Origin of the sequence: Rhizobium sp. PL01 (genome assembly GCF_033447125.1) — a bacterium.
GTDB lineage: Bacteria > Pseudomonadota > Alphaproteobacteria > Rhizobiales > Rhizobiaceae > Pararhizobium.
In genome coordinates, this window is sequence record NZ_JAWQUM010000001.1 from 342380 (window position 1) to 455992 (window position 113613).

Annotated in this window: 110 protein-coding genes (2 of these 110 only partly in view); 50 read left to right on the top strand and 60 right to left on the bottom strand. The window is 59.1% G+C overall.

The window, feature by feature from the left end; all coding sequences use genetic code 11:
* The 8 genes from R6X40_RS01585 to R6X40_RS01620 form a co-directional block, all read left to right on the top strand.
* On the top strand, nt 1-104 hold the final stretch of the coding sequence (locus R6X40_RS01585; RefSeq protein ID WP_318410405.1) for a thymidine kinase. 478 nt of this gene lie to the left of the window's left edge; the window shows 104 of its 582 coding nt (coding positions 479-582); its start codon lies off the left edge, out of view; it ends in the stop codon at nt 102-104.
* Nucleotides 105-174: 70 nt separating this feature from the next.
* Nucleotides 175-564, top strand: a complete 390-nt coding sequence (locus R6X40_RS01590; protein WP_318410407.1) for a cytochrome c family protein — start codon at nt 175-177, stop codon at nt 562-564.
* A gap of 166 nt (nt 565-730) precedes the next feature.
* Nucleotides 731-1819, top strand: a complete 1089-nt coding sequence (locus R6X40_RS01595) for a hypothetical protein (RefSeq protein ID WP_318410409.1) — start codon at nt 731-733, stop codon at nt 1817-1819.
* Between the two features lie 230 nt (nt 1820-2049).
* Nucleotides 2050-3198 (top strand): hypothetical protein, encoded by a 1149-nt coding sequence (locus R6X40_RS01600; protein ID WP_318410410.1) that lies wholly within the window; start codon nt 2050-2052, stop codon nt 3196-3198.
* A 3-nt stretch (nt 3199-3201) separates the two neighbouring features.
* On the top strand, nt 3202-5118 hold the full coding sequence (locus tag R6X40_RS01605; RefSeq protein WP_318410411.1) for an AAA family ATPase: 1917 nt from the start codon (nt 3202-3204) through the stop codon (nt 5116-5118).
* A 31-nt stretch (nt 5119-5149) separates the two neighbouring features.
* Nucleotides 5150-6451: a DUF6638 family protein gene (locus tag R6X40_RS01610; protein ID WP_318410413.1), complete on the top strand. Its 1302-nt coding sequence runs from the start codon at nt 5150-5152 to the stop codon at nt 6449-6451.
* Nucleotides 6444-7571 (top strand): DUF2333 family protein, encoded by a 1128-nt coding sequence (locus tag R6X40_RS01615; RefSeq protein WP_318410414.1) that lies wholly within the window; start codon nt 6444-6446, stop codon nt 7569-7571. Before R6X40_RS01610 ends, R6X40_RS01615 begins: the two co-directional genes overlap by 8 nt.
* 182 nt (nt 7572-7753) lie before the next feature.
* The gene (locus tag R6X40_RS01620) at nt 7754-9433 is read left to right on the top strand and encodes a formate--tetrahydrofolate ligase (protein WP_318410415.1); all 1680 of its coding nucleotides are present in this window, start codon (nt 7754-7756) and stop codon (nt 9431-9433) included.
* Between the two features lie 57 nt (nt 9434-9490).
* Here R6X40_RS01620 and R6X40_RS01625 read toward each other — a convergent pair whose 3' ends face one another.
* The gene (locus R6X40_RS01625; RefSeq protein ID WP_318410418.1) at nt 9491-10000 is read right to left on the bottom strand and encodes a DUF1993 domain-containing protein; all 510 of its coding nucleotides are present in this window, start codon (nt 9998-10000) and stop codon (nt 9491-9493) included.
* A 146-nt stretch (nt 10001-10146) separates the two neighbouring features.
* Nucleotides 10147-11052, bottom strand: coding sequence for an extensin family protein (locus tag R6X40_RS01630; protein ID WP_318410420.1), 906 nt, complete (start codon nt 11050-11052; stop codon nt 10147-10149).
* A gap of 465 nt (nt 11053-11517) precedes the next feature.
* Between R6X40_RS01630 and R6X40_RS01635 the strand changes: the two genes are divergently transcribed.
* The 6 genes from R6X40_RS01635 (at nt 11518) to queF (ending at nt 18717) form a co-directional block, all read left to right on the top strand.
* A complete protein-coding gene (locus R6X40_RS01635) occupies nt 11518-13488 on the top strand; it encodes a TonB-dependent receptor domain-containing protein (RefSeq protein ID WP_318410421.1) in 1971 nt (656 codons plus the stop codon).
* A 59-nt stretch (nt 13489-13547) separates the two neighbouring features.
* Complete coding sequence (locus tag R6X40_RS01640; protein ID WP_318410422.1) at nt 13548-14003, top strand: MarR family winged helix-turn-helix transcriptional regulator; 456 nt, start codon at nt 13548-13550, stop codon at nt 14001-14003.
* Nucleotides 14004-14079: 76 nt separating this feature from the next.
* Nucleotides 14080-14823 carry an SDR family oxidoreductase gene (locus R6X40_RS01645; protein WP_318410424.1) on the top strand — a complete coding sequence of 248 codons (744 nt, stop codon included), beginning with the start codon at nt 14080-14082 and terminating at the stop codon, nt 14821-14823.
* A 242-nt stretch (nt 14824-15065) separates the two neighbouring features.
* Nucleotides 15066-17255 (top strand): anthranilate synthase, encoded by a 2190-nt coding sequence (locus tag R6X40_RS01650; protein ID WP_318410426.1) that lies wholly within the window; start codon nt 15066-15068, stop codon nt 17253-17255.
* 77 nt (nt 17256-17332) lie between these two features.
* Entirely contained in the window at nt 17333-18256 is a 924-nt protein-coding gene (locus R6X40_RS01655; protein WP_318410428.1) for a cation diffusion facilitator family transporter, read from the top strand.
* Nucleotides 18253-18717 carry a preQ(1) synthase gene (gene queF, locus R6X40_RS01660; protein ID WP_318410430.1) on the top strand — a complete coding sequence of 155 codons (465 nt, stop codon included), beginning with the start codon at nt 18253-18255 and terminating at the stop codon, nt 18715-18717. The genes R6X40_RS01655 and queF overlap by 4 nt, the downstream gene beginning before the upstream one ends.
* 50 nt (nt 18718-18767) lie before the next feature.
* Here the strand turns inward: queF and R6X40_RS01665 are convergent, their stop codons facing one another.
* Nucleotides 18768-19346, bottom strand: coding sequence for a HupE/UreJ family protein (locus R6X40_RS01665; protein ID WP_318410431.1), 579 nt, complete (start codon nt 19344-19346; stop codon nt 18768-18770).
* Nucleotides 19347-19597: 251 nt separating this feature from the next.
* On the opposite strand from R6X40_RS01665, the gene R6X40_RS01670 reads away from it, so the two are divergent.
* Nucleotides 19598-20179 (top strand): ATP-dependent Clp protease proteolytic subunit, encoded by a 582-nt coding sequence (locus R6X40_RS01670; protein ID WP_318410433.1) that lies wholly within the window; start codon nt 19598-19600, stop codon nt 20177-20179.
* Between the two features lie 61 nt (nt 20180-20240).
* Here the strand turns inward: R6X40_RS01670 and R6X40_RS01675 are convergent, their stop codons facing one another.
* Together R6X40_RS01675 and R6X40_RS31560 are read right to left on the bottom strand one after the other, a co-directional pair.
* Complete coding sequence (locus R6X40_RS01675) at nt 20241-20630, bottom strand: type II toxin-antitoxin system VapC family toxin (protein ID WP_318410435.1); 390 nt, start codon at nt 20628-20630, stop codon at nt 20241-20243.
* 3 nt (nt 20631-20633) lie between these two features.
* Complete coding sequence (locus R6X40_RS31560) at nt 20634-20909, bottom strand: type II toxin-antitoxin system Phd/YefM family antitoxin (RefSeq protein ID WP_412178321.1); 276 nt, start codon at nt 20907-20909, stop codon at nt 20634-20636.
* A gap of 384 nt (nt 20910-21293) precedes the next feature.
* Here R6X40_RS31560 and leuA point away from each other — a divergent pair, with 384 nt between their 5' ends.
* Nucleotides 21294-23003: a 2-isopropylmalate synthase gene (gene leuA / locus R6X40_RS01685; protein WP_318410439.1), complete on the top strand. Its 1710-nt coding sequence runs from the start codon at nt 21294-21296 to the stop codon at nt 23001-23003.
* Between the two features lie 150 nt (nt 23004-23153).
* On the opposite strand, the gene R6X40_RS01690 is transcribed toward leuA, so the two are convergent.
* From R6X40_RS01690 to R6X40_RS01710, 5 genes are all read right to left on the bottom strand, one after another.
* Nucleotides 23154-23552 (bottom strand): SH3 domain-containing protein, encoded by a 399-nt coding sequence (locus R6X40_RS01690; protein ID WP_318410440.1) that lies wholly within the window; start codon nt 23550-23552, stop codon nt 23154-23156.
* Nucleotides 23553-23712: 160 nt separating this feature from the next.
* On the bottom strand, nt 23713-24546 hold the full coding sequence (locus R6X40_RS01695) for an anti-sigma factor (RefSeq protein WP_318410441.1): 834 nt from the start codon (nt 24544-24546) through the stop codon (nt 23713-23715).
* 3 nt (nt 24547-24549) lie between these two features.
* A complete protein-coding gene (locus R6X40_RS01700; protein ID WP_318410442.1) occupies nt 24550-25068 on the bottom strand; it encodes an RNA polymerase sigma factor in 519 nt (172 codons plus the stop codon).
* A 199-nt stretch (nt 25069-25267) separates the two neighbouring features.
* Complete coding sequence (locus R6X40_RS01705) at nt 25268-25825, bottom strand: tetratricopeptide repeat protein (protein ID WP_412178301.1); 558 nt, start codon at nt 25823-25825, stop codon at nt 25268-25270.
* Nucleotides 25826-25985: 160 nt separating this feature from the next.
* Nucleotides 25986-26888, bottom strand: coding sequence for a metallophosphoesterase (locus R6X40_RS01710; RefSeq protein WP_318410444.1), 903 nt, complete (start codon nt 26886-26888; stop codon nt 25986-25988).
* Nucleotides 26889-26977: 89 nt separating this feature from the next.
* Here R6X40_RS01710 and R6X40_RS01715 point away from each other — a divergent pair, with 89 nt between their 5' ends.
* Complete coding sequence (locus R6X40_RS01715; RefSeq protein ID WP_318410446.1) at nt 26978-27466, top strand: NUDIX domain-containing protein; 489 nt, start codon at nt 26978-26980, stop codon at nt 27464-27466.
* Here R6X40_RS01715 and R6X40_RS01720 read toward each other — a convergent pair whose 3' ends face one another.
* Nucleotides 27467-28450: a glutathione S-transferase family protein gene (locus R6X40_RS01720; protein ID WP_318410448.1), complete on the bottom strand. Its 984-nt coding sequence runs from the start codon at nt 28448-28450 to the stop codon at nt 27467-27469.
* 164 nt (nt 28451-28614) lie between these two features.
* Here R6X40_RS01720 and R6X40_RS01725 point away from each other — a divergent pair, with 164 nt between their 5' ends.
* Together R6X40_RS01725 and R6X40_RS01730 are read left to right on the top strand one after the other, a co-directional pair.
* Nucleotides 28615-29226: a GNAT family N-acetyltransferase gene (locus R6X40_RS01725; RefSeq protein WP_412178322.1), complete on the top strand. Its 612-nt coding sequence runs from the start codon at nt 28615-28617 to the stop codon at nt 29224-29226.
* 96 nt (nt 29227-29322) lie between these two features.
* Complete coding sequence (locus tag R6X40_RS01730; protein ID WP_318410449.1) at nt 29323-30495, top strand: glycoside hydrolase family 5 protein; 1173 nt, start codon at nt 29323-29325, stop codon at nt 30493-30495.
* A 263-nt stretch (nt 30496-30758) separates the two neighbouring features.
* Here R6X40_RS01730 and R6X40_RS01735 read toward each other — a convergent pair whose 3' ends face one another.
* Genes R6X40_RS01735 through R6X40_RS01750 form a run of 4 tightly spaced genes read right to left on the bottom strand, consistent with a single transcriptional unit; the run spans nt 30759 to nt 37580 of the window.
* Entirely contained in the window at nt 30759-32828 is a 2070-nt protein-coding gene (locus tag R6X40_RS01735; RefSeq protein ID WP_318410450.1) for a hypothetical protein, read from the bottom strand.
* Nucleotides 32829-32838: 10 nt separating this feature from the next.
* A complete protein-coding gene (locus R6X40_RS01740) occupies nt 32839-35610 on the bottom strand; it encodes a DUF4159 domain-containing protein (protein WP_412178323.1) in 2772 nt (923 codons plus the stop codon).
* Nucleotides 35611-35642: 32 nt separating this feature from the next.
* Entirely contained in the window at nt 35643-36563 is a 921-nt protein-coding gene (locus R6X40_RS01745; protein ID WP_318410454.1) for a DUF58 domain-containing protein, read from the bottom strand.
* A 3-nt stretch (nt 36564-36566) separates the two neighbouring features.
* Nucleotides 36567-37580 (bottom strand): MoxR family ATPase, encoded by a 1014-nt coding sequence (locus tag R6X40_RS01750; protein WP_318410456.1) that lies wholly within the window; start codon nt 37578-37580, stop codon nt 36567-36569.
* Nucleotides 37581-37747: 167 nt separating this feature from the next.
* On the opposite strand from R6X40_RS01750, the gene R6X40_RS01755 reads away from it, so the two are divergent.
* From R6X40_RS01755 to R6X40_RS01765, 3 genes are read left to right on the top strand one after another with little or no spacing between them, the layout of a single operon-like run.
* Nucleotides 37748-38371, top strand: coding sequence for a DUF1285 domain-containing protein (locus tag R6X40_RS01755; protein ID WP_318410458.1), 624 nt, complete (start codon nt 37748-37750; stop codon nt 38369-38371).
* Nucleotides 38368-39000: a CoA pyrophosphatase gene (locus R6X40_RS01760; RefSeq protein WP_318410459.1), complete on the top strand. Its 633-nt coding sequence runs from the start codon at nt 38368-38370 to the stop codon at nt 38998-39000. Before R6X40_RS01755 ends, R6X40_RS01760 begins: the two co-directional genes overlap by 4 nt.
* Entirely contained in the window at nt 38997-40247 is a 1251-nt protein-coding gene (locus R6X40_RS01765) for a CCA tRNA nucleotidyltransferase (protein WP_318410462.1), read from the top strand. The genes R6X40_RS01760 and R6X40_RS01765 overlap by 4 nt, the downstream gene beginning before the upstream one ends.
* A gap of 11 nt (nt 40248-40258) precedes the next feature.
* Here the strand turns inward: R6X40_RS01765 and R6X40_RS01770 are convergent, their stop codons facing one another.
* A complete protein-coding gene (locus tag R6X40_RS01770) occupies nt 40259-40444 on the bottom strand; it encodes a DUF1059 domain-containing protein (RefSeq protein WP_318410463.1) in 186 nt (61 codons plus the stop codon).
* 295 nt (nt 40445-40739) lie between these two features.
* Here R6X40_RS01770 and R6X40_RS01775 point away from each other — a divergent pair, with 295 nt between their 5' ends.
* From R6X40_RS01775 to R6X40_RS01785, 3 genes are all read left to right on the top strand, one after another.
* Nucleotides 40740-41150, top strand: a complete 411-nt coding sequence (locus R6X40_RS01775; RefSeq protein WP_318410465.1) for a DUF4168 domain-containing protein — start codon at nt 40740-40742, stop codon at nt 41148-41150.
* 132 nt (nt 41151-41282) lie between these two features.
* Entirely contained in the window at nt 41283-41828 is a 546-nt protein-coding gene (locus R6X40_RS01780) for an adenine phosphoribosyltransferase (RefSeq protein ID WP_318410467.1), read from the top strand.
* Nucleotides 41829-41846: 18 nt separating this feature from the next.
* On the top strand, nt 41847-42965 hold the full coding sequence (locus R6X40_RS01785) for a hypothetical protein (protein WP_318410469.1): 1119 nt from the start codon (nt 41847-41849) through the stop codon (nt 42963-42965).
* Between the two features lie 12 nt (nt 42966-42977).
* On the opposite strand, the gene R6X40_RS01790 is transcribed toward R6X40_RS01785, so the two are convergent.
* From R6X40_RS01790 to ychF, 4 genes are all read right to left on the bottom strand, one after another.
* Nucleotides 42978-43445: a MaoC family dehydratase gene (locus R6X40_RS01790; RefSeq protein WP_318410470.1), complete on the bottom strand. Its 468-nt coding sequence runs from the start codon at nt 43443-43445 to the stop codon at nt 42978-42980.
* A complete protein-coding gene (locus tag R6X40_RS01795) occupies nt 43442-43900 on the bottom strand; it encodes a MaoC family dehydratase (RefSeq protein ID WP_318410472.1) in 459 nt (152 codons plus the stop codon). The genes R6X40_RS01790 and R6X40_RS01795 overlap by 4 nt, the downstream gene beginning before the upstream one ends.
* A gap of 95 nt (nt 43901-43995) precedes the next feature.
* Nucleotides 43996-45444, bottom strand: a complete 1449-nt coding sequence (locus R6X40_RS01800; protein ID WP_318410473.1) for a hypothetical protein — start codon at nt 45442-45444, stop codon at nt 43996-43998.
* A 176-nt stretch (nt 45445-45620) separates the two neighbouring features.
* On the bottom strand, nt 45621-46724 hold the full coding sequence (gene ychF / locus R6X40_RS01805; protein ID WP_318410475.1) for a redox-regulated ATPase YchF: 1104 nt from the start codon (nt 46722-46724) through the stop codon (nt 45621-45623).
* Nucleotides 46725-46913: 189 nt separating this feature from the next.
* Between ychF and clpS the strand changes: the two genes are divergently transcribed.
* Entirely contained in the window at nt 46914-47225 is a 312-nt protein-coding gene (clpS, locus tag R6X40_RS01810; protein WP_318410477.1) for an ATP-dependent Clp protease adapter ClpS, read from the top strand.
* Nucleotides 47226-47245: 20 nt separating this feature from the next.
* Here clpS and R6X40_RS01815 read toward each other — a convergent pair whose 3' ends face one another.
* From R6X40_RS01815 to R6X40_RS01835, 5 genes are all read right to left on the bottom strand, one after another.
* Complete coding sequence (locus R6X40_RS01815; RefSeq protein WP_318410479.1) at nt 47246-47719, bottom strand: GNAT family N-acetyltransferase; 474 nt, start codon at nt 47717-47719, stop codon at nt 47246-47248.
* Nucleotides 47712-48425 carry an aminoacyl-tRNA hydrolase gene (gene pth, locus R6X40_RS01820; protein WP_318410480.1) on the bottom strand — a complete coding sequence of 238 codons (714 nt, stop codon included), beginning with the start codon at nt 48423-48425 and terminating at the stop codon, nt 47712-47714. The genes R6X40_RS01815 and pth overlap by 8 nt, the downstream gene beginning before the upstream one ends.
* 144 nt (nt 48426-48569) lie before the next feature.
* Nucleotides 48570-49286: a substrate-binding periplasmic protein gene (locus R6X40_RS01825; protein ID WP_318410481.1), complete on the bottom strand. Its 717-nt coding sequence runs from the start codon at nt 49284-49286 to the stop codon at nt 48570-48572.
* A gap of 22 nt (nt 49287-49308) precedes the next feature.
* Complete coding sequence (locus R6X40_RS01830; RefSeq protein ID WP_318410483.1) at nt 49309-51690, bottom strand: EAL domain-containing protein; 2382 nt, start codon at nt 51688-51690, stop codon at nt 49309-49311.
* A 234-nt stretch (nt 51691-51924) separates the two neighbouring features.
* Complete coding sequence (locus tag R6X40_RS01835) at nt 51925-52527, bottom strand: 50S ribosomal protein L25/general stress protein Ctc (RefSeq protein ID WP_318410484.1); 603 nt, start codon at nt 52525-52527, stop codon at nt 51925-51927.
* 323 nt (nt 52528-52850) lie between these two features.
* Between R6X40_RS01835 and R6X40_RS01840 the strand changes: the two genes are divergently transcribed.
* The gene (locus tag R6X40_RS01840) at nt 52851-54947 is read left to right on the top strand and encodes a putative bifunctional diguanylate cyclase/phosphodiesterase (RefSeq protein WP_318410486.1); all 2097 of its coding nucleotides are present in this window, start codon (nt 52851-52853) and stop codon (nt 54945-54947) included.
* A gap of 7 nt (nt 54948-54954) precedes the next feature.
* Here R6X40_RS01840 and R6X40_RS01845 read toward each other — a convergent pair whose 3' ends face one another.
* Complete coding sequence (locus tag R6X40_RS01845; protein WP_318410488.1) at nt 54955-56139, bottom strand: benzoate/H(+) symporter BenE family transporter; 1185 nt, start codon at nt 56137-56139, stop codon at nt 54955-54957.
* A 198-nt stretch (nt 56140-56337) separates the two neighbouring features.
* Here R6X40_RS01845 and R6X40_RS01850 point away from each other — a divergent pair, with 198 nt between their 5' ends.
* The 3 genes from R6X40_RS01850 to R6X40_RS01860 all read left to right on the top strand — a co-directional run bounded on the left by R6X40_RS01850 (nt 56338) and on the right by R6X40_RS01860 (nt 59520).
* A complete protein-coding gene (locus tag R6X40_RS01850; protein ID WP_318410490.1) occupies nt 56338-57285 on the top strand; it encodes a helix-turn-helix domain-containing protein in 948 nt (315 codons plus the stop codon).
* Nucleotides 57286-57464: 179 nt separating this feature from the next.
* Nucleotides 57465-58973, top strand: a complete 1509-nt coding sequence (gene adh, locus R6X40_RS01855) for an aldehyde dehydrogenase (protein WP_318410492.1) — start codon at nt 57465-57467, stop codon at nt 58971-58973.
* A gap of 160 nt (nt 58974-59133) precedes the next feature.
* On the top strand, nt 59134-59520 hold the full coding sequence (locus R6X40_RS01860) for a DUF779 domain-containing protein (protein WP_318410494.1): 387 nt from the start codon (nt 59134-59136) through the stop codon (nt 59518-59520).
* Nucleotides 59521-59547: 27 nt separating this feature from the next.
* Here the strand turns inward: R6X40_RS01860 and R6X40_RS01865 are convergent, their stop codons facing one another.
* From R6X40_RS01865 to lgt, 6 genes are all read right to left on the bottom strand, one after another.
* Nucleotides 59548-60480 carry a ribose-phosphate pyrophosphokinase gene (locus R6X40_RS01865; RefSeq protein ID WP_318410496.1) on the bottom strand — a complete coding sequence of 311 codons (933 nt, stop codon included), beginning with the start codon at nt 60478-60480 and terminating at the stop codon, nt 59548-59550.
* A 224-nt stretch (nt 60481-60704) separates the two neighbouring features.
* Nucleotides 60705-61562, bottom strand: a complete 858-nt coding sequence (locus R6X40_RS01870; protein WP_318410497.1) for a hypothetical protein — start codon at nt 61560-61562, stop codon at nt 60705-60707.
* A gap of 86 nt (nt 61563-61648) precedes the next feature.
* Nucleotides 61649-62800: a Xaa-Pro peptidase family protein gene (locus R6X40_RS01875; RefSeq protein ID WP_318410499.1), complete on the bottom strand. Its 1152-nt coding sequence runs from the start codon at nt 62798-62800 to the stop codon at nt 61649-61651.
* A gap of 1 nt (nt 62801) precedes the next feature.
* Nucleotides 62802-63596 carry a peptidoglycan editing factor PgeF gene (gene pgeF / locus R6X40_RS01880; RefSeq protein ID WP_318411275.1) on the bottom strand — a complete coding sequence of 265 codons (795 nt, stop codon included), beginning with the start codon at nt 63594-63596 and terminating at the stop codon, nt 62802-62804.
* Nucleotides 63597-63754: 158 nt separating this feature from the next.
* Nucleotides 63755-64849, bottom strand: a complete 1095-nt coding sequence (locus R6X40_RS01885) for a class I SAM-dependent methyltransferase (RefSeq protein ID WP_318410500.1) — start codon at nt 64847-64849, stop codon at nt 63755-63757.
* A gap of 10 nt (nt 64850-64859) precedes the next feature.
* Nucleotides 64860-65705, bottom strand: coding sequence for a prolipoprotein diacylglyceryl transferase (lgt, locus tag R6X40_RS01890; RefSeq protein ID WP_318410502.1), 846 nt, complete (start codon nt 65703-65705; stop codon nt 64860-64862).
* Nucleotides 65706-65895: 190 nt separating this feature from the next.
* Between lgt and R6X40_RS01895 the strand changes: the two genes are divergently transcribed.
* The 5 genes from R6X40_RS01895 to R6X40_RS01915 all read left to right on the top strand — a co-directional run bounded on the left by R6X40_RS01895 (nt 65896) and on the right by R6X40_RS01915 (nt 68851).
* Nucleotides 65896-66156 (top strand): accessory factor UbiK family protein, encoded by a 261-nt coding sequence (locus R6X40_RS01895; protein ID WP_318410504.1) that lies wholly within the window; start codon nt 65896-65898, stop codon nt 66154-66156.
* Between the two features lie 435 nt (nt 66157-66591).
* On the top strand, nt 66592-67092 hold the full coding sequence (locus tag R6X40_RS01900; RefSeq protein ID WP_318410506.1) for a YbjN domain-containing protein: 501 nt from the start codon (nt 66592-66594) through the stop codon (nt 67090-67092).
* A 2-nt stretch (nt 67093-67094) separates the two neighbouring features.
* Nucleotides 67095-67913 (top strand): pyrroline-5-carboxylate reductase, encoded by an 819-nt coding sequence (proC, locus tag R6X40_RS01905; RefSeq protein WP_318411277.1) that lies wholly within the window; start codon nt 67095-67097, stop codon nt 67911-67913.
* A 15-nt stretch (nt 67914-67928) separates the two neighbouring features.
* A complete protein-coding gene (locus tag R6X40_RS01910; RefSeq protein ID WP_318410508.1) occupies nt 67929-68270 on the top strand; it encodes a tRNA-binding protein in 342 nt (113 codons plus the stop codon).
* Nucleotides 68271-68293: 23 nt separating this feature from the next.
* Nucleotides 68294-68851 carry a protein tyrosine phosphatase gene (locus R6X40_RS01915; RefSeq protein ID WP_318410510.1) on the top strand — a complete coding sequence of 186 codons (558 nt, stop codon included), beginning with the start codon at nt 68294-68296 and terminating at the stop codon, nt 68849-68851.
* Here R6X40_RS01915 and R6X40_RS01920 read toward each other — a convergent pair whose 3' ends face one another.
* The 3 genes from R6X40_RS01920 to R6X40_RS01930 are packed head-to-tail and all read right to left on the bottom strand — an operon-like array spanning nt 68852 to nt 71459.
* Nucleotides 68852-70231, bottom strand: a complete 1380-nt coding sequence (locus R6X40_RS01920; protein WP_318410512.1) for an ATP-binding protein — start codon at nt 70229-70231, stop codon at nt 68852-68854.
* A 27-nt stretch (nt 70232-70258) separates the two neighbouring features.
* A complete protein-coding gene (locus tag R6X40_RS01925; RefSeq protein WP_318410513.1) occupies nt 70259-70960 on the bottom strand; it encodes a response regulator transcription factor in 702 nt (233 codons plus the stop codon).
* 49 nt (nt 70961-71009) lie between these two features.
* Nucleotides 71010-71459: a MarR family transcriptional regulator gene (locus R6X40_RS01930; RefSeq protein ID WP_318411278.1), complete on the bottom strand. Its 450-nt coding sequence runs from the start codon at nt 71457-71459 to the stop codon at nt 71010-71012.
* Between the two features lie 307 nt (nt 71460-71766).
* Here R6X40_RS01930 and R6X40_RS01935 point away from each other — a divergent pair, with 307 nt between their 5' ends.
* A complete protein-coding gene (locus R6X40_RS01935; protein ID WP_318410515.1) occupies nt 71767-72657 on the top strand; it encodes a branched-chain amino acid aminotransferase in 891 nt (296 codons plus the stop codon).
* Nucleotides 72658-72761: 104 nt separating this feature from the next.
* Here R6X40_RS01935 and R6X40_RS01940 read toward each other — a convergent pair whose 3' ends face one another.
* Nucleotides 72762-73031 carry a hypothetical protein gene (locus R6X40_RS01940; protein ID WP_318410517.1) on the bottom strand — a complete coding sequence of 90 codons (270 nt, stop codon included), beginning with the start codon at nt 73029-73031 and terminating at the stop codon, nt 72762-72764.
* 438 nt (nt 73032-73469) lie between these two features.
* Between R6X40_RS01940 and R6X40_RS01945 the strand changes: the two genes are divergently transcribed.
* Nucleotides 73470-73634 carry a hypothetical protein gene (locus R6X40_RS01945; protein WP_318410519.1) on the top strand — a complete coding sequence of 55 codons (165 nt, stop codon included), beginning with the start codon at nt 73470-73472 and terminating at the stop codon, nt 73632-73634.
* Nucleotides 73635-73770: 136 nt separating this feature from the next.
* A complete protein-coding gene (locus tag R6X40_RS01950) occupies nt 73771-74412 on the top strand; it encodes an MBL fold metallo-hydrolase (RefSeq protein WP_318410520.1) in 642 nt (213 codons plus the stop codon).
* A 96-nt stretch (nt 74413-74508) separates the two neighbouring features.
* Here the strand turns inward: R6X40_RS01950 and R6X40_RS01955 are convergent, their stop codons facing one another.
* From R6X40_RS01955 to R6X40_RS01980, 6 genes are all read right to left on the bottom strand, one after another.
* Entirely contained in the window at nt 74509-74952 is a 444-nt protein-coding gene (locus tag R6X40_RS01955) for a BA14K family protein (protein WP_113317005.1), read from the bottom strand.
* A gap of 145 nt (nt 74953-75097) precedes the next feature.
* The gene (locus R6X40_RS01960; protein ID WP_318410523.1) at nt 75098-75313 is read right to left on the bottom strand and encodes a cold-shock protein; all 216 of its coding nucleotides are present in this window, start codon (nt 75311-75313) and stop codon (nt 75098-75100) included.
* Nucleotides 75314-75862: 549 nt separating this feature from the next.
* Nucleotides 75863-76759, bottom strand: a complete 897-nt coding sequence (locus tag R6X40_RS01965) for a DMT family transporter (RefSeq protein ID WP_318410525.1) — start codon at nt 76757-76759, stop codon at nt 75863-75865.
* A 144-nt stretch (nt 76760-76903) separates the two neighbouring features.
* Nucleotides 76904-78055, bottom strand: coding sequence for a PQQ-dependent sugar dehydrogenase (locus R6X40_RS01970; RefSeq protein WP_412178302.1), 1152 nt, complete (start codon nt 78053-78055; stop codon nt 76904-76906).
* A 75-nt stretch (nt 78056-78130) separates the two neighbouring features.
* Nucleotides 78131-78778 (bottom strand): class GN sortase, encoded by a 648-nt coding sequence (locus R6X40_RS01975; RefSeq protein ID WP_412178324.1) that lies wholly within the window; start codon nt 78776-78778, stop codon nt 78131-78133.
* Between the two features lie 76 nt (nt 78779-78854).
* A complete protein-coding gene (locus tag R6X40_RS01980; protein ID WP_412178303.1) occupies nt 78855-81206 on the bottom strand; it encodes a marine proteobacterial sortase target protein in 2352 nt (783 codons plus the stop codon).
* 461 nt (nt 81207-81667) lie between these two features.
* On the opposite strand from R6X40_RS01980, the gene R6X40_RS01985 reads away from it, so the two are divergent.
* From R6X40_RS01985 to R6X40_RS01995, 3 genes are all read left to right on the top strand, one after another.
* Nucleotides 81668-82870 (top strand): pyridoxal phosphate-dependent aminotransferase, encoded by a 1203-nt coding sequence (locus tag R6X40_RS01985; protein ID WP_318410528.1) that lies wholly within the window; start codon nt 81668-81670, stop codon nt 82868-82870.
* 67 nt (nt 82871-82937) lie between these two features.
* Nucleotides 82938-83435, top strand: a complete 498-nt coding sequence (locus tag R6X40_RS01990) for a hypothetical protein (RefSeq protein WP_318410530.1) — start codon at nt 82938-82940, stop codon at nt 83433-83435.
* Between the two features lie 154 nt (nt 83436-83589).
* A complete protein-coding gene (locus tag R6X40_RS01995) occupies nt 83590-84759 on the top strand; it encodes an MFS transporter (protein WP_318410532.1) in 1170 nt (389 codons plus the stop codon).
* A 15-nt stretch (nt 84760-84774) separates the two neighbouring features.
* Here the strand turns inward: R6X40_RS01995 and R6X40_RS02000 are convergent, their stop codons facing one another.
* Entirely contained in the window at nt 84775-85668 is an 894-nt protein-coding gene (locus R6X40_RS02000; RefSeq protein ID WP_318410533.1) for a LysR family transcriptional regulator, read from the bottom strand.
* A gap of 91 nt (nt 85669-85759) precedes the next feature.
* On the opposite strand from R6X40_RS02000, the gene R6X40_RS02005 reads away from it, so the two are divergent.
* Nucleotides 85760-86794: an NAD(P)H-binding protein gene (locus tag R6X40_RS02005; protein ID WP_318410535.1), complete on the top strand. Its 1035-nt coding sequence runs from the start codon at nt 85760-85762 to the stop codon at nt 86792-86794.
* Entirely contained in the window at nt 86791-87180 is a 390-nt protein-coding gene (locus tag R6X40_RS02010) for a DUF6220 domain-containing protein (protein WP_318410537.1), read from the top strand. Before R6X40_RS02005 ends, R6X40_RS02010 begins: the two co-directional genes overlap by 4 nt.
* A gap of 8 nt (nt 87181-87188) precedes the next feature.
* Here R6X40_RS02010 and R6X40_RS02015 read toward each other — a convergent pair whose 3' ends face one another.
* From R6X40_RS02015 to trxB, 7 genes are all read right to left on the bottom strand, one after another.
* Nucleotides 87189-88130 carry a lytic transglycosylase domain-containing protein gene (locus R6X40_RS02015; RefSeq protein WP_412178304.1) on the bottom strand — a complete coding sequence of 314 codons (942 nt, stop codon included), beginning with the start codon at nt 88128-88130 and terminating at the stop codon, nt 87189-87191.
* A gap of 71 nt (nt 88131-88201) precedes the next feature.
* The gene (locus R6X40_RS02020; protein WP_318410539.1) at nt 88202-88705 is read right to left on the bottom strand and encodes a GNAT family N-acetyltransferase; all 504 of its coding nucleotides are present in this window, start codon (nt 88703-88705) and stop codon (nt 88202-88204) included.
* Between the two features lie 80 nt (nt 88706-88785).
* A complete protein-coding gene (locus R6X40_RS02025) occupies nt 88786-89586 on the bottom strand; it encodes an aminoglycoside phosphotransferase family protein (RefSeq protein WP_318410541.1) in 801 nt (266 codons plus the stop codon).
* Nucleotides 89587-89653: 67 nt separating this feature from the next.
* Nucleotides 89654-90778 carry an alkene reductase gene (locus R6X40_RS02030; protein ID WP_318410542.1) on the bottom strand — a complete coding sequence of 375 codons (1125 nt, stop codon included), beginning with the start codon at nt 90776-90778 and terminating at the stop codon, nt 89654-89656.
* A gap of 64 nt (nt 90779-90842) precedes the next feature.
* Entirely contained in the window at nt 90843-91136 is a 294-nt protein-coding gene (locus tag R6X40_RS02035; protein ID WP_318410544.1) for a metalloregulator ArsR/SmtB family transcription factor, read from the bottom strand.
* Between the two features lie 642 nt (nt 91137-91778).
* Nucleotides 91779-92675, bottom strand: a complete 897-nt coding sequence (locus R6X40_RS02040) for a LysR family transcriptional regulator VtlR (protein WP_318410545.1) — start codon at nt 92673-92675, stop codon at nt 91779-91781.
* A 114-nt stretch (nt 92676-92789) separates the two neighbouring features.
* Nucleotides 92790-93764, bottom strand: coding sequence for a thioredoxin-disulfide reductase (gene trxB, locus R6X40_RS02045; protein WP_318410546.1), 975 nt, complete (start codon nt 93762-93764; stop codon nt 92790-92792).
* A 680-nt stretch (nt 93765-94444) separates the two neighbouring features.
* Between trxB and R6X40_RS02050 the strand changes: the two genes are divergently transcribed.
* Nucleotides 94445-95266, top strand: a complete 822-nt coding sequence (locus R6X40_RS02050; protein ID WP_318410547.1) for a polysaccharide pyruvyl transferase family protein — start codon at nt 94445-94447, stop codon at nt 95264-95266.
* Between the two features lie 126 nt (nt 95267-95392).
* Nucleotides 95393-95875 (top strand): Lrp/AsnC family transcriptional regulator, encoded by a 483-nt coding sequence (locus tag R6X40_RS02055; RefSeq protein ID WP_318410549.1) that lies wholly within the window; start codon nt 95393-95395, stop codon nt 95873-95875.
* Nucleotides 95876-95922: 47 nt separating this feature from the next.
* Here the strand turns inward: R6X40_RS02055 and R6X40_RS02060 are convergent, their stop codons facing one another.
* The 3 genes from R6X40_RS02060 to R6X40_RS02070 form a co-directional block, all read right to left on the bottom strand.
* Nucleotides 95923-96666, bottom strand: coding sequence for a hypothetical protein (locus R6X40_RS02060; protein ID WP_318410551.1), 744 nt, complete (start codon nt 96664-96666; stop codon nt 95923-95925).
* 229 nt (nt 96667-96895) lie between these two features.
* Nucleotides 96896-97828 (bottom strand): hypothetical protein, encoded by a 933-nt coding sequence (locus tag R6X40_RS02065; RefSeq protein ID WP_318410552.1) that lies wholly within the window; start codon nt 97826-97828, stop codon nt 96896-96898.
* A gap of 182 nt (nt 97829-98010) precedes the next feature.
* Nucleotides 98011-98790, bottom strand: a complete 780-nt coding sequence (locus R6X40_RS02070) for a glycosyltransferase family 25 protein (protein ID WP_318410553.1) — start codon at nt 98788-98790, stop codon at nt 98011-98013.
* Between the two features lie 344 nt (nt 98791-99134).
* Here R6X40_RS02070 and R6X40_RS02075 point away from each other — a divergent pair, with 344 nt between their 5' ends.
* On the top strand, nt 99135-100157 hold the full coding sequence (locus tag R6X40_RS02075; protein WP_318410555.1) for a glycosyltransferase: 1023 nt from the start codon (nt 99135-99137) through the stop codon (nt 100155-100157).
* Here the strand turns inward: R6X40_RS02075 and R6X40_RS02080 are convergent.
* The 3 genes from R6X40_RS02080 to R6X40_RS02090 all read right to left on the bottom strand — a co-directional run bounded on the left by R6X40_RS02080 (nt 100154) and on the right by R6X40_RS02090 (nt 102616).
* Nucleotides 100154-101218, bottom strand: a complete 1065-nt coding sequence (locus tag R6X40_RS02080; protein ID WP_318410557.1) for a glycosyltransferase family 4 protein — start codon at nt 101216-101218, stop codon at nt 100154-100156. The genes R6X40_RS02075 and R6X40_RS02080 overlap by 4 nt on opposite strands.
* 89 nt (nt 101219-101307) lie before the next feature.
* Nucleotides 101308-101784, bottom strand: a complete 477-nt coding sequence (gene greA / locus R6X40_RS02085) for a transcription elongation factor GreA (RefSeq protein WP_318410558.1) — start codon at nt 101782-101784, stop codon at nt 101308-101310.
* Nucleotides 101785-101998: 214 nt separating this feature from the next.
* Nucleotides 101999-102616, bottom strand: a complete 618-nt coding sequence (locus R6X40_RS02090) for a TetR/AcrR family transcriptional regulator (RefSeq protein ID WP_318410560.1) — start codon at nt 102614-102616, stop codon at nt 101999-102001.
* Nucleotides 102617-102695: 79 nt separating this feature from the next.
* On the opposite strand from R6X40_RS02090, the gene R6X40_RS02095 reads away from it, so the two are divergent.
* Together R6X40_RS02095 and R6X40_RS02100 are read left to right on the top strand one after the other, a co-directional pair.
* The gene (locus tag R6X40_RS02095; RefSeq protein ID WP_318410562.1) at nt 102696-103313 is read left to right on the top strand and encodes an NAD(P)H-dependent oxidoreductase; all 618 of its coding nucleotides are present in this window, start codon (nt 102696-102698) and stop codon (nt 103311-103313) included.
* 94 nt (nt 103314-103407) lie between these two features.
* On the top strand, nt 103408-104862 hold the full coding sequence (locus R6X40_RS02100; RefSeq protein WP_412178305.1) for an MFS transporter: 1455 nt from the start codon (nt 103408-103410) through the stop codon (nt 104860-104862).
* 44 nt (nt 104863-104906) lie between these two features.
* Here R6X40_RS02100 and carB read toward each other — a convergent pair whose 3' ends face one another.
* Nucleotides 104907-108398 carry a carbamoyl-phosphate synthase large subunit gene (gene carB, locus R6X40_RS02105; RefSeq protein WP_318410563.1) on the bottom strand — a complete coding sequence of 1164 codons (3492 nt, stop codon included), beginning with the start codon at nt 108396-108398 and terminating at the stop codon, nt 104907-104909.
* A 232-nt stretch (nt 108399-108630) separates the two neighbouring features.
* Nucleotides 108631-110040, bottom strand: a complete 1410-nt coding sequence (locus R6X40_RS02110; RefSeq protein ID WP_318410564.1) for an adenylate/guanylate cyclase domain-containing protein — start codon at nt 110038-110040, stop codon at nt 108631-108633.
* A 68-nt stretch (nt 110041-110108) separates the two neighbouring features.
* Between R6X40_RS02110 and R6X40_RS02115 the strand changes: the two genes are divergently transcribed.
* Together R6X40_RS02115 and R6X40_RS02120 are read left to right on the top strand one after the other, a co-directional pair.
* Nucleotides 110109-110717 carry a sensor histidine kinase gene (locus R6X40_RS02115; protein WP_318410565.1) on the top strand — a complete coding sequence of 203 codons (609 nt, stop codon included), beginning with the start codon at nt 110109-110111 and terminating at the stop codon, nt 110715-110717.
* Nucleotides 110714-111802: an acyltransferase gene (locus R6X40_RS02120; protein WP_318410567.1), complete on the top strand. Its 1089-nt coding sequence runs from the start codon at nt 110714-110716 to the stop codon at nt 111800-111802. Before R6X40_RS02115 ends, R6X40_RS02120 begins: the two co-directional genes overlap by 4 nt.
* A gap of 292 nt (nt 111803-112094) precedes the next feature.
* Here R6X40_RS02120 and R6X40_RS02125 read toward each other — a convergent pair whose 3' ends face one another.
* Nucleotides 112095-112553, bottom strand: coding sequence for a pyridoxamine 5'-phosphate oxidase family protein (locus R6X40_RS02125; RefSeq protein ID WP_318410569.1), 459 nt, complete (start codon nt 112551-112553; stop codon nt 112095-112097).
* Between the two features lie 130 nt (nt 112554-112683).
* On the bottom strand, nt 112684-113613 hold the 3' portion of the coding sequence (locus R6X40_RS02130) for a zinc-dependent alcohol dehydrogenase family protein (RefSeq protein WP_318410570.1). It continues 99 nt past the right edge of the window; only the last 930 of its 1029 coding nucleotides appear in the window; its start codon lies beyond the right edge, outside the window; it ends in the stop codon at nt 112684-112686.

Sequence of the window (113613 nt, forward strand, 5' to 3'; positions counted from 1 at the left end):
ACGGCAACGTCGTGCGCGAAGGTGCGCAGGTGGAAGTTGGCGGCAACGAGAAATATGTCGTTTATTGCCGCCGTCATTGGGAAGACAAGATGAACGAGGCGTGAGGTAGGCTATCGCCGGGCAGGCGCGCTGTGCCATGATGGCATCCTTGCCTTTGCGTTCCGGGAAATCGCCATGTCTCCGTCGTTGCGTTTCGTTTCATTCGGCCTTTTCCTCTGTCTTGGGACAGGCCTTTCGCATGCTGCCGGCAATGCCGAGGCTGGCGCGCAGGTGTTCAAGAAATGCGGCGCCTGTCACACGGCGACCGAGCCGATGAACCGTGTCGGCCCCAGCCTGATGGGCATCGTCGGCCGCCCGGTCGCGACGTTTGCGGGCTACAACTATTCAAGCGCCATGACGGCTTTCGGTGGCGATGGCAAAGTCTGGGACGAGGAGCGGTTGTCGGAATACCTGATGAGCCCCAAGGCGATGGTTCCCGGCACCAAGATGTCATTCCCCGGCCTGAGAAAGCCGCAGGAGATCGAAGATATCCTTGCCTATCTGAAGACTGCTGTGGCGCAATAGGAGCGCCGTCCCGGCAATCGCAGTCCGCCAAAGCGATAAACGGTTTAAAATCCGTGGATTGGACACTTGTTCTTCAAATTGCCGCTCCCATTATATAACGTGATATCAGGACTGAATAATTTGGCTGCGCGGCGCGTCTGCACCGGAGCAATAGGGGGAAGAAACGATGGCGACACTTCAGAATTTTGAGAGCGAAATCGAGAAAACGCGCGGCATCGTCGAACAGATGCGCGGCAAGATGAACCAGTCGGCCGTCGTGCTCGACCAGTTTGCCAAGTCCGACACCAAACTCGGTGATGCGAATTTCGATATCGAGAACGCCCGTATCCAGGACGTCATCAACCAGCAGAAGGTGATGGAAGGCAATATTGCCGACCTGATCATCGGGCTGGAAGATGCCACCAACGCCTTCGGCTCCGAATTCGAGAGCATGAAAAGCTATACCGGCTACGAAAAATTCATCGGCATCTTTTCCAAGCAGAGTGCCCAGCGCATGCGCACCGACCGTGTCCGCAACATGTCGCTGGCCGGCAATCTGCAGGAACTGCTGTCGAAATCCGACACGATCGTTGGCATCCTGAAAGAACAGAAGGGCGTGCTCGACCAACGCTACAAGACGTCCGAGGCAAGCCTGCTGCAGGTGATCGAGCGGCGCAAGGCGACGATTGCGAACCTGCAGGAGACTCAGAAGCGGATCGAGGAACTGAACCCGATGCTGATGGACATCGAGAACCGGATCGCCGCCTCGACAGACCAGATTGCCCGCACCCAGCTTGAAGGCGAACGCTCGGTTCTGGCGACCGAATATAATGAGAAGCAGGCCAAGGAACAGGAACTCTTGGCCGAGAGCCAGACATACGAGCGGTACACCTCGATGTTCCAGACCTTCGTCGATTCCCTCAACAACCAGATTGCCGCGCAGAACACGCTGATCAACAAGCTGACCATCGATACCGAACAGCGCATCGTGCTCTACAAGGCGCTCGAAGATTCTTTGAAGACGGCAGCCCAGCAGGATGTCGCCCACAAGATCAATACGCTCGGCAGCCAGGTCGATACGGCAGCGGAAGAGACCATGGCCGGCATCGGTTCGGCTTCGCAGCGCCATATCGGCGATCTCCTCGAAATGCACGAGAAGAACATGCTCTCGACGCAGGATATCCAGCGCCGCAAGAAGCTTGCCGACGATGCGTTTGCGCGGCGGTTCCAGGCTGTGTTGGACAAGCACAATTCGGCGAATTACGTGAAGCAGTAACGGAGTTTGGCGGTGTCTTTCATGCAGGATAGAGGGGTTGGAGTGCTTGGAGCGTTACCCCCCTCTGTCCCTCCGGGACATCTCCCCCTCAAGGGGGGAGATCGGCCGCAAACTTCTGTGGCCATTATTTCAAAGTTGCGAGCGAAGAGAATAATCTCCCCCCTTGAGGGGGAGATGTCGGCGTTGCCGACAGAGGGGGGTATATGCCCTCATATACGGGGTGTCCGCGCATGAACGCCGCATCCGAAGGTGCCGTCGGTCAGTATTTTGCATCCATCCGGGCAGCGCTCGGCGGTTTGGAAATTTTCCTGGGTGACCGCAATTCGCCGCTCTACCGCGATACGGTGGTGGGCGAGGTCGTCATTCCCTACCTGTCTCGGCTGAAGGCCTCGTTTTCCTGTTGGGAAAACCGCATCGGCTTTATCGAGCAGTTCCGCATCTCGCGGGCGGAAAGTGGATTTCCTGTGTTCCAGAATGTGCTGGAACTGGAAAACGACCGGCAATCCGCCGAAAAGCGGCTGGCGGGGATTCCCGTTGCCGATGCGCTGCGCCAGGAAATGGCCGACTTCATTCTGCGGCAGAAGGCGTTTCCGGCTGAATTGCAGTCGCGCATGGCCGAACGGCTCTATCTCGAGCAAATCGGCAAGGGCGACATCTTCTCGCCCTTCATCATGCCCGAGACGATCCGTTTTGGCGTCAACCCGAAGACCATGCGGCCTTACTACGCTGTTTGCTGGGGTGCCTTCGACGGTGCAAGCACCTTGCCGATGGTCTACATGTCGATGATCGAGGATTCCTCGGAAAAGATCATCAAGCTGCTGGTGATGCCGGACGGCAAGCTCAATCCGGACACGGATATTCCGCTGCCGATCGGCGGTCTGCTCAATCCGGATCTTGCCAGCCGTTTCGATGATTTTGCCCTGAAGAACAGCGCCTATTCGCTGACGCCGGTGACGATCGCCACCAATCTCGACAAGGATTTCGAGGAGCTGCACCCCAAGCAGTTGCGGCGCATCGTGCTCGGGCCGTTCTATTCGGCCGGGATTACCGAGAATAACGCCAAGATCAACGATATCCTGTCGAAGGTCCGCAAGACCGAAAATGCCTGGCTTCTGACCTGGACCGTGCAGGAGGTGTTCTCCAAAGCCGAGCGTCCGGCCCAGCGCGGCTTCTTCTCATCGACGCCGGCATCGGAAGAATTCCATATCGACACCGACAATCTTGAGGCAACGCGCATGGGCGTGAGCTCCTACGAGAAACATGCGCTGGTGCCGCACGATGCCTACCAGGCGCTTTATGCCGCCGGCGACGCCGCCGCGATCTTCGGCGACTACAAGGTGCACGTCATTTCCGGCAATCAAGTCATTAGCGAGGTCTAGACAATGTCACTGAACGCCGGTTTGACGACGCTGCATGAAGACGACATCGCCAAACATCAGGCTGTGGCGCAGGGCCTTGTCACCCGGCTGATCCTGCTGGAGGCCGACGACCCGGTTGCTGGAACGGCTTTGGCTGGCACTGGCCGCCGCTTTGTCTCCACTGTCTCGACTGGCGGCCAGCGCCGCACGCGTGAGGTAGAACTGACGAAGACGATCCAGTCGGTGCGATCCGGTGACACGTTGATGTCGCCCGCCCAGCATGCGCTGCTTTATCGCGCCCGGCGTGGCCTGCAGGTGGCGCTGGCCGTTGCCGATGTCTTTGCCCGCCAGACCAATCTGGAAGGTCTGCAATCGCGCAATGCCACGGCGCCGCTGTCCGGCGAGGACGCCACGCAATTCAAGGCTCTGCTCTCGGCATCCGCCTATATAGCCGCCTTCACCTTCGCCGCCTATCTCGGCGCGACGCTTGCCGGTGAGGGGGAGCCGGTCGAAGATGGGGCCGAGCCGGATTTTCTGTTCGACACGCCGCAGGATGCCTTGAAAGGCATGCTGTCGGCGCTCGACAAGACGATTGCAGGAGCGCCTGACGATGCGGCGCTAACCAGCCGGGCGCGCGCTTTTGCCCGCCTTGCCATCGAAGGCCTGATTGGCCGCAAGGCCCGCTTCACCGGGCTTGCCAGTTTCGAGAATGTCCATATCCGGCTCGATCAGGACGATTTTACCCTGAATGGTTTTGATGTCGCGCCCGGCGCCAAGCGTGCACCGCTGGTGATGACCTTCAAGAAGCCGGAAGAGATCATCGGCAACCACATCGCCAAGTATCAGGCGCTCAAACTGGCCAAGATGTTGATGGCCTACGATTTCGACCGGCAGATGAACCCGTTCGTCGAACTGGGCGGCTTCCTCTTCACCTTCATCGGCGACGGCATGCCGGGCACCGGCAAAACCATCCTGATCCAGATGCTGGCGGGTATGCTCAACGACTACTGCCAGGTTGCCGGTTACGCCTTCCACTACGAGAATTTCGGCGTCGACCAGATTTCCTCCTATCAGGGCAAATCCGGCCAGAACTGCAAGGCCTTCGTCAACAATGTCATCAACCCGCGCGCCATCGGTTTTGGCACCATCGACGATGTCGATCAGGTCGCGGCCAAGCGCTCCGATGACCGCGCGTCGGCCGGTCAGCACGAGGTGACGGCGGTGCTGATGGAGAGCTTTGCCGGCGCCTCCACCGTCATCCGCGGCAATTGCACCTTCGGCATGTTCTCCAACTATCCGGAGAATGTCGATGATGCGCTGCGACAGCGCGCCGGTGCCCGCTGGCTGGTTGATGGACCGCAGTCGGAAGGCGATTATATCGATATCTTCGCCATGCTGGTCGGCAAGAACCACAAGATTCCGCTCGGCGAACACCAGCTGTTTGCCGGTCAGGAAATCAAGCAGGCGGTTTCGCAATCCTATGCCGAGCATGCCCGCCCGAAAGAGGAGGGCTTGCTGGCGGTCTGGGAACGGCATGAAAAGGAAGAGGGCAAGATCGAGACGCTCGCCGATGTCGGCTCCTATCTGCACATGATCAAGGAGGCGGAGCCGCGCTTTACCGGCCGGGCAATCAAGAACATTACCGATGCAGTCAAGATGCGGGCCATGGACGTGGACCTGCCAGACGACTGGTTCGCGACGCCGGAAGCCTTCATGCACAAAGCCTATGACGAGAAAAAAGCGATGATCGAGACCCTGCGCGGCCCGATCACGCTCGATATGGTGATGCAGGAAATCAACCGCTACGCCGACAGCGAATTCCGCTACACCGACAAATCCGACGATGCCGCCGTGACCGACATCATCCGCCGCGAACGCCAGCGGGAGAAGGCAATCCGCGAGATCGAGGCGATGAAGGCGGACGGGCGGTGGCAGGGGTGATTGGGATGCCAAGCATTGTGGTAACTACTATATGAAACGCCTCCTCGAAGCCGAATTGATCTACGGACGCCTGCTCGACATTTCCGAGCCGCACCTGATTGCGCGCTATAACAAGGCGCTGCAGGGCTTTGGGCTGCGCCCGACCGCGCTGCCGTCCTTTCAGATCGATATGACCGGGTTTTCGCCGGAGATTGCCGATGAGCTTGGCGATCGCGATTATCTTGATCCCAACCGCGTCAACCGCCGCTTCATCATCATGACGCCGGATCAGGAGGAGTTGCCGGTCGTTCACACCAGCTTTTCCAACACTGCTGCGCTGATGCACGAGTTTTTCGGTGCCAACCGGCGAGCGATCAATGCGGTGACGATCAAGGATGCGCTTTACGGCGAAATCGAGGATTCGGTATCTATCGTCAACGACATCGACGACCTGCTCTCGATTAATGAGGTACGGTTTCGTGTCCTGTCGGCCGAGGATATGCTCGGCAAGGCAGCCGAATTGCGCTCGCTCGTCGATCGCCTGAAGACGGTGCCGACAGCCTGGGCCGATGATGCGCTGTTGAACCGGATGGTCGAGCTTGCAAAAGTCACCGGTGATATCCGCGAAAATGCGCTGGTGCCGGATAAGCTGGTGTTTCGCCATGATGCTTTCTGGGCCAATCATTTCGGCGGCGTCTATGTTTTCCTGGATGAAAAGACGACGACGGTCATCTGTGATCCCTCGGTGCCTGGTTTCCGGCGCTCAAGGCCTTGGCAGGTCGGGTATATCAGCCTGTCCGATCATCAGCGCATCTATGAGTTCCTTGCCTCGACGAACCGGCTGCAATTGCCGCAGGCGTCCTGGGTGCAGGATTCCGGCCTCTATCAGCATCGAGCCGACATGATCCTGCGCGGCTTGGTCAATCAGGCGGAGCCGACGACGGATATCAACGCGATTGACGCCATCTGGCTACAGACCTGGATACACCGGAATTCGGCACTGGTTTCCTCGGACGGCACCTATCCATTCCTGCAGTCGATGATCCGCACGATTTCGGCGACGGGCAGCATCAAGATGCAGGATGTTGCGCCTGAAAGCCGTTTTCTGCTGGTTCGTGCTGCGCCCAACCATCCGGATCAATGGCTGACCAATCGTTTGATCTCGCAACTGGTGCCGCGTGATTTCGTTTCCCGCTTCGTCTTTGACAAGCAGGGGTTTTATGCGGCCTATGAACAATACAGCGAAAAGTTCAGGGAATATGTTGTGGCGACACTGACCAGCACATATCTCAGGGACAAGGTGGCGTTCCGCAAACGCCTTTATGGCCTCAAGGAGGATAATACGAATGCTTGATCCGATCGTTGCGTTTTTTCAGCGTGTTTTTGCAGCGATCGGCCGGGGCATTGGCCTGGCGGTGTCCTGGATACTCTCTCCGTTCATGGCAGTGGCGAACTGGTATAGGGGGCGAGCCTGGATCATCAAAGGCCCGATCGGCCTTGGCCTTCTGTTGCTGGTCGCACTCTACGGCTACTTCATCTGGCAGACGCAGGCCTGGACCAATTTCGATCCTGATTATCCCAACCGGTATAATCTTGCCGAGCGCAAGAATGATGCGGGCCTGCCGGTCAAGGTGGCTGCTGGCCAGACGGCGCCGGCCAATGCCTGCGAGCGGTCTGCCATCGTCGATGTTACTGCCGATCTGATCGACTACAATGTCAATCAGAATAGCTGGATCTCGTCCATGGTCCTCTACAAGGCCGGCTTGTTCGGGATGGATTGGGACCGCACTCCATGGCTCGACAACAAGGCGTCGTTCCAGCGCGGCGTCAACGAAGCGGTGCGCCGTACGACGGTCGAGCTTGTCGATTCGCTGGTGCGTATGCGCGGCACGTCCGGCATCAATCCGCAGCTGCAGAGTGTACGCAGCAAGATGCAGTATGAGGAAACCAACTGGTACTTCGGCCTGTCGCCCTTCGGCTTCCTGACGCCGACGCCGACGCAATATCGTGCCGCCCTGGCAGACCTTCGTTCGTTCAACGACCAGCTGGGAACATGTGCAGCGACCTTCGATGCCCGTGCCGACAATTTCCTCGAATTCATGGACCGCGTTTCAAGCTCGATCGGCAGTACGTCTGCCATGCTGCGCGAACGCTCCGAGAATTACAACGGCGGCTGGTTCGACACACGCGCGGACGACCGGTTCTGGTTCGCCTACGGCCAGCTCTATGGCTATTATGGCATCCTGTCTGCTACCGGCGCCGATTTTGACGGCGTTATCAACCAGCGCGGTCTGGCGCCGATCTGGAACGAAAGCATCAAGCAGATGCGCGCTGCTCTGCGCATCCAGCCGTTCATCATTTCCAATGGCCAGGAGGATGGCTGGATCATGCCGACCCATCTGGCAACGCTCGGCTTCTACGTCCTGCGTGTGCGTTCCAATCTCGTCGAAATGCGCGATATTCTGGCGCGATAAACCGGGTTTTGATGATGTGAAGGCGGAGGAATGCGTTTCCTCCGCCTTTTTCTTTGTTTTCTCGTCAAAATCACTCTTGGAAGTGCTTTCAGGCTCTTGAAATCAAACAAAGTGATGGAAAGCCGGTGCGCTTCACGCTTTTATGCTCTCCAGACAAAAAAGTGGAAGGGGAGAGACGCCATATGACTGAGGTAAAGTCCGATATCGAAATTGCCCGCGCGGCGACGAAAAAACCGATCCTCGAGATCGGCGCCAAGCTTGGAATTCCACCCGAACATCTGCTTCCCTACGGCCATGACAAAGCAAAGATCAGCGCCGACTTCATCGCACAGCAAAAAGGGCGTCCAGACGGCCGGCTGATCCTGGTGACGGCGATCAATCCGACGCCGGCCGGGGAGGGCAAGACGACGACCACGGTCGGACTTGGCGACGGGCTCAATCGCATCGGCAAGAAGGCGGTGGTCTGTATCCGCGAGGCGTCGCTTGGCCCCTGCTTCGGCGTCAAGGGTGGTGCTGCCGGTGGCGGTTATGCGCAGGTGGTGCCGATGGAGGACATCAACCTGCATTTCACCGGCGATTTCCACGCCATCACCTCGGCCCACAATCTTCTGTCGGCGCTGATCGACAACCACATCTACTGGGGCAACGAACAGAATATCGATATCCGCCGTGTCGCCTGGCGCCGTGTGATGGACATGAACGATCGTGGTATTCGCCATATCGTCGGCTCGCTCGGCGGCGTTGCCAACGGCTTTCCGCGGGAAACCGGGTTCGATATTACCGTCGCTTCCGAAGTGATGGCGATCCTGTGCCTTGCCACCGATCTCAAGGATCTGGAAAAACGTCTCGGTGACATCATCGTCGCCTACCGGCGCGACAAGACGCCGGTCTTTGCCCGCGACCTCAAGGCGGATGGGGCGATGACCGTGCTGCTCAAGGATGCGATGCAGCCGAATATCGTCCAGACGCTGGAGAATAATCCAGCCTTCGTGCATGGCGGCCCGTTCGCCAACATTGCCCATGGCTGCAACTCAGTGGTGGCGACGACCACGGCGCTAAAGCTTGCGGATTACGTTGTCACCGAAGCCGGGTTTGGCGCTGATCTCGGAGCTGAAAAGTTCTTCGATATCAAATGCCGCAAGGCGGGGTTGAAACCCGACGCTGCAGTGATCGTCGCGACGGCCCGGGCGATGAAGATGAATGGTGGCGTCAAGAAGGAGGATCTTGGCCAGGAGAATGTCGAGGCCGTCAAAAAAGGCTGCTCCAATCTCGGGCGCCATATCCAGAACGTCAAGAAATTCGGCGTGCCTGTAGTGGTGGCGATCAATCATTTCACGCTGGATACAGAGGCCGAGATCAAGGCGATCAAGGATTATGTCGCGACGCTGGGTGCTGAAGCTATCCTGTGCAGGCATTGGGCCGAAGGGTCTGCCGGTATCGAGGATCTTGCCCGCAAGGTCGTGGCGCTGGCCGAAAGCGGCCACTCGCAGTTCTCGCCGCTTTATCCCGACGATATGCCGTTGTTTAAGAAGATCGAGACGATCGCCAAGGATATCTATCACGCCGACGCCGTCATTGCCGACAAGTCGGTGCGTGACCAGTTGCGGACATGGGAGGAGCAAGGCTACGGCCATCTGCCGATCTGCATGGCCAAGACCCAGTACTCGTTTTCGACCGACCCGAACCTGCGCGGCGCGCCGACCGGCCACACCGTTCCTGTTCGCGAGGTCCGGCTGTCGGCCGGTGCCGGTTTCATCGTGGTCATCACCGGCGAGATCATGACCATGCCGGGCCTGCCAAGGGTGCCGTCGTCGGAGAAGATCTTCCTCAACGCCGACGGGTTTATCGAGGGGCTTTTCTAGGAAGCAATCCGGAGGATCGTGGCACATGCCCGCATTCCTCCGGTTTTCTGTCTGCGCTTAGCTGTAAGGGCCGAGAAAATCGATCTTGCCGACAGCCACGCCCTGATTGCGCAGGATGTCGTGAGCGGTCGTGACATGGAAGAAGAAATTCGGCAGCGCGAATTTCAGCACATAGTCGTCGCCGGCGAAGGTGAAGCTGAGCTTCCCGAACGTGACGGTGATTTCCCTCACATCGCTGCCTTCGAGATCGGATGGTTTGACGGTTTCGAGGTAGGCGATCGTCTTGGCGATGCGTTCGCGCAGTTCGGCAAAGTCCTTTTCATCATCGGGAAAGCTGGGAGCTGCGACGCCTGTGAGGCGGCCGATGGTATTCTTGGATGTATCGCTGACACGCTGAACCTGCGCTGATAGCGGCAGCATATCCGGGGCGAGCCGGGCATTGAACAGATCGGCGAGCGGAATATTCTTCTCGGCCGCATGAGCCTCGGCCTTGTCAAGAAGTCCTGCGAGGACATTGAGCCCCCGGATGAACACCGGAACTGTTAGCTTGTGCATGGAAACGGACATTGAGAAATCCTTTGAAATGATCGGCGCGAGAATACCCCAAGGGGCCTTGCGCTGAGAGGAGGTGGGGTGTTGCCTGTCCTCCAGCAAGGCCGCATCACGTCTTTCACAAAACTATATTAGCGCCACCACAATCGGCCCACGCAACCTCACCGGCAGTAGCGGTATCCGCCCTTGCGCTCGATCACGTCGAAATGCAGGTGATGCTCATGGGCTTCATCGCTGCCGGGGTCGAGTACGGTTTCAAAATAGAGGCATCCGGTCGCCGTCACCGCCCGCTGGAAGGCGCCAGCGAGGGTCGAATCCTCATCGCGGGGCTGGATCTCGATCGATTTTCCATTCTTGAACGTGAAAGAGGCGATATCGATGGCATTGCCGCGGGCGTGTTCCGAAATCTTGCCGGTCTTGGCGTTGTTGCGCAGGCGGCAGATATAACTCGATGCCTGATTGATGGTGGTGAGGTCGCCCTCGCTTTCCAAGGCAACCTTAGCCGCGGGCAGGACCGCATCCTTGGTCCAGCGCGCCAGTTCCAGCGCCGTTTCACAGCGCATCTTGCCTTCAGGCTTCAGGGCGATGCCCGGCAACACGGTCGAAAGGGTCAAGGGTTTGTCGATGCCACAACCGTTGCCATCGTCGATGCGCGTCTCTTCCTTGAAGATGGCGCCGATGGCCTTCAGATCCGCAAGGCAGGCAATATATTCCTTGCCGTCTTCCGGCTTGATGGTCAGCACTGGCTCGGGCTTGGCTTCAGTTTCGGGTTTGACATCTGGCTTGCCTTCACCTTCCGGTTTGGGCTCCGGCTTTACCTCGGCTTCCGGCTTTGCCTCAGGTCCCGGTTTCGCTTCGGGGTTTGCGACAGAGGTTTCAGCTTGTGAAGGAGTGGGAACGGGCGCTTCGCCGCCGGATGGCAAGGTTTGCTCCTTCGTCTTTTCTTCCGCCGGTTTCACCGTTTCCGACGCTTCTGGCTTCTTTTCGGGGAGGGGACCTTCGGCGGGAAGGCCGGCGCCCAAGAGCAGGATGATCGGGAGGAGAGAGGCGAGGAAACGAAGAGGCATGAAAAATCTCCGGTTCTGCCGGGGGCGGCAGGGCACGGGTTTACAACGCATTGGTACGGGAAAGGGTTGCATTGCGGCCTCAAGGTGCTGGATCGTTGCCAAATCGAAACAGTTAGCGGTGGGGAAGCCAGAATCTGACAAAAGTAAGACAATTATTTGTTGACAATAAGTGTCATGTTTTCTAACCGATGAACATAAGCAGTTCTTAGCGGCTGCTCCCCAATGCATCGTCGCAAATACCTAGCCAGCCACCTTGAGCCCAGTGTCTCACCAGCAAGCCCGGTAAATTTATCAAAGGATTGATCCATGATTACCCGGCATCACTGCGCGGCCCTTTTGGCATGCGTTGCGTTTTTGACGCTTTCCCCAACAGGTCACGTGTTGGCGCAGACTCCGGAGGAGTTGGCCGCTTTTAAGAAGAAGGCCGAGGAAACAGCAACTGCACAGGCCAGTGGGACGACATATTTGAAGACCATCACGGCTACTGGTGGCAAAACGGGTCGTGATCCCTACTCGACGCCAGCGGCTACAAGCACGATTACCGCCGATGAAGTTGAGCAGTTCGGCAATAAGAATATCGACGATGCACTGCGCGCGACGCCAGGTACTTTTACGCGCGACAACCCGCAGAATCCGGGCCTCGCTGTCAATATTCGCGGTCTTGAAGGATCCGGGCGCGTCAATATGATGATTGATGGCGTACGCCAGAATTTCCGTTTCACGGGCCATGAAGCCCAGGGCTTTGCCTATATCGACCCGGCTTTCATCAGCGGCATCGACATTTCGCGTGGTGCGGTGTCCGGGGTCGGCGGTGCAGGGGCGCTCGCGGGTGCTGCCAATCTGCGTACCTATAACATCGAAGACCTGTTGACGGACGGCAAGAACTACGGCGGCTTTGCCACGGCGTCTTTCGGCAGCAATAAAGCCGGCTGGTCGGAATCGGCGCTTGGCGCCTATCGGGTCAATGACAGCATTGCCTTCCTTGGCGGTATCAGCAAGAAGGACCCCGGCAACTACAAGAACGGCAATGGCGAGGTCGTTCCCTATACCGAATCAGACCTGATCTCCGGCATTTTCAAAACCGAGATCACGCCGAATGATGAGCATTCGTTCAAGCTCAGCGGTATTCTCTACAATAATGATTTCATTGCCAACTCCTACGATCAGTCGATCACTGCGCAGACCTACAGTGCTAATTATGCCTATACCCCAGGCAATAACCTGATCGATTTCCGCGCCAACATTTATTACAACGACATCAAGATGAAATACGACAAAAGCCCGGTCATCCCTGGTGGCGGTTCGGCTGCAGGCCGTGTCATCGACGACAAGGGTTTTGGCTTTGACGTCTCCAACACGTCTAGCTTCGATCTCGGCGCGGTCGCCGTCACCTCAAATTACGGTGTCGAATATTTCTCCGACGACTATGATGTGGTGAACAGCAGGCTGGCACCCAGCTCAGGTGTTAATGGAAGCGGCAAGAGCTCGACGACGAGTGTCTTCAATACTACCAAGCTGACCTATGGTATGGCTGACCTGACCCTTGGCCTACGCTACGATCGTTTTGATCTGGAGGGCGACGGCCAGGTTTCCGCTGGCAACCCGCTTGGCATGCCGGCCGGTCCTTATTCGGTTGATAGCTCCGATGGCCGGATCAATCCGAGCGTGACTTTCGCGCTCAACCCTGTGGATTGGTTGCAGCCCTACGTAAAGTACGCAGAAACCTCGCGCGGCCCGACTGTCAACGAGACTTTCGTCGGGGGAACGCATCCGGGCGGCGGCGCACCGCAATTCTTCTTCCCCAATCCGTTCCTCGAGCCAGAAATCTCCAAGGGCTGGGAAATCGGTGCCAACATCAAGGTCGATGACCTGCTGACCGCTGGCGACAGCTTCCGCTTCAGGGCTGATTACTTCAACAACGATGTCGATAATTACATCACGGCAAACTTCATCGGCGGCACACATTTCGCAAACGTTCCCGGTACCACCAAGGTTCAGGGTATCGAACTGGAAGGCGCCTACGATGCCGGTTTTGTCTTCGCCAACGTCTCCTATACGCACACAGAATCCGATCTGCCTTCGCAGGTGAACGGCTTTGGCGCTCAGAGCTATCTGCCGGATGATATCTTCACGGCGACGCTTGGCGCTCGCTTCCTCGAAGATCACCGCCTGACAATCGGTGGCCGGCTGTACGCCGTCAGTGAAAGCTATATCGGCGAAGTCAATGTCGCACCGGGCCAGTCGCCCTACCAGGATGGCTACGAACTGGTCGACATCTTCACCAACTACAAGTTCAAGAATGGCTTCGAGCTGACCGCCAGCGTGCTCAACGTCTTTGACACGGAATACACGCCTGCTCTCAGCACATCGCCGAGCATTGCGGTCGATACCGGTCGTGGACGCACTTTCCTGGTAACGGCGAAGGCAACGTTCTAATCCTTGAATTCTGGAGGCGGCTCGGAAGGGCCGCTTTCTTCTTAATTGACAAAGTGCATATGCACATATATATTGAACCCATGAAGCCGCAATCGTCCATCACCTCCTGCAACTGTTTTGCCATTCGACAGGCTGCACGCTTCGTGTCGCAGCTATACGAGCGGCATTACGCGCGGGCAGGGATTACGGCGGCGCAGTTTTCATTGCTGGTTTATATCGCCGAAGCGGGACAGGCCGGCATGGCTGAGATCGCCGAGGCGATGGTCATGGATCGCACGACATTGGTGCGTGCCCTGAAGCCACTGGAGCGCGACGGGTACGTGGTCAGCGAGCCGGAGGGCAAAGGGTCGCGCAAACTGTTGCTTGCGCTCTCGGCCAACGGCCAGCAGAAGCTGTCGGAAGGCGTCGAATGCTGGCAGGCTGCGCAGGCGGAATATGTGGCGCTTGTCGGGGCTGGGCGTGCCGACGACCTGCGCCAGATGCTTCTCGCTATCCCATCCGGCAAGGCTGCCTGATACGCTCAAGGCCGGACTGCCTCCTGCTTTTTTGATAATCGAAATAGTGCATATGCACACATTGAGGAAGAAAACAATGTCCCAGAAAATCGAAAATGCCGTTGCTCTCGTCACCGGTGCCAATCGCGGTATCGGCCGGGAGTTCGTCACCGAACTGTTGCGCCGCGGTGCCAGGAAAATCTATCTCGGTGCTCGCGATCCGGCCACGCTCGCCGAGCTCGTTGCTCTTGATCCTACACGCCTGGTGCCGCTGAAGCTTGATGTGACCAATGCGGCCGACGTCGCGAACGCGGCCAAATCCGCTGATGATGTGACGCTGCTGATCAACAATGCAGGTTTTGCCGGTGAGCAGGGTGTCATTTCCGCGCCGGACCTCACGATTGCACGCAACGAAATGGAGGTGAACTATTTCGGCGTCCTGGCGTTGTCGAAGGCCTTTGCGCCGATCCTCGCCAAGGCCGGGCAATCGAGCATCGTCAACGTACTTTCCATTCTGTCGTTGATGACCGTGCCGTTCCTCGGGACCTATTCGGCCTCGAAGGCGGCGGGTCTTTCCGCCACTCGCTCGATCCGCGCCGAATTGAAAGGGCAGGGCACACAGGTGATCGCCTCTATGCCGGTGCAGGTTGACACAGAGATGGGCAAGAACCTGCCCGAGCCGCGCCTGAAGCCGTCGGATGTGGCGTCCGAAACGCTCGATGGTGTCGAGCATGGAACGGAAGAGGTTTTCCCCGGCGAACTCAGCCGCAAAGCAGCAACGGCCTTCGCCGCAGATCCGAAGGGCGTGCAGGCGCATATGTCCACCCGGCTGCCGGCATAAGGTGCACAAGGGCGCGGCGGAAATTGCGCCTTCATTTTTCCGCAGTGCCCGCTTGCGCATTTCTCTCTCTCACGCTAACAATTCCGCCATGACACAGGCACGCAACATTGCAATCTGGTGGTGGGCTCGCTAAAGCGGCCTTGACCAGTCATGCGTGATTGAGACGATAAGCCGCCCGGAAGTTTCGAGGCGGCTTTTTTGTATTCGGGCCGCAGGAATGATGGGCCTGAACGGAGCGACAGATGGCGACGACAATTCTTGCAGACGGTGCGGAAGCCTATACCACCAAGGGCGGCATTTACGTCACCCGGCGGCGGCGCGAGGCCCCTTATGGCGAAGCAATCTCCAGCTATGTCGACAGGCTCGACGAGCGCCGGGGTGCGGTGTTTTCCTCCAATTATGAATATCCCGGCCGTTATACACGTTGGGACACAGCGATCATCGATCCGCCGCTCGCCATCTCATCCTTTGGCCGGTCTCTCTGGATCGAAGCCTATAACGAACGCGGCGAAGCGCTGTTGGAGATGGTTACGGCGCATCTGGCCAATGTCGCCGATATCACGCTCGGTGCCGCCACCGCGCGCCGTCTTGATCTCACCATCAACATGCCGGACCGGGTGTTCACCGAAGAAGAACGCTCGAAGATGCCGACGGTGTTTACCGTTTTGCGCGCGGTCACCAATCTGTTCTATTCGCAGGAAGATGCCAATCTCGGCCTCTACGGTGCCTTCGGATACGACCTGGCCTTCCAGTTCGACGCGATCGAGCTGAAGCTCAAGCGTCCCGACGACCAGCGCGACATGGTGCTGTTTCTCCCAGATGAAATTCTCGTCGTCGATCACTATGCCGCCAAGGCATGGATCGACCGCTATGATTTTACCAAGGACGGGCAGACGACGGACGGCAAAGCGGGTGATATTGCCCCGGAACCCTTCCAGAGTGTCGACAGCATTCCGCCGCATGGCGACCATCGTCCCGGCGAATATGCCGAGCTCGTCACCAAGGCCAAGGAAAGTTTCCGCCGCGGTGACCTGTTTGAAGTGGTTCCCGGCCAAAAATTCTTCGAGCGCTGCGAAAGCAAGCCTTCGGAAATCTCCAACCGGCTGAAAGCGATCAACCCGTCGCCCTATTCGTTCTTCATCAATCTGGGCAATCAGGAATATCTGGTTGGCGCGTCGCCGGAAATGTTCGTGCGCGTCTCCGGCCGCCGTATCGAGACCTGCCCGATTTCCGGCACGATCAAGCGCGGCGACGATCCGATCGCCGATAGCGAACAGATTCTCAAGCTGTTGAATTCCAAGAAAGACGAATCCGAACTGACCATGTGCTCGGACGTCGACCGCAACGACAAGAGCCGCGTCTGTGTGCCAGGTTCGGTGAAGGTCATCGGCCGCCGCCAGATCGAGATGTATTCACGCCTGATCCATACGGTCGATCACATCGAGGGCCGCCTGCGCGATGATATGGACGCTTTTGACGGCTTCCTCTCACACGCCTGGGCCGTCACGGTCACCGGTGCGCCAAAGCTGTGGGCCATGCGCTTCATCGAAAGCCATGAAAAGAGCGCGCGGCTTTGGTATGGTGGCGCCATCGGAATGGTTGGCTTCAATGGTGACATGAACACCGGGTTGACGCTGCGCACGATCCGCATCAAGGACGGCATTGCCGAGGTGCGGGCTGGTGCAACGTTGCTTAACGACAGCAATCCGGAAGAAGAAGAAGCCGAAACTGAACTGAAGGCATCCGCAATGATCGCAGCGATCCGCGACGCAAAATCAGCCAACAGCCGTGGCACCGGCCGCGATGTCGCCCCGGTCGGCACCGGCGTCAAGATCCTGCTGGTCGATCATGAGGACAGTTTCGTCCATACGTTGGCCAACTATTTCCGCCAGACGGGTGCGACAGTTACGACGGTGCGTTCGCCGGTGACGGATGAGATTTTTGATCGGGTCAAGCCAGATCTCGTCGTGCTGTCGCCCGGTCCGGGCAAGCCGAAGGATTTCGATTGCAAGGCGACGATCAAGAAAGCGCGCGCTCATGATCTGCCGATCTTTGGCGTTTGCCTCGGGCTGCAGGCGCTGGCCGAAGCCTATGGCGGCGAGCTGCGTCAGCTGGCGGTGCCGATGCACGGCAAGCCGTCGCGCATTCGCGTGCTTGAGCCCGGTATTGTCTTCTCCGGTCTCGGCAAGGAAGTCACGGTCGGCCGTTATCATTCGATTTTTGCCGATCCTTCGACCTTGCCGCGTGATTTCATGATCACGGCTGAGAGCGATGACGGTACGATCATGGGTATCGAGCACACCAAGGAACCGATCGCGGCCGTGCAGTTCCACCCGGAATCGATCATGACGCTGGGCGGCGATGCCGGTATGCGGATGATCGAGAATGTCGTGGCGCATCTGGCCAAGCGGGCGAAAATCAAGGCCGCCTGAGCGATTATGGACGCAGGTTGAAAACCGCCGCGCCCGAAATGGCGCGGCGGTTCTTTTTATGGAGATGAGGACCAGCAATGGTGACTGAAATTCAGGGAAACAAGGCGCAACGCCTGGCGTTCTGGGGCATTCCGCTGGCAATCGCTGTGCTCGGGCTGAAGATGCTCGCCTGGTGGGTAACGGGGTCGGTTGCTTTGCTGTCTGACGGTTTGGAATCGATCGTCAACGTCGTTGCCGCCGTCGTCGCCTTCGTCGTCATCGGCTATGCCGCCAAACCCGCCGATGCCGACCACCCGTTCGGTCATTACAAGGCCGAGTATTTTTCCGCCGTCATCGAGGGCGTGCTGATTGTTGTTGCGGCACTCTTGATCGTCGCCGAGGCCATTCCCGCCATCATGGCGCCAAGGTTGCCGGAAACCCCGGCGCTGGGCCTGGCAATCAACCTGGTGGCGGGCGTCATCAATGCCGTCTGGGCCTATACCCTGATCCGCGCCGGTGCTGCCTTGCGCTCGCCGGCATTGACGGCCGATGGTCACCATATCTTTTCCGACGTGATCACCTCGATCGGCGTGCTGTTCGGATTGGTGCTTGCCATTCTCACAGGTTATGCGGTGCTTGATCCGCTGCTTGCCGTGATCGTTGCCTGCAACATTCTCTATCAGGGCTGGAAGGTTATCGCCCGCTCGGTCGATGGGTTGATGGACAGGGCGGTTCCGGCCGAGGAGGAAGAGGCGATCAAAAAGGCGATTGCTGCTCATGCGGTGGGGTCGCTTGGGGTGCATGACCTCAAGACCCGCGAGGCAGGGGCGGCGATCTTTGTCGATTTCCATATGGTCGTTCCGGCAGCGATGCCGGTGGGCGAGGCGCATGACATCTGCGACCGCCTTGAAGATGCCATTCGCGAGGTTCACGGCGGTGCCAAGATTGCCATTCATGTCGAGCCGGAGGGCGAAAAGGCCCACGGCATCCGCGTCAAAGTGATTGAAGGATTGAGATCATGACAACAACAGACGTCTCCGGTCTGTCGCAGCTCGGGCAGAATGTCGCTTCGCCTCAAAACCCGGAAGAGGCCGTGCTCGAACGTGTTCCGACCAGCCATGCCGGCACGGATTTCGTCGTGCGCTTCACGGCTCCGGAATTCACCTCGCTCTGCCCGATGACTGGCCAGCCGGATTTCGCCCATATCGTCATCGACTATGTGCCGGATGGCTGGCTGGTCGAATCCAAATCGCTGAAGCTCTATCTGCATTCGTTCCGCAATCATGGCGCCTTCCACGAGGATTGTACGCTGGATATCGCCAAGCGGCTGGTCGATCTGCTTGCCCCGAAATGGCTGCGGATCGGTGCCTACTGGTATCCGCGTGGCGGCATCCCGATCGATGTCTTCTGGCAGACGGGTGCTCCACCGGAGGGATTGTGGCTGCCGGATCAGGGCGTGCAGCCCTATCGCGGACGTGGCTGAGACAAAAAAACGGCGGACTTTTGGTCCGCCGTTTTTCGTTGGAGGTTTGGTCAGTTGAAGATCAGTGCCAGCCCGGCGAATGCCGTGAGGCCGCCGAGAATGCGCGAAATGACCCGGCCGGACGACAGCCGGCTGATGCCGAGGCCAAGGCCGATACCGGCGACATGAAGCAGCCCCGTCGCGATCACGAAGCCGGTGCTGAAGGGCAGGGCACCTGCAGCACCCAGTTCACCGCCATGGGCATAACCGTGGAACAGCGCGAAGACGCCGACGACGGCGGCGCAGGCAACGGTTTCCATGCGAACGGCCATGGCCACCAGCAGACCAAGGGCGACGACGGAAGCGAGAATGGCGGGCTCGACGAACGGTAGATGGACGCCAGCCATCGCCAGCGCAAAACCGAAGGCCATTGTGCCGACAAAGGCTGCCGGGATCACCCACAGGGCGCGTCCGCCGATTTGTGCGGCCCAGAGGCCTACGGTGACCATCACGAGGATATGGTCGAGGCCCGACAGGGGATGGGTGAAACCTGCCAGCAGTGATCCGTGTTCGGCGGGATCGAGATGGGCAAAGGCTGGCATGGTCGAGGCAGCGAAGCTTGCTGCGGCAAGAAGAAGGCGTCTTTTCATTGTTGTCCCCACTGAAGGGCGGGGAATGTGGGAGGCAGCCCCGCCGGATGCGAATTCATGACCTCCGCATCTTATTTGGCGATATATCGCTGTCTATACGGCAATTGCCTTAGGCGGCATCTTTACCATAGCTGCAGGGGCTTGCGGATAGGGCTTTCATCTGCATCCGCTTTTGTTGCATTGTTTTCGCAGTCGAGTCGCCTTATCTGACAGCGGCAGGACATTTGAATTTATTTCGCGGGAGAGTTCGCATGAACGAAGAAGACGACGACAAGGTAAAAGAATTGACCTTGGGCAAAGAGACTGAGGCGAACCTTTTCAAGTCGCGCTCGATTTTCATCTACGGCCCGATCAATCAGGAACTGGCGCAGAAGGTCTGCTCGCAGCTCGTGGCACTTGCTGCTGCCAGCGACGACGATATCCGCATCTTCGTCAGCTCCCCGGGTGGCCACGTCGAATCCGGCGATTCGATCCATGACATGATCAAGTTCATCAAGCCGAAAGTCTGGATGATCGGTACCGGTTGGGTCGCCTCCGCTGGTGCGCTGATCTATGTGTCGGTTCCGAAGGAACGGCGCATTTGCCTGCCGAACACGCGCTTCCTGCTTCATCAACCGTCCGGCGGTACGCGCGGCATGGCGTCCGATATCGAGATCCAGGCCCGCGAAATCATCAAGATGAACGAGCGCCTGAACCGGATCTTCGCCGAAGCCACCGGCCAGTCGGTCGAAAAGATCGCCAAGGACACGGACCGCGACTACTGGCTTTCGGCCGAGGAAGCCAAGACTTACGGCCTCGTTTCGCGGATCGTCTCGTCGCAGGCCGAGATCTGAGATTTTTCGGATCGTTGACGCTTTTCAAGCCCCGCTGGTTTTCCGGCGGGGTTTTTTATTGTCATGAAGCGGTGGCGGAGAGGGGATGATCCTGGAGTGCGGCGTCGATGGTGACGAGCTTCATGTTTTTGGCGGCACATTGGGCGAGCAAAAGGCGGTCGAACGGATCGCGGGTCGATGCCTCTGGATTTACGCTTTGCAGAACATCGACCTCGTTGATTGAAATCAACGCGATACCGTAATGTCTCGCTATTTCAGAGAGCTTCTCCAGCCCGATCTTGAGCGGAAGCTTACCCAAACGATGCTTGATGGCGATTTCCCAGAGGCTTGCGACGCTCAGGTGAAATTCACTATCCGGATCGGAAATTTCCTTGCGGATCGCCAAAGGAAGCGCGGCAACACGATCTTCGATGGTCGCCAAGAATATATGTGTGTCAAGTAGCCTCGCCACGCCCTATTCTCCGCGAAACGGCGGTAAAGGTGTGATCAGGAAATCTTCAGGCAGCGGGTCACCGAAATCGGCCGGAATTTCTCCAAAGAAACTGTCGACGCCAAGTGTCTTCTTGTAGGCTTTGCCAGATTCCCAATTGATACCGCCCTTCTTTGTTGCAGGCACAAGCTGCATTACCGCCTTACCGTTCCGTGTCACGGTGATCGTCTCACCGGCCTCGACGCGGCGGGCGAGTTCGGTCAGCTTGTTCTTGGCTTCGCGGATCGGGATCTGGACCATGGGAATAATGTAGCTGCATGTAGCTACATTATCTATATCGATGATTTGCCTGAACCGCTCTTGCCCTTGCGTGCACCCGCAGCTATAAACCGCTTCATGTTGAAGACAGGCGCCATCATCGTCGAACAGGTTTCCCGCGGGCACGTTGCCATCGCGGAACGTTCGCGCGCCTTCACATCGCTTCTTCTTCTCGGCCTTACACGCGGTTGCCGGGTTCTTTGAAGGAGCGCCCGGTGGCCGAAAGCCCACCGGCCCCAGCTCCTTGCCTTCCCTGAATTTCAGATACGAAAAGAACCAAAGAGCCAGCATTTTGCCGTCGCAATGCGACCGTTGATCGGTTATTGCATGCGGACTATGCGCCTCACAGATTGAAGAGAAGCCGCAATGATCATGAAGTCCCACACCGTCAAGCAAGGCATGCCTGAAGCCGCGGTCAAGTATCAGCCCTATCCGCAGATCAATATTCCTGACCGCACCTGGCCCGGCAATACCATCACCAAGGCACCGATCTGGTGCTCGGTCGACCTGCGCGACGGCAATCAGTCGCTGGTCGACCCGATGGGGCATGATCGCAAGGCCCGCATGTTCCAGCTGCTGGTCGACATGGGGTTCAAGGAAATCGAGATCGGCTTCCCGTCCGCCTCGCAGACCGACTTCGACTTTGCCCGCTGGTGCGTCGAGGAAGCCAATGTTCCCGCCGATGTTTCATTGCAGGTGCTGGTCCAGTGCCGCCCCGAGCTGATCACCCGCACCTTCGAATCCCTGCAGGGCGCCAACAAGCCGATCGTGCATTTTTACAATTCTACCAGTGAGTTGCAGCGCCGCGTCGTGTTCGCCAAGGACGTCAAGGGTATCAAGCAGATCGCCACTGACGCGGCCAAGATGATCGCCGACATGGCGGCCAAGGCCGGCGGCGGCTTCCGCTTCGAATATTCGCCTGAGAGCTTTACCGGCACTGAGCTGGAAGTCGCTCTGGAGATCTGCAACGCGGTTGCCGAGATCATCCAGCCGACAGCTGATAACAAGCTGATCCTGAACCTGCCTTCGACGGTCGAGATGGCGACGCCGAACGTCTATGCTGACCAGATCGAATGGATGTGCCGCAACCTCGATAATCGCGACAACCTGATCATTTCGCTGCATCCGCACAATGACCGCGGTACGGGCATCGCTGCAACCGAGCTCGGCCTGATGGCTGGTGCCGACCGCGTCGAAGGTACGCTGTTCGGCAATGGCGAGCGCACCGGCAATGTCGATGTCGTCACGCTGGCCTTGAATATGTTCACGCAGGGCGTCGATCCCGAGATGGATTGCTCCGATATTGAGCGGATCAAGGAAGTCTACGAATATTCCAACCAGATGGTCATTCCCGAGCGCCATCCTTACGTTGGTGAATTGGTCTACACGGCCTTCTCCGGCTCGCACCAGGACGCGATCAACAAGGGCATGAAGGCGATCAAGGTTGCCAATAAGCCACTCTGGGAAGTGCCGTATCTGCCGATCGATCCGCAGGATGTCGGCCGCTCCTACGAGGCGATCATCCGCATCAACTCGCAGTCGGGCAAGGGCGGTATCGCCTATATCCTGCAGCAGGATTACGGCATCAACCTGCCGCGCAACCTGCAGGTCGAATTCCGTGAGGATATCCAGCGGATCACCGACGAGTTCGGCAAGGAACTGCCGTCAAAGGCGATCCACGCCCGCTTCATCGAGCGGTATGTCGATCAGCCGGATACACGCATCCGCTTTGTCGACCACCAGACCTATCCGGTCGGCGAGCACAAGGGCGTTCGTGTCGTTGCGGCCGAGATCACCGATAATGGTGAGATCAAGCGCATCGAAGGCAAGGGCACCGGCCCGATCGATGGCTTCATCAATGCCCTGTCGATCTATCTCGGCATCGACATATCGGTTGCCGACTATTCGGAGCATTCGCTGCAACACGGTTCGAATGCCGCCGCTATCGCTTATGTCGAGGTGGAGTATCCGGGGGGCAAACTGTTTGGCGTCGGTATCAATACCAACATCGTCGCTGCATCTCTCGAAGCCATTGTTTCGGCAGCCAACCGGGTGCTGGAGCAGAGGGCGAAGTAAGGTCAGAGTTTCGGCTACATTGAAGCAGGCGGGCGTCCTGCTTCAATGTTCTGGCGCTCTGAAGTGTTCAGGGCCGGTCGCGACGTCAAGGCGATGCGACCGGCTTTAGCGGCAGCGGTTTTGGGCTGCTACTTCAGCAAATTCAAAGCGCTACAACGACTTTTGCGTGTCATGAGTCATGCGCGGTGCTGTCGCACGTATATTGTCGAGAGGCACCCATCCTGATGCACCATCAGAACAACGTGTTGCCCATAGCCAGCCGTTCAATTGGCGCTCGCCGGTCAGCACTTCGCCTTCCGCTACACTCAATTCTCTGTTGGTGAAGTCCTCCCGCATCGTGGCAAAGCCATCCGCGTGGCGATCAAGGATTTGATCCGGCACGAAACCGGCTTGCTGATCTGGAGCTGAACAAAGATACCAGTCGGGCCAGCCTTCAGGGCCATCATATCGTTCGCCGACCGAAACCCGGTCGCCTGCCTTGAGGATCATTGGTTCGGGAAATTCGCTCACGTGCGGCTGGATGACGATGTAATCACGGTCAGTAATCAAGTTTGTATTATCCTATTGGAAAATCGCCAGCCGAACATGGAGGCACGGGATGTTGCATTCGCAAAATCCCGATTAAAGCGACTTTGAATTATGCAGCAACTTTAAAGGCCTACAGCGATTTTCGCGCATTATGATTCACGCCAAAGATTACTTTAGGCTTTCAGATGGCGGTCGAAACAGCTTCGGCGAGTTGATGAAGATTGGCGTCGGACGAGGGGCCGACCACGACGTAGGATGCATCCGCCTTCTGCCAGGAGATCATCGCGATATCGTCGCGCATGCTTTCCGTCATCTTGCCATCCGCCGTACCGGGTTTGCTCTTCAGAAAACAGATCGCAAACACGTCGCCGTCCTGGTCCTTGTACATCAACTGCGCCACGGGTTTTCCGGCGGCGACCAGCAGGCGGGCGCCTTTGAAGGTCAGGCCTTTGCTGCTCAAGTCCGGCAGCGAAAAGTTCACGCCAACATTGGAAGCCAGCCAGCCTTCGATCTTGCCCCCGGCGGAGGCTGGAACCTCGACCAGGTGTTCTGCCGTCTGGCGGGCATAGATGCGGTGATAATCGGCGATATCATCGAGCCATGTGCGGGCAGCGGCCATTTTTACCTGCTGGGCATCGTCGTGGCTGGTCTTGCCGATGATGAAACCGGTCGAGCCGCCGACGAGCAGCAGGGCAACAGAGGCCGCAAGTGCACGCGGCCAAAGACGCTGCTTTGCCTTTCGGGGCGTTTCGGCGGTGACGCGCTCGGTCTTCGGAGTGGCGCCCGGTCCCTGCTTGATCCGGCGAACCAGAGACAACGGCACCGGGTCGTGAAGGAACTCCTCGAACGCCTTGTTGCCGAAGGCATTTCCCGCCTGCAGCATGTCAAACATCCGCCGGGCTTCGTCATCGCGCGCCACCAGCTGTTCCAGTTCCTTGCGTTCCGCTTCGTTGACTTCGCCGTCGATATAAGCCGACAGGCGAACGTCAAGCGGGAGCCCTTTCGTGCTTTGCACCGCTCAGGCCCTCCTTTCCGTCGTCTCTGTAATCATTGCGGCCAGGCGCAGCCGTGCGGTGGAAAGCCTGCTCATCACCGTTCCGATCGGTATTTTCAGGATATCGGCGGCTTCCCGGTAGCTATGCCCTTCGATGTTCACCAGCAGGAAAACGCTCGCCAGCCCTTCCGGCATGGAGAGGATCATCTTCTGCAGCTGATTAACGTACACGGCCTTTTCGCCGGACGCCTCGATCGACAATTCATCCTGCTCGGTGGCGTCAACGGTACCGCTGCCGGTGCGCACCCGGCGCTTTCTGATCTCGTCGATCCATAGATTGCGTGTCATTGCGTATATCCAGCTTTCGAGCCGGCCTTCACCGTTCCAGAGGTGACTGCGGGTGATTGCCCGCTCGCAAACCTCCTGAACCAGATCATCGGCATCGGCAGCATTCCGCGTCAGCGTCATCGCGAAACGGCGCAACTTGGGCAGCACACTGACCAAGTCCCGTCTGAATTCGTTCGAGTCTGCCGCTGGACGCATTGCTCTTCCAAAGAAAACGTTCCGGATCGACAGTTTATTCGTCCGGGTCGAAATACACGCCGGTTGATATGAAACATTTGACCCGTGGTCTGCAAGTCGGCAGCGTATTGGAAGGGCACATTTTGCCACTTCGGGGACGTTTCTCAACGTCAAATGTCAGGCCGGGCAATGCGTTAGCGCAAGCCCGGCCCGATTGTTCTCAATAGTGGCGAACGCCGCCGAGCGATTCAAGCAAGGCGCGATAGGCCCAGCTGTTTTCACCGCCCCGGTCGCGGATCTCGATCAGTTGCGCCTTGGCCTCTTCGACCTTACCCTGTTCGAGAAGCGCCTGGCCCATGTAGGAGCGGGCAAGGATATAGTTTTCATCGGCCTGCAGCGCGCGCTTGTAGAAGCTCATGCCGAGTTCCATGCGTCCGGCCTTGCGGTTGGAATAGCCGCGATAATTGAGGATCCGGGCGCTGTTCTGGTCTTTCACCGCGTCGAGCACCTTCAAGGAGTTTTCGTACTGGCCGTCATAGGCCAGTTCCCGGGCCGCCTTGAAGAGAATATCATCGTCAAGCCCGCTCTTCTTGGCATTGACGCATTCTTTCTTGGTCTTGTCCCAAATCTTGCCGGCTTTGCACTCGGTGGAGGTCTTGGTCTTTACCGGCGGCGCTGTCGTGTCCTCGCCTGCTGCCCAGGCCACCTGGCCAAGCGCGAAGAAAGAAGCGGCTGAAAACAAGGCGATCATTGCAGTCTTGCTGTGGATCATGGTCATCTCCCTGGCTGAAACTGATACCGGCAAGCCGGATTGTGCATGACATTTGCCGGTGTCAGCATTCTCCTTTTTACGGTCAGCCCTATAGGACGGATGACCAGCACCGATTATTTCGCGAGCATAACGTTTTTTCGTTGCTTGGCGAGTAACGATAGGGGGATCAGAGCCGGGTGGTTTCGACCAGCGTGACGGAGCGGCTGTCCATGGTCAGTTCGAACCGTTCGCGGATCACGTTCCATTGTCCCGGGCTGCCGGAAATCGAGAACAGGTTGAATCCGGCCGGCGGTTTTTTGCCACCGCGGCCTTGCGATGCCGATGCGATACCGACGACAGGCACCGGTTTGACCTGGCCCTTGAGGGAATAGACGGTGTTCAGGTGTGTATGCCCGTGCAGGACCAGTTCGGCGCCGCCTGCAGTAATTGTTGCGGCAAAGCGGCGGATGCCGAGCATGCGCTTGTGCAGGGATGTGGCGCCACGGATGGGCGGGTGATGGATCATCACCACGCGGAACAGGCCGGCTTCACCAGCCGCACGCAATAGATTGACGGTCTCACGCGCCTGGCGGCTGCCGAAATAACCGCTGGCGGCAAAGGGTGGCGTGGCAACGGCGGTCGAGCAGCCGATCAGCGCCACAGGGCCACGGACCCGCAGGTATGGATAGCAGTGAAAGTCTTCGTTCCACTCCGCCGGCCCGCGCTCGCCGCGCATATAGGGGTACCAGGCCTTGGTGGTCTTTTCGTAGGCACCCGGCACGTAGGCATCGTGATTGCCGGGCACGATCGAGATGTTTTCCGGTTCGCCTGCTTCATGCAGCCATTCGGTTACGACCTCTATCTCGCGCGAGGATGCGAGATTGACGAGATCGCCGGTGATCGCCAGATGATCCGGATCGATCCGCTCGATTTCGTCCATCAACAGGTTAAGCGTATTGCCGACCAGATGATTACGGCGGTTGCGGTGCCAGTTGACGAACCCGGTAATGCGTTTCGATGCAAGTTCGCGGAAGGAAAGGTCAGGCAGGGGGCCGAGATGAATGTCGGAAATATGAGCGAGTTTGAACATCCTTCGTACCTAGCGCATATTCCCGAAAAGGGGAATCATTCCAGACGCTTTATCCTCGGCGAGACAATGATGAAAGGAACCGGATAGGCATGAGTGAAGCGCCGCCGGAAATGCGCAGCTGGAAATCCAGGCTGATCACGCGCGTGGCACATAGCTATTTCGCGCTCGCGCGTGGCATGACGATAGGGGTTCGCGCCGCCTGTTTCGATGCCGAAGGCCGTGTTTTCCTGGTCCGGCATTCCTACGTGCCCGGTTGGCATATGCCAGGCGGCGGGCTGGAGCGTGGCGAGACGGCTTTCCAGGCGCTCGTCAAGGAGTTGCGCGAGGAGGGAAATCTCGAAATGAGCGGTCCGCCCGAGCTGTCCCATGTCTATTTCAACCGGCAGACCAGCAATCGCGACCATGTGGTCTTCTATCGCTGCCGCAATGTCCGGCAGGCTTCACCGAAGAAACCGGACATGGAAATTGTCGAGAGCGGTTTCTTTGCGCTGGATGACCTGCCTGCAGCGACCACGTCTGCAACGCGCCGGCGTCTGACGGAACTCTCGGGAAGCGCTCCGCCAGCCGAATTCTGGTAATTATGCGGCCAGTTTCTCGCGGCCATGCGGCGCGTCGAGTGCGAGAACCGGTCCAACAGGCACGACGCCGGTTGGATTGATCATCGTGTGGCTGCGGTAATAATGCTCCTTGATATGGCGCATGTTCACCGTCTCGGCGACGCCGGCCACCTGATAGAGATCTTGCAGATAGGCCTGCAGGTTCGGATAATCAGCTATGCGGCGGATGTTGCACTTGAAGTGTCCGACATAGACCGGGTCGAACCGGACCAGTGTGGTGAACAGGCGCCAGTCAGCCTCGGTGGTCTGATCGCCACTCAGGTAGCGCCGGGTCGACAGGCGGTCTTCCAGTTCGTCCAGCTCCGCGAACAGGGCCGTGACGTTTTCCGCATAGGCGTCCTGTGACGTGGCAAAGCCGGCCTTGTAGACCCCGTTGTTGACGGTGCCGTAGATGCGTTCGTTGAGAGCGTCGATTTCGCTCCGCAGTTCTTGCGGATAAAAATCCTCGTTTGATCCCGTCAGCCCGTCGAAGGCCGAGTTGAACATGCGGATGATTTCCGAGGATTCGTTGGACACCATCTTGTTCTGCTTCTTGTCCCAGAGCACCGGGACGGTGACGCGGCCGGAATAATGCGGATCCGCCTTCACATAGATCTGCCAGAGTGCCTGCGAACCGAACAGATGATCGAGGGTGCCGCCGATCTCGTTCTTGAACTCCCAGCCCTTCGACAGCATCAGTGGATCGACGATCGAGACGGTTATCAGGTCTTCGAGCTTCTTCAACTTGCGGAAGATCAGCGTGCGGTGTGCCCAGGGACAGGCGAGCGATACGTAGAGGTGGTAACGTCCGGCCTCGGCCTTGAAGCCACCTTCGCCGGATGGGCCTGCCGAGCCGTCGGCGGTGATCCAGTTGCGGAATTGTGATGCCGCCCGCTTGAAATGTCCCTTGGTTTCCTTCGTGTCGTACCAGACGTCCTGCCAGACGCCATCAACCAGCATGCCCATCGTCAATCTCCTGCGGCAGGAGCGCCGCCTGTCTGTGAATTCGTGATCCATAGATAGCGCAACAATTCGGCGCATATAGTCTGCAAAAGCTGAACAGTGCGTTTTAGGCTTTGACGCGGCGCATTTTTCTGCTATCCGGCCAGACAGAATTTTTCTGAACACGGATCAAAGTTGATGTTTTTCCCGGGAAGCCCACGACGACGCTGATGCTGCAAACGCCCTTGGGGGGCGACGCCATCATATTTTTGTCTCGTATGCCCGGTTTCCCGATGTTCATGAAAAAGCACGATCTCGTCTATCTCACCGAAGATACTTCCCACGACGCAGCCATCGACATCATCAATGAAGAAGCGTTTGGCCCCGGCCGGTTCGCCCGCGCGGCAGCCCGCATCCGCGAGCAGGGGCCGCACGATTTGTCGCTCTCCTTCGTTTGCGCTGATGATGGCGAAACCATTGCCTCGGTCCGGATGACCCCGGTCATGGCGGGCTCCATCAAGGGCCATCTGCTTGGACCGCTGGCGGTGCGTCCGTCGCACAAAAACCGCGGCATCGGCCGCGAGCTCGTTCGCATTGCCGTCGAGGCCGCGCGGCGCAAGGGCTCGGAATGCGTCATCCTGGTTGGCGATCCCCCCTATTATCAGCCGCTCGGTTTCGAAAAAGTCGCCTATGCGGCGCTGACCTTTCCGGGACCGGTCGATCCGAACCGGGTTCTGGTCGTGCCGATGATCGGGGACGTTCATGCGGGCCTGAAGGGCGATATCCACTGGCGCGCATAGTGCGTCCAGACAATTGTCTGCGATAAGCTGGTCAGACTTCCCAATTCCGCCACAGTGACTGCGAATATCCCGGCCATCGCAATCGGGATATTGTCAATGCGTCTGCTGCCGGCTTTCCTCGCCTCGCTTCTCCTTGCCACATCGGCCTCCGCCGCCGATCTCATCCATTTCTGGGACAAGCCGCAACACGGCGGCAACAGTTTTAACCGGCTGCCTCCGGACCAGGCTTATTTCGATGCCCTGAAAGGGTACGGTGCTACCTGGGTGCGGCTGTCCTATGACAAGTGGAAGCCTGCGAAACGTGATTTCCTGATCGGTGACGCGGATCAATACGAGGGCATTCCGGCACAGGATCTCGCGACGCTGAAGGCGACGCTCGACCGCGCCGAAAAGGCAGGGCTGAAGGTGGTCATCACGCCACTGTCGCTGCCGGGCATGCGCTGGGCGCAGAACAATGGCAACACGTTCGATGGCCGCGTGTGGCAGGACAAGGCCTGGTGGGCGCAATCCGCTGCCTTCTGGAAGGATCTGGCAACCGCGCTCAAGGACCATCCGGGTGTCGCCGCCTACAACATTATCAACGAGCCGGCGCCGGAAAAGAACAATGGCGTTGCCGAGCATGGCGGCGCAGACGCGATGAAAACCTGGTATGCCAAGCAGGTGGACACGGCACGCGACCTGCCAGCCTTCTACCAGACCGTCATCAAGGCTATCCGCGAGGTTGACCCGGCAACACCGATCATGGCGGATGCCGGCTGGTATGCGGCCGCCGATGCCTTCAGCTATTGGCCAAAGCCGCTCACCGACGACAAGGTGCTCTACAGCTTCCATATGTACGAGCCTTATGCTGCCACCAGCGCGCCGAACATGAAGCGAGACAAGCCCTATGCCTATCCGGGCAAGCTACCGTTTGGCGAAACTGAAGAAAACTGGGACCGCGAGCGGGTCGCTGCCTACCTCACGCTCCCGGTCGATTGGGCCGACAGCCACAATGTCCCGCGCAACCGCATGGTCGCCGGCGAATTTGGCTGCATGCGCCGCTGGGAAGGCTGCAAGACCTATCTCGAGGACGTACTGACATCGCTCGATGACAGCAAATTGCATTGGGCTTTCTACAGTTTTCGCGAGGACAGCTGGGACGGAATGGATTACGAGCTCGGCTCGCAGAAGGTCAATTGGAAATACTGGGAGGCGATCGACGAGGGCAAACCTGATCCGGTGAAGCGAAAACCCGGCCCGGAATTCGACCCGATCCGGAAACGGCTTTAGGAGCGAGTGTACCCGGCAGGCTTTGCGTGTTTGACCGAGTGTAATCATGCTTCCCCGTCATTCCTGTGCCTGTCACAGGAATCCAGCCACGGCGCGGCTGCGCCGTGAGGGAACTCTTATTTCGTTATGGAGAGTCTTGCGCGCCGCGGACGCGGCGCACTGGATTCCCGTGACGGGCACAGGAATGACGGAGCCATTGAAGGCCTCTGATCCTGTGAAACGACGATAACGAAAGCCAAGCGTCTCAACGTTATCGACAGCCCTTATCGTCCCTCGCGATGCCATGTCGCCGAGAGCACGAGCAGCAGGGCGGCCAACCCAAGGAAACCGGCAAACAGCGACAGCGAGTTGATCCCCTTCAGCACCGTTTCGTCGGTCATGCGCAGCGACAGGCGCTGTGCGTCTGCGACGCGGACGGTGCCGCGGACCGGCAAGATCTGCGGCACATCGACAGGCCCATCGGCATTGGCAAGGCGCTGCACCAGTCCCTTGGTCTTTTCCGCCCAGGGGGCAAGTGTCTCGGTGGTCGAGACCGTCGCCTTGAATTCGGGCGCATCGACGCTGCCGACATGCACCAGCGTGTTGAGTTCGCCGTTGACGACTTCGAAAAGGCCGGTCTCGGAGGTACGGACACTGGCTTTGTAGAGCCCGGGTTCGCCTTCCTTGAGCGTGATTTCCTCGGTCTTGCCTGACGGATAGGTCAGCGTCGCCAAGCCGGGATCGCCAGCGATGGTCTGCCTGGCGATTTCCAGCGTCCGGCCGCTGGCATGCGCCGTCAGCGCTTCTTCCTCAAGCGCCGGTTCCTGCATCAGCCAGTGGGCGGTGCGGCGATAGAGGGATACGCTCGGGCCACCACCTTCGAAGCCGCGCGCCCAGAGCCAGCCCTGATCGGAGAGCAGCATTGCGACGCGGCCCTTGCCGACGCGGTTCAGGACCAGAAGCGGTTTGCCATCGACGGCCTGCATCACCGTCTGGCCGAGCGGCTTGTCGACATCGACGGTGCGGAACCAGCGGCCCCAGTGCGGCGGTTCGCTGTCGGCGCCTTCAAGGCCACGGGTGACCGGATGTTTCTTTCCTTCTTCCGACAGGCGCGGATAGAAGGCCTTCTCGTTCATGAAGCCGGTTGGGCTCGCAGGCAGGACTGCCGACAACGGTGTTGTTGCAATCGAATCGTCACCAGCATGTTCAGGGCCAGCTGCAATCAGCAGGGCGCCACCGTTTTCAACATATTGGGCGATGTTGTCATAGTAGAGGATCGGCAGCACGCCGCGATGCTGGTAGCGGTCGAAAATGATCAGGTCGAATTCCTTGATCTTGTCGACGAACAGCTCGCGGGTCGGGAAGGCAATCAGCGACAATTCGTTGATCGGTGTACCGTCCTGCTTTTCCGGTGGCCGCAGGATGGTGAAATGCACGAGATCGACGGCGGCGTCGGATTTCAAGAGATTGCGCCAGGCACGTTCGCCTGCATGCGGCTCGCCGGAGACCAGAAGAACACGCAGGTTTTCGCGGATGCCGTCGATGACGTGGACGGCGCGGTTGTTGGCCTCCGTTACTTCGCCGGGAACGCCAGCGACAGAAAACTCGAGAATGTTGTTGCCGCCGCGCGGTACGGTAAAGGCGAACGGTACATCGGTGCCTGGCTCCGCCATTTCCGTGGCGATCTCGTTGCCGTTGAGGCTGATGGTCACCTCCGCCGTGCCGCCGGGCGCCTTGCCGTCATCGGCGATGCGGAACGTCACCGTCTGTTCCTCGCCGACAATGCCGAAGCGTGGGCCGCTGACAATTTCGACGCGGCGGTCGAACTCATCCGGCTTGCCGGTGATCAGACCGTGGACCGGAGCATCGAAGCCGAGCGGCTGGTTGATGTCAGGAACATCGTGAATCTGGCCATCGGTGATGAAGATCGCACCACCGACGCGGGCAGGCGGTACATCGGCGAGCGCCGTCTGGAGCGCCGTGAACAGTTTTGTGGACGGCGTTTCGGTATTTTCGTCATCGGCGGCTTCAACGATGCGTGCCTCGATCTGCGGGAATTTGGCCAGCCGTTGTTTGAGCGTGGCCAAGGCTGCGTCCGTCATTGCACGGCGGCCGGCATTGTCCTGGCTCTGGCTGCGATCGACGACGACGCCGACGATGGTGGAGAGTGGCTCGCGTTCCTCCTGAAAGAACACCGGATTGGCGATGGCAATGCAGAGGGCCGCGAGTGCTGCCGTCCGGAATGCCGCACCGCGCACGCCACGCCAGAAGCCGAGCGCCGAGAGAAGGATCGCGGCAAGGGCAAGCACGGCGATGAAGGGCCAAGGGAGCAGCGGCTGGAAATCGAGTGTCATAAGCGCGCCCTCACTGGCCAAGCCGTTCGAGCAAAGCAGGGATATGCACCTGATCAGCCTTATAGTTGCCAGTCAGCATATACATCATGATGTTGACGCCGGAGCGGAAGGCAAGCTCGCGCTGTTGCTCATCCGGCGGCACGGTTGGCAGAAGCGGCATGCCGTTGCTGTCTATGGCCCAGGCACCGGCGAAATCATTGCCGGTGATCATGATCGGCGACACGCCGTCACCCGAGCGCGCCGGCCTGCCGGTCGGCTGCGAGCCATTGTCCGTCTGCGCCTCGATCCAGAGCGGGCTGCCATTGTAGCGACCGGGAAAGTTCGAGAGGAGATAGAACGACTTGGTCAGCACATTGTCTGTTGGAACCGGTTCCAGTGGCGGAATGTCGAGATCGGCAAGGATCGCCTGCAGCCGCTCGGAGTTGGGACTGCTGCCGGAGCCTGATGACAAGGAGGAAAACTGGTCGCGGGTGTCGAACAGCACAGTGCCGCCGGAACGCATATAGGCATCGATCCGGCTGATCGCCGCCGGGCTCGGCATCGGCGCATTGGCGGAGATCGGCCAATAAATCAGCGAGTAAAACGCCAGTTCGTCCGATGCGATGTCGAGGCCGATCGGCGGGCCGGGCTCGAGCGTCGTGCGATAGGTGAGGAAGTCGGTCAGGCCGGCCAGGCCCCGTTCGGAAAGGCGGTCAACATCGGCTTCACCGGTGATGACATAGGCAAGATGGGTCTTGTCCAGCTGCCGCAGGATGATGTTGTCGCCCGGTTTGCTGTCGTCGGCCAGGGATTGGCCGGGGATCGCCACCAGCGCGCCTGCCGCCAGCGCTAGGGCGATCATCGCTGCCGCGGGCATTCTCAGCCGGGCAAAGGCGCCGCCCATGAACAGCACGACCGCGGAATCGATCAATAGCAAGATGAGAGCCATCGCAAACAACGATGGTTTCAGCGACCAGGCTTCGGCGCCGATGAGCGGCTCCGATGTGTAGGGAATGATCAAGCCGCTGGCGTCGATCGGCTTCAGTTGGGTGTCGCGGGGCAGGAGGTTCAGTGCGGTAAATCCTTCTTCCGAACCGTAGAGACCGGGCGGATGTTCTGCGCTGGAGACCGGAACCGTTCCGGCGGCAATGTCGAGAGGCCGCGCCTTGCCGGTCTCGCTGACGAGCACGCCATTGGCATTCAAGAGGCGGTACGGCGCCAGCGTCTGGCCCTTTGCCGCCCCTTCGCTCGCCACACCGCCGCTGCGCGACAATTGCACGCTCCGGCGCAGCATCTCGACGAAATCGCCGGATATCGGCAGGTTCGACCATGTCGCTTCGGCGCTGACATGGAAGAGGATGATGCGGCCGGAGCCTTGGGTCTTCGTCGTCACCAGCGGCGTGCCGTCGGCAAGGCTTGCCCAGGTTCGTGAGGACAGGTCAGCGGTTGGTTCGGCCAGCACCTGACGCTTGACGAGAATACCCTCCGGCTTCGGCATGCCGGCAAAGGGGCTAAGCGCCGGATAATCTGCGAGCGGCTGTGGTTCCGACCAAGACAGCGCGCCACCCAGGGCCCGTTCGCCCTGCCGCAGCGTCACCGGTACCAGCGGATCGTCTGCCGGGGCAGCGGCCAGACGCGGACCAGCAAACCGCACCAGCGTACCGCCGTTTTCGATCCACTTGGTGATCGGCGCGTAGGTTTCTTCCGGCAGGCGGCCGATATCGGCCATGATCAGCATCGACGGCTTCTGGGCCAGAAGCTCAGGGATCGACACGGCTAGGTCGGACTCGTTCGGCTGGATCAGGTCCGCGTAGGGGGTGAGCGCCCGGTTGATATAGTAGAGCGGCGAGAGTAGCGGCTGCGACTGGTCGCGCGCCTCACCACTCAAGAGCGCAACGCGGCGGCGGCGGAAGCCGTCATCGAGCAGGAAGGTTCCCCCGGCGGTCGCCGTGCCATCGATGGCGACGCGGGCAAAATCGTTGCGCAGTTCGAAGGGGGCCGCGAGCGTGCCCTTGGCGACGCTTTCACCGGCGGCAAAGGCGACCGAACCGTTGGCGATCGCGCGGCCGCGCGTGTCATAGGCGGTGACCGGTAGCGTCCGAGCAGTTGTTGTGTCGAGGCGGGTGGCGCTGACCACCATCGACTCGGCATCGTTGGCAGAACTGTTGATCGCGACGGCATGGTCTCTGCTGCCCTCGATCAGCCTGAAATTGCCAGGTGAAAGAGCCGCAAGCTCTGCCATGATCTTTCCGTCACCGGCTTCGATGCCATCCGACAGGAAAGCCAGTGTGCCCGGCGCGGTTCCATCGAGAGCAGTCTTCAGCGCGTTGACGGCTGCTGCGCGATCCGGCTGCAGCGGTTGTGGTGCAGCGGCAGCCAGACGGTTGCGGGCCGTCAAGGCCGATCCCGGCACGGCATTGTGATCCTGATCGGCGGTAAAGACGACTGCGACCGGAAGATCCTTTTCCTCGGCGTCACTGATCAGCGCATCGGCGGTTTCCACCCGGCGCTGCCAGTCCGTCGATGTCGCCCAGCTGTTGTCGATCACCAAGGCCAGCGGGCCGTTGCCGGCGATCGTATTGGAGCGTGGATTGAACACCGGGTCGGCAATGGCAAGGATGATGGCCGCAGCCATCAGCATGCGCAGCAGCGTCAGCCACCACGGGCTTTTCGATGGTGTTTCCTCACGCTTCAGGACGCTGGCGAGAATACGCAGCGGCGGGAAAACCTCGGTCACGGGTTTCGGAGGCGTCATGCGCAGAAGCCACCAGATCGCTGGCAGGGCGACAAGGGCAGCGAGCATCAGGGGATTGGCGAAGATGAACGGCAGGAAGCTCACAGCTGGCCTCCATGGGTGGCGCGTCCGGGCATACCGGAGAGGTACATATGCACGGCCACCAGCGCTTCGGATGCAAGATGATCGGTCCGGTGCGGCGTAAAGGTCCAGCCGAGATGGCGCAGGTTTTCCCCGAGACTATCGCGTCGTGCGATATAGGCGCGGCGATAGTCGTCGCGGACAATCTCGGCGCGGCCGGCCGTCAGTTTCTCGCCGGTTTCCGGATCGGTGAATTCGGTGCGCCCGGCATAGGGAAAGCTCTCTTCCGCCGGGTCGGCAATCTCGATGACATGACCGCGCAGACCCCGTCTGGCCAACGGCCCGAGCTGCGCCATGATCGCGTCGGCAGGATCGAGGAAATCGCCGATCAGCACCAGGTCGCTCATGCCGCGGATCATCGTCGTCTGCGGCAGTCCGCCGGACAGCGGCGTGTGCATCAGCGCGGTGGCCAGACGTTCGGCAGCGTTGCGGGCCGAGACCGGCTCCATCACGCCGGGGCAGCCGATCCGCTCGCCGGAACGGGCAAGGATTTCGGCCAGCGCCAGCATCAAGACCAGTGCCCGGCTTTCCTTGGAGACCGAGCCGAACGTGGACTTGTACATCATCGACGGCGACAGGTCGGCCCAGAGCCAGATGGTGTGGGCTGCCTCCCATTCGCGGTCGCGGACATAGGTATGATCGTCGCGGGCGGAGCGGCGCCAGTCGATGCGCGACAGGCTTTCGCCGTCGCTATAGGGCCGGAATTGCCAGAAATTCTCGCCGATGCCGCGCTTGCGGCGGCCGTGCCAGCCGGAAATCACCGTATTGGCGATGCGTTTTGCCTCCACCATGCAATCCGGGATCAGCCGGGCACGGCTCTGCGCGCGGGAAAGCACCTCTCCAGACGGCGTCGGCTCGACGATTTGGCCTATGGCAGCCATTCATTATCCCTTGGCTTGCTTGACCAGGCTGGTGATCACATCACGAACCGACATGCCTTCCGCCCGCGCTGCGAATGTCAGCGCCATGCGGTGCTGCAGGACTGGTTCAGCCAGGGCCATGATGTCATCGATCGATGGCGCGAGCCTGCCGTCGTACAGGGCGCGGGCGCGGGCGCACAGCATCAGCGATTGGCCGGCGCGCGGGCCGGGGCCCCAGGCAACGTTCTTGTCGGTAGCGGTATTGCCGTTACCGGGGCGGGCCGAGCGGACCAGCGATAGAATGGCATCGACCACCTTCTCGCTGACCGGCATCTGGCGGATCAGCTGCTGGATATCCCTGAGCTGGGGTGCATCGATGACGCCGCGTGCCTCGGATTCATGCGTGCCTGTTGTTTCAAGCAGAATCTGCCGTTCGGCCGCAAGCTCCGGATAGCCGACATCGACCTGCATCAGGAAGCGGTCGAGCTGTGCCTCGGGCAGGGGATAGGTGCCTTCCTGCTCCAGCGGGTTTTGCGTCGCCAGCACATGGAACGGCTGCGGCAGGTCGTTGCGCTGGCCGGCAACCGTGACGTGATATTCCTGCATGGCCTGCAGCAGCGCCGATTGCGTGCGCGGGCTGGCGCGGTTGATTTCGTCGGCCATCAAAAGCTGGGTGAAGATCGGTCCGGGCACGAAACGAAACGACCGGCGTCCGTTTTCGTCCTGATCCATGACCTCTGAGCCCAGAATATCTGAGGGCATCAGGTCGGGCGTGAACTGGATGCGGCTGGTGTTGAGGCCGAGAACGGTGCCGAGTGTCGAGACAAGCTTGGTCTTGGCAAGGCCGGGTACGCCGACCAGCAGCGCATGGCCGCCGGACAGGACCGCGAGCAGGGTCTGTTCGACGACGCTTTCCTGGCCGAAGATCACCTTGCCGACTTCCTTGCGGATCATGGCGATTTCGCCTAGCGCCTTTTCGGCGGCCGCGATGATCGCCTTGTCATCGACTGCGCCGTCTGCCGTTTTCATCACACCCATTGTCTGTCTCCAGTGGCCGGCAACGGTGCCGATTCGCGAAAAGCGCGCTTTCCGTCTCTCTTTTTCAATCTATGCTCCGCCCGGTGGCTGACAAGACGGGGGCAACGCACTATCTCGTGAGCCAATGCATTATAAAAAGCAAGAATAGGGCCAAACGGGACGGAACGATGGCGGATGTGGAAATACATGGAACGGGCGATGCGGCAGGACTTGCGGCATTGATCACCCGTGCGGCCGGGCAGACGAACGGGCAGACCAAGGGTTTGCCGCCCGTCGAGCGCTGGAACCCGCCGTTTTGCGGCGATATCGACATGGAAATCCGTGCCGATGGCACATGGTTCTACATGGGCACACCGATCGGCCGGCAGCCTTTGGTCCGGCTATTTTCCACCGTTCTGCGCAAGGACGAGGATGGTCAGACCTATCTCGTAACTCCTGTGGAAAAACTGGGCATTCGCATCGTCGATGCACCTTTTGTTGCCGTCGAGATGAATGTGACGGAACGCGACGGCGAACCGGTCATCACCTTCCGCACCAATGTCGGCGATGTCGTCGAGGCGGGCCCTGATCATGCCTTGCGTTTCGTCGTCCATGGCGAAAACAAGGAACTGAAACCCTATCTGCATGTGCGTGGGCGGCTGGAAGCGCTGGTGTCCCGTGCCGTGATGTACGATCTGGTTGCGCTCGGCGAAACGATTGAGATGGATGGTACCGATATGTTTGCCATTCGCTCCGGTGGCGTGGTGTTTCCGGTCATGCCCGCTAACGAACTGGAAGCGCTATCGGCATGACGCAAGCCTTGTTTTCAGCCGATGATTTCCGCCGCCGTGCACTCAGGCAATCCGGCAGCCCTGCGGAAGATGCCTGGCGCGAGCATGGCGATTTTCTGCTCAATCCCGATACTGTGCCCTATCTCGAAACCCTGAAGCTGAAGGATGCCGCCGTTCTCATTCCGGTGATCGATGATGGCGACGAGGCGCGGGTTATTTTTACCCGGCGCACGGCGACGCTGCGCAAGCATTCCGGCCAGGTTTCCTTTCCGGGCGGCGCTATCGATCCGGAAGACGACACACCGGAGCGTGCTGCTCTGCGCGAAACCGAGGAGGAAATCGGCCTTGACCGGCGCTTCGTCCAGACAGTCGGCCGGCTGCCTTATTATATGGCGATGTCCGGTTTTCGGATCACGCCCGTTCTGGCGGTAGTCCAGCCTGGCTATGACCTCATCCCCAATCCTGCGGAAGTTGCTGCTGTCTTCGACGTGCCGCTGTCCTTCCTGATGAACCCTGATAATCACGGCCGCGGTCAGGCAACCTGGAAAGGCGCCGAGCGGCAATTTTACAGCATGCCCTATGGCGAACAGCATATCTGGGGCATTACCGCGGGCATTGTCCGCATGTTGTATGAAAGGCTTTACGCATGACCTCCGTTGCCAACGAGGCCTGGTTTTCCGCTCCCGCTTTGACGCGCGTGTTTGATCTTCTGAATGCCGATGGCGGCGAGGTCCGCGTCGTCGGTGGTGCCGTGCGCAACAGCCTGATGGGGCTTGCCGTCGCCGATATCGACATGGCGACGACGCTTTTGCCGGAGGTGGTTGTGGCGCGTGCCAAGTCGGCCGGTATCAAGGCGGTGCCGACCGGCATCGAACACGGAACGGTGACGCTGGTCATCGACGGAAAGCCCTATGAAATCACCACCTTGCGCCGTGATGTGGAGACGGATGGCCGCCATGCCGAGGTCGCCTTCGGCACCGACTGGACGGTGGATGCAGAACGGCGCGACCTGACGATCAACGCGCTTTATGCCAATGCCAAGGGTGAGGTGATCGACCTCGTCGGTGGCCTCGCCGACATTGAAAAGCGCAACATCCGTTTCATCGGCAATGCCAGCGAGCGGGTGGCTGAAGACTATTTGCGGGTTCTGCGGTTTTTCCGTTTCTTTGCCTATTACGGCTCAGGCCGCCCGGATGCGGACGGTCTGCGTGCCTGCGCACAGGCGCGTTCGAAACTCTCGACACTGTCGGCCGAGCGGGTCTGGTCCGAATTGAAAAAACTGCTTTCGGCAAAAGATCCAGGCAGGGCTCTACTCTGGATGCGGACATCCGGCGTGCTCACGGAAATCCTGCCGGAAAGCGAAAAATGGGGCATCGATTCGATCCCGGGGCTGATTGCAGCCGAGCAGACATTCGGCTGGCAGCCCGATCCGCTGTTGCGGTTGGCGTCGATGGTTCCGCCGGACGCCGAGCGGCTGGATGCTATGGCCAAGCGGTTGCGGCTGTCGAAGGCGGAAGCTGCCTATTTCACCGCCTGGACCAAGGCACCGCGCCTGCCGGCAGAGATTGCCGATACAGCATTCGACCGGCTGCTGTACCGGAGTGGCGAGAAGGGGCTGACGACGGCGCTGACACTTTCGCTCGCCTCGTCGCGTCAAAAATCCGAAAACGACCCGGCTCAGCTGACCGAGACTGCAAAGCTCCAGCGGCTTTTGACGCGGGCGGAGAAATGGCGGAAACCGGTATTTCCGCTGACCGGAGCAGATGTGCTGGCCACCGGCGTTGCCGCCGGGCCGCGTGTTGGGGAAATTCTTGGGACACTTGAGGACAAGTGGGTGGACGGCAATTTCAATGCCGACCGGGCAACGATGGTTGCCCGGCTTCAATCGATGGTCTGACGGGCTGGAACTTAGGCGGCCTTCGTTTCCTCGACGATCCGCGCCTTGATATTGTCGATCATGTTTTCGCGAATCAGCGTTTCTCCATGCGTCGAGCGCATATGCTCCACGGCACGCCGTACGACTTCGGCGTCGCTGTCGGCGTGGGTGTGCCAGTCGCAGCCGGGCACGAGGGTCCCGCATTCAAACAATCGCATGATGCTCCTCCTTGCGTTTGCATACTCCGCTTAGACGGGACTTCCGGCTAGGCGGAATAGAGGAAGTATAACCGAAAATGGCGTCGATGGTTCCGCCGATTGCTCACTCGCATTCACAATATTGACCGGATGACTTCAGATCTTGCCCGTTTTCTGGACGCGACATGGCCTTGAAGCTTCCTTTTCAGGGTCACATTGTCGCCCGATCCGTCCTCGAACTTTAAGTATGGGGTTCGCCCCTTTCGGAAAGGCGGGTGAAAGCCGTCTTGAGACTGACTTAAGGAAGGACACGCATATGACCATTCGCCACATGCCCGTTGCAGCCCTGACCGCTGCGGCTCTTAGCCTGATCGTCATCAACTCGCCGGCCTTTGCGCAAGGCGCTGCCGAACCACAGGCGACCCAGCCGATGCAGGGCACAGCGCCTGCCGCCATCAGCGACCAGAAGATCGAAGCCTTTGCCGTCGCCTATCTGCAGGTCGACAAGGTGCGTCAGGATTATGCGGCCAAGATCAGCGCTGAAAAGGATGCTGTGAACAAACAGAAGCTGCAGAACGAAGCCAACAAGCAGATGATCAATGCGGTTGAAAAATCACCCGGCATGTCACTGGACGAATACAAGACCGTCATCACTGCTGCGCAGACCAATCCGGATGTCGCCAAGAAGGTGCAGGACAAACTCAAGACGACTGATACTGCCCAATAGGCTGATATCATGGAGCAGGGCTGGTTCGGTCCTGCTCCCAAACCGGTTCCAACAGAAACCACTATAAAAAACGTGGCCTTTGATGTTATGCCTTCGTCTCCCTGAGACGTCCGCAAAGGCATGCCCTCCATCATGAGATCTTCTCTTCAGCAGGAACTGATCGATTCGATCCGCAACATCGCGGATTATCCGAAGCCCGGCATCATGTTCCGCGATATCACCACGCTGCTTGGCAATCCCCGCGCTTTTCGCGGCGCAATCGATGCCTTGATCCAGCCTTTTGCCGGCACCAAGATCGACAAGGTTGCCGGTGTCGAAGCGCGCGGCTTCATCATGGGCGGCGCAATGGCGCACCAGATGTCGGCCGGTTTCGTGCCGATCCGCAAGAAGGGCAAGCTTCCGCACGATATCGTCCGAATCGCCTACAGCCTCGAATACGGCGTCGACGAGATGGAAATGCACCGTGACGCCATCAAGCCGGGTGAAAAGGTCGTCCTGGTCGACGATCTGATTGCCACCGGCGGTACGGCCGAAGGGGCGACCAAGCTTCTTCAGCAGATGGGTGCCGATATCGTTGCCGCCTGTTTCATTATCGACCTGCCGGAACTGGGCGGCCGCAAGAAACTCGAAGCGCTGGGTGTCGAGGTCCGCACGCTGATCGAATTCGACGGCCACTGAGACTGCAGGAAAATATACATGGTTTCGATACGCGATGCGCTCAGCTCTGCTGCTGACGAGGGGATCATCACGGCGGTGCAGGCGGAAAAGCTGGTGCCGTATCTCCTCGCCGCAAACTCCGGTGATAACGAAGAACAACGTCCAGCCGTCAGTGAGGTCCTGCCGGCCGGCGATGCGTTTGAGGCCGAAGAAAGCGAACAGCCGCGTTTTGTCCGTGGCTTTCACGATATCCTGATCACCATCGGCGTCATCGTGGCGCTGGTTGGGCTCTGGGGTATCGGCAGCCTGTTTGCGGTGTTGCCGGCCATCGTCATCCTCGCCGAAATCCTCATCCGCCGTCAGCGTCTGGCACTTCCGGCTGTGGCGCTGACGGTGGCTCTGGCCCACTGGACCGGCCTGTTTGCCTTGCTGGTTGTCGAAGTGGCAGCTCCAGCTGGTCTAGACATGCTGACCAGCTGGCTTTTGGTGCTGCCAATTTTTGCCGCTGTTCTGGCCGTGTTTTACTGGCGATACCGCGTGCCGCTGGCACTGGCTGCGACGCTTCTGTCGCTGTTCCTGCTGGCCATGGATATCGTGCTTGTCCTGCTTTCGAAAATCCTGGGCTCTGTCGAGCTGATCACCGAGCATACCGGACTGGCTGCGAGCATATTCCTGATCAGCGCGCTGGGCATCTTTTCGGCGGCGATGTCCTACGATATCGCCGATCCTGCCCGCAAAAGCCGCCAATCCGACGTGGCGTTCTGGCTGCATCTCGCCGCCGCGCCGGCGCTGCTGTACGCCATGCTCTCGTTCATTTTCCTGCGCAATGTCTCCGGCGAATGGTGGGGCGATGCCACGTCGCCCAGCGATGCCGCATCCGTGCTGGCGATCGTCATTGTGTTCATGATGATCGGCCTGATTATCGACCGGCGCGCTTTCGTCACATCGGGGCTTTTGTCGTTGGGCCTGGCGATCTGGACGATCCTTCAGCGGGGCGGCGTGGATTTCAGCGATTATTTTTCCGTCACCGTCCTTGCGGTTGGGGTCGTCGTGCTGCTGATCGGTATTTTCTGGCAGGCCCTACGGCGGGCCATCGTCTCGATCTTGCCCGCCGGCATCACGTCACACCTGCATCCCGTGTACCGGCCCGGCCGCTAGACGGGTTTCCGGTCAAGGGAACTCGATGACCTTGCTTTCGAACCGGATGACCGGCTGGCCATCCTGGTTCTCGCCCTCGCACAGGATGGTGTTGATCCGCCATCCCGGCCGCGATTCCAGGTCTTTTGCCGCAACGAATGTGACTGCATAGGTGATTGCGTCTCCGGCGAAGACCGGCCGTAGCCAGCGCATGTCGCGAAAGCCGGGTGAGGGGCCGAGTTTTGGCGCAGCGATGCCTTGCGCCGCCAGCCGTTTCGTTTCTCCGATCCAGTAGGGAACGAAGCACTTCATCCAACCGGCGCAGGTATGCCAGCCGGAAGCGCAGAGACCCCCGAACAGCGATTGTTTGGCCAGTTCCGCATCGAGGTGAAACGGTTGCGGATCAAATTTTTCAGCGAAATGAATGATATCTTCGGCGGTGAAGGTCACCGTGCCGATCGTTTCCCGTGTGCCTTCAGGGTGGAGGTCCGACAGCTTCATGGCTTTTCTCCTGCCGTCGCTTGGCAGCGGATCATGTTGGCATAGTCGCAGATTGCCACGGTTTCGCCCCGCTGGTTGGTGACGGTGGCGCGCAGCCGGACGATGCCGATTTCGGGCCGCGAGCGCGAAACCCGCGCCTCGACGACCGTACAACTGCCCGACAGTATATCACCGGCAAGCACGGCCTTCTTCCACTCCATGCTGTCGACGCCGGGGGAGCCTTCCGACGCCGTCTCGTGGATATAGCTGTCGCAGAGCATGCGCATCATCATGGCACTGGTATGCCAGCCGGATGCCGCAAGCCCACCGAGAATGCTGGCTTTGCCGCCGTCTTCCGACAGGTGCATCGGTTGCGGATCAAATTCCGAAGCAAAGGCGATGACATCCTCGGCCTTGACCTCGATCGGCTTGAAATCGAACCGCTTGCCGGCTGGGAAATCTTCAAAGTGAAGCATGGGAAATCGACCTCCAACAGGCTCATTTTAGCATCTGCGCCCGGCATGTGAAATGCAAACGGGATGGTGCGGCACTGGGTTCTAATGCCGCCGGATCACGGCTGGAAAGGCAGGTCCTGGCCGTTGATCTTCACCTTCTTGTTCTCGTCGACAACGATATTCCACATCTGGCGGCCATCGGGCGCCTGCTTGGCAAAGCCCTTGACCATCAAAAGCATGAAGGCCGCCTGGCCGAATTCCGGCACCGTCGCGGCATTGTCCTGCAGATAGGAAACCGTCTTGTCGAAATCCTTGGCATAGAGCGTCAGGTCGGTGTTCTGGCGGCCCTGCTGTTCGGGATAGACGGTTGTCGTGCCAGAAAGGCTGAAGTCGTAGACTGCGGAGCGGGCCGAAACCTCGTCATACTTGATCGTCATCGCGCCACCCGGCAGGAAAATGCGGCCGGCCTCGGTAGATTGTTCGTCGCTCAGCGGCTTGTCGGCGTCGAAATTGGCCTGGTCGATGAGATAGGTTATGCCGCTGGCAAGGTTAAGGTTTTCCAGCGAAATGCGGGTGGTCACGGTTTCAGGAAGTGCGGAGGCAAAGGCATCCGGAACCAGGCCTGGCGGCAGCGAGGGCTGGTCGATGGTAACGCCGAAACCGACCTTGGCATCATCCTTCAGGCCGTTGGTATCGATGGTGTAGCGCACGGTTTCCGCGCCATAGGTGCCGGTCGGGGTTGCGACCTTGAGATTGGCGATCTCGATCGATTCCAGCAGGTTTTCGAACATCGGCAGATTGCTGCGCACCAGAGACTTGAGGCGCACCTGCTCGGTCGCCAGCAGCTTGTCTTTCTTCACATTGTCGAGGACGAAGAAGATCAGATCCTGCAGCGGCCGATAGGCGAGCCCGTTGAACGCGACATCGGCCGTGACGCTGTCGGCGGATATATCCACTTTCATCTTGGAGGGATCGATGATCGTCTCGGTAAAGCCATTCATCGCCATGTTGGACCGGATGTCGATGGTCGTTGGTGTTGCCCGCGTCGAATTCATTGTCGATGTCATCGAGCCAAACCGCGCCTCGACCGATTGCTGCGGCGAGATCGAGGTCATGAAAATGCCGTCGGCGGACAGGTCCGCGGATTTGAAATAGAGCAGATCGGGATCGACAATGCCTTCGGCACGCATCGCATCGATCTTGTAGGTGAAATCGTTCTTTTCCGTTCCTTCGGTGAACTGGCCCTTCACATCGAGGTCAGCGGTCTGGGAAAAGTGCCAAAGCCCGTCTTCCATCGGCCGGATCAGCGAGATCCATGGCTTGAGGCCGGAAATGCTGAAGTTTTTCGGATCGATGTCCTTCAGAAGCACCGTCGGATCCAACGTTACCTCGTAATCCGCTGTGCCCGGGCGGACCTTGATCAGGCCGGCCTTTGCCAGGTTCTCCGGCAGGTAAGCGGTGAATTTCTGCTCGAGTTCCTGTGCGCCCTGATGGCTGATGTCTGCGGCCTGCACCGACTGGGTGATGAGGGTGGTTGAAAGCAGAAGGGCAGGAATCAGGCGCATCGAAAACTCCTCAAGTGATTGCGAAGCAAACATATAGCCGAAAGCCCGAAGGGCAAGCGCCATGGCCGCCGCAAAACACCACAGACGACAACGCCGTTCGTCAAAGTTAACGAACGGCGTTGTTTAGTCTTGAATTTTTATCGCAAGTGCAGCCTTTCGGCCGCGTCTCGCTCCGCTTAGGTGTTGAAGCGGAAGTGGATGACGTCGCCGTCCTGGACGACATATTCCTTGCCTTCGTCGCGCGCCTTACCGGCTTCCTTGGCGCCGCTTTCGCCGCCGAAGGCGATGTAATCCTCATAGGCGATGGTGAAGGCGCGGATGAAGCCGCGTTCGAAATCCGTGTGGATGACACCGGCGGCTGCCGGAGCCTTGGTGCCGCGCGGAATGGTCCAGGCGCGCGTTTCCTTCGGGCCGACGGTGAAATAGGTGATGAGGTCGAGCAGCTTGTAACCGGCGCGGATCAGCTGGTCGAGACCGGCTTCGTGCAGGCCGAGCGCTTCGAGGAATTCCTTGGACTCTTCTTCCGGCAGTTGCGCGACTTCGGATTCGATTGCCGCCGAAATCACGACGGTTTCAGCGCCCTGCGCCTTTGCCATTTCTTCGACGGCTTTGGTGTGGGCATTGCCTGTCGCCGCATCGGCCTCGGCGACGTTGCAGACATAGAGAACCGGATGCGCGGTCAAGAGGTTGAGGCTCTGCAGCACCAGCTTTTCTTCGGCATCCAGCGTCAGCAAAAGCGTGCGGGCCGGCTTGCCGTCCTGAAGAAGCTTCAGGGCCGCATCCATCACCGGTAGCAGGGTGACCGATTCCTTGTCTTTGGAAGCGGCGCGCTTGCGCGTCTGCTCGGTGCGGCGCTCCAGGCTGTCCAGATCGGCGAGCATCAGCTCGGTCTCGATCGTTTCGGCATCGCCGACCGGATTGATGCGGCCTTCGACATGGGTGATGTCGTCGTCTTCAAAGCAGCGCAGCACATGCACTGTCGCATCGACTTCGCGGATGTTGGCGAGGAACTTGTTGCCGAGGCCTTCGCCCTTTGACGCGCCACGCACGAGGCCGGCGATATCGACGAAGGAGATGCGGGTCGGGATCAGTTCCTTGGACTTGGCGATATCGGCCAGCTTGCGCATGCGCGGATCGGGCACGGCCACTTCGCCGGTGTTCGGCTCAATGGTGCAGAACGGATAGTTTGCCGCCTGCGCCTGCGCCGTCTTGGTCAGCGCGTTGAAGAGAGTGGACTTGCCGACATTCGGCAGTCCGACGATACCGCATTTGAAACCCATGGTCTTGAAACCTGTCCGATCGAATTCTGTTGCAGTGCCTTTTGCGGAAACTTGGGCCGAGGTCAAGCCTCAGACCGGTTTTGCAGCCTTTATAGGGGAGATGGCGTCCGGGTGCATCTTGTTTGAAGCCTGCTTGCGATGCACAATAGGTGTTTCCTCCACTTCCTGTGATCGACGGGCGGATTTCCGATGGCGGACGACGACACCAGTCTCAAACCGAAAACGGTGACCAAGCCGAAGCTCGAAAGGCCGAAGCTCTACAAGGTCATTCTGATCAATGACGACTATACCCCGCGCGAATTCGTCATCATGGTTTTGAAGGCGGTATTCCATATGAGCGAGGAGACCGGCTACCGGGTCATGATGACCGCGCACAAGCTGGGCGTCTGCGTCATCGTCGTCTGCGCCAGGGATATTGCCGAGAGCAAGGCCAAGGAGGCGACCGACCTGGGTAAGGAGGCGGGCTTCCCGCTGATGTTCACGACGGAGCCGGAGGAGTAGGTTGAGGTTTTTCGAGAGCGTCAAACGCCGGACGGACGCCTGATCTGAAACCCGGTCTTGTTCTGTGTGAACCCGCAACCCTCATAGAATGTCAGTGTCGCCGGGTCCTTTGACCCGGTCAGCAGCATGACCTTGTAGCATCCCTGGTGCCACGCGGATGCGAATGCGTGCCGTATCAAGGCCCGCGCATGACCGCGCTTGCGGTATTGTGCGTGCGTGACGACATTTTCGATCAAAGCATAGGGTGTGCCACTGCGGGTGAGGTTCGGGATCACAACCAGCGTTACCGAGGACGTCAAAGCTTCGCCCGAGGTGCCGATCAACACTGTCATGCCGGGATGGGCGGTGATTTCGGCGAAACGGTTGGCCGCGATATCAGGCGCGATCTCCGGATCGTCCGCATTGAGATGCCGGTAAAGTGCAAGAAGTGCCGGAAGATCGCTGTGCGCTGCCGGCCGGATGTGGAAATCGCCAGCTTGCACGGGCCTACTCATCCTTTTTGCCGAACAGCTTCTTCAGCATGTCGGCCATTGGTCCGGTGGTCGGCAAAATCTTTGGTTGGGCGCTGTTGCGGGCCTGACGGATATGCGATTTTCCGGCCGATTTTGCTGGCGCGGGTTCAGGTTCCGGCTTGCCGCCGGTTGCCAGCGTCAGTTTGTTGAGGAGTTGGGAATCCTCCCCTTTGACCAGCATCTCGGCATTGTCGGCAAGCGCATCCAGCAGCGGCTCCAGCCAGACCTTGTCGGCCTTGGCGAAATCGCCAAGAACATGGCCGTGGACCCGTTCTTTGGAACCGGGATGGCCGATGCCGAGGCGCAGGCGGCGGTATTCCCGGCCGCAATGGGCGTCGAGCGACTTGATGCCATTATGGCCACCATGGCCACCGCCGGTCTTGATCCGTGCCTTGCCCTGAATGAGATCGAGTTCGTCGTAGATCGCCAGAATGTCCTTCGGTTCCAGCTTGTAGAAGCGCATGGCCTCGCCGACCGCTTCGCCCGACAGATTCATGAAGGTCTGGGGCTTCATCAGAAGCACCCGTTCGCCACCGATCTCGCCCTCGGAAATCAGTGCCTTGAACTTCTTCGACCAGGGCGAAAAGCTGTGCCGCCGCTGGATCGCGTCTACGGCCATGAAGCCGATATTGTGGCGGTTGCCGGCATATTCGGCGCCGGGATTCCCAAGACCTGCGAAAATCTGCATGGATATATCTCTAACAGTCGGACAGACCTGTCTTGCACCGCTTTGGCGCGCCGATGTCAACCGTCTGCTGTAGTCGAGGGGCTGTTTTCCGCTCAGGCTATACCCGCACCCGGCTTTCGGGCAATCCAAATCGGATGGGAGAGCTCAGCGGCCAGGGCGCAGTCCGTATTTCGCGAAGATCCGGTCCTGCGTGCCGTCGGCGATCAGTTTATCAAGTTGCACCTGCATCCCTTTCACCACGTCATCCGGCAAGCCGAGATTGCAGGCAAAACCATAGAATTTACCTTCGAGGACGAGAGCGGATTCAAGTGCTGCACCCTGATCGCGCATCATCTCGAATGTCTTTTCCGAGGTCATCATCAGATCGATGCGTCCGCTCAGGAGCTTTTTTACCGTGGTTTCCATATCAGCCGCGAGATCGACCTTGGGGAAATCCTGTTTTTCAAGATAGTTGGCGGAAAAGTCGCCACGCTGCGTCCCGACCGTGAAGCGTTTGGCTTCCTGGACATTGGCCGGGTTGACGCCGGAGCCCGTCTTGCGCACCATCACCATGCGATCGACGAGCAGCGGCTCGACCCATTTGAACCGTTTGTCCCGTTCGTCATTGTGACCTGTGGTGAAGAGGCATGTCCAGGGCTGGTTTTCGGTCTGCGATAGCGCCCGCGCCCAGGGAAGAACCTCGAGCGAGTAGGGGGTTCCAAGCGCTTTCATCATCAATTCAGCCTGCTCGACGGATGCGCCGCCGATCACCCCGCCTTTGCTGAAATTGTAGGGGGGGTATTCCTCCGTCAGCAATCTCAGTGTTTCGGCATTCGCCGTGCTCGACAAGAAGAGAGCGAGTGCGAACGCGATGTGTCTCATACCCGTGCTCCCTTTATTGTTGTCATGCGAGGCTGGTGGCCTTTGCTTCTGATTCCACTTCCAGCATCAGCAGCATGTTTTCGATCGGCATGGGCCGGCTGAAAAGATAGCCCTGGCCGTAATCGAGGCCGAGCTTGCGCAGCAGCTCCCATTGTTCCTTGGTCTCGATGCCTTCGGCAACGACGGTACAGCCCATCTGGTGGGAGATGGTGCGGATACCCTTGATCAGCATCCGGCTCTTGCGGCGGACGTCGGCGGTTCCCGTCGTCAGTGACCGTGTGAAGGACTGGTCGACTTTGACGATATCGACCGGGAACCGGTTGAGGTAGCTGAGCGAGGAATAGCCTGTACCGAAATCGTCGAGCGCGATGCGGCAGCCGAATTCGCTGAGCTGCTTCAAGACGGCATGAATGTTGGGATTGTCGGCCATCAGCACCGCTTCGGTGATTTCGATGACGATGCGGGCAGGGGAGATATGGTGCTTGAGCAGTAGCGCTGCGAGCTTGTGCGGCAATGTCTCTTCGAACTGGAGCGGCGAGAAATTGACGGCGAGATAGGTGGTCTCCGTCCCTTCCAGCTGCGTCAGGCGGGCGAGATGGCTGATCGCCTTTTCCATGACGCGCTCGCCGATACGGGCGATCGAGCCGGTTTCCTCGGCGATGCCGATGATTTTGGCAGGCGGCAGGATGCCTTTTTCCGGATGGTTCAGGCGCATCAGCGCCTCGAACCCGGCAATGCGGCCATCGCCAAGGCTGACGATCGGCTGCAGATAGGCTTCGAACCAGTCCTCCTTGAGGCCTGCCTCGATGTTCTGTTCCATCTCGTGGCGTTCGCGGGCGGTGTCGAGCATGCTGGTATCGAACAGCAGCATGCCATTCTTGCCATCGCGCTTGCGCGCATACATGGCCATGTCGGACTTCAGCAGCAGTTCTGCGGCGTTTGCCGCGTGGTCGGGATAAAGGGCGATGCCGACGCTAGCGCTCACCGAAAGCTCCGCGCCTTCGACGAGGATCGGCTGACGCAGGCTGGCGCAGATGCGGTCGCCGATTTCGCTCGCCAGAGCTTCAACGCCCTCGGCGCTGACAAGGATGGCAAATTCGTCGCCACCGAGCCGCGACATTGTATCGCCGGGGCGAAGGGTGGTGCGGATACGGGCAACCACCTGGCGCAACACTTCGTCGCCCGCGGCATGGCCGAAATTGTCATTGATCCATTTGAAGCGGTCGAGATCGATGAAGATACAGGCCAGTTGCAGCGTGTTCTCGTCGGCCTGATGGATTCCTTCGTCGAGTGCTGCTTCGAAACCCTGCCGGTTGAGAAGACCGGTCAGATGGTCGGTAATCGCCTGCGCGTGGTTGCGGCTTTCGGCCTGCTTCAATTCCGTGACGTCGGTCATGACGGACAGGGAGAGACCGCCGCGTTCGCCGCTGGCCGTGCTTTTCATTTCAAGAATGAGAACAGTCATCGTCTCACCGTTCGCCTTGATGAACGGGACGGTGACTTCGCAGATATTGGCATGGCTGGTGTTGCCGTTGCGGCGGCGTGCCCGATAAGTTTCGTGCCAGTGTTCATCGACGAAATCGGTAAAGACGCGCCCGATGACATCGCTGCGGGCATAGCCTGTGGCCGTCAGCCAGTAATCGCTGACGGCAGTGAGGCAATTGGCCGGATCGAGTGAAAAGAGCATGGACGGCGTGAGATTGTAGATGTCGGTTGCCCGGCTATGGGCGAGCTTCAGCTCGGTTTCCTCGCGCTCCAGCTTGCTCTGCATCTCGTTGAAATTATGTGCCAGCGTGCCCATCTCGTCGTCCGATGTCCAGTCGACATGGTGGCGCGAGCCGAGCCGCCGGGTGGCTTCGATTGCCGCTGTCAGCCGCATCAGCGGCCGGATGACGGTCAAGCGGTTACCGAGGATAGCCGCTGCAAAGACAATGCCGACTGCCACGATCAGGATAAAGAATATGCTCAGTTCATCCTTGCTGAAGCGCGACAGGAGGCCGGGCGTGGAGACCCATATCTCGAGAGTTCCGACAGATTTCTGTCCATCCTTGGAGTTATAGAGGATTTCTCTGGTGAGGACCTTGTGCGGCAGACTGGCATCCACCGGGCCTGCGGGAAGACTGACAGAGATCGATTGGGAACTGTCCTTGACGTGCACCGACATGATGGCGGCGTCGCCGATCAGCGATTTGGAAATTTGCTGGACACCATCGGTGTCAAAATCCCAGAGCGGTTTGGCAAGCGCCTGAGCGCCTGCCTCCATGAGAACCTGCGTGTTCTGCAGGCTTTCACGCGCAACGCGCTCCGACGACAAGGTCAGAAACAACACGATCAGTGGAGCGATAAAGACAAGCATCGCACCACAAACGATCGCAATAAAACGATTTTCAACAGAGTGCATCATCGGATGCCCCCGGTTGCGCCACCAATTTCACGTCCCATAGGATTCTCGTACACTTAAGCCGGATAATCCCCCGCCGACAACACATCACGAAAATCTTAAATGTTGCTGAAACCTTGCGACGAAAACTTGGGTTGCGGTCTCGATCGACAACACCACGAGCCAAGAAACGGACAGCAAAAAGCCCGCCTCACTGGGTGAGGCGGGCTTTCAATCCAGGCCGTCAGGCCGGAATTTTTATTCGGATACTGCTTCTTCTTCCGTCGTGCCGCCAGCTGGCTGCGCGATGGTAGCGATCGTGAAGTCGCGGTCGGCGATAACCGGGGTCGCGTTCTTTGGCATCTTGATGTTCGAGATGTGGATGCCGTCGCCGATCTTGAGACCGGACAGGTCAGCCGTCAGGAACTCAGGAATGTCGTCGGCCGGAACAACCAGTTCGACTGCGTGGCGAACGATGTTCAGTACGCCGCCGATCTTGAGGCCCGGGGACTTTTCTTCGTTGACGAAGTGAACCGGAACTTCAACGGTGACGACGCTGTCCTTCGAAACGCGAAGGAAGTCGACATGCATGGTGAAGTCACGAACCGGATCCAGCTGGTAGTCCTTCGGGAGGACGCGGATCTTCTCGCCGCCAACGTCGATCGTGGCGATGGTGGTCATGAAGCCACCGGCGTGAATCTTCTGGGTGACTTCCTTCGTGGAGAGGGCGATGGAAATCGGTGTCTGCTTGTCACCATAGATGACTGCAGGAATAAGACCGTTGCGGCGAAGTTCACGGGAGGACCCCTTACCAACCCGTTCGCGCGTTTCGGCCTTGAGCTCGTAGGATGCGTGGCTCATGGTCGTACCTTTCTGGTGTTTTTGGAGAGCTCATCCGCCTATTGATAAAGACAGGATGAACCGAGACGTTTGACCGCCTCATCCGCATTTGCCTCCAAGGGTGTCTGCGCGGACGCGGGCTCCATAACCGAGAACCCGGCAAAATGCAAGCAAAGCCCGGTTTTGCCGGAAAACCCGCTTGAAAGTGGCGATGCAACCGATGTTGCACGCGTCGCGCGATAAATTTCAGAGCTTGCTAACCGTCAATCAAGCGAAACCGCACCGCGTTAACATCTCTTAGTTCTTACATGGCAGGTTGCGGTCACGTTTAAAACAGGTGCCCAATGCTCAAGATTATCTCCTGCATCGCAATCGATCATGACTACGGTCTGCTGGCAATCGCCACGCTGGTTTGTATCTTGGGATCCGTCCTGACGATGCGGCTCTATGCCCGGGTCAGACGCACCGTCGGCGTTCAGAGGCTGAATTGGTTGTTCATGAGCGGGCTGATCGGTGGCTCGACCATCTGGACGACGCATTTCATTGCGATGCTCAGCTACAAGTCGTCGCTGCATCATGCCTACGAGCCCATCCTGACCTTGTCGTCGCTGGGTGTTGCGATCGGTGTGACGATGCTTGGCTTTACCGTCACGGCGATGCGCAAGACCGGTGCGACCATCGAACTTGGCGGTGCGGTCATCGGCGCAGGCATCGCCATCATGCATTACATGGGTATGCTGGCCTACCAGGTGTCCGGGCGTCTGGAATGGGACTTTACCTATTACCTGGCCTCCATCATCCTCGGCATCAGTTTCGGTGCACTGGCAACCAGCCGTATTGCCCGTCCGGTGACGCGGTTCTGCAAATATGGCGGCGCACTTGCGATGATCCTCGCGATCGTCAGCATGCATTTCACCGGCATGGCTGCCGTCACCATCATTCCCGATCCGATGATCGAACCCTCGGCAGCGCTTATTCCCGACAAGCTTCTGATCGTCATGGTGCTTTCCATGATGTGCGTGATGCTTTGCCTCGGCGCATCGACCTATGTCATCGACCTTCACTCCAGCCATCTTGCTGCCGAGCGCTTCCGGCACCTGTCGTTGCACGATCCGCTGACGGGTCTGCCCAACCGCGTGGCCTTCGGCGAGCACCTCGACGATATCATCCGCCGCCAGAAGGACGACACCGCCCGCGTCGCGGTGCTTTCCTTCGATCTCGACCGCTTCAAGGATGTCAACGACGTGCACGGGCATGCGGCTGGTGACGCGGTTCTGCGGACGATTTCCGAACGGATGACCGAGGTTCTGGGCGACGGGGAATATGTGGCGCGGATCGGCGGAGACGAGTTTGTTGCTCTGACTTCGAATTTCTTCATGAAAAGCGAAGCAAAGACGTTTGCGGCGCGGTTGATTGCCGAAATCGGCAAGCCTGTTGAATGGCAGGGCAAGACGCTCCTTGTCGGCAGCAGTGTGGGCATCTCGCTATTTCCCGTCGATGCACGCACGCCAGAAGAGCTTTTGGCGCAGGCAGATCTCGCCATGTACCGCGCCAAGGCAGCCGGCTCGAATTCAATCCGTGTCTATGAGCCTTCGATGGACGATGCCGCTCGTAGTCGCAGCGTCCTCGCCATGGACATGCGCCAGGGTATCGAGCGTAACGAGTTCGAACTCTACTACCAATACCAGAACAACTCGATGACACGCGATATCATCGGTTTTGAAGTTCTGTTGCGCTGGAAACATCCGGTGCGCGGCATGGTGCCGCCGACCGAGTTCATTCCGATTGCCGAGAAGAACGGCTTCATTCACGAACTCGGTGACTGGGTGCTGCTGACTGCCTGCCGTCAGGCGGCCTCCTGGGAAAATCCGATCAAGATCGCCGTCAATGTCGCACCGGCTCAGCTGGCCGATACCAATTTCCCCAATCGTGTCAGCGAAATCCTAAAGGAGACCGGTCTCGACGCGGCCCGCCTTGAACTGGAAATCACCGAATCGGGCATCATCGCCGACCAGCAGCATGCGCTTCACATTATTCGCAAGCTGAAGCAGCTTGGCGTCAAGATTGCCATGGACGATTATGGAACCGGCTATTCGTCGCTCTCGACCCTGCAGAATTTTCCGTTCGACAAGATCAAGATTGACCGCGCTTTCATCGATGGGGTGACCAGCAACCGGCATTCGGCTGCCATCGTCCGCTCGACCATCATTCTTGCCCAGAGCCTTGATATTCCCGTGCTTGCGGAAGGGGTGGAGAGTGAGGAACACATGGACTTCCTGCGCAGCGAAGGCTGCCTGCAGGTGCAGGGATATCTGTTTGGAAGGCCGATGCCGCTGAGCGAGATCGATCACGTGGTGAACAATACACCGCTGCTGCTTCCTCCGCCCCCCGCATCGGCGCAAGATGAGGCGCGGCGGGACGATCGATCCGAGGCAGCCTGATTGGCGTTCAGCGTCTGCGGGACTTGGTGAAGCGGGCAAGGCCAAGCATCAGGCCGCCCGCCAGCAGCCCCCAGAAGGCACCGGAGACCCCTGCAAAACTGACGCCGGACGCGGTGACCAGAAATGTCACGGCTGCTGCCTCCCGGCCGTCGGCTTCCTTGAATGCGGCCATGGCCGATCCGGCAAAGGCACTGATCAGGGCAAGACCTGCGACCGCCTGGATCAGGATCGGCGGGGCGAGGCTGACGAAGGCCGTCACGGTCGCGGCCAAAAGCCCGAAGACGATGTAACCACCCCCTGCGACAATCGCCGACCAGTAACGCCGGGCCGGATCGCGATGCGCGTCCTCACCGGCACACATGGCTGCGGTGATGGCTGCCAGATTGACCGCGTGGCCACCGAACGGGGCGCTCAGGATTGAGAAGACACCAGTTGTGGCAAACAATGGTCCCGGCTGCGGTTCATAGCCGTTGACCTTCAGGACGGCGATGCCCGGGATATTCTGGGATGCCATGGTGACGATGAACAGCGGTAGTGCGATGCTGACAAGACCGGCGATAGTAAAAGCCGGGGTGACCCATTCGATATGCGGCACCAGCGTCGCCGAAAGCCGCGCCATCGCATCGGCCGGCATTTCGACCCCGAAGGCCAGCACCAGTGCGAACGCGAGAAGTGCGGCAGGCACTGCAAACAGCCGGTTGATACTGCCGACGATTGCCCAGGCAAGAAAGATGGGCAGGCCAAACAGCGGGTTGAACGCAATGGCCTTGACCGGCGCGAAGCACAGCCCGATCAGCACCCCGGCCAGCATTGCATTTGCCAGAGCCGCCGGGATGGCGGCAACGGCGCGCCCCAATGGTTTCCACAAACCCGCGACAACGATCAGCGCTCCGCAGATCAGGAAGCCGCCGACTGCCGTGTTGAACCCTCCAGCCACGGCGCCCGAACTTGCAAGCAGTGCCGCACCCGGTGTCGACCACGCGATACTGACTGGCAGGCGTGTAGCAAGGCTGAGCACGATCGCGCAGACGCCCATCGATATCGACAGAGCCATCAGGCCGGAGGCTGCCTGCGCCTCCGTTGCGCCAACGCCGGTCAGTCCGTGCAGAACGACGGCAAAGGAACTTGCGAAACCAACAAAGGCGGTGAGCAGGCCCATGAACAGGCTCTGAAGGGAGAAGTCACGAAGCATTGTATGGGAACCATGGCTGTGGGGCGTGTCTTGACGATAGATTCGCCTATCATATCGTCATGTTCGTGCAATACCATGAGCTTCGCATGACCGATAATTGGTGGTCCGCCGTTTTATCTTTGACCTTTGTACAACTGGACGTTTTACTGCCATTGCATCTATGGTGAGGTTCGCGTCAGCCCTCAGGGAGGAGAGCCGATGAAACATTCGGATCATGTTCAAGCCGTTGCACACCACATGTCGGCCGCCGCCAGTTCGCCGGTTGCCGCCTCCTGGCGCCGGTGCCTGACCGTTCATGGGTTGTCCCCGGAGGATGTTCGCTCGCCGCTCAGGCTGTCGGAACAGGAGTTCCGGGCAGCGCGTGAAAAATCCGGATATCTGATCGAGGAAGCGCAAGGGGAGCTGGATCGGCTGTTTTCAACGGTCGGCAAGGCGGGATGCTGCCTGCTGTTGACCGACGAGAACGGCATTGCGCTCGAGCGCCGCGGCGCACCCGGCGACGACAAGGATTTTCGCGGGCTGGGTCTCTGGTCCGGCACCGTGTGGAGCGAGGCGAGCGTCGGCACTAACGGCATCGGCACGGCAATCGCCGATGAGCGCGCCGTCGTCATCCAGCGCGACCAGCATTTCCTTAGCTGCAACACGGGGCTCTCCTGCGTTACTGCGCCTATCCGCGATCATCTCGGACGGGTCGCCGCCGCGATTGATATCTCCACCTGCCGTGATGATGCCGGCGAAATGGCCATGCTGTTGTTGTCGCAGGCTGTCCGCGATGCCGCCGCCCGGATCGAGGCCAATCTGTTCCACCGCGCCTTTACCGGCGCTCGCATTCTTTTGGTTCCGGCTGACGGCAAGAGCAGCCCGGCGCTCATCGCCATCGATCGCGACGATCTTGTTCTGGGTGCGACCCGCGCTGCCCGGCTCAAGCTCAATCTCGACGACCGGCGCATTGCCAATGGTGTTCCAGCCGCCGACCTCCTGAATGAGACACCAACAGGGCAGGGCGATGATCTTCACGATGCCGAGCGCGCTGCTCTTCGCCGCGTCCTGTCGCGAGCGCAAGGCAATGTGTCGCTGGCGGCCGATACGCTGGGGATCAGCAGGGCGACGCTCTACCGGAAAATGAAAAAACTCTCGGTCAATTGATGCGGCAGTCTGCTGTGCGGCGCTGTTTGCCGCGCTGCAGCACGTTTGCTGCAATTCACCTGTCGCACATCTGAAACACTTGTGCTCCAGTGCAGGCATTGCACCTCTACGCGTTCCGAACGTTCGGGCGCACCTTCCTCCCAGCAGATGTTGGAGTCTGTTTCAGGAGGAGAAATCACATGTTGCATCAAAAGATCGTCGAGAATCCGTTCAAGCAGAAATACGGAAACTATATCGGTGGCGATTGGCGCGAGCCGGTCAGCGGCCGTTATTTCGACAACACCACTCCGGTCACCGGCGGTGTTCTATGCCAGATTGCTCGCTCCGAGGCTGCCGATGTCGAACTGGCACTGGATGCCGCCCATGCCGCCAAGGATAAGTGGGGCCGCACCTCATCGACAGAGCGCGCCAACATCCTGATGAAAATCGCCCAGCGCATGGAAGACAATATCGAGCTTCTGGCCAAGGCCGAGACCTGGGATAATGGCAAGCCGCTGCGCGAAACCATGGCAGCCGACATGCCGCTCGCCATCGACCACTTCCGCTATTTCGCTTCCTGCGTCCGCGCCCAGGAAGGTTCGATCGGCGAGATCGATCACGATACGGTTGCCTATCACTTCCACGAGCCGCTCGGCGTCGTCGCCCAGATCATCCCGTGGAATTTCCCGATCCTGATGGCCGCCTGGAAGCTGGCACCGGCATTGGCCGCCGGCAATTGCGTTATCCTGAAACCCGCCGAACAGACACCGGCCTCGATCCTCGTCTGGATCGAACTGGTCGGTGATCTCCTGCCGCCCGGCGTACTTAATATAGTCAACGGTTTCGGTCTGGAAGCGGGCAAGCCGCTTGCCACCAACCCGCGCATCAACAAGGTTGCCTTCACCGGTGAAACCTCCACCGGCCGGTTGATCATGCAATATGCCAGCCAGAACCTCATCCCGGTGACGCTGGAACTCGGCGGCAAATCGCCAAACATCTTTTTCGAAGACGTCATGCGCGAGGATGACGATTATCTCGACAAGGCGCTCGAAGGCTTTGCGATGTTCGCGCTCAATCAGGGCGAGGTCTGCACATGCCCGAGCCGCGCGCTGGTGCATGAAAAGATCTATGATCGCTTCATGGAAAAGGCGATCAAACGTGTGGCTGCCATCAAGCAGGGCAACCCGCTCGACATGTCGACGATGATCGGCGCGCAGGCGTCCAGCGAACAGCTGGAAAAGATCATGTCCTATATGGATATCGGCAAACAGGAAGGCGCCGAAGTCTTGATCGGCGGCGAGCGCAACAATCTGGAAGGCGAGCTTTCAGGCGGATTCTACGTCAAGCCGACGGTCTTCAAGGGCCACAACAAGATGCGTGTGTTCCAGGAAGAGATCTTTGGACCGGTCGTGTCGGTGACAACCTTCAAGACCGACGAGGAGGCGCTCGAAATCGCCAACGACACGCTCTATGGCCTTGGCTCGGGTGTGTGGAGCCGCGATGCCAACCGTTGCTACAATTTTGGCCGCAACATCCAGGCCGGGCGCGTCTGGACCAATTGCTACCACGCCTATCCAGCAGGGGCGGCCTTCGGCGGCTACAAGCAGTCCGGCATCGGCCGCGAAACCCACAAGATGATGCTCGATCACTACCAGCAAACCAAGAACATGCTGGTGAGCTACAGCCCGAAAGCACTGGGCTTCTTTTGATCTGTGTTTAACCCTCCCCCTTGTGGGGAGGGTCGGAGCGAAGCTGAGGGGAGGGGTTTTTTCTTTTAAAAAAGGAAATCCTCTCCCCAACCCTCCCCACACGGGGGAGGGAGTTTACTGCGACCGGAGCCGATCTCATGCGGTCTGGAAGGGAATGGGAATGACCGACACCATCAACGGCGAACCCCGCGTGCTCGCCACGGACGCGGCACTCGCCTTCATCAAGGAGATCCAGCAGGATCATCCCGATGTGCTGTTTCATCAGTCCGGCGGGTGTTGCGATGGCTCGTCGCCGATGTGCTATCCGGCCGATGACTACATCGTCGGCGACAACGATATCAAGCTGGGGGAGATTGGCGGCGTGCCGGTCTATATCAGCGCCAGCCAGTTCGAGGTCTGGAAGCATACGCAGCTGATCATCGACGTCGTGCCGGGCAGGGGCGGCATGTTCTCGCTCGACAATGGCCGCGAACGGCGGTTTCTCACCCGCTCACGGCTGTTTGCAGGCGGTGAGGCCTGTGCCATTCCGATTGTCAAAAGAGTGTAAAGCGAACCGTGTAGCCGATTGAGCGGATCAATCGAACAGGCTGGAAACCGATTCTTCCTGGCTGGTACGGTTGATCGCTTCGCCGATCAGGCTGGCGGTCGAGATCACACGGATGTTGTGCGCTGACTGGACGGCCGTGGTCGGCTGGATCGAGTCGGTGATCACCAGTTCCTTGAGCTTTGAAGAGGTGACGCGGGCGACAGCACCGCCGGACAGGACACCGTGGGTAATATAAGCGGTGACGCTGGTGGCGCCGTTCTTCAGGAGCGCTTCAGCGGCGTTGCAGAGCGTGCCGCCGGAGTCGACGATATCGTCGATCAGCAGACAGTCCTTGCCGGTGACATCACCGATGACGTTCATGACTTCGGACTCGCCAGCGCGTTCGCGGCGCTTGTCGACGATCGCCAGCTGGCAGTCGAGACGTTTGGCGAGTGCACGGGCACGAACCACGCCGCCGACGTCAGGCGAAACGACCATCACGTTTTTCAGGTCGTAATTTTCCTTCACATCGCGGGCGAGGATCGGAATGGCGTAGAGATTATCGGTCGGGATATCGAAAAAGCCCTGGATCTGGCCGGCATGCAGATCGAGCGTTAGAACGCGATCGGCGCCGGCTTCAGTGATCAGGTTGGCGACCAGCTTGGCCGAGATCGGCGTGCGCGGCCCGGCTTTGCGGTCCTGGCGGGCATAACCGAAATAGGGGATGACGGCGGTGATGCGGCGGGCTGAAGATCGGCGTATCGCATCGATCATGATCAGCAGTTCCATCAGGTGGTCATTGGTCGGGAACGAAGTCGACTGGACGATGAAAACATCCTCGCCGCGCACGTTTTCCTGTATCTCCACAAAAATTTCCTGGTCCGCAAACCGTCTGACGGTTGCTTTGCCCAGGGGCAGGTTGAGATAATTGCAGATCGCTTCGGCCAGAAGCCGGTTCGAGTTGCCTGCGAAAACCTTCATCGATGGTCCGCCTGTGCTGGCGCGGCTGTTTCGTCCGCGCGAATTCCGTAAGCCAGCCGGGGTCTCGATCGTCCCAAGCTTATGCGGGCTTCTTAACGTCCTTGACTTCGAATGCAAGAGGATTGCCGCGTTGCAGCGTAGTTTATCCTAAAAAGATTTGCACAAACGTGGCGAAGTGAGGACATTTCGCCTCACAGCACCGGATTTCCGGTCCTGTCCGGCGTTTAGCCGGCGTTGCCGGCACGCCAGCTCAGATACTCGTTGATCGTCTTCGTAGCGATCGCCTGCATCGTCTGCGGCGGCACGACGGACCAGAGATTGGCGGCGGTCGCATTCACGGTGTCCTGCCCCTGAATGCGGTGGAGCCGGTTGCCGGTGCCGTCAAGCACATCCCAGACATAGACCACCGTCGTCTTTCCGCCGTCGTTCAGCGCGGAGAAATATCCCTTCAGGATATGCTGGCTGCTGGTGTCGGATGCGGCTTTGATCGTCAGGCCGTGCGAGCGGGCCTCTGCGCCGAGCTGTTTGGAGAGCGGGGTGACGACTTCGACCGGTGCGCCGATGATCGGCAGGAAGCGGATCGTACCGGCTGAAGCGGCAGGGGCGATGGCTGCAGCCTTCTGCGGCGGCTGGACTGGCTGTTCCTGCTCGGCCATTTGCTGTTCGGGTTCTGCGGATTGGCTGCTCGTTTCCGTATCGGCCGGTTCGGCCGCAACCGGCCTGCGCGAGACCTGTTGTTCCTGTGCCGGGATCTGTCCCTGCTGCAAACGGTTGGCCTGCGCATCCAGCGAGCCCGCGGGATCGGTATAATCGGTATCGCCCTGCGCCATCACCGTGCCGCTTGGGCCTTCCGAAAATCCTTCCTGTTCCGGCGAGGTGAGTTGCGCGCTTTGCACGGTCCCCGAGGACTGTGGCGCAACGTCGACCGTCTGCATGGAATCGAGATCGGACTGGTTGACCGGCGGGGACTTGAACGTACCTGCACCGACATCGACCTGCGGGGTGAGGTCGTCCATGCTGTTGCAGCCCGTCAGAGCTGCAACCATTCCAATGCTCGCAAGAAGCGTGATCAGCTTGTGCATCGTCCTACCGTCCGGTTCGTCGGTGACGGAATGCCCGAAGGCCCCCACCTTCTTCCGTCGTTCAAGAGGACGATAGATCAATTTTCCTAAGCAGAGATGAAGTCCAGCCCATAGCGCGACAATGCCTTCGGCGCGCCATCCGTGGTCAGGTAGGTCTGGCCCAGCGTCATTGCGGTACCGCTGTCACTGTCCATGATGATCATATGGACGAAAAGAGACATGTCCGGCGTGATCTCTTGCGGATTGCCCATGTGGAACATCTGGTGCTCCATCCAGGAGGGGGAGAAGCGGGCACCGAGCGAATAACCGCAGGCGTTCAGCCGGTGCCGAGTCAGCCCGCGCTCATCCATGATCTTGGAGTGAACGTCGAACACGGTACCGAACTTATTGCCGGGGCGTAGAACCATTTCGATTGCCTGGATGGTATCGCGGCAAGCGCTATAGAGTTCGCGGTGACGGTTGGTCGGCTCGCCGATAACGACGGTGCGCATCATGGCGGCATGATAATGAGCGCTGACACCGGCCCATTCCAGCGTCAGCTGGTCCTGCGTATCCAGAGTCCGGCGTCCGGCCTTGTAGCGGCAGAGCAGGGCATCGGCACCGGAGCCGATGATGAATTCGTTGGCCGGATAGTCGCCACCGCCAGCAAAAACGGCCCCTTGCATCGCGGCCAGGATAGCGGCCTCGCTGCCGCCGGCATGGATCAGCGGAATGGCTGCATCCAGCGCGTCGTCGGCAAGGCTTGCGGCCTGTTCGACATAGACGATCTCAGCTGCGCTCTTGACCAAGCGCAGGCGGCTGACCAGCAGTGAGGCATCGACCAGTTCGCCAAAGCTCGTCAGTTGCTGGTCGAGCAACCGGGCAATGCGGCCGGTCATGCCGTGGGTGTCATATTCGATACCGATGCGGGTACCGAGCAGGTCGAGATCGCTCAACAGGTTCTTCAGGTCCATCGTCGGATCGGCGTTAACCCGGTCGACCCAGACCTCGACACGTTCGATGTTGGATGTGTGCTTTGCCTGGCGTAGGTCGGCCGAACGGGTGAGGAGCACCATCGAACCATCGGCCTTGACCACCAGCGTCTGGAAGAAACAGTAGCCGAAGGTGTCGTAGCCGGTCAGCCAATACATGCTTTCCTGCGCAAACAGCAGCATGGCAGCCAGCTTTTCTTCCTTCATCTTGGCCGTCAGCCGTTCCAGCCGCGCCGAAAATTCGTCCTGCGTAAAATGCTGTGCCATGTCATGCCTCCCGAATGGATATTGCAGAAATTTGCCGGCCATAATCCGGCTCGCTGCGATGGGTCGTCCGGCGGTAGGAGAAAAAGCGCTCCTCGTCCGCATAAGTGCAAAGGTCGAGATTTTCAGCGGTGACGCCTGCATCGCTGAGCCGCTTGGTGGTCAGTCCCGGCAGGTCGAACATCGCGTGGCCCGCGCGGGCCGATGGCGTGAAGAAGATCGCGTAGCCGGGGTCCTTCTCCAGAAACCGCTCGACGAATTCAGTGCCGACCTCGTAGTTCCGGCGGCTGATCGAGGGACCGAGGCTTGCGGCGATATGTTCGCGGCGGGCGCCGAGCGAGATCATCGCATCGATCGTGCTTTCCAGCACGCCGGTCAGCGCACCTTTCCAGCCGGCATGGGCCGCACCGATCACGCCAGCCTCTGCGTCGGCAAACAGGATGGGGCCGCAATCGGCAGACAGGACGCCGATGACAAGGCCGGGTACGGCTGTCACCAGCGCATCGGCCTCAGTGCGTGTGCCGTCATAGCTGGCATCGACGATAACCGCGTCCGGCGAATGAACCTGATGCACAGTGGCCAGCTTTTGCGGTTCTGCGCCAAACCAGGCGCTCACCCGGGCACGATTCTCTTCGACATGGGAACGCTCGTCCCTGGAGCCGAGCCCGACATTGAGGCCGTGATAAATCCCCCCCGAAACCCCGCCTTTGCGGGTGAAATAGCCATGTCTGATGGCGCTTCCTGTTTTTGAGGAGAGAAGCGGGCTTTGCACAGGGGAGAGCAAGGCATCATCCTTCATCGGTTGTTTTGCCTTTTCGATATGCTGCAATGCGGTGGGTTTTCCGGACATAGCGGCGGCGCCAGCCCGGGTGATTTGGCCGGATGTTGGCCTCAAGGAGCGGTCTCTGTCAATCCACCGAAACGACAGCGGGCGTCGCCGCAGTGTCTTTGAAGCCGCTATTTCTGGAAGGGGACGAGAGCCACATTCGGGCTGCTGACGACCAGAACCTTGAACAGTTCGCCCATTTTTCCTTCGCCGGCACCGGCCAGCCTCTCGGCGTCCGCACGGATGTTTTCCTGGGTTTCGGAACTCTTGTCACGGCCAAGGGCTGCGGCGCGTTCTGCAAGACCAAGTGCGATCAGAAAATCACCCTGATACGTCAGCCCGTTGATCTGCAGGCCTTCCGCAACGGCGCGCCGGGCAAGCTGCTCGAAATCCACATGGCTGGTGACATCGGCCTCGCCGGGATGGGCAAGCGGTGGATCGAACTGGTGGCTGCGAACCGCCTGCAGTGTGTCGCCAAGGCCGGTTGCCATATGGCCGTAGTCGATTACCACAGCGGTTCCGCCATGGGTGCGGATGCGTTCACTGAGCGCCGCCATCACCGCATCGCGAGCAGGGGCGATTTCAAACACGGTTGCGAGCGGTGCCGTCTGGGCGGCTGTAGGAAGCAGGACCGGATCGATGCCGGCCACGCCTGCTGCAAACGCCAGGTCTCCAGCGGTATCTAGGCCCACAACCCGCTCCCGGAACCCTTGCGCCGTCTTGACAAACTGGCGGATGGGGATGGCATCGAACAGCTCGTTGGCAGCCAGGAGCAGAAAACCGTCCGGCAGGGTATCGAAGCTGTCGTGCCAGGAAATCTTGAACTTGTGGGCGATGAGCGTCTGCTGTTGGACTTTCTGCAGCCGCTCGCTGGTTTCGACCAGATGCACGCTCGCTGCCTCATAGAGCGCCGGCGACAGCTTGGCGACGACGCGGAGGATGTCGGCCATCATCGTGCCGCGGCCGGGGCCGATTTCGGCGATGTTGACCGGGTTTGGCGCGCCATGGCGCTGCCAGGCCTGGACGAGGAAGATGCCGAGCATCTCACCGAACAGTTGGCTGATCTCCGGCGCTGTGATGAAGTCGCCGGACTGGCCGAACGGTTCACGGGTCTTGTAATAGCCATGTTCCGGATCGGCCAGGCAAAGCGAAAAATAGTCGGTCACGCTGATCGGGCCGTTTGCGAGAATGATGGCCTTGATCTTGTCCGCAAGCGGGGTGGTCATGTCGGCCCCTTCACGCGGTCGCGACGGTGGAGCGGCGGGCCCGGAAGATGGCCCAGAGACCGATCAGCACCATCGGCACTGACAGCAGCATGCCCATGGTCAGCCAGCCGCCGAAGAGATAGCCGAGCTGCGCGTCCGGTTCGCGGAAGAATTCCACGAAGATGCGCGCCAGTCCATATCCGGTGACGAAGATGCCGCAGACGAGGCCGGGTGTTTTGAGCGCGTGGCGATAATAGATCATCACGGCAAGAACGGTCAGCAGGACGAGGCCCTCAAGTACTGCCTCATAAAGCTGGCTCGGGTGACGCGCGAAAGGACCGCCGGTCGGAAAGATCACTGCCCACGGGGCGGAGGACAACCGGCCCCACAGTTCGGCATTGATGAAGTTGGCGATGCGGCCGAAGAAGAGACCGATCGGCACGACGGCTGCGACGATGTCGAACAGGCTCCAGATGGCAATCTTGTGGCGCTTGGCAAACAGGATCATGGCGATCATCGTACCGATCAGGCCGCCATGGAACGACATGCCGCCGTTCCAGATTTCCAGCGCCCGGAGCGGATTGGCAATCACGCTTTGCAGATCGTAGAACAGGATATAGCCGATGCGGCCGCCGCCAACGATGCCGGCCGCTACCCAGAGCAAGAAGTCGTCGAGCTGCGTTTCTGTCGCCGCTGGCGTTCCGTTGGCCCAGAGCGTGGTGTTGCGGACCAGCCTGCGAGCATATTGCCAGCCAATCAGGATGCCCGCCACATAGGCCAGGCCGTACCAGTGTATCTGCAGCGGGCCAATGGATAGGAGTACCGGATCGATTTCCGGAAAAGGCATGATCGAGAAGAGTGTCGCGATTGTTTCCAAGGTCTTGCTTCATTTCCACTGGTTGTTTGCCGGAACATGGCCTTGCGGCAAGGCAGGGTCAAGGCAAGCCGCGTTCACGAAAGGCTGACATCCCCGGTATTTTTCCTTGCATCAGCCCGCATGTGCTCCTACCTCCTATCTTAAGCCCGCAATGGCGGGCAATGGACGCTAAGGACCGGAGACCCAGACGATGAGCACAGGTGCAAACCGCATTCTGGATGATTTTGCCAAGTTGATGACCGACGCTGCGGGGGCAGCCCAGGGCGTGCGCAAGGAAATGGAAACGGTTTTTCGCGCACAGGGCGAACGGCTGATGAACTCCATGGATATCGTCAAGCGCGAGGAATTCGAAGTTGTCCGGGAAATGGCGTTGAAAGCGCGCGACGAAAACGACGCCCTTCTGGCGCGTATCGCGGTGCTTGAAGCGCGGCTTGCTGACGCCGGCAAATAAGCAGAATCAACGCGGTGGCGCTGGCTGTGCCACCGCGTCTGACCGGTTTTCGGGGCAGGTGTCCCGGGACGATACAGAGGGGCTCTTTTTCAGGGCTGCCCGCACGGCGTTTTTCATAAATCTTTCACCCTGTGGACACTGCCGAAAAACGCTTATGGCAGAGTCGTTTAAGAACGGGCGCTGAATCAATTTAAGAGAGCCTATCCACAACCACCGGCGCTATTTTTGACCCGGGGGGCTTTCATGCGGACTCCGGCATTATACACTGATTTTAAATGATGATTCGAAACGGATCACGCAAGCTCCAGGCAGGGTATGTCAGCCAGGATGGTCGTGTTTCCGGTAATCATAAGTGTTTATTTCTGGTGTTTAAGTTTGCAGCCTTGTGTGTGAGCACGATGTCGCATGTCTGCACCAGAACTTTTGGGGTGATGCATGAGCCTGATGGAACTGGAACTTGAGCGTGAATCGAACCCGGTCGATATGATCGAGTTCGTCGCGGCCAACAATGATTGGTCCTTCGAGCGCTCGGGCGAGGATGAAATCGCCATGACCGTCGAAGGGAAGTGGACCGACTACCACGTCTCCTTCTCCTGGATGGAGGAGTTCGAAGCACTTCATCTCGCCTGCGCCTTCGACATCAAGGTTCCCGAAAGCCGTGTCAACGAAGTGATCCGGCTGCTCTCCCATATCAATGGCCAGGTTTTGATGGGGCATTTCGATCTTTGGCGGCAGGAAGACGTTGTGATCTTCCGCCAGTCGCTGCTGCTTGCCGGCGGCGCAGAGCCGACCAACAAGCAGGTCGAAGTTCTGCTATCCAGCGCGCTCGAAGCGTGCGAATCCTATTTCCAGGCCTTCCAGTTCGTCGTTTGGTCGGGTGTCGATGCGCAAACCGCGGTCGAGGCCGTGATGTTTGAAACCGTCGGAGAGGCATGACGATGGCTGTGCATGCGTCAGGTCCGATCGTTCTTATCGGTGCAGGCAATATGGGCGGCGCGATGCTGGCCGGTTGGCTGAAAAGCGGCATCTCCGGTGCCGATCTGCTGGTGATCGATCCCGGTCCGCCGCCTGCCATGGCCAAGCTGATTGCCGAAAACGGTGCGCGCCATGAAACGGCAGCGCCCGCTGGCTTGAAAGCCGGTGTTCTCTTCCTCGCGGTCAAGCCGCAGATGATGGGCACGGTCCTTCCGCCCTTGAAGAGCCTTGTTGGCCCCGAAACCGTGGTCGTCTCCGTTGCTGCCGGCACGACGCTGTCCTTCATGCAATCGCATCTCGGCGACGCTGCCATGGTGCGCGCCATGCCGAACACGCCGGCAATGATCGGCCGTGGCGTTACCGGCGCCTTTGCAAATGGCGCGGTGTCGAGTGCGCAGCGTGATCTCGTCCACAATTTGCTGAAAGTATCCGGCCCGGTCGAATGGGTCGAAACCGAAGCCGATATCGATGCGGTGACTGCCGTGTCTGGCAGCGGCCCTGCCTATGTCTTCTATCTCGTCGAGTGTATGGCGGAGGCTGGCCGCAAGGCTGGTCTTCAGGCGGACCTTGCCATGCGGCTTGCACGGGAAACCGTCGCGGGGGCTGGTGAACTTTTGCACCAGTCCCCCGACGACGCTTCAAAACTTCGCCAGAACGTGACGTCTCCAGGTGGAACGACGGCAGCAGCACTCAATATTCTCATGGCCGACGATGGCATGCAGCCTCTGTTCGACAAGGCGATTGCCGCAGCCCGCAAACGGGCGGAAGAACTGGCCGGATAATTCAGGACTTTTTCCATGACCGAGACCATCGCCTACGCCGATTTCGAGCGCGTCGATATTCGTACCGGCACGATCATCGAGGCATCGCCTTTTCCGGAAGCACGCAAGCCGGCAATCAAGATCGTCATCGATTTCGGACCAGAGATCGGCATCAAGAAGTCTTCGGCGCAGATCACCACGCATTACGCGCCGGAAAGCCTGGTCGGCCGCCAGGTGCTCGGCGTCGTCAATTTTCCACCACGCCAGATTGGCCCGTTCCGCTCCGAAGTCCTGACTTTGGGCTTCGAGGATGAAGCCGGCGCGATCGTGCTCGCCGCCACCGACAAGCCGGTGCCGAACGGCAAGCGTCTGCTTTAAAAAATTGTCTAGGGAATATTGCGATGGATCTGAGTGCCGTTCGTGAATTCGTCCGCGTCACGTGCCTGCGCGATGCCGTGATGGTCGCCACAGACTGGTCCGCCTCGCATGTCGTTTCGCTGCTTGATCCCGAACTCGCCGAAGAGCATGTTCCCCGGATCAGCGGTGCCAAGCACCATGTTGTGCGTTTGCGCGATCAGGAGAATACGTTGGCAACCGGCCATTTTCCGGATGCCGTTACGGCTTTCTTCGATGTCGTTCTACCGGCTATCGAGCAGCAGGACAGCCGTATCCTCGTCCATTGCCATGCGGGCGTCAGCCGTTCCACGGCCTTCGCTTACGGGATACTTGCCCACCGCTTTGGTACTGGCCGTGAAGACGAGGCTTTTGCGGCACTTCTATCGATCGTCAACAAGCCTTGGCCGAACCGCCGCATCATTGAGATTTTCGATGCGCAGTGGCAGCGGGAAGGGCGGCTTCTGGCCCCGCTCGATGTCATGCGCGCCAAGCACCCGAAGCGCATCGATGCCTGGCACCGGTTCAATGAACGGCGCGGGATGATCGGCACCTATTCGCGGTGATCAGGCCGGAACCCTCACCATAGCCCTCAATCCGCCCATTGGACTATCCGACAGTGTGACATTGCCGCCGTGGCTTCTGGCGATATCAAGCGCGATGGCGAGGCCAAGGCCTGTTCCTGAGCTGTCGAGGTTGCGGGCCTCGTCGAGCCGGAAGAACGGCTTGAAGACGTCATCGCGCGAGCGCTCGGGAATGCCGGGGCCATCGTCATCGACGGTGATCGTCAGCCATTTGCTGCTGTGCTTGGCATCGATATGTACGGTGTTGGCATAGCGGTAGGCGTTGGATGCCAGATTGGCAACCAGCCGGGTAAAGGCATTCGGGCGCACGCGGATATTGTCGTCGCCCTCGATCGAGGTCGTTACCGTCTTTTCATGCAGTTCGCCTTCGAGCGTCAGCCGGTTCATCAGGTCGCTGAGCTTCAATTGCCCGACGTCTTCCTCTGCTTCGCCGCGGGCAAAGGCGAGGTAGCCTTCCAGCATGCTCTGCATATCCTCGACATCCTGATTGAGATTGTCGAGATCGGCACTATCGCCGGCTAGCGCCAGCTGCAGCTTGAAACGGGTAAGGATGGTTCGAAGGTCGTGGCTGACGCCGGTCAACATCGCCGTTCGCTGCTCGATCTGGCGTTCGATGCGTTCGCGCATCTGGATGAAGGCAAGGCCGGCCCTGCGGACTTCCTCGGCGCCGCGTGGGGAGAAATCGTCGATCTTCTGGCCTTTGCCGAAACTCTCGGCAGCCTTGGCGAGCGCCAGGATCGGCCGGATCTGGCCGCGCAGGAACAGGATGGCGATGGTCAAGAGCACCAGCGAGGCACCGACCATCCAGACGATGAAGATATGGGTGTTGGAGGCATAGGCCTGACTGCGGCGCGCATAGACGCGCAGGATGCGTTTGTCGTCGAGCTTGATGCGGACTTCAACGAGATCGGAATTGCCCACCGTGTCGATCCAGAAGGGTTTGCGGATCTGGTCGGAAATCTCCTCGCTGAGGATCTGGTCGAGGATTTCGAAAAATGGTTTGGGACGCGGCGCCGGCAGTTCCCCGTCCGGCTCGATCGAGATGCGCAGATTGAGCCGGTCGCGGGCGATCTGGATGATGTCGGGATAATCGCTTGTAGGCATCGCGTCGATCAGGTCGATGACGGCAGCGATATCACCGGTGACGGCTGCCGACAGCCGCTGAGTGACCAGCTGCCAATGCCGCTCCATGAAGACGAAGGCGACCACTGACTGCAAGAGCACCATCGGGATGATGACGATGAGCAGCGAACGGGCATAAAGCCCCATCGGCAAGCGCCGCCGCAGCCAGCGGGCGGTGCGCTTCCAGGCCGTATCGCTGGTTTGGGCGCGGGCGCGCCGCAGGATGTCAAAACTCGCCATGGATACCCAGCCGCATGATCATAGGGACTAGTCTACGCTCAGGCGGTAGCCGATGCCACGGACCGTTTGCAGCCAGACGGGATTGGACGGGTCGTCCTCGATCTTGCGGCGCAGTCGATTGATCTGCACGTCGATTGTCCGTTCGCCGACCTCCGACTCGTCGCTGACCAGTTCATGGCGCGGGATGGTCTCGCCGGCGCGCTGCGAAAACAGCATCATGATCTCCTGCTCGCGATCCGTCAGCCGGATATGGTCGGCGCCGCGCCGCAGTTCCTTGCGCACCACCGAGAAGGTGAAGGGGCCGAAGATGACCTGTTCGATTTTGGGCGCCTTTGCCGGGGCGTTGCGCCGAAGAATATTGTTGATGCGCAGCACCAGTTCGCGCGGATCGAAGGGCTTTGGCAGATAATCGTCGGCGCCTGCTTCCAGTCCCTCGATACGGGCATTGGATTCGGCAAGTGCCGTCAGCATGATCACCGGCACGGTCTTGATCTTGCGCAGGCTCTGGGTGAGCGAAATGCCGGTTTCGCCCGGCATCATCACGTCCACGATCAGAAGGTCGTAGTCGATACCTTCGAGCTTGCGCCGCGCCTGGTCGGCATCGGCAGCGGTGGTGACGCGAAATCCCTTTTCCATCAAATATCGGTTGAGAAGATCACGGATCCGGCGGTCGTCGTCCACGACCAGCAGATGGGCGGCATCGTCGTCGATCCTGATCGTCTTTGTCATCTGTCTTGGGCCCTGTCATCTCGCATAGGCCGGCGGTGTTCGCCGGGTCTCAATTGTCGCCGGCATTTTTCATGCCGGCCAGGAAGCGTTTGACCAGTTCGCGTGCACCGGGACCTGTTTTTTCCATGGCCTCGGCGATGCGCCGTGATTGTGGCTCGGCCAAGGCCCTTGCGAGCGTCTTGCCTTCCTTCGTTGTATAGAGCTTGCGCTGCCGGCGATCCTCCGGCCCGGCAACTTGATGAATATACCCTGAATCGATGAGCTGTTTCAGAACACGCGCCAAGCTCTGCTTGGTGATCCGCAGCGTTTCCAACAGGTCGGCAACCGTCATGCCCGGTTCGCGGTCGACAAAGTGCAGAACGCGATGATGGGCACGCCCGAACCCGCGCTTTTCGAGGATCACATCCGGGTCGGAGGTGAAATCCCGGTAGGCAAAAAAGAACAGTTCGATGATTTCAAAATCAACTGCGTCCGTATTGTCTGCCCCAGCCGATGGCATATCGTTTTCGGCTTTCTGGTTCGGCTGTCCTGCCACGCAGTCGTTTCCTTTCAATTTTAGTCCGTCCCACGAAACATTCGAAAAAATATGTCAGCTATATTGACATATTTTTTCGTCATTGGTAAGCCTTTGATCGCAGACGGGCGAACTCCCGGCACTTGCTCTATCCCTGAAGATAGGCCGCGCCGCGCCGATCGCCAATCCAAATTCACCATAGCTGATTTCCCTCGTTCGCGTTTGCCGATAAATGGAATCAGGCAAGACAATCAACACAAAGAATGGCGCGTGGACGCCCAGGGATGAGACGATGGCAGCAGTTCCTTTTGATCAGTTGGACGGGCAGATCTGGTTCAACGGTGAATTCGTTGATTGGAAGGACGCCCAGATCCACGTGCTGACCCACGGGCTGCACTATGCCAGCGCCGTCTTCGAGGGCGAGCGGGCCTATGGCGGCCGTATCTTCAAGCTGACGGAGCACAATCAGCGCCTGCACAAGTCGGCGGAAATCCTCGGGTTCACGATCCCCTATTCGGTCGAGGAACTGGATGCCGCGACGGTGGAGCTTTTGAAGCGTCAAGGCTTCTCCGAGGCCTATGCCCGGCCGATTGCCTGGCGCGGATCGGAAATGATGGGCGTTTCCGCTCAGAACAACCGTATCAATGTCGCCATCGCCATCTGGCAGTGGGGCAGCTATTTCAATCCGGCCGAAAAGCTGAAGGGCATTCGTCTCGACATCGCCGAATACCGCCGGCCGGACCCGAAGACGGCACCCTGCGCCTCCAAGGCTGCCGGCCTCTACATGATCTGCACTATTTCCAAGCATGCGGCTGAAGCCAAAGGCTACGCCGATGCGATGATGCTCGACTATCGCGGTCAGGTGGCTGAGGCGACCGGTGCAAACATCTTCTTCGTCAAGGACGGCGTCATCCATACGCCGGTGCCGGATTGCTTCCTGAACGGCATCACCCGCCAGACAGTCATCGAGCTTGCCAAGCGGCGTGGTTACCAGGTGGTCGAGCGGGTCATCATGCCGGACGAGCTTGCCGGTTTCTCCGAGTGCTTCCTCACCGGTTCGGCTGCAGAAGTCACACCAGTCTCCGAGATCGGTCCCTATACGTTCAAGCCGGCGACGATTTCCGAAACGCTGATGAACGACTACATGAAGGAAGTCTATCCGGTTGCTGCAGCCGCAGAGTAATCGGCGGTACCGATGCACATAAGAAAAGGCGGCCGATGAGCCGCCTTTTTTGTTGTTGATCTCTGGTGGACTCACGCGGCCGGGTTCGGGCCGCGATGTGGGTTTCAGGCTTTTTTTCCGCCCATGACCATGCCGGCAAGACCGGTCAGGACACCGCCGCCGATAAGGCCGCCGATGGCCTGGGTGATCAGTCCTGCGGCGGCTGCTTCACCACCCAGCATCTGAACGAGAAAACCGCCGCCAAGGCCGCCGATCGCGCCGACAATCGTGCGTACGACGACACTGACTGCCTGTTGCTTGAGAACCGCGCCCGCCGCGTTTCCACCCGCTGCGCCGGCAATCAATTGCGTAATGATAGGCAATAATGCTTCCATTGCTCGCTGCTCCCGTTTCAGCCATTGGCGTCCGGCCCCCCGGACTCACCTGGCACGCCGACGATCCGGCATATGCAGGTTGAGGCGAAAACCAGCACGAGTCAATTTCGCAACTGCGAAAAGAGATCTTTGATAAAAATCGCTTTCAGGTAGAGAGAAAAACAGCCGGTTTCATGCTGTTGTCATGCGCGCGCGATAGCGAGTGGTGACGTGTGTTTCACTGCCTCTTCGACTTGACGTATTTCCCTGTCTCCGGTCTTTCCAGCAAATTCCCACGTGTGAAATGCAGACGGATTCTTTGGTTCGTGTCCTTGTCCATTCCGATGTTCCCATGGGAACTGCGAATATCTCGATATTGTAAAATACTGGTTTCGTTCCGCTTTACCGGAACCTTTGGGCAATTCCGGTGTTTAGACGCCAACTGAGAGGGTTACGAACATGCAACAGAACATTTCCGATGATTCTTACTCCGCCGCACAGCAGTTGCGTCCGGTCGTTATCACCGTCATTGCCGCCAAGCTTGCGGTTTTCGCGCTGCTGATGACCACGATCAATTTTCAAGCACCCATGCCGGCAGCCGTCGAATTTGCGGACATGCGCTAAGGCGATTTCGCCTCCATCTTCCGGGCACGGCGTTTCTCGCATCTGCTCTGTGTTTTCGTGAACACCTTTGCCGTTTTCATTGCAGTGCGTCCGTCCTATATGCTGTTCAACGAGTGAGACAGCGAGGCACGGCGACATGTTACAGGCAGGCATTATCCCGGTTACCCATTTCCAGCAGAATTGCACTGTTCTGTTCGATACCGAAACCAAGGAAGGCGTGGTTGTCGATCCGGGTGGCGATGTCGATCTCATCCTGAAGACGGTCAAGGAAAACGGCATCACGCTGAAGGCGATCTGGCTGACCCATGGACATATCGACCATGCCGGCGGTGCCAAGGAACTGAAAGAAGCCCTGAATCTCGATATTATCGGTCCGCACAAGGACGATCTGCCGTTGCTCGAAAAGCTTGAGACCCAGGCTGAAAAATTCGGGCTGGCGATGAAGGTCGAAAACGTCTTGCCGGACCAATGGCTGGAGGATGGCGACACCGTATCCTTTGGCGCGCATGTCTTCGAGGTTCTGCATTGCCCCGGCCATGCGCCCGGTCATGTTGTCTATTTCAATCGCGAGCAGGGTTTCGCCCATGTCGGCGACGTGCTGTTTCGCGGCTCCATTGGCCGCACCGATCTGCCGGGCGGTAACCACCAGCAGTTGCTCGATTCGATCCGCGACAAGATCCTGCCGCTCGGCGATAGCGTCGGCTTCATCTGCGGTCATGGCCCCGGCGGCCAGATCGGCGAGGAGCGCCGGACCAATCCCTATCTGCGCGGACTGTAGGCTGATAACGGGCACCCTGTGCCGCAGGCAGAGACAGTAAAAAGGGCACGTGCCGATCGGCACGTGCCCTTTTTTAGTGAAGTGTTACTGCCCGCCTCAACCGGCCTGGCAGAAGTAATCCCGGCCGTCATAGCCGCGGAACGTGCCCGACTGTGAATCGAACGAGCGGTAACGCTGCGAGCAATACCGGTACCAGCCGGGGGTCCATGGCTCCAGCCCACCGTAATTCTGAACGACGACGGGGCGGGGACGGCGATAGACCGGGCGCGGCTCGTAATATTCGGGTTCCGGATCGATGTAGACACGCTCCTGATAGCGTGGCTGGCTGGCAATCGCGCCACCGATGATGACGCCGGTGGCAAGACCAAGCGCGCCAAGTGCAACGGCATCGCCATTGTTATGTCGGCGATAGTCCCGGTCGTAACCGCCGTGCCGGTAGCCGCGGCGGCCCCAGTCCTCAGCCTGAGCGGACGATACTGTCGGGATGACCGTCGCTGCGGTGGCGATGGCAAGAACGGCAGCTTTGATAACCTTGTTCATTGTTTCGATCCTGTTTTCGGCCGGACAATTCAGTCCTTGATGATGAAACCAGATTAATGCGGCGAAACTGAACGCAGGCTGAATGAAAAAACCCGGCAACGAGGCCGGGCTTCAACGTTAATCTGTTTGTAAAAGACCCGGCTGACTAGCCAGAAACATGCAGGTTGACCGCTTTCGGGCCTTTGCCGCGGCGATCCGGTTCGGTGTCGAAGCTGACCTTCTGGTTCTCGGATAGTCCGTTCAAGCCCGAAGCCTGTACTGCGGAGATATGTACGAAAATGTCGGCGCCACCATTGTCCGGCTTGATGAAACCAAAGCCCTTGTCGGTGTTGAAGAATTTAACAATGCCAGTCTCTGCCATGCGTCAGGTCCTTTTTCCTCTGCCCGGATGCGGCGGGCAGCATTACAATATTTTGCCCCAAAGGGACGTGCGGCAGGCAGTTCTCAACGATGAGGAAAGGGTCCTGTAATTGCAGCCAGTCATCGAAAAACGCTCTCTTTGCCTGACGGCCCGGAACATTTTGCGTGTCCGGCGCGCGTGAATATAAAGGTCTTCCCGTGTTCGCAACTTGCCCGAACACAGTAAGATTGCTGTGTTTATTTTAAATTGGCAAGCAAAAGTTTTTTGAAACAAGTGTGCCGTTTTGGTTTGTTTAAAAAGCAATCAACTGCCAAAAAATGTGGTTCTTGAGGTTATGTATTATAAGGTATTGATAATATTAAAATTTGCCGGCGGGTGCGACATTTTTGGGCTATTTGCGAAAATGGGCGGCGCAGCGGGCCAAGGCAACGCGAGCTGTTCTCCTCGGGATTTCAAATATTAACCGTTTGATAAAACTTGGTACTTGTCCGTGCCCCAATGCAATACAGCCGGTGTCGGGAAAGCTAAGTCCTTACTGCTGGCGAGGTATCAGGCGCTGGCTGCAACGCGCTTCGGTTTCGTCAGTTCCGGCACGATCTCGGCAATCAGCATGGCAGCAAAGATCGTCGCGCAACCGATATAGCCGACCGTGGTGATGGTTTCTCCAAGCAGCAGGACACCGAGCAATGCTGCAAACAATGCTTCACTCGACAGGAAGATCGCCGCTTGCGGCGCCGTGGTGTAGCGCTGGCCGACCACCTGGCAGATGAAGCCGATGCCGCTGGAAAAGAAGCCGGCATAGAGGATCTCGGGCAGGGCGTTGGTGATAGCAGCCATATCGAGCGGTTCGAAGATTGCACCGGCGATGCAGCCGAGAACGGCACAGACGGCAAACTGCACCACGCATAGCAGCATGGGCCGGCCCGAGCTGCCGACGAAGATTCCAACCAGCATCACCTGGAGCGCCCAGAAGGCAGCGCAGATGATCGTCAGAACATCACCGCTGTTTAACCCTGCAAGCGAACCACCACTGAGAAGGAAAATCCCCAAGAGCGCCAATCCGGCGGCCGGCCATATAATCCAGTGCGGCTTGCGGCGCAGGAAGACCACCGTCAGGATCGGTACGAACACCACATAGAGGCCGGTCAGAAAGCCGGAATTGGTGACGCTGGTGGTCAGAAGGCCAAGCTGCTGGGTCATGGCTCCGGCAAACAGCGCCAGTCCGATCCATAGAAAGTTGCGGATGCTGGATTTCGGCATCGGCTGCGTGGCTCTGCGATGCTCCCACAAAGCCAGCGGTGCGGCGACCGCAGTTGCAATGGCAAAACGAAGGCCGATGAACCACATCGGGCCAATCGATTCCATCGCGGTCGATTGTGCCACAAAGCCAGCGCCCCAGATGGCACCGGATAGAAGCAGGAGGAGATTGGCCTGGATGCGGGTCACGAAGCGGTTCCTGATGGCTCGGCACGAGGGCCACGCATCGGAACGATTTCAGGGCGGCAGTGCGTTGGATCTTATGAGATCGTCAGCTAACATCTGCATCAATTTCAGGCAAGCGCGCTGCCGGACGTGAAAACTGGGCAGCGATCAACTCTTGTTGGGTGATGCGGAAACCCGCAGCAGCGCGCCGTCGTCTCCGTCCGTGAGCATAAGGATCGAACCGTCGGGCGCAACCTTCACATCGCGGATGCGTCCGAATTCGCCTTCAAACAACTGCTCCTCGGCAATAACAGCGCCGCTTTCGTCGCGCTCGAGCCGTGTGAGCAACTCATCTTTGAGCGCTGCCACCAGAAGATTGCCGTTCCATTCCGGGAACATCGCCCCACGATAGACGTCGATGGCGCCGGGTGCGATCGACGGATCCCAGTAGTGGATTGGTTGCTCGTAGCCATCGGCCGCCTGTCCGACACCGATTTTGACGCCGGAGTAGTCCTTGCCGAAGGTGATGACGGGCCAGCCATAGTTCTTTCCCGGCTCCGGCATGTTGATCTCGTCGCCGCCACGCGCGCCGTGTTCGACGGTCAGCAGCTGGCCATTGGCCGGATCGATGGTGATGCCCTGCGGATTGCGGTGACCCTTTGACCAGAGTTCGGCAAGTCCGGCCTTGCCATCCTTGTAGGGATTATCCGCCGGAATGCTGCCATCCGGCTCGATATGCAGGATGGCGCCCGCATGGTCGCGCATGTCCTGCGCCCGGTTCCGCTCGCCACGATCGCCAATGCCGAAGAACAGACTGCCGTCGCCAGCGACCGCGATCCGCGACCCGAAATGCTGCCCCTTGCCGGTGAACTTGTTCATCCGGAAGAGCTCCTGCGCCTGTGTCAGGCTTTTTCCATCTGTGGAAAGGATCCCGCGCACGATGGCTGTTCCTTGCTTGCTGCCGTCGGTAACAGCCATGGATAGAAACAATGTGCGATTGGTCTTGAATGCCGGATCAAGCGCGACATCGAGAAGTCCGCCCTGACCGACACGCGCAACCTCCGGAACGCCGGCGATCGGCGCGGAGGCCTCACCGTTGCGAAGGATGCGAAGAGTGCCGCCAAGCTCTGTGACAATATAGGCGCCATCCGGCAGCACTTCGACAGACCAGGGATTGTCGAGACCGGATGCAATGGTATCGACCTGCACCGCGGTCTTTTCGGTCGCAAATAGCTTTGGATCATTGGCAAGGGCAGGGGGTGCGACAAAAGCGGAGACAAGTCCGGCGGATTTCAACAGGTTTGCGAACATCGTCTTCATCTCATCCTCCAATCACTACCCGCTGTAGCTGGGCCTTGAGGCGAACCGATCAAGGTCAGGAGCGAGGTTTTGCGATCAAAAGGATTTGACCGGAAGTTTACCCGGTCCACCTTGCGCGGCGAGCGTCGATGGGCCTGCATCTGCGACGAGTTCAGCATTGACGATATAGCGCAGGGGGCCTTGTTCGGTGGCGTCGAACGGCCAACAGGTGGCGAGTGCCAGATTGCGGCCGGGCGCATTGGCGTTAATCCCGCTCTCGTCCCAGCGGGCGATGCGGCTGGTGCCGGCGCGAAAGGTGAGGGTGGTTCCGTCCATGCGGGTGATGACCAGAAGATCGCCCGGCTTGACGTCCTTCAGCCAGCGGAAATGCGTGTCGCGATGGGCAGCGATCACGGATGTGCCGAGTTCGCCGGGTGCCGGCGTATTGGCCAAGCGAGCCGGGCCAAAGGCTAAGGCCTCGCCGCTGGCGCCCGACAGAACCACCGCCGTCTTGCCGATCCGAAGGGCGGTGATCTCAGCCTCGGTGGAGAAGTCGGCCCAGGGCCAGGGTTTGACATTCGTCTCGCCCTGGAGCTGTGCCTCGAAGCTGCGCTGCAAGAGGACCTGCGATACTTCCGCCTTGGCCTTCATGTAAAAGCCCTTGCCGACCAGCATCAGGCCAGCGAGAGCCACCAGCAGGATCCCGGCGAGGACGATCGTCTCCAGTGGGTTGAGGCGCGCCAGAAAGCCGGCGCGCCCTTGCTTGTCCTGCCCTTGCTTGTCTTGCCCGCGCTTCTCTGGGCCTGCATCGTTTCCGGGCTTATCGGACACGGGCGTGCTCCTCCGAGCCTAGGTCGCGCGTTTGCCAGCGCCACAGGCTGAATGTCGTCGCCGCCATCAGGGCGAAGGCCAGAAGCATCAGGCCAATCAGTATATGGCGGTCGGCAAGTGTTGCGGTCTGCGGCAGGTCCACCTGTTTGCCAGCGTCGGCGATCACGCCGGCGGCGCGCGCCGTCGGAGCCGCAGCCATCCGGTCGGCAACCTGCATTGCCTGCTTGTCCTGCTGTTCAAGCGACGCCTTGCGCTGATCTTCTGGGATTGCCTGCTGTGGCTTCTCGCCGAACACTTTCTCGAAATCCCAGCCCTCGGGCAGGTTGAGCGGCAAGTCGGTGCTGACGACAGGCTCACCTGCCGGGCGGGATGGTGTCACGTCGACCGCAACGAGGCTGGTGACGCGGGAGACGAGGTGGTTGGCCAGCGCCACCGCCTCGATCTGCTTGTCGAGCGCTGCCGCATCGTTCACCGCATAGGCATTGGCTTCCAGATCGTCGATCTTGCGGCGGGCCCAGAGCTTGGCGATCCCCTTGCCTTGCGAGGCCTTGGCGACATCCATTTCGATCCGCCACGGCTGGTTGCCGGTCTTGCCGGTGATCTGCAGCTTGCCTGCAGGTGTTGCGCCGTCGAGTTGCGCCGTCAGCACCACCGGCTCGCCGCGATAGAGGTCCGGCATCGGGTTCGGCGTGATATCCTGCGCGTTCGCACCGTCGAAGCTGACGGCGATGTCGGTCATCACAGGGTTTTCCAGCTTGGCAAAGAGTTCGCCCATACGAGCCGCGACCTGATCTTCCGAGCCGATCAGCGTGAAGGTGCCACGGCCGATCTCGGCGGCCTTGGTCATGAAGTGGGTATTGGGTGCCGAGCCGATGCCGACGGTAAAAACACGGGCGTCGCCACGGTTTTTGGAAATCTCCGCGAAAAGCTGCGCCTCGTTTCCGATCGCACCGTCGGTGAGGAAGACCACCTGCCGCAAGGCGCCGGGCTCGACCGGACCCTGCGTGCCAAGGGCTGCTTCCAGCGCAGGTAGCATTTCCGTGCCGCCATCTGCGGTCAGGCCACGGACGAAGGCGATGGCATTTTCACGGTTGTCCGGTGTTGCCTGGACGAGCGCTGGGAAATGGACCTCCATCGTGTCGTCGAAGCGCACGACGTTGAACTTATCTTCCGGCCGCAGCTTGGAGATGGCCAATGCCAGACTTTCGCGCGCCTGTTCGATTGAGGGTCCTGCCATCGAGCCGGAATTGTCGATGACGAAGACGACCTCCCGTTTGGGGTAGGTCCCTGCAGCGGCGCCTTCAACTGGTGGCGTGACGAAGCCGAGCAGATAGGTCTTGCCGTTCTGCGTTTCGCGGAACAGGCCCGCATTCGGCGTCTTGCCTGCGACGGCGTTCCAGCTCAGCTCGAAATCCTTGTCGGCCGGCACACTGCCGCTCTTCAGCGAGATTTTGCGCGCCATATCATCCACCGTCTGCATCTCGGTCTGATGGAAAGGAGAGGTGACGGTGCCAAGCGGGAAACCGGCATTGAGATTGACCGTCAGCGTTACCGGATTGATCTTGGCATTCTCGGCCGGGTCAAGCACGGGTGCCGTGATCTTGTTGCGGTCCGGAACGGGGTCATTGACGGCAAAGCCGGACTTGGGGTCGAGATCGACCGTCTGGACGATCGGATCGGGATTGTAACGGGGCGCAACGACCATCGGGAACCGGAGCGAGAATTCGCCGCCGGACTGGTGGACACTGCTCTGGTATTCGATCTGCACGACAATGGTCTCGCCGGGACCGATATTGGCAACCTGATTGGTGAAGATGTTGGGGCGCTGCTGTTCGAGCAGGGCCGTCTTCTTTCCTTCGGCCTTGGCCTCCTCATAGATCTTGCGCGCCTCTTCGCGGGCCTTGATCTCGCCTTCGATGAAGCGGTCGCCGATCTGCATCTTCAGCGTATCGACGGCGGAATTTTCCGGCAGCGGGAACACATAGGTGCCCTCGACCCAACCCTTGCTGGGGTTTTGGAAGCGCTGGGTGACGCGGGTGCGGATGATCGGGCCGTTGACGTCGATTACCACATCGGTCGCCAGCCGCGGCGCCTCGACGAACGAACCCGCTTCCTTGGAGGGGAAGAGCAGGGCGCCGGTGCCCATGTCGTTGGGGCGGACATAACCGGCAAGGCGCTGCGGCTTGGCTTCAACGGTTTCGGCCACGGCATGCGAGAAAAATCCCATGACGAACAGCAGAGTGAGCGTGACGGCAACCAGTGTCCCAACGATCAGATATTCGATCTGGCGCCCGGTCATGCGGTTCTGCGGCTTGCCCGTGTTTTCGGTGTTCAGAAGCATTGCTGGCCCCCTCGGCGCACATGGATTCGTCTGCCTCCAGAAAAGGCTTCGAAATCGGCTGCACAAGGACGGAATTGCGGCAGGCCAAGGCATTTGTTGTGACCAAATCAAGGCGTTGCGAAAATCGGCCAAAGCTTTTGTTTTTGATGAATAAATCTGCATGGAGAAACGTTATTGCTGCTCACCTGCAGACGACAGGCTGGGCGAGGCGTTTCTTGTTAGCCAGGTTTGAAAAAGCAGAGTCGTTTCAATCCTCTGCGCGGCGGAGCCGACAAAGTGATTCATCCAAACCTGTGATGGCACTGATCAAACATTGTCATGGTTACGCTTTTTGCCGGTTTTTCCGGGATTTGCGCTTGAAACCGCGCCGGTCTTTCGACATACACCTAACCGCTAAGGAGCCAGGCGATGCCCGCTCCATTGGCCGCATGCTGTTTCAACCTGATCAGGACAAACATATCATGGCCTTTCTTGCCGACGCCCTTTCCCGTGTAAAGCCATCCGCCACCATCGCCGTTTCCCAGAAAGCCCGGGAACTGAAAGCCAAGGGCCGCGATGTGATCGGGCTTGGCGCCGGAGAGCCGGATTTCGATACGCCGGATAACATCAAGAAGGCTGCCATCGACGCCATCAACCGCGGCGAGACGAAGTACACGCCGGTTTCTGGCATTCCGGAACTGCGCGAGGCGATCGCCAAGAAGTTCAAGCGCGAAAACAACCTCGAATACACCGCCGCGCAGACGATCGTCGGCACCGGTGGAAAGCAGATTCTTTTCAACGCCTTCATGGCGACGATGAATCCGGGCGATGAAGTCGTTATCCCGGCACCTTACTGGGTTTCCTACCCGGAAATGGTGTCGATCTGCGGCGGTACGCCGGTGTTCGTCGAAGCGACGCAGGCCAACAATTTCAAGCTGACCGCTGAGGATCTCGACAAGGCGATCACGGCAAAGACCAAGTGGTTCATGTTCAACTCGCCGTCGAACCCGTCGGGCGCTGCCTATAGCCATGCCGAACTGAAGGCCCTGACCGACGTGCTCCTGAAGCATCCGCATGTTTGGGTTCTGACCGACGACATGTATGAGCACCTGACCTATGGCGACTTCAAGTTTGCCACTCCGGTCGAAGTCGAGCCGAAGCTCTATGACCGTACCCTGACCATGAACGGCGTGTCCAAGGCCTATGCCATGACCGGCTGGCGTATCGGCTATGCAGCCGGCCCGCTGGCGCTGATCAAGGCGATGGACATGATCCAGGGCCAGCAGACGTCCGGCGCATGCTCGATCGCCCAGTGGGCGGCTGTCGAAGCGCTGAACGGCACGCAGGATTTCATTCCTGAGAACAAGAAGATCTTCGAAGGCCGCCGCGATCTGGTCGTGTCGATGCTCAACCAGGCCAGGGGCATCGAGTGCCCGTCGCCGGAAGGTGCGTTCTACGTCTACCCGTCCTGCAAGGGCCTGATCGGCAAGACATCGCCGAACGGCAAGCTGATCGAGACCGACGAAGACTTCGTTTCCGAACTGCTCGAATGCGAAGGCGTCGCCGTTGTCCACGGTTCGGCATTCGGCCTCGGCCCCAACTTCCGCATCTCCTACGCGACCTCCGAAGAACTGCTCGAAGAGGCCTGCAAGCGCATCCAGCGCTTCTGCGGCGCCTGCAAGTAAAAGGCTAAACTATTCGCTAGACACTGAGACCCGCCTGAGACGGCGGGTTTTTTGTGGGGAGTTTGGGGTGTTCAAGATCGCTTTCGTTCTCTTTGGACTTATGGTTCTTGGCTGCGTGTACTCCTACTATCACCCGCAAGACCCGTATTATAATAGGTACCTTCCAGCGGAGATCGAGGTTAGCCAAATCTTGGCATATGGCTCCGAATTCCGTCTCCTGGAAGGGTGCGGGGCCGTGATTTATGAACTTAGTCCCGCGATGGCAAAAAAGCTGAATGATAAAGGTGCGAGCATGCTGAAAACAGGCATGCAGCCCCGTGGAATATCCGATTTCAGATTTGCATATGGTGATTGGAGGCCGACGCCAGTTGCCTCTGTGTTCTTTTCAAGATTCATCCAGGACGATGAGGGATATACCCCCATGATGTGTGCCGATTTGGGCGGATGGGAGGAAAAGGTAAGGAATATAGCCGCGAAAGCGGGTGGGGTTTATACCTTCGATGATCATTCGCTGCTGCTCCTTGAGCCTGAAGAAAAGCTAGCGGTCTTCCTGTACGAAAAATAGCAAGTTTGCTGGGCGTGCTATGCGGACCTTCGTCTACATGCTCCATGTAGTGACATTTAGCCTGACAACCGGAAATCGACACCATCAACACCGCGCACGGGGTTTCCGTTCCGCTTGAATCCCGATACACAATCGGCTATCGAGGAGCTTCATCATGACCATTGCGCCGCATCACAGGATCTATACCTGTTTCTTCCTGTTTGCCGTGTCGCTGGGCGCGCTTTTGGCGCGTATGCCGGATCTGCAGGTGGCGCTTGGGGTCAATAAGTCCGAGCTCGGGTTGACGCTGATCGGCATGGCAATCGGGGCGCTGATTTCGCTGACATTTTCCTCGCCGCTGATCGCGCATCTGGGCGCGCGGACGACGGCCTTTATCACCATTCTTGGCACCGCCGCCTCGTTTGCGCTTGTTCCTTGGGCCGGTGCCGCGCCTCTGGTATTCTGCGTGCTGTTTGTCGCCGGCCTGCTGGCCGGTGCGCTCGAAATCAATCTCAATGTCGAGATCGACCGGCTGGAGGCGCGGCTCGGGCGTGGCATCATGAACCGGGCGCATGGTTTCTGGAGCCTCGGTTTCTTCGTCACCGCACTGATTGCCTCCGGTGTGCGCCAGGGCGAAATTTCCATGCAGCTCCATCTGGCAGTGACGTTTGCCGTCGTGCTTATTGTCGGCATGTTTGCCATTTCGGGTATCCGTAACGCGCCGGCGCGCGCCGTGTCGCATGAGGCCAAGGCCCCTCTGTTTGCCGTTCCGACCCTTGGTCTGCTGCCGCTCTGCATCATCGGCGTCGCCGCCTTCCTGGTCGAAGGGGCGGGGATCGACTGGTCGGCGATCTATATGCGTGACGTCTTTGCGGTCGAGCCGTTCATCGGCGGCCTCGGGTTGACGCTGTTCACGTTCTTCATGGCGATGGCCCGGCTGTTCATCGACCCGGTTGTCGACCGCTTCGGCGCCCGCAACGTTGCCTCGGTGCTGCTTGTCCTGTCGGCTGTGGGCCTCACCGCCGTGTGGTTGGCGCCGCATGCCTATATCGCGCTGTTCGGCTTTGCCCTGATGGGCGGCGGATGCAGTGCCGTCTATCCGCTGGCGGTCTCGGCCGCGGCCCAGCGCACCGACAGGCCGGCACAGGTGAATGTCGCAGCGCTCGGACAGGTGACGTTCATCGTCTTTTTCCTCGCGCCGCCGCTGCTCGGCTTCATTGCCGAACATGCCGGCATCCGCACGTCCTATCTCGTCTGCCTGCCGCTGATCATCTATGCGCTGTTTTCGGTGAAGGCGCTGGCGCCACGCAGGGATACGGGCGATGCGGCAGCCGCGACGATCTAAGGTGTGGTCCTCAGGTCATTTCCCGAGATAGGCCAACAATCCCTCCACCAGCGCATCGAAGGTGACGCGGCAGCGCGGCGTTGTCTTCAGGTTTTCGTGCATGACGACGAAGGTTTCCAGCGGCAGTTCGAATTCGTTTTCGCACAGCCTGATGATATCCGTATCGCGCCTGGCAAGCTGTAGCTGACAGACGCCGATGCCGAAGCCGGCGCGAATGGCCGCCAGCTGGGCGAGGTTGCTGTCGGCGCGGAAGGACGGGCGCATCAGGTCAAGCAGCGGCACGCGCTTGCGGATTGCCCGGACAAATGCGCTTTCGCGGTCAAAGCCGATGGTGCGATGATTGAGCAGGTCTTCCAGCTTTTCCGGGATCCCGTGTTTGTCGAGATAACGCCGATGGGCGTGTAGCCCCAGCGGAATGCCACCAATCCTGCGCGTGATCAGCGCATCCTGTTCAGCTGCGACCATGCGCACGGCGATATCGGCCTCCTGCCGAAGCAAATCCTCGACGAGATCCGAGACGGAAAGCTCGATGACGAGATCCGGATACCGATCGTTGAGCGCTGCCAGCATCGGCGGCAGAACCTCGATGGCGATGACTTCGCTGGCGCTGATGCGCACCGTGCCGCGCACCGCGTTGCCCTGTCCGGTCGCGGCCCGAAGCAGCGCGGCGGCATTGAAAGCAAGCTGTTCTGCGTGGGGTTTGAGGTCGAGAGCCGCGTCTGTCGGCACCAAGCCTTGCGGAGAGCGCATGAACAGCTGGAAGCCGATCGCGGTTTCCAGCGCATCGATGTGGCGGCCGACGGTCGGCTGGGTCAATCCGAGACCACGTGCCGCTGCCGAGAGCGAGCCTTCCTTGAGGACACTCAGGAAGGTGCGATAAAAATCCCAGCTCGGTTCATTCTCACTCATCTATTTTTGTATATCAGCTAGAATTATTTCCGCAATTCCGTTTAGGTTGAATTGCACTCAGGATGATCTCCATCGAACAAGGAGATCGCACATGACTGGCGAAACAAAACAGATAGCTCTTATTCTCGGCGCCACCGGCGGTATCGGCGGTGCGGTTGCCCGCACCCTGCAGGCGCGTGGCTGGGCGATCCGCGCCCTGAATCGCGATCCAGAAAAGGCGCGTGTGAAAAGCCAGGATTTCGACTGGGTGCAGGGCGATGCCATGAAGGCAGGCGACGTTCTGGCGGCAGCCCGAGGCGCAAGCCTGATCGTTCATGCCGTCAATCCGCCGGGATACCGCAACTGGGGAACGCTGGTGCTGCCGATGATCGACAACACCATCGCCGCCGCAAAGGCCATGGGCGCGACGGTGCTGCTGCCGGGCACGATCTACAATTTCGGTCCGGATGCCTTTCCGCTTCTGCATGAAAAATCGCCGCAGAACCCGGTCACCGCCAAGGGCAAGATCCGCGCCGAGATGGAACGCCGCCTTGAAGCCGTGTCTCAACAAGGCGTCCGTGTCATCATCGTCAGGGCAGGGGATTTCTTTGGCCCGGGTGCTGCCAATAGCTGGTTTTCGCAAGGGATCGTGACGCCCGGTAAGCCAGTGACCTCGGTCACCTATCCGGGGCGCAAGGGTATCGGCCATCAATGGGCCTATCTGCCGGATGTGGCCGAGACGATGGCGCGCCTTGTCGATCGCCGTGAAACGCTGTCAGCCTTCGCCGTCTATCACATGCAAGGTTTCTGGGACGAAGACGGCACACGGTTGGTCTCCGCGATCCGCCGCGCCAGCGGCAACCCGGTCATGAAGGTCAAGGCCTTTCCCTGGTGGATGATGCCGTTCGCAGCGCCCTTCGTGCCGTTCCTGAAAGAACTGCGGGAGATGCGCTACATCTGGCAGGAGCCGTTGCGCATGCCCAACGACCGGCTGGTCGCTGCCATCGGCGCTGAACCCTGGACACCGATCGACGAGGCCGTCCGCGCATCGCTCGCTGACCTCGGGTGCCTGCCGCCGGATCTGGCAATGCCGCAACGAACTTTGCCTGTGCCCCGCGAGGGTGAGGTTGGCGGGGTGGCGGCATGAGCGTGTCCGCTGCATCTTCACCGGGCTTGCCTGTGCCGCTCTATTTCCGGGCGCTTGCTCTCAGCATTCCTGTGCTGATCGGCGGCCACCTGTTCCTTGCTGGTCTGGCCATCTTTTCCGATAGCCTTGCCTGGCAGTGGCACGGCGCGCTTGGCGGTAGCATCGGCTTCGTCATTCTCCTCCTGCTCGGTACCGCAGTCTTCATCGCCGGCCTTAGAGACTATCGCTCTGCGGCCACTGTGCTTTTCATTCTCTATTGCTTTCAGTTCGTCTGGCTTGAACTTGGAGCGGCGCTGGTAATTGGCTGGGTGCAGGCGCTGCATCCGGCCAATGCCATGGCGCTGGCAACGCTCAGCGTCCTCATGGCGCGGCGGGCTATGAGCTGAGAAACGTGTCAGTTCTTGAAGACGATGCAGGCGCCGCCGGTTTTACGGATTTGCGTACACACGGTATCGGCCTCCGCTCGCGTCTGGCGGCCAATGCGGGCGGTGTAGCGCAGCCTGTTTCCAAAAGCCCGGTTGCGCTCGCGCTGGATCAGCGGTTTCTCGGCATTGAGCGGCGAGGGCATTCGGCTAACAGTGGCGAGGAACAATCGCTGTGCCACGGATTTCTGGAAGTGCGCTGACAGTTGCGCGCCCCAGGGCGCCCAGGTTCCTTCCTCTTCGAACTCGATTTCCTTCAGCCGCCGCTTGTCGGCAAGGGCGGTGCAGGCGTCGTAGAAGGATTTGTCCTTGTCGAGCCGAAGGTCGAGCGCCGCCGGCGGATTGTCCTTCCATTCCTCGATCGGGTGGGCGGTGATGGCAAGCACATAGGCGCGGGTTTCAGACGGCAGATTGCCGGTCGCCAGAAAGCTGCTCAACCCGCCTTCACCGGCATTGTAGGCGGCCGCGGCAAATCCCAGATTTCCGAAACGGTCGCGCAGCGCATCGAGATACTCGGCCGATTTCCCCAATGCCTCCAGCGCATCGAAGCTGTTGCTAAGGCCACGCAGCTTGGCGGTCGAAGGAATGAACTGCGCGATGCCTTCTGCACCCTTCGGGCTGACGGCATCCGGCCGGAACAGGCTTTCCTTCCAGATTAGCCGGGCGAAAAAATCCGGCGGTAAGGCATTGGTTTCAGCGAAATGACCAAGCGCCGTACAGATGTCGCGGCTATAGCTTTTTGCGCGCACGCAGAGCGTCGCCGTTCCGGTATTCGTTGAGTAGACGCAAGGCGGCGCGCGCCATTCCGGCTGCGCAAGGGCGATCGCATTGTCCGAAAACATCCCGGCAAGCAAGGCGGCGGGAAACAGCGCTGCAATCCAAGCCCGTCCATGCCGCCGTCTTTTGTGTTTCATCCGCTAAGGGACCATCCGCAAGATATCTCGGTGGTCCTTGATAACATCGATGCGGCGGGATCGGGAGAGGCTTATTCTTTCTCGGGCAAAGTCAGTTGCATGAAGGTCAGGTCCAGCCAGCGGCCGAACTTGGTGCCGACTTCCTTCATCTGGCCGGTAATCTCGAAACCGAGCTTTTCGTGCAGGCGGATCGAGCCTGCATTGTTGGCCTCGATTCCGGCGACCATCACATGTTTCCCGCACGCCGCTGCCCGCTCGATCAGCTCAAGCATCAAAAGCTTGCCGATGCCGCCGCCGCGCTGGTTCTTTTCGACGTAGACGGAGTGCTCGACGGTATGGCGATAGCCGTCAAAAGCGCGCCAGTCGCCAAAGGAGGCATAACCGGCAATCACGCCATCATCGGTGACCGCCACCAGCACAGGATAGCCGAGACCTTTGCGGTCGGCGAACCATGTTGCCCGGTTTGCAAGATCGACCTGCGTATCGTTCCAGATCGCCGTCGTATTGAGCACGGCATCATTGTAGATGTCCCGGATGGCGGGCAGGTCAGTCTCTTCGGCGTCGCGCAGGTGCATCAGATGTCTCCACAATTTGCCGAAGCTCTAAGCCGCCAAGACACGCTTGTACAGCCGGGAAGAAGTCTTGCGGTAAATGTTCAGACGCTGCTGGCAAGCTCCGCAGCAGCAATTTCAGCGACGCGAAGAGCCGGTGCCGGATCGCCGCCGTCCTCGATGAACCAGGCCGCGGAAAGCCCGGCATAGGCAATGATCCAGCGAAGTAGCCGATCCGGAGCAAGACCGGATTCGCGGACAACGATGGCAAGCTGGCGGCGCAGTCTTGCGGGATTCTTCGTCGACGGCAGGTCAGGATTACTGAACAAGTTGGCATAGTCATAGCCGGGCTCACCGAGCAAACCTTTCGGGTCTATGGCCAGCCAGCCCCGGTCTTGGAAATCGAGAATATTGCTGTGGTGGATATCGCCATGCAGCACACCAACCTCGCGGGGCTCGGCAAGCAGTGCCTTTGCGACTGTGGCCGAGATGCTGAACAGGCCGCCATGGGTCAAGGCCGCAGGTTCCAGCGCGCCGAACCAGATATCGAGGGGAACAAGCTCGGGATAAGGCTTTTCACGCGACCTGTACAAGGTTTGAACGGTCCTGCAGATGATCCGGCTTGCTTCGTCATCGTCGCCATTCATCGCCATGGTCAGCAGCGAATGCTTGCCTTCCGCCCGCTCAAGTATGATCGCACCATCCTCGTGGGCATAAACCTTGGCAGCGCCTTCGCCGTCCCACCATTGCATCAGCAAGCCGCCACGTTGTTCCTCGATGACTGTTGCAATTTTCAGCATCGCGGGCAGGCCCCGCCAGCGCACGGGGAGGAGGTGACTGGAGTGCGTGACGACTGGTGCGCCATCGGGCACCAAGGTCCATGTCTTGATGAAACGGTCAAACATTACGCGCATCTTCCGGCCACAAAAAATCCCGCCCGGTGAGGGGCGGGATTGTCAATGTATACGATTCTCAAGCGACCTGCTGTTCAAGCACCGGATAGTCGGTATAGCCCTTGGCGCCGCCGCCGTAGAAGGTGGCCTGATCCGGCGTGTTGAGCGGCGCGTTGTCCTGCAGGCGCTCGACCAGATCCGGATTGGCGATGAAGGGCTTGCCGAACGCAACGAGGTCGGTCTTGCCGTCCTTGACAGACTGAATGGCGAGATCGCGGTCGTAACCGTTATTGGTCATCCATGCAGCCTTGCCACCCGCCTTTTCATAGGCCTGGCGCAGCGCCGCGTAGTCAAACGGCTTGTCGCCCTGCTGGAAGTCACGCGGACCACCGGTCGCACCCTCGATGATGTGGATATAGGACAGCTTGTACTTGGCCAAACCCTCGACGACGTAGGTAAACAGGACCTGCGCGTCCGGATCGGACGAGTCGTTGGCTGGTGTTACCGGCGAAATGCGGATGCCGGTGCGGCCTTCGCCGATTTCCTTGGTGATGGCGTCAACGACCTCAAACAGGAAGCGGGCGCGGTTTTCGATCGGGCCACCGTATTCGTCGGTGCGGACATTGGAGCCTGAGCGCAGGAATTGATCGATCAGATAGCCATTGGCGGCATGGATCTCAACGCCATCAAAACCGGCATCGATGGCCGCGCGGGCAGCCTTGCGGTAGTCTTCGATGATGCCCGGGATTTCGGAGAGTTCGAGCGCGCGGGGTTCCGAGGTTTCGGCAAACGTGCCGGTGCCATCCGCATTGATCAGGTAGGTCTTCGATTTCGCCTGGATGGCCGAGGCCGAAACCGGCTTGCCGCCGTTCGGCTGCAGAGTGGTGTGCGAGATGCGGCCGACATGCCACATCTGCACGACGATCTTGCCGCCTGCCTTGTGCACGGCACTGGTGACCTGTTTCCAGCCGTTCAGCGCTTCCTGGCTGTAGAGGCCGGGAACGTCGGCATAACCCTGACCCTGCTGGGTGATCGCAGTTGCCTCGGTGATCAAAAGGCCGGCGGAGGCGCGCTGTTCGTAATAGGTGACGTTGAGCGTGTTCGGGACGGCGCCCGGAGAGCGGTTGCGCGTCAACGGTGCCATCACGATGCGGTTGGCGAGTTCGATGTCGCCGATCTTGATCGGGTCGAAGAGGGAAGTCATGGGAAGTCCTTTTCGTTGTCTGCGGGATATCTTGGGAGGATAAATCATTGGGCAATGCCGCTGGTCAGAGCGTGTTGCCGATGTCTTTCAGGAACGCCTCGATCGTGTCTTCGTTCCGTTTGTAGAAAATCCACTGGCCAACACGTTTGGTGGTGACAAGATCGGCGCGCTGCAGGATCGACAGATGGCCGGAGACGGTAGATTGCGACAGCCCGCAACGCTCGAACTGGCTGGCGCAGATACCCATGTCCAGCGGGTGATGCTGGGTGGAGAAATGCGCCTCCGGCTCTTTCATCCAGCCGAGCATCTCGATGCGCTTGGGATGCGCCAGGGCTTTGAGGATTTCGTCTTTGTCCATCAGTCGACTCTGTATCGTTAAATTCCGATATACCGATAGATAGATCGGGAGTTTCCGATATTCAAGTCACGTCTTCGTGAGAGATTTTTGGGAAGGGGGAATTTGGACAAAAAAAGAGGGCCACTGGAGGACAGGGCCCTTTTAGATGTGAAGGTTATAAAACCTCCAGAGGGGAACAGCTGCTGCGGTGGTACTGGGAGGAAAAAGACCACCATCTGCATCAGCTAAGCTGGATATGGGAAAGCCCCGGGAAAGTTTCAATGCCGCGCGGCAATAAATATTGCAACCATAGGGATGTTCTTGAAATCTGGGCAAAAAAAGAGGGCCACAAGAAAAACTTGGGCCCTTTATAGTTATGAAGGTAATTAAACCTCCAGAGGGGAACAGCTGCTGCGGTGGCACTGGGAGGAAAAAAGCCACCAAAATGCATCAGCTGCAGCCGGTATGATGGTTTTTTGGGCTGTTCGCAATCATTTAATATGCATGACAGCCATGTGCCGGACGCAGCCCTGCGTAATTTTCAGGCGATTTCAATTCCTTACAACCCTTGTAAATCAGAGGGTATGAGAAAAAATAAGTTAAAACAATAGTTTGTCTAGCAGAAGTGTAGAGATTGTTTTTTGTGCAGGTGCGAAGGCGACCTCAGAAGGCCCAGTTACGGGCCTTCGCAACGATGAAATCACGGAAGACTTTCAGCTTGGCGGCGTTCTTCATCTCGTCCGGATAACAGAAATAGGTATCGAAGGATGGAATCTCGGCACCGATCGGAAGTTGAATGAGGCCCGGATCACGGCCGACGATGTAGTCCGGCATCATGGCGATGCCGATGCCGAGCAGGCAGGCGCGCTTGATCGAGGTCTGGCTGTTGATCTGCAGGTGCGAGGCGCGGGGATTGTCTGAATCCCGGCCGGCAATCTCCAGCCAGTTAACGTCGAGCAGATAGTTGGGAGCGGGCTCGCCAAATGTGATGATGCGGTGGTTGTCGAGATCCTCGACGGACTGCGGCTCGCCGAACTTATTGATATAGGAGGGGGCTGCATAGACGTGCATGTGCACGGTAAAGAGCTTGCGCTGAATGAGGTCGGATTGTTGCGGCTGGCGCAGCCGGATGGCGCAGTCGGCATGGCGCATGTTCACATCCAGTTCCTCGTTGTCGAGGATCAGCTGCACCTGCATGTCGGGATAGAGCGCCAGAAATTCCTGCACCTTATCGGTCAGCCAGCCCTGGCCAAGACCAACCGTCGTGGTGATGCGCAGCTTGCCGGATGGCTTGTCGGTATTCTCGGTCAGCTGAACCTTGACGCTTTCCAGCTTCATCAGCACTTCATGTGCGGTCCGATAGAGGATTTCGCCCTGTTCGGTGAGGATCAGGCCGCGGGCATGGCGGTGGAACAGCTTGATGCCGACATCCTGCTCCAGCGAGCTGACCTGGCGGCTGATGGCCGATTGGGAAAGGTGCAGCTTGTCGGCCGCATGGGTGAACGATCCCGCTTCCGCTGCCGCATGAAAAATACGCAGTTTGTCCCAGTCTAGCGGCATGGCGATCCCCAATAGATGCTCGTGGCGGAAAACGGCCTCGTGTTTTCCGCCATAAGGCTGATTGTCTGTTCCCACTCAGGAGCGGCGTTTGATCGCTCCCATTCTTCGCGGCTTCTATTCGGCCGCAATTGCGACAGGCATATGGCCCGCCAGATATTTTTCGGCTTCCAGAGCCGCCATACAGCCCATTCCGGCGGCCGTGATAGCCTGACGATATATATCGTCCGTGACATCTCCTGCGGCATAAACGCCCGCCACATCCGTGGCAGTCGAATCCGGGGCTGTCCACAGATAGCCATTCTGCTTCAGGCGCAACTTATCCTTGAACAGTTCGACCGCCGGTGCATGGCCGATAGCCACGAACACGCCGTCGATCGGCATGTCGCTGACAGCGCCCGTCTTGGTGTTGCGCAGCTTGACGCCGCTGACCGAGGCCGGCATCGGCGGCTTGGCTGCAGCACCGGTATATTCGGTTACTTCATGATCCCAGATGATCTCGACGTTCGCCTTGGCAAACAGCCGCTCCTGCAGGATCTTTTCAGCGCGGAAATGATCGCGGCGATGCACGACCGTTACCGTCTTGGCAAGATTGGAAAGGTACAGCGCTTCCTCGACGGCAGAGTTGCCACCGCCGACAACGATCACGTCCTTGTTGCGATAGAAGAAGCCGTCGCAGGTGGCGCAGGCCGAAACGCCGAACCCCATGAACGCCGGCTCGCTCTCGATGCCCAGCCACTTCGCCTTGGCGCCGGTGGCGATGATCAGCACGTCGGCGGTCCAGTCGGTGCCGCTGTCGGTCTTGAGCCTGAACGGGCGCACCGACATATCGACATCGGTCACCAGGTCGTTGACGATCTCGGCGCCGACATGCTGCGCCTGCTTGAGCATCTGCTCCATCATCCACGGTCCCTGGACCGGATCGGCATAGCCCGGATAGTTTTCCACATCCGTGGTGATCATCAACTGGCCGCCCTGTTCCATGCCGGCGATCAAAACCGGATTGAGCAACGCGCGGGCCGAATAGATGGCAGCGGTATAGCCGGCCGGGCCGGAGCCGATGATGAGAACTTTGGTGTGTCGGGCAGTCATGGAAAATCCTTGTGGGGGTTCGGTACGCGCTTCAAGTCATGCTTGTCGCGATGCCGGATAAACCTAGATATAGTTTAGGAATTTATTGGGGTCTGTTTCAAGGGTGCGGGAAGAGATACACACAACGGAACGTTCAGTCATGCATTTTACGGATCGTCGTTTCGCCCCATGGGGCAAGGCTGCCGGAGAGTTGCGAACCGAAGAATGGCCACAATTTCCCCTGTCATTGTTGTCGGCTTATCGTTGCCGGCGTATAAGATGAGGACGACTGGCGCTTGAACTTTGATACAGGCAAGGACAGACTTGCCGATTTTTCCGACGAAGGTGTCGTGTAGGTTGCCTTTCATTCCGAGGAAAAATTAGAGTGTTCGGAATCGCGGCAAAGCACATTATCGTCGTAAGTATCTGATTTCTTTGTTTTAAGACGCCTTTCAGGTGTAAATACTTATGTTCACGACCGCGCGAAGTTTGCTGCGCGGCGATTTTTCCCGACATGCAGCCAACTTGCTGGACCCGGAGAAGCAACTCGAGCGTTACGTGGCGCCATTTTCGTCAACTCTTCTCTGGGACGATCGTGGGTTTGTCATAACTGATCATGGCGGTGACTGGCGAGAGCAACGCGGTATTCGAAAATCAAACGAGAATGGTACCTATATTTGAGCATAATGTGAGGTGAGCACATGCGACCGGTGAGGATTTTCTCTGCGGCAATTGGAAAAAAATTCGGTCAGACTGTCGAAAACTTTGGTGACAATCTGATGGGAGATCTGTTGCGCGGGCTGTTTTCGATGGAACCTGTTTACGTTAAGCCATCCAAGGCCGAGTTGATTGGTGTTGGAAGCATACTGGACGCTTATTATCGCCGTCACGGGAAGCGCAAATTTACGCTGCCACGCAAACGCCCATGGCGGAAACTGCATGTTTGGGGCTCGGGGTTCCTTGACCCCGCAACCCCGGCACTCTGGCCGCAAAGACTTGAATACCATGCGGTCCGCGGTGAACTGACGAAAGCAAGGATTGCAGACGGCAACGATATTGTTCTCGGTGACCCCGCAATTCTCCTGCCTCTCATCTGGCCCAAGAAAGATGCCGCAACAGTCAAAGTCGCGATCATTCCGCATTTCGTGACGTACCGCAATTTTGTCGAGCAATATGGTTCTGTTCTGCCGCCTCACTGGAAGGTCATTAACCTCCTTGGCGAGCCGCAGGCGATCACGGCTGAAATTTCCAGTGCCGAATTTGTGGTTTCAAGCAGCTTGCACGGCCTGATCGTGGCGGATGCCTATAATATTCCGTCCGTATGGATGGAGCCAACAGGCAAGATCAAGGGAGACGGCTACAAGTTTGCCGACTACTTCAGCTTTCGCGGTACGCCGATTCTCGGTGCCCTGAATTTTGCCGAGATACTGGAGAACTTCGATTCCGTGGCAAGCCGATGCCAGGCATCGCTTCCGTCAGCGCTACAACTCGAGCTCCTGATGAAGGCGTTTCCCTTTCTGTAGCGTTTGACATCGACTCATTCCGGGTGGAAAGGCGAGGATAACGGCTTTCGTGCCGCTTCCAAATCCGCTAACGAGTTCAGCCAAGCGCGACACGGCGTTTTGCAGGCCAATTGAGGCGGCCGAACCATGGGGGTGAACTTGCCAATCCGATTGGAACTTGATGCAATCGACATGAAAATTCTGCGCGAACTGCAGAATGATGGCCGCATGACCAATGTTGAACTTGCCGAGCGTGTTGGCATCTCGGCGCCGCCGTGCCTGCGGCGTGTCCGCAAGCTGGAAGAAGGCGGCGTTATAAAGGGTTATCACGCGCTGTTGAGCGCGCCGTCACTGGGATTTGATCTGGTCGCCTTCTGCATGGTGGGTCTGAAGCACCAGTCCGAAGCCGATCTGAAGGCGTTTGCCGCCGCGACCAACGCCTGGCCGCTGGTGCGTCAGGCCTGGATGGTGTCCGGCGAAAGCGATTTCCTGCTGCATTGCGTTTCGGAGAACCTGACGGTCTTTCAGGATTTTGTTATCGAAGTCCTCACCGCCAACGACCGTGTCGACACAGTGCGCACCATGTTGACCATTCGTCAGGTGAAAAATGAAGGGCTCGTGGCGATATAATCGCCACGGAGCTGCGCCATTCATCATTCATGGCTGGCCCGAGTGTCCTAGCTGGCGGCTGGGGACCAATGTGATGTACCATTGATGATCGTTTTCTCGATGTTTCGCTTGTCGCGCCAATCGCGGCCGATATCGACAGCAATATTGTAAACGTCCCGGCCCGTATGGACGTAGTTCCTGTATTCTGAAACATAGGTCGTCAGCGGCTGGTTCTGGCGTGAACGCACCTGTTTTTCCGGATCCAGCGTCATGTCCATAAGGTTTGCCCATCGCCGTGCGAAATCGCCGCGCAGGAACGACGGGCTGAGGGTGAAAGAGGGGACTTTCCGGTAGAACGGAAGCTCTACCCCGAAAAGGCGATGCTTTACCTTGGCAAAGTGATAGGCGCCCCGTTTCTGGATGTCCCAGTTCTTCTCCTTGCACATCAGCGATATTTCCGTGACCGAAGGGTCTGCAAAAAAGCCCAGAATGCTGGGGTCGATATCCTCAGCAAGGTTCCAGTCGTCTTCGAGATGAAAGATCACATCTGACTTTGTGTTCGACCATAGCCGCTCGACGGCCGCGGCAAAACCGGGCTTCTCCGGCGTGTAGATCACGCAATCAGGATAATAACGCCGCAGGATAGCGCAGCACGCGGCCTCGTCTTGCGCGTCGCCCCACAGCGGATCGATATTGATCGAAACCCGCGAGACATCGAAGTTCTTCAGCAGTCGGGCTTGAAAACTCTCCATGGTCGACGCGAGAAGGTCAGGCCGTCGCGTCGCGACGATCGTCAGCTCTGTCGAGGACATGAAAAATGCTCCTGGGAATTGTCGTGGGCCAGTATACCTGTTTTCCTCAAATACGGATGCAGATAATGTAAGTCAACCGGCGCTTTTCACCTGTCGGCTTGCTGATGTTATCGATTAAGTGATTGTTATTATAATAATATTTTCCGTTTCGCCGCGCGTTGGTTTGCGCGCCGCCGAGATTGCGCATGGACCGAAGTCTGTACTCAGAGGATGCATAGGGCCGACGACGTCAAGCCAGTTTCAGCGTCGCTCGCGCATTCAACTTGATTCTATTTATCATTTTAGCGAACGCCGTTTTGCGGCGGGCTTGTGTTTTCAGGTGTCGGATTTGTGCGGCGTCGAGTTGCCGGTGTTCGTGTGGCGCCCAGAGGTCGTCGATATCCGCAGGGCTTGCCGTCCAGCGGCGTGGCTGGAAATCGTAGAACCGGTAGCGCTCGTCATTCTCGGGCAGAAGGTCGATATCCGGCCGCTGCCGGGGATTGAGTATGCCAGAAAGCGGGAGGTGAATGATCTGTGCTTTCGACAGCCAGGCTGCGACCCAGGAAAAGGTGCTGACTGCGACGGCGATCTGGTGCGAGCGGCGCAGCACTTCGAAGTCGATCAATGCGCCACGGCTCGGCTGAAAGATCGCGCCGGCATATCGTTCCCGCAGGCGCTGAGAATAGAAATCGTCGCCCAGTTGCCCCATGAAGACCGGCTTTGCACCAGATTGCTTGATGACGCGATCGATGAAGGAAAGCGGCACGGGGCCGTAGTCACCGTGTTTTCTTTTGAGAATTTCTGCTCCGCGCACGTTGAAGACCACGTGGTCGGAGCCATAGCCTGTGACATCGATCGTTTCCGCGTTAAACACGGATTCATATCGTTGAGGGCTGCCATAATTGCTCATCTGGAAGCCGAGGGCGTGCATTTCGCAGTCGCGGATCTTTCCCTTTCGGATCAGGCTGGCCACCTGGTCGGCATCAATCAACTGCTGGCCGCGTAGGATCAGTGGATTCTTCGAAAAATTGGCGGGCACGGGTGCGGTGATGTTCCAAAAGGGAATGTCATGGCCGAAGATGTCCAGGTCTCCCACCCGGTCGCGAACGCTGAGTGCAAACATGTATTGCAGCATCTGGTTGCCCATGTTGCCCAACGGGCGGATCTTCATTCGCGCAGTCATCTCAGGTCATTCTCAATTCTGATGCCGGTGCGCGCGCAAGGAATGCCGCCCGAAAAATTCCGCTTTAATACTGCGGTCTGTTAGAGTTCGTCGATGCTGGCATGGCTGGACAAGTGCCAACCTCTTGCGTGCAAAGCCTAAAGGAGCCTTTTCGGCTGCACTTGTAGGCGGTAATGTGTGGTCTATTTCTTGTCGAGGCGGCGAAACCGCCGCTTGTGATTCCAGGCAATCAGTTTGTCCTGCATCAGCCGCCTTTGCTTTGTCAGTCCGTAAAACCACTTTCTCTTGTAGCTTTTTCGTTCGCGGCCGGAGCCGGCAAGGATTTGGCTTGCCGCTTCGGTTGTTGTCACCGGGGCGGGGGAGAAAGAATAGCCGTGGCCGCTTCGCGTGATCCAGTAGCGGAAATAGTTGTCGACCGGTGCAAACATCTTCTGGTGCTGTTCGACGAAAAGCCGGGCACCTTCGCGCGACCAGACGATGGCGCTCGTGGTCATCGGAAAATAATGGGCGGCGACAAGCTCGCACTGATGTCCACCGATTGTATAGCGGCCAAGCGGCGTGGCTATTTTCAGCTTGTTGTTGCCGATGTTCATAAGCAGCCAGTCGGGATCGATTGCCTCCAAATCGGCAAGGGCGCTTTCGAGCAACTCAACCGGATTGCAGAGCGGCAACGCGTCGTCTTCCAGAACCAGCGCATAGCGGGCGTCGGATTGCAGGAAGCGTTTGGCCACTTTCAGGTGGCTATGGTAGCAGCCGATTTCCCCGCCGACGAGGCTGCGGCCCATGTAGCGCTCGGCATGTGCAAGATCATAATCCGCAACCGTCGAGAGATCGAGGCGCCGGCCATCGACCGCGGAGATGCGCTCGTAGGCGATGCCGAAAGCGTCGAGACGTTCACTGATGGCCAGCAGACGCTCGTTACTGCCGTCCAGATTGATGAGATAGGTCTCGATCGACTGCATTTTACCCTTTCCGGCGCAAAGAAGCCGCAGCACTCGTCCGCGACAATCGCCAGCTGTCAGGACTTTGCGGCATTCGTGGAAGTAGTCGATGGCATCCGCGCTTGCAATATCGCGGTGACACAATTGATAACAAGTATGGATTCTACAACGGTTGGAATATCGAGTTCATCTGTTGAAACGCCGACTGTCCGGTTACTGATCTCCATGTCGCCAAAATTTGTGGGGCAACGGGGTGCGGCCCTTGTGCGGGCACGCGAAAGCGCACCATAAACGCGAAACCGGCTATACTATAGATGCGGGGTCGGGTATTCCGGGCCGTAAAAGGTAAATTCAGGATAAGATCGATGCGGGTTCACCAGTATATTTTCGGCAAGGACGGCGGAGCGGAAAAATTCTTCGTGCATCTGGTCGGCGCGCTTGCGCGGCGCGGTGTGGAGCAGACAGCTGTTATGCGCTGGAATCGGAGATGGCGTGAAGATGTGGAGCCGCACGCCCGCGTCATCCAGAGCAATTTTCGCAATCTTTCGGCCGATCGCCTGCTGCTGCCGATGAAGGTGCTTTCCCTGGCGCGGAAGGAAAAGGTCGATGCGATCATTTCCTGGTCGACCCGTGGCGCCCGGCTGATGCCTGCCTATGGCGGTGCGATCAAGCTGTCGCGGCTCGGCGACTATCCGACCCATCTCGGCTATTTCAAGAATACCGACATCCTGGTGTGCAATACGCCCAGCATCGGCGATCATGTGCGCAGGCTCGGCTGGACGCGCGGTGTCGAGGTGATTTCGAACTTTACCGATACGACTGCGGTCGCCCCGATCGATCGGGCATCTATCAATACACCTGAAGGCGTGCCTGTCGTTATGACGATGGGGCGTTTCGTCAAGCGCAAGCGTTTTCATCTTTTGATCGAAGCGATGGCTGCGGTTCCGGATGCCTATCTTTGGATTGCCGGCGATGGCGAAGAGCGGAGTGACATCGAATCCGTCATCCGGCAGCACAAGATGGAAAACCGTGTGCGCCTGCTCGGCTGGCACAAGGACACGCGGCCCTATGTTGCCGCAGCCGATATCTTTGTGATGCCATCCAGCCATGAGCCGCTCGGCAACGTCATTCTGGAAGCATGGGCGCAGAAAAAGCCGGTCATCTCCTCGCGTTCGGAAGGTCCGTCCTGGTTCGTCCGCGATGGCGAAAACGGCCTGCTCGTCGATATCGATGACGTTCCGGGGTACACACGCGCCATCAACCAACTGATCGCGCAGCCGCAACTGGCAGCGAGCATTGCCGAAGCCGGGCGCAACACATTGGTCGGCCAGTTCTCCGAAGAGGCCGTGGCCAACGCCTATATCGAGCTGTTCAAGCGCAAGCCTTAAGTCGCGGAAGACAAGAGCTTTTCGTAGACGGCGCCGATGCGGGCCGCTTCACCGGCGATGCTGAAATCGTCGGTGGCGCGGGTGAGGCCGCGTTCGCCCGCCAGAAGCAGACGCTTCTGATCATCCATCAGCGTTGCGGCTGCGCCGGTCATGGCGGCCAGATCCTTGGCCGGGATCAGGATGCCGGTCTCGTTGTCGCCGGTCACCAGCAGCTCCGAAAACGCGCCGACATCGGTCGCGACAACCGGCACCTGCGTTGCCATGGCTTCGAGCGGTGTCAGGCCAAAACCTTCCCAGCGCTGCGGTGCAATGAACAGATCGAGCGCCCGGTACCAGTCCGGTATATCGGTGTGTTCGCCGACGAACAGGATGCGCTCACCAAGACCGGCAGCCTTGACCTTGTCCTTGAGCTCGTTTTCAAACGAAACATGAGCCGACGTTGCGCGCCCGGCGATGATGGCAATCCAGTCGGGCCGCTGTGGCAGAAGGCTGATCATGCTGTCGACGAACAGGTCGGTGCCCTTCTGATGGCGGACCCTGCCGAAGCAACCGGCAATTTTCTTGTCCGCGGGCAGGCCGAGCGCTGCCTTTGCGGCCGCCTTGTCTGCTGCCGGAAAGAAGCGTTGCGTGTCGATACCGTGCATGATCGTCGTGCTTGGAACTTCCAGATAGGCGGCGGTTCGGTTGCTGGTAGCAATCACCGCGTCCATCTGCCGGACGAGGAATTTGGTCCAGCCGGAATGTTTTCGCTGCGAGGCTGATGTGAAGACGATCTTCAGCTTCATCCGCAGGATATCGCGCAGGAAAAGAGCTGGCAGCATTTCGATGTTGCGGCGGGCATGCCAGACGCGTAGCGCCCGGTTTTTCGGGCGGCGCCAAAGGCTGAGAAGGGCAGAATAACCGATATGCGGCAGGCTGTCGGGCAGGCCCGGACCGAGCACTGCGACTTTCTGGCCGAGCGTTCGCTGCACCGGGATCAACTGAATGATGGTCGAGGTGACGCCGGAAAGGCGTTTTTTGAAGTTCGGCGCAATGATCTCGACGTCGCTGATATCTTCCACGCTTGCCAGCCCTTGTTCGTCATCTAACAGAAAAAAGCCCGGAGGCAGCTTTGCGTGCCGTCCGGGCTTTTCAATGGACTTGCCGGGGATCAGCCCCAGTTGATCGCGAGGATCTCGTAAGCCTTCGAGCCACCGGGCGCGACGACTTCGATGGAATCGCCGACTTCCTTGCCGATGAGTGCGCGAGCAATCGGCGAGGAGATCGAGATGCGGCCCTGCTTCACATCGGCTTCCTGGTCGCCGACGATCTGGTAGGTTTTGTTCTCTTCGGTGTCCTCGTCGATCAGCTTGACGGTGGCGCCGAACTTGATCTTCGAGCCTGACATTTTCGACAGGTCGATGACTTCGGCGCGGGCGACGTAATCCTCGACTTCGCCGATACGGCCTTCATTGTGGCTCTGGGCTTCCTTGGCCGCGTGATATTCGGCGTTTTCCGAAAGGTCGCCATGGGCGCGCGCTTCGGAAATTGCTTCGATGATCCGCGGGCGCTCTTCCTGCTGACGCCAACGCAGTTCTGCCTGCAACTTGGCGAATCCGCTCTGAGTCATCGGTACTTTTTCGACCATTTCACTGTCCTTCATAGGCCATGCTTGCCCGCTTCAAGCAGGGCTTAGCACAAAAGAAAACGGTCACCGGAGCGTTAACCCCGGAGCCGTCGAAAACATTTGAACGACTCTTATAACAGAAGGCGGAGTGAAAAAGCCAGATGAATCGGAGGTGGCGGCAAGCAGCCAGACGTTCATCCGCCGCCGGAAACGGCCTTTCGCGAACACGTTACGGCTACTGATCTGCGTTGCGGTCAACCATCGACAGAATGGTCTGGTAAAGCTCTTCTTCGGCCGCGTCGGCGCTGATGTCGCCGGTCGCTGCAGCATAGGAGAGGGCTTCGGCGGCCCCGAGCATCGCCCAGAGACCGGCCGCGGCAATGGTGCCCGCGCCAGCGAAGGGGGCCAAAGCTGTGCGGCATTTGCCGATAAAGGCCGTCTCGTATTCGCGTTTGATCTTTTCCAGTTCCGGTGAGCCGGCCAAGGCTGCGCTGACGCCCGGGATCTCGCGGCCCTGCTGCAACACGCATTCGATATAGGATGACGCGATAACTCTTGCTCTATTGGCAAGGGTCGGCTCGCTGTCCCGAAGCGCCTTGTCCATCAGTGCCGTCTGGCGCGTGTCGAATTCCCGATAGAGTACGGCCAAGAGGCCCGGCCGTGTGTTGAAATGATCGTAGACCACGGGCTTCGTCACGCCGGCCTGCTCGGCAAGATAGCCAAGCGTCAGCGCCTCCGTCCCTTCATTGCGGACCACCCGCCATGCGACATCCAATAGCTGGCGAAGCCGTTCGTCGCGTGACAGGCGGCGGCGGGTTGGCGAGACTTCATCTGCAGTTTTCATGCTTGACATCGCTATATACCAAAGGTAACTTACTAAAAGTATATAAGATGCGCCTTTCGTCCGCAACAGCCAGACAGGAGTTTTCGACATGCATGCGCTCATCGTTATCGCCCATCCAGACCAAGCTTCGTTGACCCACAGCATCGCCCGGCATCTGGCGGAGGGTGTTGCCCAGCCTGAGGAGGGGCATTCCTTTGAAATTGCCGATCTGTCGGCCGAAGGCTTTGCGCCGGCGTTCACAGTGACCGACCTTGCCGTCCACCGCAGGGATGTCCCGATCCCGGTGGATATTGCCACTGAGCAGGCGCGGATCGATCGCGCCGATGCGCTGGTGCTGGTCTTTCCCGTCCATTGGTGGTCGATGCCGGCTCAGCTGAAAGGTTGGGTCGACCGGGTCTTTTCCAACGGTTGGGCTTATGACGAAGGTCCGGACATCAAATCGGTGAAGAGGCTGCGCCATCTCAATGTCCATCTTGTCGGCCTTGGCGGTGCGAGTGCATCAACCTATGAGCGGCGCGGTTATCGCGCTGCGATGAAGACGCAGATCGATCACGGTATCTTCGATTATTGCGGTGCCCGTGTGGTGACATCGGAACTTCTGCTCGGGTCGGAACCAGCCGATGTGGCCCTGCATCTGGAGGCCGCGCGCACGATAGGCCGAGACCTCTTCAAGGCGCGGGCAGAGCAGGTGACCGAGGCTGCCTGATGCATTGAAAATTTGGCCGCGAGCGAAAAATAGGGCTTTACCTCAACAGCGGTTGAGGTTGTAACAGTCGTGCTTCCCTACTGGAGACGGAAGTATGACGACTGACAATATCCTTTACACAGAAGAGCCGATGGACGGCACATCCGCTGATTTGGCCGGTGGGTGGGGCGAGCTGATGCGGCCACGTTATCTCGTTTCGACGATAACGCTCTGCCTCGGCGTCGCCCTGTTCGCCTTCAACGAGTTCTTCATCTCGACGGCCTTGCCGACGGCGGTCGAGGAACTTGGCGGGGCATCGCTGTTGTCCTGGGCCTTCACCCTCTATCTGGTCTTTGCCATTATCGGCGGCCTTGTCGCTGCCAATCTCAAGCGGCGGTTCGGCGCCAGGAACACGCTGCTTGCCGCCGCCGTCATCTTCATTGCCGGAACCATCCTTGCGACCGTCGCCACCGATATGTCCGAGGTTCTGGCCGGCCGGCTGTTGCAGGGTGCGGGCGAGGGCGTTGTCGCAGCACTTTGCTATGCGCTGATCCCTGAGCTTTTCCCCTCGCGTCTCGTCCCCAAAGTGTTCGGCGCCGAGGCGATCGTCTGGGCGATGGCGGCATTTTCCGGGCCATTGGTTGCCGGTGGATTGACGGAGCATTTCTCCTGGCGCGCTGCCTTCTTCGTCAGCATTCCGGCTGCAGCCATCTTCATCATCCTCGTTCTCGCCATCGTTCCGCGCGGTGTGTCCGGAGTGGGGAAACCGCCGGTAATCCCCTTCGTGCGGCTCGCCGCAGCCGGTGCCGGTATCCTGATGATATCGCTGTCGGGCATTGCCGGCGGCCCCGTGGCGATGACGATCCTGCTGGTCGGCGCGGCTGTGGTTCTCGGCACCGTCGTTCGCTTCGACCGGGGCTCGTTCAACCCTTTGCTGCCGCGTGCCGCGTTTACGGGCGGAAAGGCGCTCGGAACGGGCCTATGGGTCATCCTGCTGATGCCGCTGTCGCAGGCGGCGGGCTCGGTCTTCCTCGTCTACAGCCTGCAGCATCTGTGGCAGCTCGGGCCGACGGCAGCCGGTGCACTCAGCGCCGTTATGGCGATTTCGTGGAGCCTGACGGCGATCGGCGTTGCCAGTGTGCGGTCGCTTGCTCTGCGCAACCGCATCATGCTCACCGGGCCTGTCATGCTGATGGTCGGACTTGCGGCCGTGCTGGTCGCGATCGGCACCGGCACTCTCTGGCTGGTCGTCCCCGGACAGGCTCTGATCGGCGCCGGGTTCGGCGTCTCTTGGGGCACGCTCAGTCAGTTGATGATGGATGTGTCTGACGATGCAGAACGCGACCGGACCTCGGCGATGCTGCCGACGCTGCAATCGGCCGGTTATGCCATCGGTGCGGCCTTCTTCGGCCTCGTCGGCAATGTCATGGGTTTTGGCGCGGCCGCGTCCACCGAGACCATGCGCTTTGCGATGCTGGTGGTATTCGCCTCAGCATGTGTGGTCGCTGCTCTTGCGGTGTTCTTCGCAATGCGCACGGCGCGTCTGGCGCATGCAGGCACCAAAATTTAAGAGGCACAAAATGGAAGCGGCGCCCAAGGGCGCCGCTTCCATCATCAATCCTGGAAGTAGCTCTGCAAGGTCCGGACTTCGAGGCTTCCGGCCTTCAAGGCCTTGATTGCGCGGGCCGCCGCTTCGGCACCGGCCATCGTCGTGTAATACGGCACCTTCTGCATCAGCGTCGCGCGGCGCAATGACTTGCTGTCCGAGATCGCCTTGTTGCTATCCGTCGTGTTGATGACGAGATGGACCTGGCGGTTGCGGATGGCGTCCTCGATATGCGGACGGCCTTCCTGGACCTTGTTGATCTTGGTGGCGGTGATGCCGTTTTCGCCGAGGAAGCGGGCAGTGCCGCCGGTCGCCAGCACCTTGAAACCGATCTCGGTCAGGTGACGGATGGCGGGCAGGACACGTTCCTTGTCCTCGTCGCGCACAGAGACAAACACCGTGCCTTCGCGCGGCAGATCGACGCCGGCACCAAGCTGGGCCTTGGCGAAGGCCAGGGCAAAATCGGTATCGAGGCCGATGACTTCACCAGTCGAGCGCATTTCCGGGCCGAGCAGGATGTCGACGCCGGGGAAGCGGGCAAACGGGAACACGGCTTCCTTGACGGCGATGTGGTTCAGCTTGCGCGGATCAGGCTTTTTGCCATAGGCGGCAATGGCGTCGTCGAGCTTTTCGCCGGCCATGATACGGGCGGCGATCTTGGCGATCGGCGCGCCGATGGTCTTGGCGACGAACGGCACCGTCCGCGAAGCGCGCGGGTTGACTTCAAGAACGTAGATCGTGCCGTCCTGGATGGCAAACTGCACGTTCATCAGGCCGCCGACTTTCAGGGCCTTGGCCATCGCCTTGGTCTGGCGCTCCAGTTCGTCGACGGTCTCATCCGACAATGTGTAGACCGGCAGCGAGCAGGCCGAGTCACCCGAATGGATACCGGCTTCTTCGATATGTTCCATGATGCCCGAGACAAACACTGTCTCGCCATCCGAGAGGGCATCGACATCGACTTCGACGGCGTTGGTCAGGTAGCTGTCGAACAAAAGCGGGTTCTTGCCGAGCAGCGTGTTGATCTGGCCGGTCTTGTCGTTCGGATAACGCTGCTTGATGTCTTCCGGAACGAGGCCCGGAACGGTGTCGAGCAGGTAGGTCTGCAGCATGCTTTCGGAGTGGATGATCTGCATGGCGCGGCCACCGAGAACATAGGACGGACGCACGACCAGCGGGAAGCCGATTTCCGAGGCCACGAGGCGCGCCTGTTCGACCGAATAGGCGATGCCGTTGTTCGGCTGGTTGAGGTCGAGCTTCATCAAAAGCTTTTGGAACCGGTCGCGGTCTTCGGCCAGATCGATCATGTCTGGTGCCGTGCCGAGGATCGGGATGCCGTTCTTTTCCAGCGCTTCGGCGAGCTTCAGCGGCGTCTGGCCACCGAACTGGACGATAACGCCGTGCAACTCGCCATTCTCCTGCTCGGCGCGGAGGATTTCGATCACGTCTTCGGCGGTCAGCGGTTCGAAATAGAGCCGGTCGGAGGTATCGTAGTCGGTCGAGACGGTTTCCGGGTTGCAGTTGATCATGATCGCTTCATAGCCGGCATCCTTCAGTGCGAAGGCGGCATGGCAGCAGCAATAGTCGAACTCTATGCCCTGGCCGATGCGGTTCGGACCGCCGCCGAGGATGACGACCTTCTTGCGGTCGGAAACCTGCGCTTCCGAGCGGGCGGCGCCATTAAACGGCGTCTCGTAGGTCGAGTACATGTAGGGTGTCGGTGAGGCGAACTCGGCGGCGCAGGTATCGATCCGCTTGTAGACCGGGCGGACGTTCAAGCGGTTGCGCAGTTCGGCGACTTCCTTCGGGCGGCTCTTCGACAGCGTCGCGAGACGCGCGTCGGAGAAGCCCATGGCTTTCAACATACGCAGGTTTTCGGCGTCATCCGGCAGACCATGTTCGCGGACGCGGGCTTCCATATCGACGATCGCCTTGAGCTGGGCGATAAACCACGGATCGATCTTCGAGCCGTCATGAACGTCTGCTTCGGACATGCCCATGCGCAGCGCCTGGGCAACCATGCGCAGGCGGTCCGGGGTCGGCGTGCCGATGGCGGCGCGGATGGCGTTGTGGTTGTCGCCGGTTTCTTCGAGGCCCGGGATCTCTATCTCGTCGAGGCCAGTGAGGCCCGTTTCAAGACCGCGCAGCGCCTTCTGCAACGATTCGGCAAAAGTACGGCCGATCGCCATGACTTCGCCGACCGACTTCATTGCGGTGGTCAGCGTGGTGCCGGCGCCCGGGAATTTTTCAAAGGCAAAGCGCGGGATCTTGGTGACGACGTAGTCGATCGACGGTTCGAACGAGGCAGGTGTCGCACCGCCAGTAATGTCGTTGTCGAGTTCGTCGAGCGTATAGCCGACCGCGAGCTTGGCGGCGATCTTGGCAATCGGAAAGCCGGTGGCCTTCGAGGCCAGAGCGGAGGAACGCGAGACGCGCGGGTTCATTTCGATGACGACGAGACGGCCGTCCTTCGGATTGACGGCGAACTGGACGTTCGAGCCGCCGGTCTCGACGCCGATCTCGCGCAGAACCGCGATCGAGGCGTTGCGCATGATCTGGTATTCTTTGTCGGTCAGCGTCAGGGCGGGGGCTACCGTGATCGAATCACCGGTGTGCACGCCCATCGGGTCGATGTTTTCGATCGAGCAGATGATGATGCAGTTGTCCGCGGTGTCGCGGACCACTTCCATCTCGTATTCCTTCCAGCCGAGCACCGATTCTTCGATCAGCACTTCGGTGGTCGGAGAGGCATCAAGGCCGGAATTGACGATCTCGAAGAATTCCGAGCGGTTATAGGCAATGCCACCGCCGGTGCCGCCCATGGTGAAGGAGGGGCGGATGATGGCAGGCAGGCCGATCGTGTCGAGCGCCTGCGCGCCGATGGCCATGGCATGGCTCATGTAGCGCTGCTTGCGGTCGGTCTCGCCGAGATTCCAGGTGTTTTCCAGCTCGTCGAGCGCCTTGTCGAGGTCAGCGCCGGAAAGCTGCGCCTTCAGCTTGTCGCGTTCGGCGACGTGCAGCTTGCGGTCGGCATCCTTGATCTCGGTGGCGTTGGCGAGGAGCGATTTGGGTGTTTCCAGGCCAATGCGTGCCATGGCTTCACGAAACAATGCGCGGTCCTCGGCCATGTCGATGGCGGCAGGCTTGGCGCCGATCATTTCGACATTGTAGCGGTCGAGCACACCCATGCGCTTCAGGGACAGCGCCGTGTTCAGCGCCGTCTGCCCGCCCATGGTTGGCAGCAGCGCGTCGGGGCGTTCCTTGGCGATGATCTTGGCGACGACTTCCGGCGTGATCGGCTCGACATAGGTCGCATCCGCCATGTCGGGGTCGGTCATGATCGTCGCCGGGTTGGAGTTGACCAGAATGACCCGGTAACCCTCTTCCTTCAGCGCCTTGCAGGCCTGTGTACCGGAATAATCGAACTCGCAGGCCTGGCCAATGACAATCGGACCCGCGCCGATGATGAGGATCGATTTAATGTCTTGGCGCTTTGGCATGGGTTCTATCCGCTTTTTCCGGCTGCGCAAAAAAACCGGCCAGGGTGGGAGATCACCGGTCGGGGCGCGCAGGCTTGGTATTTTCAGGCTAGAAGCGGCTTATAGGGAAATGTGAGGCCAAGCGAAACCCCGAAAATTAAGGAATCGACAGGAAAATTCACGAGTTTTCCGCTTAAACCGTCTGTCGCAACGGTCGTTGCGCCGGGAGTTCGCAAGCAGGGAGGCGAGCAGATCACGGAATCGTAAAAATGTTGATCTTTTCGGTAATGCCGCGAAGGGCGACATTGTGCGATGTCGGTGTCACGCCGCGCTGCGTCAGCAGATGCAAAGCACGGGAATCCTGAAGGACGGAGCCTGTGGCGAAAATTTCGCGGGACGTGGCGAGGTTCTGCACCCGCGACGCGATGTTCACGGTCTGACCGAAATAATCCTGCCGGTCGTTCAGGCTGACCGCAATACATGGCCCTTCGTGAATACCGATTTTCAGAAGCAGATCCTCGTTGCCGTGGTCTTCATTGAGCTGGCGCATCGCATCGCGCATCCGCATCGCGGCGGCCACGGCCCGGTCCGGCGTCGGGAAGGTGGCCATCACGGCATCGCCAATGGTTTTCACCACGGCCCCGGCCCCGGCCCCGACGATCTCGTTCAAGATACTGAAATGCGTCTTCACCAGATCGAATGCGGCGAGGTCGCCGACGCGCTCATAAAGTTCGGTCGAGCCGCGCAGGTCGGTGAAGAGGAAGGTGAGGCTGGTGATCTTCAGCCGCTGGTTCACGTCGATCGTGTCGGTGCGGTAGATGTCGCGGAACGTCTGATTGGTGAGCAGGTGCTTGGCGGTCAGGAACGGGCGACGCCGCCCAAGCAACGCGTGAAGCGCATCGTTTGCCAGGCACACAGACGGCAGCGTGCGCGCTCCGGTGTGGTTTTCCACCATGATCCGCACAGGGCCGGGCCGTAGCTCCAGCGTCTCGCGATGCTGGAAGCCGCGGTCGAAGACGAGCGAAAGGTTCGTCCGCTCCTTGGTCGGCTCACCCTTCACGTCCAGGAACTGGGCCGCATGGGTCACGGGTTCGAAGATCATCACGAACCCTTCCGGCAGTTGCAGCGAGATGACGGCCTTTTCGCCGGGTGGCAATTCGAGCGCTTCGAGAATGAACTCGTCGACCTTTGCCTCGTAGTCATCCTCTGGCATGTCGATGCCCGAGCCCCAGTAGATCTGGCGGAAATATTCGAGCGGCGACAGCTGGTGGGGATTATGCGCTTCGATGTGGCGCACGCGCGGATTGACTGTAAAAGTCACTTCGACCATTTCGTCCAGCGTTGGCTCGTAACCGGCGGCACAGAGCGCGCAGATATATTCTTCGCTCTGGACTGTCTTGAGCGAGGTATTGGCATCGAGCACGCCGCCACATCCGGGACACAGCACATTCCATGACATCTCGAACAGGCCGAGCCGCGACGCATGCAGGAACCCGTTGATCGCCTGCTCTTCGTCAAACCCTTCCGTGGCCGCAAACGCCAGCACGTTTACGCGCCCGAGTTTGCGGTCCGGCGCGTCATGGACGAGCCGCTCGATGGCATCGACGATATCTTGCCTTGCCGATTGGCGCAGCGCCGCAAACAGAGGCTGGGTGTCGCTCATCCCGCCAGTTTACACCAAATCCGGCCTGCTGACAGCGGATTGCGATTCTCGGGTGCGGATCGTTCAGCGTGCAACGTCATCTGCATGTGACCGGCGGCATCGACCAGATCGAGGTTGCCACCTATCTCAAGACGCTCTGTGGCAGTCTATCGTCGTCGATGACCGGCGAGAGCCAGCCGATCGATATCAAGGTGACGGCGCAGAATGGCCGGATCGGCTCCGACCAGGCCGTCAGCCTCGGTCTCATCGTCACCGAACTGGTTATCAATGCGATCAAATATGCGTTCTCCGCCCTCAAGGCCGGGGCGTCGATCTCGGTGTCCTACGAAGTGAACGGCGCCGACTGGAAATTGGTCTTCGCGGACAACGGCGTCGGAAAAGAGGTTGTGCCAGTCCCCAAACCGGGCGGTGGCTGGGGACGGCCATCGTCCAGGCGCTGGTCAAGCAGATTGCGGCGCAGATGGAGACGAAATCCAGCACCTGCGGCCCGTGTCGTTCACGCGCGCCACCTTCACCTTAACGCCTGTCTGCAGCAGCTTAGAGCCTTGTCGATGAGCTTTGTACGATCATGGGCGCCATCGGCAAAGAGATGCTTGAGAGGCTTAAACGTATCTTATCTCCTCCGCGATAAACTGCCATCGTTACCCATCAAATATAGCGGGGGAGACTGTATATGAGAGCCATGACTCATCAGCGGTACGAGAACATCGACGCGCTCCGCGCCGTCGCAGCCACACTCGTCCTCGTCCAGCATTTCTTTGGCGACGTTGTCCGTGAGGCGTTGGACCCCAAAGGACCACTGGCACAGCTGGTCGGCCTGTCGTTAAACAACGTGGATCTTGGACGTTTTGGTGTAGTGCTCTTTTTCCTGATCAGCGGTTTTGTGGTGCCGTTCAGTATTCGGGGGACGAGGCCTCTGAAGCGCTTTGCGATATCCCGTTTCTTCAGGCTCTATCCTGCCCTCTGGCTTGCGGTACTATTGCTCAGTGTAATAGCCGCATTGAGGGATGAGGCGCCATCGATTGCCACCGTCCTTGCAAACATGACGATGTTTCCGAGCCTCATAGGCTTCAAGTGGTTATCCGGAATTTATTGGACCCTTACGATAGAGTTGATCTTCTATGTGCTGTGTGCTGCTCTCTTCTGGCAGTCAATCTTGTACAAACCGTGGGTCGTTATGGTCTTCACTTTACTTCTTATTGGGTCAACTGCTGTACCGATCCTTGCGCGTACCCAATTCGGAACAAACCTGCCGGTTCAGTATATCGGTCTCCACGTCTCCTTCCTCTATTGCGGGCTGCTTCTTCGTCTTGCGATGATCGAAAAAAGCCAGGGAGCGTGGGTATGTGCCGGAACAATTATTCTGGCACAGTTCGCCGTACTGTTTTGTATCGGCGATTTTTCTCTCGCTCGCGGTGACGGTTTCTTCTTGGTCGGAACGGCGCCAATCATTGTCGCTTATATTCTGGCGTTTGCGGCATTCATCTGCGCTGTTTACACCGGCAAGCCAGAGTCACCAATTCTCTCTCGCGGCGGATCCATAAGCTATTCGGTCTATCTTTTTCATGGCGCGGCTGCGCTGATGACATATGCGCTCTTTCCATTGACAGGTGGCTGGAGCGATCTCTGGATCGGCCTCACGTCCCTCGTCGTGACTATGTTTATATCTTTTGGAGTCTACACTTATCTGGAGACCCCAATGATTTCCCTGGGCCGCAAAGTCATGACACTATCCGAATCGCGAGCCGTCTCCGTCATCTGAAGTTCGACGTAAACTGGTGAAATTGAGAGTATATATCGCCGTGGTACCGGCGCGAAGATCTCCCTTGCGACGTGGGATCATAGCGTGAAGCAGCGCGGTGCTTCACGCCCCCCATTTGCCGCCCAAGCGCGCCAAATAAGGGATCGCGTTCAAAACAGCGCGCAAATCCGTCTCGGCTGGACGGCCATTCGGCCACGCGTCGTTTGGCTCCACATACCAAGCTTGAATCATATCTCATCAAACCGTTCAATAGGCCCTTAACCAGTCTCCCAGAGCAAGCGTCTTCAGTCTCTCAGTTATCGCCGGCGACAGACTGCCTGCCTGTGACACTGTCGATATGGATGGCAAAGAAGACGGGTGCCATGGCTTTGCCGCCAATTGCCTCCGGGCCGGGTTTCAAGGCGCCGGGCTCCCACCAGTTGCCTCGTTTTTCCAGCAGCGACCAAGCGTGGAGCCGTTCGTTGTGCCATCTTTCATCGTCCGGGAATTCCTCATAACGTCCCTCGACGACGACGCTTCGCCAAGCCTCGTTGTCCTCGATTTCGCCCACCTGGATGCAAACCAGCGGATTGGTGCGCAGCCAGTCGATTTTCTGCCCCGGCATGGAAAACCCGTACAGGCTGGGGGATTCAAACGCGTACTGGATCGGCACGACATAGGGCCGGTTGTCCTTGGCACAGGCAAGATGGGCAATGCGGCCCCGCGAGAGGACGTCAACGCAGTCTTCGCTGGTCATCTCTTTCAAGATCATCGGGATAAATTCCTTCCGGGACATCGATTGCCCCATCGGGAATTGTAGCACGGTTCGCAGTCGTCATTTTCGAAATCGGTTTCTGCAGGGCGAACTGCCGCAGTCTGGCGGGTAATCAGTCCATCGCGCCTTAACCGGCTGTTGCCACCACCAACACCTTCACTTCTCCCGCAGCCGGCGGATTGCGGATCACCTCGGGCGCCTCTTCCAATGTAATCGTGCGCGAAATCAGCTTTTCCACATTGATGACGCCGGATGCGACCAGATCGGCGGCGCGGCGGTGGGTGAAGGGGTTGATGAAGGAGCCGAGCACCCTCAGTTCCCGGAAGAGGATGTCGAACGGTTCGATCCGGACGGTCTCGCCCTGCGCCATCACGCCAAGGATGACGACGGTGCCGCCCGCCTTGGCAAGCCGGGTGGATTGCTCGACTGTCGCCGCGACGCCGGCGCATTCGATCACCACATCGACGCCACCGGGAACACGTCCGCCCGGCCCGGCGATGGCCTCGATAAGATCACCGTCCGAGGGATCGACGCTGGCGGTTGCGCCCAGTTCCTCGGCCAGTTTGCGTTTGGCTTCCTGCCGGGTCGAAAGAATGACCGTGGTCGCACCCGCCAGCCGCGCCAGTTGTACCGTCAACAGGCCAATGACGCCGCCGCCGAGCACAACAACCGACGAACCGGCCTTGATCTCAGCCATATCAATGCCGTGCAGGCAGCAGGCCAGCGGCTCGCAGAAGGCACCGTGTGTGGCAGGCATATCGAGCGGGATCTCGAAAGCCTGCTTCTGCGGCACGATCACGTAGTCGGCAAACCCGCCATCGCGGCTAATGCCGATAGCCTTGAGATTGCGGCAGAGATTGACCCGGCCTCTCTGGCATTGCGGGCAGCGGCCGCAGGAAATGTTCGGGTCACCAGTGATGCGGGCTCCGAGCCTGAAGTCCTTCACGTCGGCTCCCATAGCCTCGACGATGCCGCAGAATTCATGGCCGAGTGTTACCGGCGGCGTCGAGGGGAATTCTCCGTGCAGCAGGTGCCGGTCGGTGCCGCAGATACCGCA

Bases quoted from the DNA above. Each gene is read 5' to 3' on its own strand.
- R6X40_RS01870 (WP_318410497.1), bottom strand. From the start codon at position 61,562: ATGCACAAGCTGATCACGCTTCTTGCGAGCATTGGAATGGTTGCAGCT.
- R6X40_RS02095 (WP_318410562.1), top strand. From the start codon at position 102,696: ATGCATGCGCTCATCGTTATCGCCCATCCAGACCAAGCTTCGTTGACC.
- R6X40_RS01665 (WP_318410431.1), bottom strand. From the start codon at position 19,346: ATGAAAAGACGCCTTCTTCTTGCCGCAGCAAGCTTCGCTGCCTCGACC.
- R6X40_RS02110 (WP_318410564.1), bottom strand. From the start codon at position 110,040: ATGAGCGACACCCAGCCTCTGTTTGCGGCGCTGCGCCAATCGGCAAGG.
- R6X40_RS01895 (WP_318410504.1), top strand. From the start codon at position 65,896: ATGAGCACAGGTGCAAACCGCATTCTGGATGATTTTGCCAAGTTGATG.
- R6X40_RS01835 (WP_318410484.1), bottom strand. From the start codon at position 52,527: ATGAGCCACGCATCCTACGAGCTCAAGGCCGAAACGCGCGAACGGGTT.
- R6X40_RS02015 (WP_412178304.1), bottom strand. From the start codon at position 88,130: ATGAAACACAAAAGACGGCGGCATGGACGGGCTTGGATTGCAGCGCTG.
- pgeF (WP_318411275.1), bottom strand. From the start codon at position 63,596: ATGAAGGATGATGCCTTGCTCTCCCCTGTGCAAAGCCCGCTTCTCTCC.
- R6X40_RS01845 (WP_318410488.1), bottom strand. From the start codon at position 56,139: ATGCTTCGTGACTTCTCCCTTCAGAGCCTGTTCATGGGCCTGCTCACC.
- R6X40_RS01985 (WP_318410528.1), top strand. From the start codon at position 81,668: ATGGCCTTTCTTGCCGACGCCCTTTCCCGTGTAAAGCCATCCGCCACC.
- R6X40_RS01995 (WP_318410532.1), top strand. From the start codon at position 83,590: ATGACCATTGCGCCGCATCACAGGATCTATACCTGTTTCTTCCTGTTT.
- R6X40_RS02060 (WP_318410551.1), bottom strand. From the start codon at position 96,666: ATGTCCTCGACAGAGCTGACGATCGTCGCGACGCGACGGCCTGACCTT.
- R6X40_RS02005 (WP_318410535.1), top strand. From the start codon at position 85,760: ATGACTGGCGAAACAAAACAGATAGCTCTTATTCTCGGCGCCACCGGC.
- R6X40_RS01750 (WP_318410456.1), bottom strand. From the start codon at position 37,580: ATGGGTGTGATGAAAACGGCAGACGGCGCAGTCGATGACAAGGCGATC.
- R6X40_RS01715 (WP_318410446.1), top strand. From the start codon at position 26,978: ATGAGTGAAGCGCCGCCGGAAATGCGCAGCTGGAAATCCAGGCTGATC.
- R6X40_RS01710 (WP_318410444.1), bottom strand. From the start codon at position 26,888: ATGTTCAAACTCGCTCATATTTCCGACATTCATCTCGGCCCCCTGCCT.
- R6X40_RS02055 (WP_318410549.1), top strand. From the start codon at position 95,393: ATGGGGGTGAACTTGCCAATCCGATTGGAACTTGATGCAATCGACATG.
- R6X40_RS02125 (WP_318410569.1), bottom strand. From the start codon at position 112,553: ATGATCTTGAAAGAGATGACCAGCGAAGACTGCGTTGACGTCCTCTCG.
- R6X40_RS01945 (WP_318410519.1), top strand. From the start codon at position 73,470: ATGCAACAGAACATTTCCGATGATTCTTACTCCGCCGCACAGCAGTTG.
- R6X40_RS02100 (WP_412178305.1), top strand. From the start codon at position 103,408: ATGACGACTGACAATATCCTTTACACAGAAGAGCCGATGGACGGCACA.
- R6X40_RS01735 (WP_318410450.1), bottom strand. From the start codon at position 32,828: ATGACACTCGATTTCCAGCCGCTGCTCCCTTGGCCCTTCATCGCCGTG.
- R6X40_RS01670 (WP_318410433.1), top strand. From the start codon at position 19,598: ATGAACGAAGAAGACGACGACAAGGTAAAAGAATTGACCTTGGGCAAA.
- R6X40_RS01620 (WP_318410415.1), top strand. From the start codon at position 7,754: ATGACTGAGGTAAAGTCCGATATCGAAATTGCCCGCGCGGCGACGAAA.
- R6X40_RS01625 (WP_318410418.1), bottom strand. From the start codon at position 10,000: ATGTCCGTTTCCATGCACAAGCTAACAGTTCCGGTGTTCATCCGGGGG.
- R6X40_RS01795 (WP_318410472.1), bottom strand. From the start codon at position 43,900: ATGCTTCACTTTGAAGATTTCCCAGCCGGCAAGCGGTTCGATTTCAAG.
- R6X40_RS02000 (WP_318410533.1), bottom strand. From the start codon at position 85,668: ATGAGTGAGAATGAACCGAGCTGGGATTTTTATCGCACCTTCCTGAGT.
- leuA (WP_318410439.1), top strand. From the start codon at position 21,294: ATGATCATGAAGTCCCACACCGTCAAGCAAGGCATGCCTGAAGCCGCG.
- R6X40_RS01935 (WP_318410515.1), top strand. From the start codon at position 71,767: ATGGCAGCAGTTCCTTTTGATCAGTTGGACGGGCAGATCTGGTTCAAC.
- R6X40_RS01780 (WP_318410467.1), top strand. From the start codon at position 41,283: ATGAGATCTTCTCTTCAGCAGGAACTGATCGATTCGATCCGCAACATC.
- R6X40_RS01765 (WP_318410462.1), top strand. From the start codon at position 38,997: ATGACCTCCGTTGCCAACGAGGCCTGGTTTTCCGCTCCCGCTTTGACG.
- R6X40_RS01925 (WP_318410513.1), bottom strand. From the start codon at position 70,960: ATGACAAAGACGATCAGGATCGACGACGATGCCGCCCATCTGCTGGTC.
- R6X40_RS02020 (WP_318410539.1), bottom strand. From the start codon at position 88,705: ATGCACCTGCGCGACGCCGAAGAGACTGACCTGCCCGCCATCCGGGAC.
- R6X40_RS01640 (WP_318410422.1), top strand. From the start codon at position 13,548: ATGCACATATATATTGAACCCATGAAGCCGCAATCGTCCATCACCTCC.
- R6X40_RS01980 (WP_412178303.1), bottom strand. From the start codon at position 81,206: ATGCTTCTGAACACCGAAAACACGGGCAAGCCGCAGAACCGCATGACC.
- R6X40_RS01920 (WP_318410512.1), bottom strand. From the start codon at position 70,231: ATGGCGAGTTTTGACATCCTGCGGCGCGCCCGCGCCCAAACCAGCGAT.
- R6X40_RS02090 (WP_318410560.1), bottom strand. From the start codon at position 102,616: ATGTCAAGCATGAAAACTGCAGATGAAGTCTCGCCAACCCGCCGCCGC.
- R6X40_RS01655 (WP_318410428.1), top strand. From the start codon at position 17,333: ATGGTGACTGAAATTCAGGGAAACAAGGCGCAACGCCTGGCGTTCTGG.
- R6X40_RS02070 (WP_318410553.1), bottom strand. From the start codon at position 98,790: ATGCAGTCGATCGAGACCTATCTCATCAATCTGGACGGCAGTAACGAG.
- R6X40_RS02120 (WP_318410567.1), top strand. From the start codon at position 110,714: ATGAGAGCCATGACTCATCAGCGGTACGAGAACATCGACGCGCTCCGC.
- proC (WP_318411277.1), top strand. From the start codon at position 67,095: ATGGCTGTGCATGCGTCAGGTCCGATCGTTCTTATCGGTGCAGGCAAT.
- R6X40_RS01875 (WP_318410499.1), bottom strand. From the start codon at position 62,800: ATGGCACAGCATTTTACGCAGGACGAATTTTCGGCGCGGCTGGAACGG.
- R6X40_RS01850 (WP_318410490.1), top strand. From the start codon at position 56,338: ATGAAACATTCGGATCATGTTCAAGCCGTTGCACACCACATGTCGGCC.
- R6X40_RS01940 (WP_318410517.1), bottom strand. From the start codon at position 73,031: ATGGAAGCATTATTGCCTATCATTACGCAATTGATTGCCGGCGCAGCG.
- R6X40_RS02065 (WP_318410552.1), bottom strand. From the start codon at position 97,828: ATGACTGCGCGAATGAAGATCCGCCCGTTGGGCAACATGGGCAACCAG.
- R6X40_RS01885 (WP_318410500.1), bottom strand. From the start codon at position 64,849: ATGACCACCCCGCTTGCGGACAAGATCAAGGCCATCATTCTCGCAAAC.
- R6X40_RS01930 (WP_318411278.1), bottom strand. From the start codon at position 71,459: ATGCCATCGGCTGGGGCAGACAATACGGACGCAGTTGATTTTGAAATC.
- R6X40_RS02025 (WP_318410541.1), bottom strand. From the start codon at position 89,586: ATGTTTGACCGTTTCATCAAGACATGGACCTTGGTGCCCGATGGCGCA.
- R6X40_RS01790 (WP_318410470.1), bottom strand. From the start codon at position 43,445: ATGAAGCTGTCGGACCTCCACCCTGAAGGCACACGGGAAACGATCGGC.
- R6X40_RS01775 (WP_318410465.1), top strand. From the start codon at position 40,740: ATGACCATTCGCCACATGCCCGTTGCAGCCCTGACCGCTGCGGCTCTT.
- R6X40_RS01730 (WP_318410449.1), top strand. From the start codon at position 29,323: ATGCGTCTGCTGCCGGCTTTCCTCGCCTCGCTTCTCCTTGCCACATCG.
- queF (WP_318410430.1), top strand. From the start codon at position 18,253: ATGACAACAACAGACGTCTCCGGTCTGTCGCAGCTCGGGCAGAATGTC.
- R6X40_RS01910 (WP_318410508.1), top strand. From the start codon at position 67,929: ATGACCGAGACCATCGCCTACGCCGATTTCGAGCGCGTCGATATTCGT.
- R6X40_RS01955 (WP_113317005.1), bottom strand. From the start codon at position 74,952: ATGAACAAGGTTATCAAAGCTGCCGTTCTTGCCATCGCCACCGCAGCG.
- R6X40_RS01600 (WP_318410410.1), top strand. From the start codon at position 2,050: ATGAACGCCGCATCCGAAGGTGCCGTCGGTCAGTATTTTGCATCCATC.
- R6X40_RS02050 (WP_318410547.1), top strand. From the start codon at position 94,445: ATGCGACCGGTGAGGATTTTCTCTGCGGCAATTGGAAAAAAATTCGGT.
- R6X40_RS01705 (WP_412178301.1), bottom strand. From the start codon at position 25,825: ATGACCATGATCCACAGCAAGACTGCAATGATCGCCTTGTTTTCAGCC.
- R6X40_RS01770 (WP_318410463.1), bottom strand. From the start codon at position 40,444: ATGCGATTGTTTGAATGCGGGACCCTCGTGCCCGGCTGCGACTGGCAC.
- R6X40_RS01605 (WP_318410411.1), top strand. From the start codon at position 3,202: ATGTCACTGAACGCCGGTTTGACGACGCTGCATGAAGACGACATCGCC.
- R6X40_RS02030 (WP_318410542.1), bottom strand. From the start codon at position 90,778: ATGACTTCCCTCTTCGACCCGATCAAGATCGGCGACATCGAACTCGCC.
- R6X40_RS01785 (WP_318410469.1), top strand. From the start codon at position 41,847: ATGGTTTCGATACGCGATGCGCTCAGCTCTGCTGCTGACGAGGGGATC.
- R6X40_RS01700 (WP_318410442.1), bottom strand. From the start codon at position 25,068: ATGCGTCCAGCGGCAGACTCGAACGAATTCAGACGGGACTTGGTCAGT.
- R6X40_RS01970 (WP_412178302.1), bottom strand. From the start codon at position 78,055: ATGAAGACGATGTTCGCAAACCTGTTGAAATCCGCCGGACTTGTCTCC.
- adh (WP_318410492.1), top strand. From the start codon at position 57,465: ATGTTGCATCAAAAGATCGTCGAGAATCCGTTCAAGCAGAAATACGGA.
- R6X40_RS01915 (WP_318410510.1), top strand. From the start codon at position 68,294: ATGGATCTGAGTGCCGTTCGTGAATTCGTCCGCGTCACGTGCCTGCGC.
- R6X40_RS01650 (WP_318410426.1), top strand. From the start codon at position 15,066: ATGGCGACGACAATTCTTGCAGACGGTGCGGAAGCCTATACCACCAAG.
- R6X40_RS01800 (WP_318410473.1), bottom strand. From the start codon at position 45,444: ATGCGCCTGATTCCTGCCCTTCTGCTTTCAACCACCCTCATCACCCAG.
- R6X40_RS02010 (WP_318410537.1), top strand. From the start codon at position 86,791: ATGAGCGTGTCCGCTGCATCTTCACCGGGCTTGCCTGTGCCGCTCTAT.
- R6X40_RS01755 (WP_318410458.1), top strand. From the start codon at position 37,748: ATGGCGGATGTGGAAATACATGGAACGGGCGATGCGGCAGGACTTGCG.
- R6X40_RS01950 (WP_318410520.1), top strand. From the start codon at position 73,771: ATGTTACAGGCAGGCATTATCCCGGTTACCCATTTCCAGCAGAATTGC.
- R6X40_RS01825 (WP_318410481.1), bottom strand. From the start codon at position 49,286: ATGAGACACATCGCGTTCGCACTCGCTCTCTTCTTGTCGAGCACGGCG.
- R6X40_RS01900 (WP_318410506.1), top strand. From the start codon at position 66,592: ATGAGCCTGATGGAACTGGAACTTGAGCGTGAATCGAACCCGGTCGAT.
- R6X40_RS01760 (WP_318410459.1), top strand. From the start codon at position 38,368: ATGACGCAAGCCTTGTTTTCAGCCGATGATTTCCGCCGCCGTGCACTC.
- R6X40_RS01865 (WP_318410496.1), bottom strand. From the start codon at position 60,480: ATGAAGGTTTTCGCAGGCAACTCGAACCGGCTTCTGGCCGAAGCGATC.
- R6X40_RS02035 (WP_318410544.1), bottom strand. From the start codon at position 91,136: ATGGACAAAGACGAAATCCTCAAAGCCCTGGCGCATCCCAAGCGCATC.
- trxB (WP_318410546.1), bottom strand. From the start codon at position 93,764: ATGACTGCCCGACACACCAAAGTTCTCATCATCGGCTCCGGCCCGGCC.
- R6X40_RS01630 (WP_318410420.1), bottom strand. From the start codon at position 11,052: ATGCCTCTTCGTTTCCTCGCCTCTCTCCTCCCGATCATCCTGCTCTTG.
- R6X40_RS01595 (WP_318410409.1), top strand. From the start codon at position 731: ATGGCGACACTTCAGAATTTTGAGAGCGAAATCGAGAAAACGCGCGGC.
- R6X40_RS02040 (WP_318410545.1), bottom strand. From the start codon at position 92,675: ATGCCGCTAGACTGGGACAAACTGCGTATTTTTCATGCGGCAGCGGAA.
- R6X40_RS01830 (WP_318410483.1), bottom strand. From the start codon at position 51,690: ATGATGCACTCTGTTGAAAATCGTTTTATTGCGATCGTTTGTGGTGCG.
- R6X40_RS01840 (WP_318410486.1), top strand. From the start codon at position 52,851: ATGCTCAAGATTATCTCCTGCATCGCAATCGATCATGACTACGGTCTG.
- ychF (WP_318410475.1), bottom strand. From the start codon at position 46,724: ATGGGTTTCAAATGCGGTATCGTCGGACTGCCGAATGTCGGCAAGTCC.
- R6X40_RS01960 (WP_318410523.1), bottom strand. From the start codon at position 75,313: ATGGCAGAGACTGGCATTGTTAAATTCTTCAACACCGACAAGGGCTTT.
- R6X40_RS01815 (WP_318410479.1), bottom strand. From the start codon at position 47,719: ATGAGTAGGCCCGTGCAAGCTGGCGATTTCCACATCCGGCCGGCAGCG.
- greA (WP_318410558.1), bottom strand. From the start codon at position 101,784: ATGGTCGAAAAAGTACCGATGACTCAGAGCGGATTCGCCAAGTTGCAG.
- R6X40_RS02075 (WP_318410555.1), top strand. From the start codon at position 99,135: ATGCGGGTTCACCAGTATATTTTCGGCAAGGACGGCGGAGCGGAAAAA.
- R6X40_RS01740 (WP_412178323.1), bottom strand. From the start codon at position 35,610: ATGCTCGCTGCCCTTGTCGCCCTGCCAGCGATCTGGTGGCTTCTGCGC.
- R6X40_RS01615 (WP_318410414.1), top strand. From the start codon at position 6,444: ATGCTTGATCCGATCGTTGCGTTTTTTCAGCGTGTTTTTGCAGCGATC.
- R6X40_RS01745 (WP_318410454.1), bottom strand. From the start codon at position 36,563: ATGGCTGCCATAGGCCAAATCGTCGAGCCGACGCCGTCTGGAGAGGTG.
- R6X40_RS31560 (WP_412178321.1), bottom strand. From the start codon at position 20,909: ATGGTCCAGATCCCGATCCGCGAAGCCAAGAACAAGCTGACCGAACTC.
- R6X40_RS01590 (WP_318410407.1), top strand. From the start codon at position 175: ATGTCTCCGTCGTTGCGTTTCGTTTCATTCGGCCTTTTCCTCTGTCTT.
- clpS (WP_318410477.1), top strand. From the start codon at position 46,914: ATGGCGGACGACGACACCAGTCTCAAACCGAAAACGGTGACCAAGCCG.
- R6X40_RS01610 (WP_318410413.1), top strand. From the start codon at position 5,150: ATGAAACGCCTCCTCGAAGCCGAATTGATCTACGGACGCCTGCTCGAC.
- R6X40_RS01720 (WP_318410448.1), bottom strand. From the start codon at position 28,450: ATGGGCATGCTGGTTGATGGCGTCTGGCAGGACGTCTGGTACGACACG.
- pth (WP_318410480.1), bottom strand. From the start codon at position 48,425: ATGCAGATTTTCGCAGGTCTTGGGAATCCCGGCGCCGAATATGCCGGC.
- R6X40_RS01860 (WP_318410494.1), top strand. From the start codon at position 59,134: ATGACCGACACCATCAACGGCGAACCCCGCGTGCTCGCCACGGACGCG.
- R6X40_RS01645 (WP_318410424.1), top strand. From the start codon at position 14,080: ATGTCCCAGAAAATCGAAAATGCCGTTGCTCTCGTCACCGGTGCCAAT.
- carB (WP_318410563.1), bottom strand. From the start codon at position 108,398: ATGCCAAAGCGCCAAGACATTAAATCGATCCTCATCATCGGCGCGGGT.